Source organism: Micromonospora sp. RTBAU3-60, from assembly GCF_054963695.1.
Genome location: NZ_JBUEGB010000002.1, coordinates 227598 through 339706, shown reverse-complemented (window position 1 = coordinate 339706; position 112109 = coordinate 227598). Strand labels below are relative to the sequence as shown.

At 72.9% G+C, this 112109-nt stretch carries 108 protein-coding genes, 2 tRNA genes, 3 pseudogenes and 1 riboswitch (2 of these 114 cut by a window edge); of the genes and pseudogenes, 44 read left to right on the top strand and 69 right to left on the bottom strand.

What is annotated here, in order from left to right; genetic code table 11:
- Both ACY34I_RS03760 and ACY34I_RS03755 read left to right on the top strand, forming a co-directional pair.
- Positions 1–153: the 3' portion of a polynucleotide kinase-phosphatase gene (locus ACY34I_RS03760; protein ID WP_462752440.1), read on the top strand. 2364 nt of this gene lie to the left of the window's left edge; 153 of the gene's 2517 nt are visible here — the last part of the coding sequence; the start codon falls outside the window, past its left edge; it ends in the stop codon at positions 151–153.
- A gap of 79 nt (positions 154–232) precedes the next feature.
- Positions 233–1009 (top strand): DedA family protein, encoded by a 777-nt coding sequence (locus tag ACY34I_RS03755; protein WP_462752549.1) that lies wholly within the window; start codon positions 233–235, stop codon positions 1007–1009.
- 179 nt (positions 1010–1188) lie between these two features.
- Here ACY34I_RS03755 and ACY34I_RS03750 read toward each other — a convergent pair whose 3' ends face one another.
- The 15 genes and pseudogenes from ACY34I_RS03750 to ACY34I_RS03680 all read right to left on the bottom strand — a co-directional run bounded on the left by ACY34I_RS03750 (position 1189) and on the right by ACY34I_RS03680 (position 14221).
- Positions 1189–1566 carry an ArsR/SmtB family transcription factor gene (locus tag ACY34I_RS03750; protein WP_007073957.1) on the bottom strand — a complete coding sequence of 126 codons (378 nt, stop codon included), beginning with the start codon at positions 1564–1566 and terminating at the stop codon, positions 1189–1191.
- Between the two features lie 57 nt (positions 1567–1623).
- Positions 1624–2163: an orotate phosphoribosyltransferase gene (gene pyrE / locus ACY34I_RS03745; protein WP_148793904.1), complete on the bottom strand. Its 540-nt coding sequence runs from the start codon at positions 2161–2163 to the stop codon at positions 1624–1626.
- A gap of 166 nt (positions 2164–2329) precedes the next feature.
- Positions 2330–3139, bottom strand: coding sequence for an SDR family NAD(P)-dependent oxidoreductase (locus ACY34I_RS03740; protein ID WP_462752547.1), 810 nt, complete (start codon positions 3137–3139; stop codon positions 2330–2332).
- 312 nt (positions 3140–3451) lie between these two features.
- Positions 3452–4051 (bottom strand): annotated as a pseudogene (locus ACY34I_RS03735) (hypothetical protein); the annotation flags it as partial.
- Positions 4052–4123: 72 nt separating this feature from the next.
- Positions 4124–4912, bottom strand: a complete 789-nt coding sequence (locus ACY34I_RS03730; protein WP_462752437.1) for a hypothetical protein — start codon at positions 4910–4912, stop codon at positions 4124–4126.
- A gap of 90 nt (positions 4913–5002) precedes the next feature.
- Entirely contained in the window at positions 5003–6571 is a 1569-nt protein-coding gene (locus tag ACY34I_RS03725; RefSeq protein WP_462752435.1) for a polyamine aminopropyltransferase, read from the bottom strand.
- Positions 6568–7326: a hypothetical protein gene (locus tag ACY34I_RS03720; RefSeq protein WP_462752433.1), complete on the bottom strand. Its 759-nt coding sequence runs from the start codon at positions 7324–7326 to the stop codon at positions 6568–6570. Before ACY34I_RS03720 ends, ACY34I_RS03725 begins: the two co-directional genes overlap by 4 nt.
- Before the next feature lie 77 nt (positions 7327–7403).
- Positions 7404–7826 (bottom strand): DUF350 domain-containing protein, encoded by a 423-nt coding sequence (locus ACY34I_RS03715; protein ID WP_148793899.1) that lies wholly within the window; start codon positions 7824–7826, stop codon positions 7404–7406.
- 30 nt (positions 7827–7856) lie between these two features.
- Positions 7857–8282: a DUF4247 domain-containing protein gene (locus tag ACY34I_RS03710; RefSeq protein ID WP_462752431.1), complete on the bottom strand. Its 426-nt coding sequence runs from the start codon at positions 8280–8282 to the stop codon at positions 7857–7859.
- Entirely contained in the window at positions 8279–8770 is a 492-nt protein-coding gene (locus ACY34I_RS03705) for a DUF2617 family protein (RefSeq protein WP_462752429.1), read from the bottom strand. The genes ACY34I_RS03710 and ACY34I_RS03705 overlap by 4 nt, the downstream gene beginning before the upstream one ends.
- A gap of 2 nt (positions 8771–8772) precedes the next feature.
- On the bottom strand, positions 8773–9402 hold the full coding sequence (locus tag ACY34I_RS03700) for a DUF4178 domain-containing protein (protein ID WP_148793896.1): 630 nt from the start codon (positions 9400–9402) through the stop codon (positions 8773–8775).
- Between the two features lie 83 nt (positions 9403–9485).
- A complete protein-coding gene (locus tag ACY34I_RS03695; protein ID WP_462752427.1) occupies positions 9486–10316 on the bottom strand; it encodes a hypothetical protein in 831 nt (276 codons plus the stop codon).
- A 58-nt stretch (positions 10317–10374) separates the two neighbouring features.
- Complete coding sequence (locus ACY34I_RS03690; protein ID WP_462752425.1) at positions 10375–10749, bottom strand: hypothetical protein; 375 nt, start codon at positions 10747–10749, stop codon at positions 10375–10377.
- A gap of 153 nt (positions 10750–10902) precedes the next feature.
- Positions 10903–13494 carry an ATP-dependent chaperone ClpB gene (gene clpB / locus ACY34I_RS03685; RefSeq protein WP_462752423.1) on the bottom strand — a complete coding sequence of 864 codons (2592 nt, stop codon included), beginning with the start codon at positions 13492–13494 and terminating at the stop codon, positions 10903–10905.
- Positions 13495–13579: 85 nt separating this feature from the next.
- The gene (locus ACY34I_RS03680) at positions 13580–14221 is read right to left on the bottom strand and encodes a TetR/AcrR family transcriptional regulator (RefSeq protein ID WP_462752421.1); all 642 of its coding nucleotides are present in this window, start codon (positions 14219–14221) and stop codon (positions 13580–13582) included.
- A gap of 83 nt (positions 14222–14304) precedes the next feature.
- Here ACY34I_RS03680 and ACY34I_RS03675 point away from each other — a divergent pair, with 83 nt between their 5' ends.
- On the top strand, positions 14305–15441 hold the full coding sequence (locus ACY34I_RS03675; protein WP_462752419.1) for an epoxide hydrolase family protein: 1137 nt from the start codon (positions 14305–14307) through the stop codon (positions 15439–15441).
- 64 nt (positions 15442–15505) lie between these two features.
- On the opposite strand, the gene ACY34I_RS03670 is transcribed toward ACY34I_RS03675, so the two are convergent.
- Both ACY34I_RS03670 and ACY34I_RS03665 read right to left on the bottom strand, forming a co-directional pair.
- On the bottom strand, positions 15506–15757 hold the full coding sequence (locus ACY34I_RS03670) for a hypothetical protein (RefSeq protein ID WP_148793891.1): 252 nt from the start codon (positions 15755–15757) through the stop codon (positions 15506–15508).
- A complete protein-coding gene (locus tag ACY34I_RS03665; protein WP_462752416.1) occupies positions 15754–16092 on the bottom strand; it encodes a DivIVA domain-containing protein in 339 nt (112 codons plus the stop codon). Before ACY34I_RS03665 ends, ACY34I_RS03670 begins: the two co-directional genes overlap by 4 nt.
- 293 nt (positions 16093–16385) lie before the next feature.
- Between ACY34I_RS03665 and ACY34I_RS03660 the strand changes: the two genes are divergently transcribed.
- Entirely contained in the window at positions 16386–16604 is a 219-nt protein-coding gene (locus tag ACY34I_RS03660; RefSeq protein ID WP_148793889.1) for a winged helix-turn-helix domain-containing protein, read from the top strand.
- A gap of 126 nt (positions 16605–16730) precedes the next feature.
- On the opposite strand, the gene ACY34I_RS03655 is transcribed toward ACY34I_RS03660, so the two are convergent.
- The gene (locus ACY34I_RS03655) at positions 16731–17822 is read right to left on the bottom strand and encodes a beta propeller repeat protein (protein ID WP_462752414.1); all 1092 of its coding nucleotides are present in this window, start codon (positions 17820–17822) and stop codon (positions 16731–16733) included.
- Positions 17823–17851: 29 nt separating this feature from the next.
- Between ACY34I_RS03655 and ACY34I_RS03650 the strand changes: the two genes are divergently transcribed.
- The 3 genes from ACY34I_RS03650 to ACY34I_RS03640 all read left to right on the top strand — a co-directional run bounded on the left by ACY34I_RS03650 (position 17852) and on the right by ACY34I_RS03640 (position 20165).
- Positions 17852–18352 (top strand): cation:proton antiporter regulatory subunit, encoded by a 501-nt coding sequence (locus ACY34I_RS03650; protein ID WP_462752412.1) that lies wholly within the window; start codon positions 17852–17854, stop codon positions 18350–18352.
- A gap of 5 nt (positions 18353–18357) precedes the next feature.
- Entirely contained in the window at positions 18358–19566 is a 1209-nt protein-coding gene (locus ACY34I_RS03645) for a cation:proton antiporter (protein WP_462752410.1), read from the top strand.
- A gap of 170 nt (positions 19567–19736) precedes the next feature.
- Complete coding sequence (locus tag ACY34I_RS03640) at positions 19737–20165, top strand: hypothetical protein (protein WP_148793885.1); 429 nt, start codon at positions 19737–19739, stop codon at positions 20163–20165.
- Between the two features lie 178 nt (positions 20166–20343).
- On the opposite strand, the gene ACY34I_RS03635 is transcribed toward ACY34I_RS03640, so the two are convergent.
- From ACY34I_RS03635 to dnaK, 5 genes are all read right to left on the bottom strand, one after another.
- Positions 20344–20550, bottom strand: coding sequence for a hypothetical protein (locus ACY34I_RS03635; RefSeq protein ID WP_462752407.1), 207 nt, complete (start codon positions 20548–20550; stop codon positions 20344–20346).
- Between the two features lie 272 nt (positions 20551–20822).
- Positions 20823–21263, bottom strand: a complete 441-nt coding sequence (locus tag ACY34I_RS03630) for a heat shock protein transcriptional repressor HspR (RefSeq protein WP_462752404.1) — start codon at positions 21261–21263, stop codon at positions 20823–20825.
- A gap of 28 nt (positions 21264–21291) precedes the next feature.
- Positions 21292–22479, bottom strand: a complete 1188-nt coding sequence (gene dnaJ, locus ACY34I_RS03625) for a molecular chaperone DnaJ (protein WP_462752402.1) — start codon at positions 22477–22479, stop codon at positions 21292–21294.
- Positions 22480–22561: 82 nt separating this feature from the next.
- Positions 22562–23323, bottom strand: a complete 762-nt coding sequence (gene grpE / locus ACY34I_RS03620; RefSeq protein WP_462752400.1) for a nucleotide exchange factor GrpE — start codon at positions 23321–23323, stop codon at positions 22562–22564.
- A 48-nt stretch (positions 23324–23371) separates the two neighbouring features.
- Complete coding sequence (dnaK, locus tag ACY34I_RS03615) at positions 23372–25240, bottom strand: molecular chaperone DnaK (protein ID WP_462752398.1); 1869 nt, start codon at positions 25238–25240, stop codon at positions 23372–23374.
- Positions 25241–25459: 219 nt separating this feature from the next.
- On the opposite strand from dnaK, the gene ACY34I_RS03610 reads away from it, so the two are divergent.
- From ACY34I_RS03610 to ACY34I_RS03600, 3 genes are all read left to right on the top strand, one after another.
- Positions 25460–27298: an ABC transporter gene (locus ACY34I_RS03610; protein ID WP_462752396.1), complete on the top strand. Its 1839-nt coding sequence runs from the start codon at positions 25460–25462 to the stop codon at positions 27296–27298.
- A 100-nt stretch (positions 27299–27398) separates the two neighbouring features.
- Positions 27399–29057 (top strand): GTPase, encoded by a 1659-nt coding sequence (locus ACY34I_RS03605; protein WP_462752545.1) that lies wholly within the window; start codon positions 27399–27401, stop codon positions 29055–29057.
- A gap of 53 nt (positions 29058–29110) precedes the next feature.
- Positions 29111–30334, top strand: a complete 1224-nt coding sequence (locus ACY34I_RS03600) for a hypothetical protein (RefSeq protein WP_462752394.1) — start codon at positions 29111–29113, stop codon at positions 30332–30334.
- An 84-nt stretch (positions 30335–30418) separates the two neighbouring features.
- Here ACY34I_RS03600 and ACY34I_RS03595 read toward each other — a convergent pair whose 3' ends face one another.
- On the bottom strand, positions 30419–31144 hold the full coding sequence (locus ACY34I_RS03595; RefSeq protein WP_462752392.1) for a hypothetical protein: 726 nt from the start codon (positions 31142–31144) through the stop codon (positions 30419–30421).
- A gap of 487 nt (positions 31145–31631) precedes the next feature.
- Here ACY34I_RS03595 and pdhA point away from each other — a divergent pair, with 487 nt between their 5' ends.
- The 6 genes from pdhA (at position 31632) to ACY34I_RS03565 (ending at position 40618) form a co-directional block, all read left to right on the top strand.
- Positions 31632–32810 carry a pyruvate dehydrogenase (acetyl-transferring) E1 component subunit alpha gene (pdhA, locus tag ACY34I_RS03590; RefSeq protein ID WP_462752390.1) on the top strand — a complete coding sequence of 393 codons (1179 nt, stop codon included), beginning with the start codon at positions 31632–31634 and terminating at the stop codon, positions 32808–32810.
- Positions 32810–33799, top strand: a complete 990-nt coding sequence (locus ACY34I_RS03585) for an alpha-ketoacid dehydrogenase subunit beta (RefSeq protein ID WP_462752388.1) — start codon at positions 32810–32812, stop codon at positions 33797–33799. Before pdhA ends, ACY34I_RS03585 begins: the two co-directional genes overlap by 1 nt.
- Entirely contained in the window at positions 33796–35268 is a 1473-nt protein-coding gene (locus tag ACY34I_RS03580) for a dihydrolipoamide acetyltransferase family protein (protein WP_462752386.1), read from the top strand. Before ACY34I_RS03585 ends, ACY34I_RS03580 begins: the two co-directional genes overlap by 4 nt.
- A gap of 223 nt (positions 35269–35491) precedes the next feature.
- Positions 35492–35629 (top strand): hypothetical protein, encoded by a 138-nt coding sequence (locus ACY34I_RS03575; RefSeq protein WP_187413317.1) that lies wholly within the window; start codon positions 35492–35494, stop codon positions 35627–35629.
- A gap of 351 nt (positions 35630–35980) precedes the next feature.
- Positions 35981–38662, top strand: coding sequence for an LppU/SCO3897 family protein (locus ACY34I_RS03570; RefSeq protein ID WP_462752383.1), 2682 nt, complete (start codon positions 35981–35983; stop codon positions 38660–38662).
- A gap of 120 nt (positions 38663–38782) precedes the next feature.
- Positions 38783–40618, top strand: coding sequence for an NHL domain-containing thioredoxin family protein (locus tag ACY34I_RS03565; protein ID WP_462752381.1), 1836 nt, complete (start codon positions 38783–38785; stop codon positions 40616–40618).
- A 110-nt stretch (positions 40619–40728) separates the two neighbouring features.
- Here the strand turns inward: ACY34I_RS03565 and ACY34I_RS03560 are convergent, their stop codons facing one another.
- Entirely contained in the window at positions 40729–41478 is a 750-nt protein-coding gene (locus tag ACY34I_RS03560; protein WP_462752379.1) for a LamB/YcsF family protein, read from the bottom strand.
- Positions 41462–41863, bottom strand: a pseudogene (locus ACY34I_RS03555) (5-oxoprolinase subunit C family protein); the annotation flags it as partial. The pseudogene ACY34I_RS03555 and the gene ACY34I_RS03560, both read right to left, overlap by 17 nt.
- Before the next feature lie 137 nt (positions 41864–42000).
- Here ACY34I_RS03555 and trhA point away from each other — a divergent pair.
- Positions 42001–42624 carry a PAQR family membrane homeostasis protein TrhA gene (trhA, locus tag ACY34I_RS03550; protein WP_462752543.1) on the top strand — a complete coding sequence of 208 codons (624 nt, stop codon included), beginning with the start codon at positions 42001–42003 and terminating at the stop codon, positions 42622–42624.
- An 82-nt stretch (positions 42625–42706) separates the two neighbouring features.
- On the opposite strand, the gene ACY34I_RS03545 is transcribed toward trhA, so the two are convergent.
- Positions 42707–42994 carry a DUF6458 family protein gene (locus ACY34I_RS03545; RefSeq protein ID WP_462752377.1) on the bottom strand — a complete coding sequence of 96 codons (288 nt, stop codon included), beginning with the start codon at positions 42992–42994 and terminating at the stop codon, positions 42707–42709.
- A gap of 115 nt (positions 42995–43109) precedes the next feature.
- Here ACY34I_RS03545 and ACY34I_RS03540 point away from each other — a divergent pair, with 115 nt between their 5' ends.
- Complete coding sequence (locus tag ACY34I_RS03540; protein WP_462752375.1) at positions 43110–43646, top strand: SixA phosphatase family protein; 537 nt, start codon at positions 43110–43112, stop codon at positions 43644–43646.
- Between the two features lie 91 nt (positions 43647–43737).
- On the opposite strand, the gene ACY34I_RS03535 is transcribed toward ACY34I_RS03540, so the two are convergent.
- The 3 genes from ACY34I_RS03535 to ACY34I_RS03525 all read right to left on the bottom strand — a co-directional run bounded on the left by ACY34I_RS03535 (position 43738) and on the right by ACY34I_RS03525 (position 46846).
- A complete protein-coding gene (locus ACY34I_RS03535; RefSeq protein ID WP_073835076.1) occupies positions 43738–44007 on the bottom strand; it encodes a DUF6458 family protein in 270 nt (89 codons plus the stop codon).
- Positions 44008–44183: 176 nt separating this feature from the next.
- Entirely contained in the window at positions 44184–46040 is a 1857-nt protein-coding gene (locus ACY34I_RS03530) for an acyl-CoA dehydrogenase (RefSeq protein ID WP_462752372.1), read from the bottom strand.
- Between the two features lie 137 nt (positions 46041–46177).
- Positions 46178–46846, bottom strand: coding sequence for an NAD(P)-dependent oxidoreductase (locus ACY34I_RS03525; RefSeq protein WP_462752370.1), 669 nt, complete (start codon positions 46844–46846; stop codon positions 46178–46180).
- A gap of 87 nt (positions 46847–46933) precedes the next feature.
- Here ACY34I_RS03525 and ACY34I_RS03520 point away from each other — a divergent pair, with 87 nt between their 5' ends.
- The gene (locus ACY34I_RS03520; RefSeq protein WP_462752368.1) at positions 46934–47422 is read left to right on the top strand and encodes a MarR family transcriptional regulator; all 489 of its coding nucleotides are present in this window, start codon (positions 46934–46936) and stop codon (positions 47420–47422) included.
- Positions 47423–47425: 3 nt separating this feature from the next.
- Here the strand turns inward: ACY34I_RS03520 and ACY34I_RS03515 are convergent, their stop codons facing one another.
- Both ACY34I_RS03515 and ACY34I_RS03510 read right to left on the bottom strand, forming a co-directional pair.
- Positions 47426–48553, bottom strand: coding sequence for a PP2C family protein-serine/threonine phosphatase (locus ACY34I_RS03515; protein ID WP_462752366.1), 1128 nt, complete (start codon positions 48551–48553; stop codon positions 47426–47428).
- 100 nt (positions 48554–48653) lie between these two features.
- Positions 48654–49301, bottom strand: coding sequence for a septal ring lytic transglycosylase RlpA family protein (locus tag ACY34I_RS03510; protein WP_462752364.1), 648 nt, complete (start codon positions 49299–49301; stop codon positions 48654–48656).
- A gap of 206 nt (positions 49302–49507) precedes the next feature.
- Here ACY34I_RS03510 and ACY34I_RS03505 point away from each other — a divergent pair, with 206 nt between their 5' ends.
- From ACY34I_RS03505 to ACY34I_RS03495, 3 genes are all read left to right on the top strand, one after another.
- Entirely contained in the window at positions 49508–50047 is a 540-nt protein-coding gene (locus tag ACY34I_RS03505) for a phosphoribosyltransferase family protein (RefSeq protein ID WP_462752362.1), read from the top strand.
- 49 nt (positions 50048–50096) lie between these two features.
- Positions 50097–51116: a questin oxidase family protein gene (locus tag ACY34I_RS03500; RefSeq protein ID WP_462752360.1), complete on the top strand. Its 1020-nt coding sequence runs from the start codon at positions 50097–50099 to the stop codon at positions 51114–51116.
- Between the two features lie 116 nt (positions 51117–51232).
- Complete coding sequence (locus ACY34I_RS03495) at positions 51233–51664, top strand: ASCH domain-containing protein (protein ID WP_462752358.1); 432 nt, start codon at positions 51233–51235, stop codon at positions 51662–51664.
- A gap of 7 nt (positions 51665–51671) precedes the next feature.
- Here the strand turns inward: ACY34I_RS03495 and ACY34I_RS03490 are convergent, their stop codons facing one another.
- From ACY34I_RS03490 to ACY34I_RS03480, 3 genes and pseudogenes are all read right to left on the bottom strand, one after another.
- Positions 51672–52550: an LLM class flavin-dependent oxidoreductase gene (locus ACY34I_RS03490; protein ID WP_462752356.1), complete on the bottom strand. Its 879-nt coding sequence runs from the start codon at positions 52548–52550 to the stop codon at positions 51672–51674.
- Between the two features lie 58 nt (positions 52551–52608).
- Positions 52609–53664: a MerR family transcriptional regulator gene (locus ACY34I_RS03485; protein WP_462752354.1), complete on the bottom strand. Its 1056-nt coding sequence runs from the start codon at positions 53662–53664 to the stop codon at positions 52609–52611.
- A gap of 91 nt (positions 53665–53755) precedes the next feature.
- Positions 53756–53854: pseudogene (locus ACY34I_RS03480) on the bottom strand (LysR family transcriptional regulator); the annotation flags it as partial.
- A gap of 110 nt (positions 53855–53964) precedes the next feature.
- Between ACY34I_RS03480 and ACY34I_RS03475 the strand changes: the two are divergent.
- From ACY34I_RS03475 to ACY34I_RS03465, 3 genes are read left to right on the top strand one after another with little or no spacing between them, the layout of a single operon-like run.
- Complete coding sequence (locus ACY34I_RS03475) at positions 53965–54321, top strand: DUF1801 domain-containing protein (RefSeq protein WP_462752352.1); 357 nt, start codon at positions 53965–53967, stop codon at positions 54319–54321.
- The gene (locus ACY34I_RS03470) at positions 54318–54701 is read left to right on the top strand and encodes a VOC family protein (RefSeq protein WP_462752350.1); all 384 of its coding nucleotides are present in this window, start codon (positions 54318–54320) and stop codon (positions 54699–54701) included. Before ACY34I_RS03475 ends, ACY34I_RS03470 begins: the two co-directional genes overlap by 4 nt.
- A 22-nt stretch (positions 54702–54723) precedes the next feature.
- Positions 54724–55257: a GNAT family N-acetyltransferase gene (locus tag ACY34I_RS03465; protein WP_462752348.1), complete on the top strand. Its 534-nt coding sequence runs from the start codon at positions 54724–54726 to the stop codon at positions 55255–55257.
- A 40-nt stretch (positions 55258–55297) separates the two neighbouring features.
- Here the strand turns inward: ACY34I_RS03465 and ACY34I_RS03460 are convergent.
- Positions 55298–55371: transfer RNA gene (locus ACY34I_RS03460), tRNA-Gly, on the bottom strand.
- A 243-nt stretch (positions 55372–55614) separates the two neighbouring features.
- Between ACY34I_RS03460 and ACY34I_RS03455 the strand changes: the two genes are divergently transcribed.
- Positions 55615–56598: a zinc metalloprotease gene (locus tag ACY34I_RS03455; protein WP_462752346.1), complete on the top strand. Its 984-nt coding sequence runs from the start codon at positions 55615–55617 to the stop codon at positions 56596–56598.
- A 66-nt stretch (positions 56599–56664) separates the two neighbouring features.
- Here ACY34I_RS03455 and ACY34I_RS03450 read toward each other — a convergent pair whose 3' ends face one another.
- A complete protein-coding gene (locus ACY34I_RS03450; protein ID WP_148793840.1) occupies positions 56665–57210 on the bottom strand; it encodes a pyridoxamine 5'-phosphate oxidase family protein in 546 nt (181 codons plus the stop codon).
- Between the two features lie 78 nt (positions 57211–57288).
- Between ACY34I_RS03450 and dcd the strand changes: the two genes are divergently transcribed.
- Entirely contained in the window at positions 57289–57867 is a 579-nt protein-coding gene (dcd, locus tag ACY34I_RS03445) for a dCTP deaminase (RefSeq protein ID WP_148793839.1), read from the top strand.
- A 45-nt stretch (positions 57868–57912) separates the two neighbouring features.
- On the opposite strand, the gene ACY34I_RS03440 is transcribed toward dcd, so the two are convergent.
- Positions 57913–58947 (bottom strand): C40 family peptidase, encoded by a 1035-nt coding sequence (locus ACY34I_RS03440; protein WP_462752343.1) that lies wholly within the window; start codon positions 58945–58947, stop codon positions 57913–57915.
- 12 nt (positions 58948–58959) lie between these two features.
- Positions 58960–59095: riboswitch (cyclic di-AMP (ydaO/yuaA leader) on the bottom strand.
- A gap of 231 nt (positions 59096–59326) precedes the next feature.
- Here ACY34I_RS03440 and ACY34I_RS03435 point away from each other — a divergent pair.
- On the top strand, positions 59327–61372 hold the full coding sequence (locus ACY34I_RS03435) for an N-acetylmuramoyl-L-alanine amidase (RefSeq protein WP_462752341.1): 2046 nt from the start codon (positions 59327–59329) through the stop codon (positions 61370–61372).
- Positions 61373–61435: 63 nt separating this feature from the next.
- Here ACY34I_RS03435 and ACY34I_RS03430 read toward each other — a convergent pair whose 3' ends face one another.
- The 5 genes from ACY34I_RS03430 to ACY34I_RS03410 all read right to left on the bottom strand — a co-directional run bounded on the left by ACY34I_RS03430 (position 61436) and on the right by ACY34I_RS03410 (position 67861).
- On the bottom strand, positions 61436–62452 hold the full coding sequence (locus tag ACY34I_RS03430; RefSeq protein ID WP_462752339.1) for an NlpC/P60 family protein: 1017 nt from the start codon (positions 62450–62452) through the stop codon (positions 61436–61438).
- Between the two features lie 163 nt (positions 62453–62615).
- The gene (locus ACY34I_RS03425) at positions 62616–63620 is read right to left on the bottom strand and encodes a hemolysin family protein (protein ID WP_462752337.1); all 1005 of its coding nucleotides are present in this window, start codon (positions 63618–63620) and stop codon (positions 62616–62618) included.
- The gene (locus ACY34I_RS03420; RefSeq protein WP_462752541.1) at positions 63613–64920 is read right to left on the bottom strand and encodes a hemolysin family protein; all 1308 of its coding nucleotides are present in this window, start codon (positions 64918–64920) and stop codon (positions 63613–63615) included. The genes ACY34I_RS03425 and ACY34I_RS03420 overlap by 8 nt, the downstream gene beginning before the upstream one ends.
- 169 nt (positions 64921–65089) lie before the next feature.
- On the bottom strand, positions 65090–67291 hold the full coding sequence (locus ACY34I_RS03415) for a (Fe-S)-binding protein (RefSeq protein ID WP_462752335.1): 2202 nt from the start codon (positions 67289–67291) through the stop codon (positions 65090–65092).
- A 306-nt stretch (positions 67292–67597) separates the two neighbouring features.
- Positions 67598–67861, bottom strand: coding sequence for a cell division protein CrgA (locus ACY34I_RS03410; protein WP_148793833.1), 264 nt, complete (start codon positions 67859–67861; stop codon positions 67598–67600).
- A 229-nt stretch (positions 67862–68090) separates the two neighbouring features.
- Between ACY34I_RS03410 and ACY34I_RS03405 the strand changes: the two genes are divergently transcribed.
- From ACY34I_RS03405 to ACY34I_RS03390, 4 genes are read left to right on the top strand one after another with little or no spacing between them, the layout of a single operon-like run.
- A complete protein-coding gene (locus tag ACY34I_RS03405) occupies positions 68091–68897 on the top strand; it encodes a DUF881 domain-containing protein (RefSeq protein WP_462752333.1) in 807 nt (268 codons plus the stop codon).
- Positions 68894–70753 (top strand): class E sortase, encoded by a 1860-nt coding sequence (locus ACY34I_RS03400; protein ID WP_462752331.1) that lies wholly within the window; start codon positions 68894–68896, stop codon positions 70751–70753. The genes ACY34I_RS03405 and ACY34I_RS03400 overlap by 4 nt, the downstream gene beginning before the upstream one ends.
- Before the next feature lie 2 nt (positions 70754–70755).
- Positions 70756–71037, top strand: coding sequence for a hypothetical protein (locus ACY34I_RS03395; RefSeq protein ID WP_462752329.1), 282 nt, complete (start codon positions 70756–70758; stop codon positions 71035–71037).
- A gap of 4 nt (positions 71038–71041) precedes the next feature.
- Positions 71042–71692: an aminodeoxychorismate/anthranilate synthase component II gene (locus tag ACY34I_RS03390; RefSeq protein ID WP_462752327.1), complete on the top strand. Its 651-nt coding sequence runs from the start codon at positions 71042–71044 to the stop codon at positions 71690–71692.
- 218 nt (positions 71693–71910) lie between these two features.
- On the opposite strand, the gene pknB is transcribed toward ACY34I_RS03390, so the two are convergent.
- From pknB to ACY34I_RS03355, 7 genes are all read right to left on the bottom strand, one after another.
- Positions 71911–73713: a Stk1 family PASTA domain-containing Ser/Thr kinase gene (pknB, locus tag ACY34I_RS03385; RefSeq protein WP_462752325.1), complete on the bottom strand. Its 1803-nt coding sequence runs from the start codon at positions 73711–73713 to the stop codon at positions 71911–71913.
- Positions 73710–75014, bottom strand: coding sequence for a serine/threonine-protein kinase (locus ACY34I_RS03380; RefSeq protein WP_462752323.1), 1305 nt, complete (start codon positions 75012–75014; stop codon positions 73710–73712). Before ACY34I_RS03380 ends, pknB begins: the two co-directional genes overlap by 4 nt.
- A 1-nt stretch (position 75015) precedes the next feature.
- On the bottom strand, positions 75016–76521 hold the full coding sequence (locus ACY34I_RS03375) for a peptidoglycan D,D-transpeptidase FtsI family protein (RefSeq protein ID WP_462752321.1): 1506 nt from the start codon (positions 76519–76521) through the stop codon (positions 75016–75018).
- Complete coding sequence (locus ACY34I_RS03370; RefSeq protein WP_462752540.1) at positions 76518–77948, bottom strand: FtsW/RodA/SpoVE family cell cycle protein; 1431 nt, start codon at positions 77946–77948, stop codon at positions 76518–76520. Before ACY34I_RS03370 ends, ACY34I_RS03375 begins: the two co-directional genes overlap by 4 nt.
- Positions 77949–78033: 85 nt before the next feature.
- Positions 78034–79476 carry a PP2C family protein-serine/threonine phosphatase gene (locus tag ACY34I_RS03365; RefSeq protein WP_462752319.1) on the bottom strand — a complete coding sequence of 481 codons (1443 nt, stop codon included), beginning with the start codon at positions 79474–79476 and terminating at the stop codon, positions 78034–78036.
- Complete coding sequence (locus ACY34I_RS03360; protein WP_091199864.1) at positions 79473–79958, bottom strand: FHA domain-containing protein FhaB/FipA; 486 nt, start codon at positions 79956–79958, stop codon at positions 79473–79475. Before ACY34I_RS03360 ends, ACY34I_RS03365 begins: the two co-directional genes overlap by 4 nt.
- Positions 79959–79964: 6 nt before the next feature.
- Positions 79965–80753: an FhaA domain-containing protein gene (locus tag ACY34I_RS03355; protein WP_091126795.1), complete on the bottom strand. Its 789-nt coding sequence runs from the start codon at positions 80751–80753 to the stop codon at positions 79965–79967.
- 209 nt (positions 80754–80962) lie between these two features.
- Here ACY34I_RS03355 and ACY34I_RS03350 point away from each other — a divergent pair.
- From ACY34I_RS03350 to ACY34I_RS03340, 3 genes are all read left to right on the top strand, one after another.
- Positions 80963–81048, top strand: a tRNA-Leu gene (locus ACY34I_RS03350).
- Between the two features lie 107 nt (positions 81049–81155).
- The gene (locus tag ACY34I_RS03345) at positions 81156–82229 is read left to right on the top strand and encodes an NAD-dependent epimerase/dehydratase family protein (protein ID WP_148793823.1); all 1074 of its coding nucleotides are present in this window, start codon (positions 81156–81158) and stop codon (positions 82227–82229) included.
- Positions 82226–83032 (top strand): WecB/TagA/CpsF family glycosyltransferase, encoded by an 807-nt coding sequence (locus ACY34I_RS03340; RefSeq protein WP_462752316.1) that lies wholly within the window; start codon positions 82226–82228, stop codon positions 83030–83032. The genes ACY34I_RS03345 and ACY34I_RS03340 overlap by 4 nt, the downstream gene beginning before the upstream one ends.
- An 85-nt stretch (positions 83033–83117) precedes the next feature.
- Here ACY34I_RS03340 and ACY34I_RS03335 read toward each other — a convergent pair whose 3' ends face one another.
- Positions 83118–85124 carry a S8 family serine peptidase gene (locus ACY34I_RS03335; protein ID WP_462752314.1) on the bottom strand — a complete coding sequence of 669 codons (2007 nt, stop codon included), beginning with the start codon at positions 85122–85124 and terminating at the stop codon, positions 83118–83120.
- 219 nt (positions 85125–85343) lie between these two features.
- On the opposite strand from ACY34I_RS03335, the gene ACY34I_RS03330 reads away from it, so the two are divergent.
- The gene (locus ACY34I_RS03330) at positions 85344–86027 is read left to right on the top strand and encodes a hypothetical protein (RefSeq protein ID WP_462752312.1); all 684 of its coding nucleotides are present in this window, start codon (positions 85344–85346) and stop codon (positions 86025–86027) included.
- Here ACY34I_RS03330 and ACY34I_RS03325 read toward each other — a convergent pair.
- From ACY34I_RS03325 to ACY34I_RS03315, 3 genes are all read right to left on the bottom strand, one after another.
- Complete coding sequence (locus ACY34I_RS03325; RefSeq protein WP_462752310.1) at positions 85995–86396, bottom strand: hypothetical protein; 402 nt, start codon at positions 86394–86396, stop codon at positions 85995–85997. The two genes, ACY34I_RS03330 and ACY34I_RS03325, sit on opposite strands and share 33 nt — an antisense overlap.
- 157 nt (positions 86397–86553) lie before the next feature.
- Positions 86554–86775 carry a DUF397 domain-containing protein gene (locus ACY34I_RS03320; protein ID WP_148793819.1) on the bottom strand — a complete coding sequence of 74 codons (222 nt, stop codon included), beginning with the start codon at positions 86773–86775 and terminating at the stop codon, positions 86554–86556.
- Positions 86745–87626: a helix-turn-helix domain-containing protein gene (locus ACY34I_RS03315; protein ID WP_462752308.1), complete on the bottom strand. Its 882-nt coding sequence runs from the start codon at positions 87624–87626 to the stop codon at positions 86745–86747. Before ACY34I_RS03315 ends, ACY34I_RS03320 begins: the two co-directional genes overlap by 31 nt.
- 615 nt (positions 87627–88241) lie before the next feature.
- Here ACY34I_RS03315 and ACY34I_RS03310 point away from each other — a divergent pair.
- Together ACY34I_RS03310 and ACY34I_RS03305 are read left to right on the top strand one after the other, a co-directional pair.
- Positions 88242–88526, top strand: a complete 285-nt coding sequence (locus tag ACY34I_RS03310; RefSeq protein ID WP_148793817.1) for a hypothetical protein — start codon at positions 88242–88244, stop codon at positions 88524–88526.
- Positions 88527–88626: 100 nt separating this feature from the next.
- Positions 88627–89073 (top strand): hypothetical protein, encoded by a 447-nt coding sequence (locus ACY34I_RS03305; RefSeq protein ID WP_462752305.1) that lies wholly within the window; start codon positions 88627–88629, stop codon positions 89071–89073.
- 3 nt (positions 89074–89076) lie between these two features.
- On the opposite strand, the gene ACY34I_RS03300 is transcribed toward ACY34I_RS03305, so the two are convergent.
- Positions 89077–89955 (bottom strand): PASTA domain-containing protein, encoded by an 879-nt coding sequence (locus tag ACY34I_RS03300; RefSeq protein WP_462752303.1) that lies wholly within the window; start codon positions 89953–89955, stop codon positions 89077–89079.
- A gap of 101 nt (positions 89956–90056) precedes the next feature.
- Positions 90057–90746: a PASTA domain-containing protein gene (locus ACY34I_RS03295; RefSeq protein ID WP_462752301.1), complete on the bottom strand. Its 690-nt coding sequence runs from the start codon at positions 90744–90746 to the stop codon at positions 90057–90059.
- 117 nt (positions 90747–90863) lie between these two features.
- Between ACY34I_RS03295 and ACY34I_RS03290 the strand changes: the two genes are divergently transcribed.
- Complete coding sequence (locus ACY34I_RS03290) at positions 90864–92162, top strand: hypothetical protein (RefSeq protein WP_462752299.1); 1299 nt, start codon at positions 90864–90866, stop codon at positions 92160–92162.
- A 67-nt stretch (positions 92163–92229) separates the two neighbouring features.
- Here the strand turns inward: ACY34I_RS03290 and ACY34I_RS03285 are convergent, their stop codons facing one another.
- The gene (locus ACY34I_RS03285; RefSeq protein WP_462752297.1) at positions 92230–93708 is read right to left on the bottom strand and encodes a glutamate--cysteine ligase; all 1479 of its coding nucleotides are present in this window, start codon (positions 93706–93708) and stop codon (positions 92230–92232) included.
- A gap of 249 nt (positions 93709–93957) precedes the next feature.
- A complete protein-coding gene (locus ACY34I_RS03280; RefSeq protein ID WP_148793812.1) occupies positions 93958–94539 on the bottom strand; it encodes a YceI family protein in 582 nt (193 codons plus the stop codon).
- Between the two features lie 100 nt (positions 94540–94639).
- Here ACY34I_RS03280 and ACY34I_RS03275 point away from each other — a divergent pair, with 100 nt between their 5' ends.
- Positions 94640–95137 (top strand): MarR family winged helix-turn-helix transcriptional regulator, encoded by a 498-nt coding sequence (locus tag ACY34I_RS03275; protein WP_462752295.1) that lies wholly within the window; start codon positions 94640–94642, stop codon positions 95135–95137.
- A 247-nt stretch (positions 95138–95384) separates the two neighbouring features.
- Here ACY34I_RS03275 and ACY34I_RS03270 read toward each other — a convergent pair whose 3' ends face one another.
- From ACY34I_RS03270 to ACY34I_RS03255, 4 genes are all read right to left on the bottom strand, one after another.
- Positions 95385–98045 (bottom strand): ATP-binding protein, encoded by a 2661-nt coding sequence (locus ACY34I_RS03270; protein ID WP_462752293.1) that lies wholly within the window; start codon positions 98043–98045, stop codon positions 95385–95387.
- Positions 98046–98200: 155 nt separating this feature from the next.
- On the bottom strand, positions 98201–99349 hold the full coding sequence (locus ACY34I_RS03265) for an acyl-CoA dehydrogenase family protein (RefSeq protein WP_462752291.1): 1149 nt from the start codon (positions 99347–99349) through the stop codon (positions 98201–98203).
- A gap of 81 nt (positions 99350–99430) precedes the next feature.
- On the bottom strand, positions 99431–100963 hold the full coding sequence (locus ACY34I_RS03260) for an acyl-CoA carboxylase subunit beta (protein WP_462752289.1): 1533 nt from the start codon (positions 100961–100963) through the stop codon (positions 99431–99433).
- 191 nt (positions 100964–101154) lie between these two features.
- A complete protein-coding gene (locus ACY34I_RS03255; protein WP_462752287.1) occupies positions 101155–101796 on the bottom strand; it encodes a TetR/AcrR family transcriptional regulator in 642 nt (213 codons plus the stop codon).
- A 35-nt stretch (positions 101797–101831) separates the two neighbouring features.
- On the opposite strand from ACY34I_RS03255, the gene ACY34I_RS03250 reads away from it, so the two are divergent.
- The gene (locus tag ACY34I_RS03250) at positions 101832–102170 is read left to right on the top strand and encodes a rhodanese-like domain-containing protein (RefSeq protein WP_462752285.1); all 339 of its coding nucleotides are present in this window, start codon (positions 101832–101834) and stop codon (positions 102168–102170) included.
- 134 nt (positions 102171–102304) lie between these two features.
- Here the strand turns inward: ACY34I_RS03250 and ACY34I_RS03245 are convergent, their stop codons facing one another.
- The 3 genes from ACY34I_RS03245 to ACY34I_RS03235 form a co-directional block, all read right to left on the bottom strand.
- Complete coding sequence (locus tag ACY34I_RS03245; protein ID WP_462752283.1) at positions 102305–103225, bottom strand: hydroxymethylglutaryl-CoA lyase; 921 nt, start codon at positions 103223–103225, stop codon at positions 102305–102307.
- A 156-nt stretch (positions 103226–103381) separates the two neighbouring features.
- Positions 103382–104719, bottom strand: a complete 1338-nt coding sequence (locus ACY34I_RS03240) for an acetyl-CoA carboxylase biotin carboxylase subunit (protein ID WP_462752537.1) — start codon at positions 104717–104719, stop codon at positions 103382–103384.
- A gap of 82 nt (positions 104720–104801) precedes the next feature.
- On the bottom strand, positions 104802–105428 hold the full coding sequence (locus ACY34I_RS03235) for a TetR/AcrR family transcriptional regulator (protein ID WP_148793805.1): 627 nt from the start codon (positions 105426–105428) through the stop codon (positions 104802–104804).
- A gap of 107 nt (positions 105429–105535) precedes the next feature.
- Here ACY34I_RS03235 and ACY34I_RS03230 point away from each other — a divergent pair, with 107 nt between their 5' ends.
- Both ACY34I_RS03230 and ACY34I_RS03225 read left to right on the top strand, forming a co-directional pair.
- Complete coding sequence (locus tag ACY34I_RS03230; RefSeq protein ID WP_462752281.1) at positions 105536–106783, top strand: MFS transporter; 1248 nt, start codon at positions 105536–105538, stop codon at positions 106781–106783.
- 28 nt (positions 106784–106811) lie between these two features.
- On the top strand, positions 106812–107240 hold the full coding sequence (locus tag ACY34I_RS03225; protein ID WP_462752279.1) for a DUF7144 family membrane protein: 429 nt from the start codon (positions 106812–106814) through the stop codon (positions 107238–107240).
- Here the strand turns inward: ACY34I_RS03225 and ACY34I_RS03220 are convergent.
- The 4 genes from ACY34I_RS03220 to ACY34I_RS03205 all read right to left on the bottom strand — a co-directional run bounded on the left by ACY34I_RS03220 (position 107212) and on the right by ACY34I_RS03205 (position 111185).
- A complete protein-coding gene (locus tag ACY34I_RS03220) occupies positions 107212–108849 on the bottom strand; it encodes an alpha/beta fold hydrolase (protein ID WP_462752277.1) in 1638 nt (545 codons plus the stop codon). The genes ACY34I_RS03225 and ACY34I_RS03220 overlap by 29 nt on opposite strands.
- A 118-nt stretch (positions 108850–108967) precedes the next feature.
- Positions 108968–109870 carry a sulfurtransferase gene (locus ACY34I_RS03215; RefSeq protein ID WP_148793801.1) on the bottom strand — a complete coding sequence of 301 codons (903 nt, stop codon included), beginning with the start codon at positions 109868–109870 and terminating at the stop codon, positions 108968–108970.
- Between the two features lie 97 nt (positions 109871–109967).
- Entirely contained in the window at positions 109968–110414 is a 447-nt protein-coding gene (locus ACY34I_RS03210) for an imidazolonepropionase-like domain-containing protein (RefSeq protein ID WP_462752275.1), read from the bottom strand.
- 3 nt (positions 110415–110417) lie between these two features.
- Positions 110418–111185, bottom strand: a complete 768-nt coding sequence (locus ACY34I_RS03205) for an SGNH/GDSL hydrolase family protein (protein ID WP_462752273.1) — start codon at positions 111183–111185, stop codon at positions 110418–110420.
- Between the two features lie 231 nt (positions 111186–111416).
- Here ACY34I_RS03205 and ACY34I_RS03200 point away from each other — a divergent pair, with 231 nt between their 5' ends.
- Positions 111417–112109, top strand: the beginning of a protein-coding gene (locus tag ACY34I_RS03200) for a hypothetical protein (protein WP_462752271.1). The gene runs 816 nt beyond the window's last position; the window shows 693 of its 1509 coding nt (coding positions 1–693); its start codon is at positions 111417–111419; its stop codon lies beyond the right edge, outside the window.

Below are 112109 nucleotides of genomic sequence, written 5' to 3'. Positions count from 1 at the left end.
CTGGGGCGCAAGCGGGGGCTGGCCCTGCGCGAGCACGGCCTGGGCCTGGCCGCCCTGGACGCCCTGGCCGAGGACGCCCCGCTCTGGCGCCGCCACGAGCTGGTCTTCGCCATCCTCGCCTGCGAGTCCGAGCCGGTGGACCCGCGGCTGTGACCGGTACGCCCGGTCCGGCGTGAGGCTGGACCGGGCCCGGGTACCCTTTGTGGCCGTGGACACAGCCGAAAAGACCCGGATGCTCTCCGAAAGCGTGGCGCTGAACCCGCTCGACCCGAAGGACCTGATCCACACCTTCGGGTTGATCGGCGTCTGGGCGATCCTCTTCGCCGAGACCGGCCTGCTGGTCGGCTTCTTCTTTCCGGGCGACTCGCTGCTCTTCCTGGCCGGGGTGGCCGCCTCGCCGGTGGCGGACGCGATCTTCGGCGCCGGCACCCGCCTGCCGCTGGCCGCGCTGCTGATCGGCGGGCCGATCTGCGCGATTCTCGGCGCGCAGCTCGGGCACTGGCTCGGCCACCGGTACGGCCGGCGGATGTTCGACCGCCCCAACTCCCGCCTGTTCAAGCGGGAGTACGTGGAGAAGGCCGAGTACTACTTCCAGAAGTTCGGGCCGGCGAAGGCCGTGGTGCTGGCCCGCTTCATCCCGATCGTGCGGACCTTCCTCAACCCGGTGGCCGGGGTGCTCGGCATGCCGGCCCGGCAGTTCCTGCTCTGGAACGTGGTCGGCGCGATCCTCTGGGTGGACGGCATCCTGCTGGTCGGCTACCTGCTGGCCGACCAGATCTACAACGCGATCGGCGACAAGATCGACCGGTACATCCTGCCGGTGGTCGCCCTGATCATCGTGATCTCGGTGCTGCCGATCTTCTTCGAGTTCCTCCGCGACCGGCGGGCACGCAAGCGCGGCGAGGCCGCCGCGGTGGTCGCCGCGTCCAGCGCGGCGGGCGCGGCCGACGCCTTCCGGAACGCCGTCCAGGACGACGACCAGCGACACCGCGGGCCGCAGGACCGCTGACCGACATACGCCGATGGCCGGTCCCCTCACCGGGGGGCCGGCCATCGGCGTACGACCTGTCGATCTGTGGGTGGTACGGATGACGGGCAGCCGTCACCGTCCGCTGGTGGCGCCACCCCTGGCACGCCACCCGTCGCCGCCCCCGGTCGGGGCGGCCACCCGGTCGGACAGGTCCGGTGTCAGCGGGCCTTCTTGGTGGCCCGCTTGCGCGGCGGGGTCAGCAGATCCGCGATCGTGGCGATCGCGGTCGGCACCAGCCGGTAGTACGCCCAGACACCGCGCTTCTCCCGCTCCAGCAAGCCGGCCTCGGTGAGGATGCGCAGGTGGTGACTGACCGTCGGCTGCGAGAGGCCGAGCGGCGCGGTGAGGTCACACACGCACGCCTCGCCCTCGGGGGCCGACTGGATCAGGCTGAGCAGCCGCAGCCGGGCGGGGTCGGCGAGGGCCTTCAGGACCCCCGCGAGCCGCTCGGCGTCGGCACGTTCGATCGGCTCGCCGGCAAGCGGCGAGATCTGAGGCATGGTCATTTCAGCCAACGCAGTTCCCACGTATTCCATCCTTCCACCAGCAGCATCGATCCGCCTGCATATCAGCAAGTCCGAATCGGCAAACTTTTACGCCACAAGGCCGAGGTCAGCCAACGTATAGGCCGCCCGATACGGCAGTCCGGCGGCTCGCACCGCGTCGCCGGCGCCACGATCAACAATAACCGCAACACCCACCACCTCGGCCCCGGCCTCACGCAACGCCTCGACGGCGGTCAACACGCTGCCCCCCGTGGTCGAGGTGTCCTCGACGGCCAGGACCCGGCGACCCGCGACGTCCGGCCCCTCGATGCGCCGCTGCAGACCGTGGGCCTTCCCCGCCTTGCGGACCACGAACGCGTCCAGCGGCCGGTCGGTCCCGGCCGAGGCGTGCAGCATCGCGGCGGCGACCGGATCGGCCCCGAGGGTCAACCCGCCGACCGCGTCGTACGCCCAGTCCGCGGTGAGGTCACGCATCACCCGACCGACCAACGGTGCCGCCTGGTGATGGAGCGTGACGCGCCGCAGATCCACGTACCAGTCCGCCTCGCGGCCGGACGAGAGCACCACGCGGCCATGGACCACAGCCAGGTCGGTGATGAATTTACGCAGGTCGTCGTGGTCCTCCATGGCGATAGAGGGTACTTCGCAAGTCTGGGAGGCGTGTGTGGGGTCCTCCTGGGTCAACCCTGCGGGCGACCGACGACTGGCTATACCCGATTACGCTGCGCGACCGTCCATCCGGATTCCCGGCCGCCGATCCCGGCCACGGGACGCTCATCCGGCGGGCCGGCGGTCAGTCCCGGCCCCGACCGACCCGCCCTCGGGTGTCCCGGGAGACGCCGCGCAGCAGCCGTCGCGGCGCGTGCCGCAGGCCCGCCACGGCCAGCTTGTACTTCCAGCTCGGCACACTGACCAGCTTGCCTTTGCGCAGGTCACGCAGTCCTTCGTCGACCACCTCGGCGGGCCGCAGCCACATCCAGCCGGGCGTACGCGACATGTCGATGCCGGCGCGCTCGTGGTAGCCGGTGCGGGTGTAGCCGGGGCACAGGGCCATCACGCGGACGCCGAGCGGCGCCACCGACTGGCCGATCGACTCACTGAAATTCGTCACCCACGCCTTGCTGGCCGAGTAGGTCGACCCGGGCATGGGCACTCCGAAACCCGCGACCGAAGAGACATTTATCACTGCCCCGGCGCCTCGCTCGATCATCGGTGGGAGGGCGGCGTGCGTCAGCCGGAGCACGGCCAGCACGTTCAACCGCAGCAGCCGAGCCTCGTCCTCGACGGCCGAGCGGACGAACGGGGTGTTCAGGCTGATTCCCGCGTTGTTCACCAGCAGCCCGACCGGCGGCTCGGCGACGAGGCGGCGTTCCACCAGGGCGCAGCCGTCGTCGGTGGACAGATCGGCGGAGATCGTCTCAACCCGGCGGTCGTGCCGCTCGGTGAGTTCGGCGGCGAGGGCGTCGAGCCGGCCGGCGTCCCGGGCCACCAGAACCAGGTCCCAGCCGTCGGCGGCCAGTCGGCGGGCGAACGCCTCGCCGATGCCCCGGCTGGCACCGGTGATCAGCGCCCGGCGCGAAGCGGGGTGCGGTTCGTCGGTCACGGGCGGTCCTCGGGGGGGTGGCGTCGGTCCGGGTTCGGCCGACGCGGCTGGCGGGGTGGGCGGCGGGCCGGCCGGGCCAGACCCGGTGTGCGGCGGCGCGGGCGGGCCCCAGGGCGAACCTGATCCGTCGGCGGGCGAACCGGCGGACGGCGGCACCGAAGCCGGCGGACCGTAGGAGGGCGAGGACGACGCGGGCGGACCGGAGTACGGCGGGGCCGCCGGGCCGGAGGTCGGCGGGCCGTAGGCCGGCCCAGCTGGCGGGGTGGTCGGCCCAGCCGGCGGGGTGGTCGGCCCCGGCGGGATCGGTCCGGCCGGAGGCAGCGGGCCGGAGGTCGGCGCGGTGGGCGCGGCGCGGCGGAAGAAGGCGCTCGCGCCGGGCAGCATCAGCAGGGCGGCGACCACCAGGTAGCCGAGGATCTGGGCCACCGACAGCGCCGCGTTCAGCGGGATCCACCAGCCCGGGTAGGTGTCCCCGAGGCGGGCGAGCAGGTCGGCGGTGACCCGCTCGTCGGCACCGAGGCGCAGCGGGGCGGCCCGCTGGCCGACCAGCACCGCCAGGGCACAGCAGCCGCAGAGCAGGCCCAGGCCGGAGACCACCCAGGTGCCCACCCGGGCGCCGGGGCGGCCGGCGAGCAGGCCGAGAGCGAGCCCGACGAGCACCAGCCCGACGACCACGCCGACCACGGCCGCCAGCGCGGTGGAGGCACGCAGCAGCGACACCAACGGGTCGATCTCGCTCGCGCCGGCGCCGGTGGCCCGCGCCGCCACCCGGAACCGGTCCACCGTGCCGGGCGTGACCGCCAGGTTGGCGATCGCGTACGCCACGGCGCCGACCGCCATCAGCAGCAGCACCGCCGCCGCCGCGCCGACCGCCCCCGGACGGCGAGGCGGAGCCTGAACGGGGTACGACACGACAGATCCCTCCGGTAGGCGTCGGCTTGCAACCTACTCGGAGGGATCGTCGGAGTCGCTCTTATCGAAGCGTCAACTTCCGGATGGCGGCTGGGGACCGGGCCGGTCCTCGGGGGCCGACGACGGACCCGACGGCCCAGGCTGGCCAGGCTGGCCGGGCTGGCCTGGAGCGGGCGGGTAGCCCGGGGCCGGCGGGTAACCCGGCGCCGGCGGCTGGCCCGGGTAGCCCGGCGCGGGCGGGTAGCCCGGGGTCGGCGGGTAGGCCGGGTAGGCGCCACCCGGCAGGGGCGGCTCCCAGGCCGGCTTCGGCTTGCGGAAGAACTCGTTGGACTTCGGCAGCGCCAGCAGGATCAGGGCGGCCAGCAGGGCGAGCAGGCTGAGCAGGCCGAGGAGGAGGGTGACCGGGCCGTACCAGGACGGCAGGGCGTCGGAGAGCCGGCGCTGGAGTTCCTCCGGGCTCGGCATGTTGCCGCCGGGCGCGCCGCCGCCGGTCAGGCCGCCGGTCGCGTTGCTCACCAGGCCACCGCCGTTGCAGCAGAACAGGATGCCGCCCACCACCCAGGTGGTGATCCGGGCGCCGTTCTTGCCCCGGTTGTTCAGCAGCGCGAGGACCACGAGCCCGATCGCGAACAGCAGCGAGAGCACGGCGCCCCCGAGGGCGGCCGCGTACGCGAAATCGGCCGCCTGCTCGGCGGCGGTGCCCCGGTAGGCGTCCCGCAGGACGTTCCGGACGGTGCCGATGGTGGTGAGCGTCAGGATCAGGTTCACCACCTGGATGGCGGCGACGAGAATGAGCAGCCAGCTGGAGAGCGTCACCACACCCGGGCGGGTACGGGCCGGGGGCCCCTGGGCATCGACCATTGTTTCTCCTTCCCTAGATCACACGACCACCGTAACGAGACCCGGCCAGCAGGGCACGGCACGAGAGCCGGGACCCGCCGCGCCCGGGGATCAGTAGCCGCGCCACTCCGCGCGGGCGTACTCCAGCACGTGGGGTTGCAGCAAAGTGGACGCGGGCACGTCCACCCGGGCCCGGTCGGCGGGGAAGGTGGTCGCCGCGGCCAGCACCGACGGGGTGAGGAAGCGCAGCGGCGGGGCGTCGGCGGGCAGCTCCGGCGCCGGCGGGGCGGTGCCCGGCGCGGCCAGCACGAAACCCCAGTCGCCGAAACTCGGCACGTCCACGTGGTACGGCACCGTGCCGAAGCCGGCCTCGCGGACCGACCGCTCGATCGACCAGTACGACCGCGGCGCGAAGTACGGCGACCCGGCCTGCACCACCAGCCGCCCGTCGGCGGCGAGCACCGAGCGGATCAGGGCGTAGAACTCGACCGTGTAGAGCTTGGCGGTGGCCGTCTCGTCGGGGTCGGGCAGGTCGGCCACCACCACGTCGAAGCGTTCCGTGGCGGTACGCAGCCAGCCGAACGCGTCCAGGTTGAGCACCCGCACCCGGGGGTCGGCGAACGCGTGGTGGTTGAGCTCGCGCAGCTGCGGCTCGGTCTCCGCCAGCCGTACCACGGCTGGGTCGAGGTCGACCACGGTCACCCGGCGCACGTCCGGGTACTTCAGGATCTCCCGCAGCGCCAGCCCGTCCCCGGCGCCGAGCACCAGCACCTCGCCGCGCGGGCCGCGCAGCGCCGGATGCACCAGTGACTCGTGGTAGCGGTACTCGTCGACCGAGCTGAACTGGAGGTCGCCGTTGAGGAAGAGCCGCAGGTCGGTGTCGGCGTGGCCGATCTCCCGCACCGACCGGGTCAGCACGATCTCCTGGTAGCGGCTGCGTTCGGCGTGCACCACCGGGTCGCGGTAGAGCTGCTGGCGGGCGGTCACCTCGAAGTCGTGCGCGGTGACCCAGGCGTACCCGAGCAGGAGGGCGACCACGACGGAGCCGGCGCCCAGCGCGAGCCGCGCCCGGCGGCCGAGGTCGGCCCGGAAGACCGTGCACACCAGCGCGAGGCCGGCGACCGCGTTCACCGCGCCGACCACCAGGGCGCCCTTGAGCTGGCCGAAGACCGGCATGAGCAGGAACGGGAAGGCCAGCCCGCCGAGCAGCGCGCCGACGTAGTCGGCGGCGAACAGGTCCGCCACCGCACTGCCGGCGGACTGCTCGCGGATGCGTTGCAGCAGCACCATCAGCAGCGGGATCTCCGCGCCGATCAGCAGGCCGAGCACGAAGGCGGTGCCGACCAGCGCCGGCCCGTAGAGGTCGAGCCAGGCGAACGCGGCGTACAGGCCGAGCACGGAGAGGCCGCCGAGCAGCGCGAGGGTCAGCTCGACCGCGGCGAACGCGGCCGCCGCGCGGGACTGCCAGGGCTTCGCGGCGAGCGCGCCGACGCCCATCGCGAAGACCATCACGCCGAGCACGATCGACGCCTGGCCGACGGCGTCACCGATCAGGTAGCTGCCGAGGGCGACCAGCGCCAGCTCGTACACCAGGCCGCAGGCCGCGCAGACGAAGACCGCGAGCAGGACCGCCGCGCGGGCCGCGCGCCATCGCGGCGGCGCCGGCGCGTCGGTGGTCACGCCTCCTCCCGGGTACGCCCGGCGGCTCCCGCCCCGGCGCGCTGCCCGGGCACGCGTCCCCGGGGCTTGCGACCCCTCCGGCTCGGCGCATCTGCCGGCGCGCCGCGACCCGGAGCAGTCGTCCGGCGCTGCGCCAGCCCGACGGTGACGAAGAGCGCGGCGAGCAGGAGGAGCACCACGGTGCCGAGCAGCCAGCCCCAGCGGTCCCGCCAGAAGTCGTTGCCGGCGTCCGGCAGTGGGCTCGCCGAAGCCGCCGGGTCGGCGGTCGGGGTGGCGGCCGGTGCCGCCAGACCCGCCTCGGCGGCGAGCAGCGGCAGCGTGGTGGCGGCCCGGGTGATCGCCCAGCCGGGGTCGTCGATGAAGGTGTCCTCGTCGAGCCCGAACCGGTCCAGCCCCCGCTCGATGCCGGACAGGTCGGCGAAGTCGATGTCGTCCGAGCCCTCCACCTTGATGTAGGCGGAGTCGTTCGCTTCGCTGCTCTCCGAGGTGTAGGTGATGTCGGCGCTGACCTCGATCCAGCGCGAGCAGTCCGGCGCGTCCCCGACCGCCGTCCCGTCGCCGAGGTTCGAGCCGACGCTCACCACGTCGTACCCGTCGGTCAGTCGCCAGCCGTAGCAGATCCCCTGGCTGGTGAAGGCCTCCCGCAGGATCGGCACGGTGTCGGTGCGCTCGTCGGTCGCCGGCGCGGGGACGTCGAGGTCGGATCCGCTCGCACAGCCGGCGAGACAGAGGCCGGCGACCCCCGGGACGATCACGCGGACCAGGGCCGCCTTCAGCGACGTCGACTTCCGGCCTGTTGACCTGGCCGCAGCCGGTCGCGTCCCGCCGCCCATCAGCTGATCGCGGCGGCGATGATCGCGCCGGTGGCGAGGTGCACGACGGCGCTGACCCAGACCGCCGGGTGCGGCTCCGGGTCGACCAGCAGTTCGCCCAGCTTGCCGGGGGTGGCCACATCCAGCAGCACGAACGCCGCCGCCATGATGACCAGACCGAGGATGCCGTACGCCGCCGCGCCGACCAGGCCGAGCAGGAAGTCGTCCGGGCTGGCGGCGATCGCGGCGACCACGATGATGCCGACGCCGGCCAGGTTGGAGGCGAGCAGCAGCGCGGCGTTGCGGTTGCGCTCGGTCCAGATGAGCTGGTCGAGCCGGCCCGGGGTGGCCAGGTCGACCAGCAGGTAGCCGATGCCCATCAGGACGACGCCGACCACGCCGTAGGCGAGCGTGACCAGCAGATCGGTGACGAGATGCTGCACAGGGGACTCCAGGGTGAGGGGTCGGACGGGCTACTTGCCGGCGCCGGGGCCACCGCCCCGGACGGTGCTGCCACGGCCCCAGCCCCAGCCGCGGCCGACGACGTGGTGGTAGCGGGGGTAGGCGCTGGTCATCCGCTCCAGCAGGATCAGCGAGCCGGCGGCGACCGGCAGGATCACCACCGAGTCGTCGTCGTAGCGCAGGTAGACGCCGCTGCCGTCGACGTACTCGTCGGCGGGCTGCCAGGCGTCGGTGACCTCCTTCGCCACCTGGCTGGGCGGCCGGGTCGAGGTGTACGCGAGCGCGTCGGAGCCGATGTCCCGGCTGGCCGCCCGGGTGTAGTGGTCCTCGACGTAGCCGCGCGGGGAGAAGTTGCCGTAGAAGGCGGCGAAGGCGGCGATCAACGCGCCGACCACGGCGACCGCCACCCCCACCACGAACCACCGTCGGTACGTCACAGCTCCACCACCGTCTCGGTCAGGACCAGCTCGTTGGTCTGCGGGTACGCGTGCCAGGTGCGCCAGGCCATCGAGCCGTCCGGCGGATCGGGGCGGACGGAGAGCGCGGTGACCGCGTCCACGTCGCCGGGAAAGACCCCGACCAGCGCGTACGGGTCGTCGGCCAGGTCGGCGCGGAGTGCGGCGACCCGGGTACGCAGGCCGTCGCCCTCTGGTCGCAGCACCGTGGCGGTGAACCGATAGCCGGCGTCCTCGTCGTACAGGGTCTCCGGCAGGTGCGGCGAGCGGCCGGGCAGGCAGGCGACGGTCTCGACCAGCTCACCGCAGACCACCTGGTGCGAGGCACCGAGCAGGCGCAGCCGCAGTCGGATGCCACCCGGCAGGGCCAGCTCGCGGACGTGCAGGGCGGGACGTTCCGGGCCGCCGAGGGCCAGGCTCAGGTCGGCGGCGCGGGTGTCGACGTACGGGGCGTCCAGGGCGACCAGCACGTTCAGGCCACCTGCTCCGGACCGCCCTGCGGGTAGATCATCACCTCGGCGCGGTGCAGCTTCTCGCCGAGGTTCACCTCCCAGCCGGCCTCCCCGTACGCCTCGAAGGAGAGCCGGGCCCCGCCGGGCGCCTGGTAGTCGTGGTAGCGCATGGTGCCGCGGGGGTCGAGGCCGGTGCCCTCGGTGGCGGTGTAGCGCGCCTGGCCGGACTCGTCCCAGGTGTAGCGACGGCCGGCGACATCCAGGGTGGGCGCACCGGGGGTGACTGTGGCGGACGGTTCGCTGGTCCAGAGCACCAGTTCCAGGTCCGGGTCCGACTCGACGGAGAGCCAGCGCTTCACCCCGCCCGCGTCGTCGAGCAGGTGCTCCGCCCAGCTCCAGCCGCCCTCGACGAGATGCACCGAGCCGCGGACGGTGTACGGAACCTGGCGGATCTCCACGATGTCGCCGGGCTTGAGCTGGCGGGGGTCGCCGCGGAGCGCGTCGGCGTCCCGGTCGCGGAACGGGTCGCCGGGGGTCTGCGGGCGGGGCCCGGTGCGGGCCTTGCGCAGCGCCACCACGGCGATCACCACACCGGCCACCCCGACCAGACACCCCAGGGTCACCAGTAGATACGCCAGCGTTCCGTTCACGACCGCCTCCCCACCCGCTCGGCGGAGACGGTAACAACCGGAGGCACGCCGGCCGAAACGCCGTTCGCTGAGTGTGCGGTCAGCTACCCGGCGTCGCTCACCCCCTGGGTGGGATCGGTGGGCGGCCCGCCGGGCGCCGCGGCGGGATCGATGGGCGCGGCGGGCGCGGCCGGGCCCGGGGCGGCCGGACCGTACTGCCCCGGCACGCCGTGGACCCGGGGATCGGGGCAGATCATGTAGCCGGGCGGCAGCAGGAAGGCGGACGGCGCCGGATAGCCGGCTGGCAGGCGGGGTGGTTCGGCGGCCTGCGGCACGAACCACCGGTGGGACGTGGGCAGCGCCAACAGCACGACGGCCGTGACGGTGAGACCGAGGACCAGCAGCGCGATCAGTCCGCCGCCGGCGAAGAAGAGGTCCCCCTGTGGATCGGTGCCGTAGAGAGTCTGGCTGAACGTCGACTCCTCGGGAAGGAACTCGGGGGGCACGTCTCCCGCCTCCATCGGGGCGCCGAACGCGAAGAAGAACGGCAGCGCCGCACCCGCGCAGCAGCCCTGGCCGACGCCGACCAGCAGTTGCAGGCCGCCGGCCACGAAGACGGCGATCCGGGCGCCGTTGCTGCCCCGTCGAACGCCCCAGGCGGCGACGCCGAGGAGGGCCGCGAACAGCAGCACCGGCACACCCAGCACGCAGGACATCATGACGTTGCCGAAGCGCTCACCGTCCACCTCGGCCGGGTCGGCATCAGGCACCAGCCGAGCCGCGTGGTCGATCTCGCCGTCCCACCAGATCGCGTGCCACACCAACAGACCGGCCGCCACCAGCAGCAGGGCCGCCGCGGCGAGCTGCATCCAGGACGCGGTCGTGACGGCCGTGGGGCGGGGTGGGCGGGCCGGCGGGGCGGCGGTCAAGGTCATCCCGGCAAGCTACGGGCACCCACCGGTTTCCGGAGTCCCCTTTCCGGCCGACCGGTGGTCACCGTCCGGCGAGGCGTTCCGTGGCGTACTCGCGCAGGCTGGCCCGGCCCATGAGGCAGCCGGTGAACGTGGTGAACTGCGCCTCGTCGTTCCGCAGCTTCGTCCAGGCCGCGCGCCCCGCCGCCGCGTCGGCCTGATCCAGCAGCGTGGCGGCGTACGCCTTCCCGGCCGGCGACCCGTGGTTGAGCAGCCAGTCGACCTGCTTGCGGGCAGCGTCGGGATGCTCGTCCAGCGCCTGCTCGACCCGCCGGTACGCCTCGGTCTCGGGCAGCAGCGTGCCCGCGAAGCCGACCCCGCCGAACGCGAGCGTGTCCGCCCGGGCCAACTCCTCGACGGCCGCGTCCAGCTCCCGGTCCTTTCCGGTCCCCACCATGTCTCCATCCTTTCCCCGAACGCCCCACCTGCTACCCGTTGATCGGGAAGTTGTCGCTGGTCGCAACAACCGGCGCGAGCCGAGACGCGGCGGGACGCGGCCAGAAGCAGGGCCGGCCCCGCCCCAGCGGTGGGGCGGGGCCGGGTGGACGGGTCAGGCGGCCGTGACGGCCAGACCCTCCTTGCTGTCGGCCAGGTCGACCTTGACCGTGTCGCCGTCGCGGATCTGGCCGGCCAGCAGCGCCTTCGCGAGCTGGTCGCCGATCGCCGACTGCACCAGCCGGCGCAGCGGGCGGGCCCCGTAGATCGGGTCGTAGCCGTGCTCGGCGAGCCAGCTCCGGGCCGCGTCGGTGATCGCCAGGCCGAGCCGGCGGTCGGCCAGCCGGCGGCGCATCCGGTCCAGCTGGATGTCGACGATGGCCCGCAGGTCCTCGCCCTGCAGGGCGGCGAACACCACGATGTCGTCGAGGCGGTTGAGGAACTCCGGCTTGAAGTGCGACCGGACCACCGCGAGGACGCCCTCCCGGCGCTGCTCCTCGGTCAGCGTCAGGTCGCTGATCACCGACGACCCCAGGTTCGAGGTGAGGATCAGGATCGCGTTGCGGAAGTCCACCGTGCGGCCCTGACCGTCGGTGAGCCGGCCGTCGTCGAGCACCTGGAGCAGCACGTCGAAGACGTCGGGGTGGGCCTTCTCCACCTCGTCCAGCAGCACGACCGAGTACGGCCGGCGGCGCACCGCCTCGGTGAGCTGGCCGCCCTCCTCGTAGCCGACGTACCCGGGCGGGGCACCGACCAGGCGGGCGACGGAGTGCTTTTCGCCGTACTCGCTCATGTCGATGCGGACCATGGCCCGCTCGTCGTCGAAGAGGAACTCGGCGAGTGCCTTGGCCAGCTCGGTCTTGCCGACCCCGGTCGGGCCGAGGAAGAGGAAGCTGCCGGTCGGACGGTCCGGGTCGGCGACACCGGCCCGGGCGCGGCGGACCGCGTCGGCGACGGCGCCGACCGCCTCGGACTGGCCGACCACGCGCGAGCCCAGCGACTCCTCCATCCGGAGCAGCTTGGCGGTCTCCCCCTCCAGCAGGCGGCCGGCGGGGATGCCGGTCCAGGAGGCGACCACGGCGGCGATGTCGTCCGCGCCGACCTCCTCCTTGAGCATCGCGCCGTCGGCCTGGAGCCGGGCCAGCTCCTCCTCGGCCTGCTTCAGCTCGGCATTGAGGGCGGGGATCCGGCCATACCGCAGCTCGGCGGCGCGTTCCAGCTCGCCGTCGCGCTCGGCCCGCTCGGCCTCGCCGCCGAGCCGCTCCAGCTCCTCCTTGGCCGTCGAGAGCTTGGTGATGTGGTCCTTCTCCAGCTTCCACCGGTCGGACAGGGCGGTGAGCTGCTCACGCTTGTCGGCCAGCTCCTTGCGCAGCCGATCCAGCCGCTCGGCGGAGGCGGCGTCCGGCTCCTTGGCCAGCGCCATCTCCTCGATCTCGAGCCGGCGGACCGCCCGCTCGATCTCGTCCACCTCGACCGGCCGGGAGTCGATCTCCATCCGGAGCCGGGACGCGGACTCGTCGACCAGGTCGATCGCCTTGTCGGGCAGGAACCGGTCCGTGATGTAGCGGTCGGAGAGGGAGGCGGCGGCGACCAGCGCGGCGTCGGTGATCCGTACGCCGTGGTGCACCTCGTAGCGCTCCTTGAGGCCGCGCAGGATGCCGATGGTGTCCTCGATGGTCGGCTCGCCGACCAGCACCGGCTGGAAGCGGCGCTCCAGCGCCGGGTCCTTCTCGATGTGCTCGCGGTATTCGTCGAGCGTGGTCGCGCCGACCATCCGCAGCTCACCGCGGGCCAGCATCGGCTTGAGCATGTTGCCGGCGTCCATCGAGCCTTCGCCCTTGCCGGCGCCGACCACGGTGTGCAGCTCGTCGAGGAAGGTGATGACCTGCCCGTTGGAGTTCTTGATCTCCTCCAGCACGGACTTCAGCCGCTCCTCGAACTGGCCGCGGTACTGCGCGCCGGCCACCATGGCGCCGAGGTCGAGCGAGACGAGCTTCTTGTCCCGCAGCGACTCGGGCACGTCACCGGCGACGATCCGCTGGGCCAGACCCTCGACGATCGCGGTCTTGCCGACGCCCGGCTCACCGATCAGCACCGGGTTGTTCTTGGTACGCCGGGACAGCACCTGGATCACCCGGCGGATCTCGGAGTCCCGGCCGATGACCGGGTCGATCTTTCCCTCGCGGGCGCTGGCGGTCAGGTCCACGCCGTACTTGGCGAGGGCCTGGTAGGTCTGCTCGGGGTCGGCGGTGGTGACCCGGCGGTCCCCGCCGCGGACGGTCGGGAAGGCGGCGACCAGGTTCTCCTCGGTGGCGCCGGAGTTCTTCAGCGCGACGGAGACCGCGCCGCCCACCCGGGCCAGGCCGGCCAGCAGGTGCTCGGTCGAGGTGTATTCGTCGCCCAACGGCCGGGCGATCTGCTCGGCGGCGCCGATGGCGTTGACGAACTCGCGGGCCAGGGTGGGCTCGGCGATGCTGGAGCCGCGCGCGGCGGGCAGGGCGTCGACCGAGCGCTGGGCGACCCGACGCAGCTCGGCGGGGTCGGCCCCGACGGCGCGCAGCAGGCCGGCAGCGGTCGAGCCCTCGGTGTCCAGCAGCGACAGCAGCAGGTGCCAGGGCTCCACGGTGGCGTGGCCGCGCTGGTTCGCCAGCGCGACGGCGCCGGTGATGGTCTCGCGGCTCTTGGTGGTGAGGCGTTCCGTGTTCATGGGCTCCCCCGGATCGGCGTGTCCACTGGGAACGACACAACCAGAGTTGAGTCTATTCCGCTCAACTCCAGCGGTGTGAGCTGGCTCACTCGGAGCGTCGCCACCGCCAGTCGAACTCCCCGGCGGCCGGCGGCGGCCCGGGCAGCGGCGGCTCGGTCACCGCGAGACCGGCCAGCAGCAGCGCCAGGTGCCGGCGACGCAACTGCCGGGTCCGATCCGGATCGGGTACGCGGATCGCGGCGCACCCCTCCAGCAGCAACCCGACGTCCTGCACCACCACGTCCGCGCGGAGCCGGCCGGTGCCCCTGGCCCGCTCGACCAACTCCGCGGTGAGCTCGCCGGAGCGCACCGCGTCCCGCCCCATCTCCTCGGTCGGCGCGAAGGTGCCGGCGAGCTGCACGGTCAGCGAGTGCACGTCGGCATCGACGACGCGCTCCAGGAACCCGGCGAAGGCGCGCCAGCCGTCCGGGTCGGCGGCGGACTCCTCGGCCACCGCGATGTAGCGCCGCAGCCCGTCGTGGCAGAGCTTGCGGAGCAGGTCCTCCTTGCCGGCGTAGCGGCGGTAGAGGGCGCTGATGCCGACGCCGGCGCGCTCGGCGACGGCGGCGATGGGCGCCTTCGGATCGTCCAGGAAGACCGCGCGGGCGGCTTCCAGGATCACCGCGTCGTTCCGGGCGGCCTGGGCGCGACGGCCGGGGAGCTGGGGAGCCTCGGTCGGGTTCGGCATGACTCCAGACTAGCAGTGGAACGGATCGTTCCGCTCTGCTACTGTGAAACGGAACGAAGCATTCCGTTCTAAAGGAGCAGCGCATGCCCAGCACCGCCATCCGCCCGTTCCGCGTCGAGATCCCGCAGGCCGCGCTCGACGACCTGGCCGCCCGGCTGCGCCGCGTCAACTGGCCCGGGGAGCTGCCCGGCGCCGGCGACGCGTACGGCATGCCGACCGACCGGGTCCGTGAGCTGGTGCACCACTGGTTGGCGACGTTCGACTGGCGGGCGGTGGAGGCCCGGCTCAACGCGTACCCGCAGTTCGTCACCGAGATCGACGGCGAGGACATCCACTTCCTGCACGTCCGGTCCGCCCGGCCGGACGCCATCCCGCTGGTGCTCACCCACGGCTGGCCCGGCTCGGTGGTCGAATACCTGGACGTGATCGCCCCGCTGACCGAGCCGGCCGACCCGGAGTCGCCGGCGTTCCACCTGGTCATCCCGTCGCTGCCCGGCTTCGGCTTCTCCGGCCCGACCCGCAGCGCCGGCTGGAACCGCTACCGCACCGCCCACGCCTGGGCGGAGCTGATGGCGCGCCTCGGCTACGACCGCTACGGCGCGGTCGGCAACGACGGTGGCTCGTTGGTGTCGCCCGAGGTCGGCCGGATCGACCCGGAGCACGTGCTCGGCGTGCACGTCACCCAGCTCTTCTCGTTCCCGTCCGGCGACCCGGCCGAGTTCGCCGGACTCTCCGAGGCCGACCAGGCCGCACTCAAGCACCTGCAGTGGTTCTACGAGAACAAGTTCTCCTTCAACCAGGTGCACAGCCAGCAGCCACAGACCCTGGCGTTCGCGCTGGCCGACTCGCCGGTCGGGCTGCTCGCCTGGAACGCGCAGCTCTTCGACGAGAGCCTGGACGCCGACTTCATCCTGGCCAACGTGGCGATCTACTGGTTCACCGGCACGGCCGCCTCGTCGATGCGGTTCTACTGGGAGGACGCGCACACCGCCGAGCACCCGACCGGGCCGACCACCACGCCGACCGCGCTGGCCATGTTCCCCGGCGACTTCCAGTCGATCCGCCGCTTCGCCGAGCGGGACCACGGCAACATCGTGCGGTGGACGGCGTATCAGACCGAGGTCGAGGGGCGCGGTGACGTCGGCGGGCACTACGCGGCCCACGAGGCGACCGACGTGCTGGTCGGCGACATCCGAGAGTTCTTCGCCTCGCTTCGCTGAGCACCAGCCGCTCACGTGCCCGGCCCGGAGACCCCTCCCGGCCGGGCACGGCGTGCTGGCCGGGTCAGCGGGGCAGGCGGGCCGTGCAGGGGGTTTCATGGTCGGCGCGCAGGACGCAACGCCGGCCGCCGTCGAGCTTGCGGTCACAGAAGACCCAGTGACGTACGCATTGATTGTCCTCGGTCGAGACGGTGATCCCGCCGAGGTCGACGGCCGCGAGGAAGGCCAGGGAGCGGCCTGCCGTCCGGCCGAGCATCTTCGCGCGGGCCAGGTCGGGTGCCCGGACCGGCAGGTGGATCACGTAGCGGCCGGTCACGGCTGCCTGGCCAGGTCGCGCATCCCAGGAGCCTGGCGGGACTGCCACTCGCGGAGCGCGTTCTTGATCCGGGCCGTCTCAGCCCGGCTCCGGATCACCTCGGCCTCGGCGGCAGCGAGGTCGCTGGCGACCCGGTCGAGGAACGCGGCTACCTCGACCGGGTCCAGGCCGCGCCGGCGGATGGCGAAGGTACGGCTCCGCACCTGCCACGGGCGCAGCGGGAGGTACGACGTCGAGCGGTACGCGCCGGGCGGCGGCTGGTAAGCGGACCGGCGTTCCGGCGCTTCGACCGGGGTCGCAGGAAGTTGCGCACGATGCTGATCCCTTCTCGACATCAGTGACCGAGGCGGAGGCAGCGGCCCAGCCAAGCACCATTGATCGGCCGGGCCGCCCGTCCTGCCACCGCAGCCCTGCTCGGCGGCCAGCGGCGGACAGTAGGCCAGATCCGCGAGGTCGGGACGGACCACGGGGGATGCCCGTCCCGACCAGATGAGCGCCCCAGTGCCATCCGGAAGCGTTCACAGGGAACCTACAATCGGTAGCGGTTGTAGGTCAACGACCAACCCACGATTGCTTGAGGTTGGAGGTTGCTACGTGATCGAATGGGCATGCCATCCGGGGAGTGTGTATGCCCAAGCAGCAGTACCAGGTGCTCGCAGACGAGCTGAAGAGCAAGATCGATTCGGGAGAGTGGCCGCCCGGCACCAAGCTGCCAAGCCGGTCACAGCTGTGCAAGGAATACGGCGTGTCGGACACCGTGGTCGGCAAGGCGATGATGATCCTGCGCGCGACCGGTCTGACCGAGACCCTCGAAGGCGTCGGAGTCTTCGTCGCCAAGCCTGAGTAGGGCGAAGAGATCCGCCTCAGCTAGCCGATCGAGCAAGCGATTCAGCTCCAAAGGACGCCACCACCACAGGTACGGGTCGCCGGAGCGCCGCCCGGGACAGCGGCGGCAACCCCGGAGGCCGAGCCGTCAGTCGCCGGCCACGACCACCCGGATCCACCGGCGGGCACCGACCGGGCCGACGGCCAGCACCATCTCGTCTGGGGCGCGGGCCGCGAGCGTGCCGTCGGCCAGCAGCGACAGGTAGTGCTCGGGGCCGACCGGCCAGTCGACCGGCTCGTACCGGCCGTCGACCACCACCCCCACGCCGTCCGGCCCGGTCACCGCCAGCCGCCCGGCCCCCACGGGGGCCACCGAGCGCATCCGGTCCGGATGGCCGTCGGCACGCACCAGCGCCCAGTTGCCCCGGTAGCGCCAGAGCGCCGGGAAGCCCGTCCGGTCCGGCCGCTCCCCGACCAGCCAGGCCTCGCCGTCGGGCGAGCGGGTCACCCGCAGCACACCCACCTCGCCGTCGGGCGCCGGCACCGGCGTCCGCTGCCAGCTCCGTCCCTGGTCCATCGAGACCGCGGCGTACGGGCGGCCGTCGGCCGCGCCCGCCGCGATCAACATGCCGCCGACCTCGCGCACCGTGTTTACGACCGGCAGTCCGGGCTGGGCAGCCAACGGTCGCAGCCGCCGCCCGTCCCAGCGGGCCACCTTGCCGGCGTCCTCGGTCACCTGGAACCGGCCGTCGGCACCCACCAACATCGGCGGCGGCGCGGCGCCCAGGTGGTGGGTGAAGGTGACGCCGCCGTCGGTCGAGGCGTACCAGCCGAACGGTTCGGCGCCGAGCACCAGCAGGCCCTGCGGGGCGTACAGCTGCTGGCTCTCGGCGACCGGCCGGGGATGCGGCAGCGACCGCCAGGATTGCCCACCGTCCCGGGTGGCGAAGAGCAGCGCCGGGCAGTCCCGGCCGGGCGGCCGGCCGTCGCAGGTGGCGAAAAGGGCGTACGCCTGGTCGGCGTCGACGAACTCGACGAACGGCGGGTCGTACCGGTCGGGGACGGCGACCTGCACGTGGCGTACCTCGTCGACGTCGGCGACCGGCGGCGCGGTCGCGGACGGCCGGGGTGACGCGGACGCCCGGTTCGGCGGCGGCCGGCGGACGTCGCCGATCGAGCAGGCCGTCAGCGCGGGCAGCAGCAGAAGGGCGACCAGGCGGCGGGATCTTGCAGAATCCATCCAAGCTCCAACCGGGTAGCCTCACCTGGGTGCGAGTACGTGTCGAACAGACTGCCTTACCGGGGATCGGCGTACGTCACGACCTGGTGACGGAATCGGGCCGCCGGGTCGGCGTGGTCTCCCACCGCAATGGCCGCCGGGACCTGGTCCTCTACGACCCGGACGATCCCGACTCCTGTCAGGCGGACATCCCGCTGACCGACGACGAGGCGGAAGCGCTCGCCGACATCCTCGGCGCGTCGCTGTTGCTCGGCCAGCTCTCCGGGCTGCGCGAGCAGGCCGCGGGGCTGCTCACCGAGCAGATCGCCATCACGGCCGGCTCGAAGTACGTCAACAAGCGGCTGGGCGACACGAAGGCGCGTACCCGCACCGGCGCCTCCATCGTGGCGGTGCTGCGGGACGGCGAGGTCATCGTCTCGCCGGCCCCCACCTTCCGCTTCGCGGCCGGTGACGTCGTGGTCGTGGTGGGCACCCGCCAGGGCCTCGACGGGGTGAGCGCGATTCTCGCCGACACCGACCCGGACGGCTGACGCGGATGCACGAAACCACAACTCTGCTCGTCGAGGTCGGCGCGCTGCTGCTCCTGCTCGGCCTGCTCGGCCGGCTCAGCCGCCGGTTCGGCGTCTCGCCCATCCCCCTCTACCTGCTCGCCGGGCTCGCCTTCGGCCACGGCGGCCTGCTGCCACTCAACGCCAGCGAGGAGTTCTTCGCCGTCGGCGCGGAGATCGGCGTGATCCTGCTGCTGGTCATGCTCGGCCTGGAATACAGCGCCAACGAACTGGTGGGCAACCTCCGCTCGGCGGCCCCCGCCGGCCTGATCGACGCGGTGCTCAACGCGCTGCCCGGCTTCGCCTTCGCGCTGCTGCTCGGCTGGGGCTGGATCGCCGGCGTGGTGCTCGCCGGCGTCACCTGGGTCTCCTCGTCCGGGGTGATCGCCAAGGTCCTCGGCGACCTCGGCCGGGTCGGTAACCGGGAGACCCCGGTGATCCTCTCCGTCCTGGTCATCGAGGACCTGGCGATGGCCCTCTACCTGCCGCTACTCACCGCGCTGCTCGCCGGCGTCGGCCTGGTCAAGGGCGGCGTGGCGCTCGCCGTCGCGGTGCTCACGGTGGTCGCCGTGCTGTTCGTCGCCATCCGGTACGGCCACCTGATCTCCTCGGCGCTCTCCGCGAAGGATCCCGAGGCGCTGCTGCTCGGGGTGCTCGGCCTGACCCTGCTGGTCGCCGGCGTCGCGGCCAAGCTCCAGGTGTCCGCGGCGGTCGGGGCGTTCCTGGTCGGCATCGCCCTCTCCGGCCCGGTGGCACACCACGCGACCGAGCTGCTCTCCCCGCTGCGGGACCTGTTCGCCGCGGTCTTCTTCGTGTTCTTCGGGCTGGTCACCAACCCGCTGGACATGCCCCCGGTGCTGCTGCCGGCGCTGGGGCTGGCCGTGGTCACCATGGGGACGAAGCTGCTCACCGGCTGGCTGGCCGCCCGGCGGGCCGGGATCGCCGAGCCCGGTCGCTGGCGGGCCGGCTTCGCGCTCACCCCGCGCGGCGAGTTCTCCATCGTCATCGCCGGGCTCGCCGTCGCCGCAGCGCACCCGGTCGAACCCAAGCTGGCGGCGCTCGCCACCGCTTACGTGCTGATCACCGTGGTGACCGGGCCGATGCTGGCCCGGCTGCCCGACCTGCCCTGGTTCAAGCGCTGGCTGCGCCAGCGCACCGCCGCCCGGCGGCCCGTCCCGGTGGCGGCACCCGACTGACCTGGTCGGGCCGGGTCGACCGTACGGTGGACCCGGCCCGGCCAACGGTTGCCGAATTGCTTCCGGGAAGGCCTACCGCCGGTGCGCGGAACCGCGTTACCGTGTCGCCCCAGCAGCCAGCGTCCGCGGGTGGCCGGGTGCCCCCGCCAGCGGAAACGGAAGGTTGGCCGGTGAGCGTGCAGGAGTCGACGTTCCACGGCTTCGCCAACCCCGTAGATCCCTCGCCGGCCGAGCTGCGGGCGTGGGCGTACCACCCCGACTCCGTACCGCTGACCTCCATGCCCCCGGACTGGGACCTGCTGGTCGCCGGTGACCACCTGGTGCAGACGCTCTTCGAACTGGCCATGGACACGGCCTGCCCGGCCCGCCGGTTCGCCCTGCACTGCCTCTACATCTACGCCGCCGACGGCATCCGGACGAACTTCCGGGCCCACCCCAAGCGCCGTTTCCGCAAGCTCGTCGAGCAGGCCGAGCGGACCGGGGACGAGCTGATGCGCAACTGGGCGCACAACAGCCGGGTGCTGCTCGCCCGGCCGGACCTCTTCGTCTACCGCGACTGGTGCGAGGGCGGCCTGGTGCGGGAGAACCGCCGGCTCTAGTCAAGACGGCGAACGGGCCGGGACCCCCTCGCGGCATCACCGCATCCCGGCCCGCACGTCATGCCACGGCGAACGGGCCGGGACCCCCTCGCGGCATCACCGCATCCCGGCCCGCACGTTATGGACGGCGAACGGGCCGGGACCCCCCGTGGGTCCCGGCCCGTTCGTCGACGGATCGTCACGTCGATCCGCCCTGCTTCTTGCGCCGCTCGTCGGCTCTGGCCCGGTCGACGCCGTGGTCCAGTTGGTCGGCGAAGCGACCTTCTTTGATCTTGTCAGTGAAGCTGCCCTGGGCGACCCGATCGAACCGTTCGCGGATGTTCGCGGCCACCTTCTCCAGCCGGTCCTCCGCCTCCTGCGCCACCTTCTTCGCCGTTTCCGTCATGGCTCCCCCTGCCAAGTTCGGAGTCCGGATTGAGTTGGTTGGGCCTGATTCACAGCTTAGCGGCCCACCCAGCTCCCGCATCCCGTTTCCCCAACCCCGCGACCGCGGGTGGAACGCCATGGAGGCCTCCGGCCCGCTGAGACGTACGTGGTGTTCCACCGACGGCGCGGCGGGCCGTGGCGCGCCGGAATGGGGGTCAGATACGGCAAGGGCCGGCGCGGCCGGTCGGGGCACGCGCCGGCCCGCGTCGGTGGGCGGCGAAGGGGGTGGGATCAGCGGTCGCCGGTGCGGCGGGGCCGCCAGACGACCAGCGCCGTCGAGGTGCGGTTGGTGGGCACGAGGTCGCCGCGGGAGAACCGGCCCAGCGACTCCAACTCGGCGATCCGGTGGTACGCGGCGTCCAGCTCCGCCTCCAGCCGGGCCACCCGCTGCTGGGCCTCCTCCAGCAGCCGTTCCAGGCCGATGATCCGCTTGACCCCGGCCAGGTTGATGCCGTCGTCCTGGCTGAGCCGCTGCACCTCGCGGAGCAGCACCACGTCCCGGACGCTGTACCTGCGACCGCCGCCGGCCGCCCGGCCGGCCTGCACGAGGCCCAGCCGGTCGTACTGGCGCAGGGTCTGCGGGTGCATCCCCGCCATCCGCGCCGCGACCGAGATCATCAGGACCTTGGCCTCGTAGGCAGGGTCACCCGAGCCGACGAACTCCTGCGACATCCCCGCTCACCTCCGCTGCCTTCACCGGTCAACTGAACCGACGCACTCGGGCGTCGAGATGTTCCCGCGCGGCCGGCGGGGTCTGTGCCGCGAACGCCTCCAGCGCCGTCCGCGCCTCGTCCGACACCTTCGCGGGGACCACCACGTCGAGGGTGACCAGCAGGTCACCGGTGCGGCCGTCCTTGCGTACGACGCCCTTGCCCCGGGCCCGCAGCACCCGACCGCTCGGAGTACCCGGCGGCACCCGGAGGGTCACCGTCCCGTCCAGGGTCGGTACGCGCAGGTCGGTGCCGAGCACCGCCTCCGCGAACGTGATCGGCACGGTCAGGGTCAGGTCGTCCCCGGTGCGCCCGAACAGCTCGTCCGGGCGGACCTTCACGTGGACGAACAGGTCGCCCGCCGGGCCGCCGCGCTCGCCGGGTTCGCCCCGCCCGGCCAGCCGGATGCGCTGGCCGTCGGCCACCCCGGCGGGAAAGCGCACGTTCAGCGTGCGGGTCTTGGTGACCCCGCCCGTGCCGTGGCACTCCGGGCACTTCTCCTCGACGATGGTGCCGACGCCCTGGCAGTTGCGGCACGGCTCGGAGAAGCTGAACGACCCCTGGTTGCGGGTGGTCACCCCGGCGCCGTGGCAGACCGGGCAGGCCACCGGCTGGGTGCCCGGCTTCGCGCCGTTGCCGTGGCAGGTGTCGCAGACCCCGGGAGCGCGCAGCGTCAGCGGCAGCGTGACGCCGCGTACGGCGTCCTCGAAGTCGAGCGCGACCTCGGCCTCGACGTCCCGGCCCCGCGCCGGGCCGCGCGCGCGGGCCGCACCGCCACCGCCACCGCCGCCCGAGAAGATCGAGCTGAACAGGTCGGTGAACCCGCCGCCACCGAACCGGGTGTCGGCGCCGCCGGCCGCCCCGCCGAACAGGTCGGAGACGTCGAACGGCATGCCGCCCGGCTGGCCCCCGCCGCGGGCGTTGCGGCGGAACGCGCCGGAGCCGAACAGCGACCGCATCTCGTCGTACTCGCGGCGCTTCTTCTCGTCGCCGAGCACTGCGTACGCCTCGGAGACGGCCTTGAACCGCTCCTCGGCCTTCGGGTCACCGGGGTTGTGGTCCGGGTGCGACTCCCGGGCCAGCTTCCGGTACGACTTCTTGATCTCGTCGGAGGAGGCGGACTTCTCCACGCCCAGCGCGGCGTAGTAGTCCTTCTCGATCCAGTCCTTGGAACTCATCCGTCCACCCCCTTCCACGGGACGTCCCCCGGTCGTCCCGCCCGCCCGGTGTGGGCGGGCGGGACGTCACGGGTCGGCACTACTACTCCGGATCGGCGACCGCGACCAGGGCCGGCCGCAGCAGCCGCTCGCCGAGCTGGTAGCCCCGGCGCATGACCTGCACGCAGGTCGGCTCGGTCACGTCGGCGGAGGTCTGGTGGGCCACCGCCTCGTGCCGGGTCGGGTCGAACGGGTCGCCCTGCTCGCCGAACGCGGTCAGGCCGAACTTGCCCAGCGTGGTGATGAGCTGCTCGGCCACCGAGCCGAACCCGCCCACCAGGTCGCCGTGCTCGCGGGCCCGGTCCAGGTCGTCGAGGATCGGCAGCAGCGCGGTCAGCACCGAGCCGGTCGCCTGCTCCTGGACCAGGCTGCGGTCCCGGTCGACCCGCTTGCGGTAGTTGGCGTACTCGGCCGTCACCCGCTGCAGGTCTCGGGTCCGCTCGTCCAGCTCGGCCCGGAGCGCCTCCAGCTCGGCGCCGAGCGGGCCGCCCGCCTTGACGACCTCCTCGGCCTCCTCGGTCGGCTCGGCCGGCGCGTCGACCACCGGCGGTCCGGAGACCGGCGCCTCGGTCTCGATCTCGTCGACCACGACCTCGGTCTCCTCGACCAGCCCTTCGGCGGGCGCGTCGGCCGCGGCGTCCGCGGCCGCAGGGTCGGCCGCGGGCTGCTCGGTGGTCTTGCCGATCTTGCGCTTGTCTCGGATGACGATCCGCGGCTCGTCGCCGGCGCCCTGCCCGGCGGTCGCCGAGCCACCCGGCGCCGACCCGGTGGAGCCCGGGTCGGCCGCTCGTGGCTTCTCCGTCATGCGGCTACCTCATCCTTCTGCCGTGCGTACGTGTCCGGGACGGAAAGGTCACTTCTTGTCCTCGTCCACGATCTCCGCGTCGACCACGTCGTCGGCGCCGCCGGCCTGCGCGCCACCGGCCTGCGCGCCACCCGTCGCACCGGCGCCCGGCCCGGCCGCGCCCGGCGCACCCTGCTCGCCCTGCTGCTGCGAGTAGAGCAGCGAACCGGCCTGCTGGGAGACCTGGGCCAGCCGCTCGTGGGCCGCCTTGATCTTGTCGATGTCCTGGCCGCCGAGGGCGCTGCGCAGCTCGCCGAGGGCCTCGTTGAGCTGGTCCCGGTTCTCGCTGGGCAGCTTGTCGCCGCTCTCGGCGAGGAACTTCTCGGTCTGCCACTGGAGCGCCTCGGCCAGGTTGCGGGTCTCCGCCTCGTCGCGGCGCCGCTTGTCCTCGTCGGCGTGCTCCTCGGCGTCCCGGCGCATCCGCTCGATGTCGTCCTTCGGCAGCGACGAGCCGCCGGTGATCGTCATCTTCTGTTCCTTGCCGGTGCCCAGGTCCTTGGCGTGCACGTTGACGATGCCGTTGGCGTCGATGTCGAAGGTGACCTCGATCTGCGGCACGCCGCGCGGCGCCGGCGGGAGGCCGGTCAGCTCGAAGGTGCCGAGCTTCTTGTTGTAGGCCGCGATCTCCCGCTCGCCCTGGAACACCTGGATCAGCACCGACGGCTGGTTGTCGTCCGCCGTGGTGAAGACCTCGGAGCGCTTGGTCGGGATGGTGGTGTTGCGCTCGATGAGCTTGGTGAAGATCCCGCCCTTGGTCTCGATGCCCAGGCTCAGCGGGGTCACGTCGAGCAGCAGGACGTCCTTGACCTCGCCCTTGAGCACACCGGCCTGCAGGGCGGCGCCGACGGCGACGACCTCGTCCGGGTTGACGCCCTTGTTCGGGTCGCGGCCCGTGAGCTGCTTGACCAGGTCGGTCACGGCCGGCATCCGGGTCGAGCCGCCGACCAGGATGACGTGGTCGACGTCGGAGATCTTGATCCCGGCGTCCTTGACGGCCTGCTCGAACGGGCCCTTGCAGCGGTCCAGCAGGTCCTGCGTCATGCGCTGGAACTCGGCGCGGCTCAGGGTCACGTCGAGGTGCAGCGGGCCGGCCGAGCCGGCGGTGATGTACGGCAGGTTGATGTTGCTGGTGGTGGCGGCGGACAGCTCGATCTTGGCCTTCTCGGCCGCCTCCTTGAGCCGCTGCATGGCCATCTTGTCCTGGGACAGGTCGATGCCGTGCTCGCCGCGGAAGGTCTTCACCAGGTGGTCGATGATCCGCTGGTCCCAGTCGTCGCCACCGAGGTGGTTGTCACCGCTGGTCGACTTGACCTCGATGACGCCCTCGGCCAGCTCCAGCAGCGAGACGTCGAAGGTGCCGCCACCCAGGTCGAAGACCAGGACGGTCTGCTCCTTGGAGCCCTTGTCGAGCCCGTACGCCAGGGCGGCCGCGGTCGGCTCGTTCACGATCCGCAGCACGTTGAAGCCGGCGATCTCACCGGCCTCCTTGGTGGCCTGGCGCTGCCCGTCGTTGAAGTACGCGGGGACGGTGATCACCGCGTCGGTGATCTGCTCGCCCAGGTACGCCTCGGCGTCCCGCTTCAGCTTCATCAGCGTGCGGGCCGAGATCTCCTGCGGGGTGTACTTCTTGCCGTCGATGTCGACGGTCCAGTTGGTGCCGATCTCCCGCTTGACGGAGCGGATGGTCCGGTCGGGGTTGGTCACCGCCTGACGCTTGGCGACCTCACCGACGAGCACCTCCCCGTTGCGGGCGAACGCGACGATCGAGGGGGTCGTCCGCGAGCCCTCAGCGTTGGCGATGACGGTGGGCTCACCGCCCTCGAGAACGCTGACGCAGGAGTTCGTCGTGCCGAGGTCGATGCCGACCGCACGTGCCATGTTCGCTTCCTCGCTTCGTAACGGTGAGCAGGTCAGGGGCCTTGCCCCCGAGCTGCCCGGCGGGTCGCCCGCAGCGACCGCACCACAAGTTGAGTGGACCGGACTCAATAGTGCCACGCGGCCGGCAAACCGCAAGTCGAGGTTGAGTCGACCCGACGCAACCTGACCGTTATTACCGTCCGGTTGTCTTCCCTTGCGTCGGTCGGGCACGCTTTAGCGGTGACGACGCATGGCGATTCCGCCACCCATTCCGGCGCGCCCGCCGTCGCAGCCCGCTCCGGATCCGACGCCGGGGAGGACCGGCCCGCCACCGGCGCGGAGGGCCTGCCCGCCGCGCTCGCCGGCCTGCGGGCCGCGATCGGGGTGGCGCGGTTTCCGCTCACCCTGCCCTCGGCGGAGCCGGCCGGGCGCGCCGCCGCCGGCCTCACCAACCAGCTCGACGACTATCTGCTGCCCCGGCTCGCCCGCCTCGACGCCCCGCTGCTGGTGGTGGTCGGCGGCTCGACCGGCGCGGGCAAGTCGACCCTGGTCAACAGCCTCGTCCAGGCGCGGGTGAGCGCCGCCGGGGTGCTCCGGCCCACCACCCGCTCGCCGGTGCTGGTCTGCAACCCGGCCGACGCCGCCTGGTTCCGCCGGGGCGACCTGCTGCCGGGCCTGACCCGGACCAACGAGCCGAGCGAGCACCCGGGCACCCTGCACCTGGTCACCGCGCCCGCGCTCCCGGCGGGGCTGGCCTTTCTCGACGCGCCCGACATCGACTCGGTGGTCGACGCCAACCGGGCGCTGGCCGGGCAACTCCTGGCCGCCGCCGACCTCTGGCTCTTCGTCACCACCGCCGCCCGCTACGCCGACGCCGTCCCCTGGGAGCTGCTGCGCAGCGCCCGGGCCCGGGGCACGGTGATCGCGATGGTCCTCGACCGGGTGCCACCGGAAGCGGCCGACGAGATCGCCGCCCACCTGTCGGAGATGCTCGCCGCCCAGGACCTGGGCGCCGCGCCGCTCTTCGTGCTGCCCGAGACCTGGGTCGACGGGCAGGGGCTGCTCCCCGACAAGGTCACCGCCCCGCTGAGCGCCTGGTTCGCCCGGCTCGCCGCGGACGCCGAGGCCCGCTCCGCCGTGGTCCGGCAGACCCTGGACGGCGCGCTGGCCGCCCTGCACCCCGCCGTCGACGGGCTGGCCGACGCCGCCGACGAGCAGGTGGCCGCCGCCGACGCGCTGGACGAGCGGGTACGGGCGGCGTACCGGGGGGCGGAGCGGACCGTCGCGGAGGGGCTCCGGGACGGCCGGCTGCTCCGCGGCGAGGTGCTGGCCCGCTGGCAGGAGTTCGTCGGCACGGGCGAGTTCTTCCGCACCCTGGAAGCCCGGGTCAGCCGGCTGCGCGACCGGGTGGTCGGCGCGTTCACCGGGCGTCCGGCCCCCGCCGCCGAGCTACGGACGGCCATCGAGTCTCAGCTCGTGACGCTGCTGCGCGGGGTGGCCGCCGAGGCGGCGGAGCATGCGTACACCGGGTGGAAGGCGCACCCGGCCGGGGCGGCGCTGCTCGAACCGGAACTCGCCCGCGCCTCCGACGACCTGCCCGAGCGCGCCGAGCGGCTGGTCCGCGACTGGCAGCGCGGGGTGCTTGAGCTGGTCCGGACCGAGGGCGGGGACCGCCGTTTCGTGGCCCGCACCGCCGCGTACGCGGTCAACGCCACCGGGCTGGCGGTCATGATCGGGGTCTTCGCCTCCACCGCCTTCATCCCGACCGGGCTGGAGGTCGCCACCGGCGCCGGCACCGCGGTCGCCGGGCAGGCGGTGCTGCAGGCGATCTTCGGGGACCAGGCGGTCCGGAACCTGGCGACCAAGGCCCGGGAGGATCTGCTCGACCGGATCGGCGCGCTGCTGGCGGAGGAGGGGGCCCGTTTCCTCGCCCGCACCGAGGCGGCCCGCCCGGCCGCTGAGACCGGTGCCGACCTGCGCCGGGCCGCCAACGAGGTGGAGAAGGCCCGGCACCGCAGCGGCCTGACCCGTACGGATGGGCCGGTGCTGCCCGCCGTCGACCAGGATGGTCGCCGGTGACCACGCCGACGGGAGGCCGGGCCGGGGACCGGACGAGAGGCCGCGTGGCCAGGCGGGCCGGAGACGAAGGTGGGCCGAGGTGAGCAACATCGTCGGTCGGATGCGCGAGGCGTTCCGGGGTGACCAGCGGGTCGACCCGGACGTCCTGGTCGCGCGCCTGCAGGCGGTCCAGCGCTTCCTCCAGGCGGTGGACGGCCAGGTGCCCGACGCCCAACTGGTCACCGCGCACACCGTGGTCGAGCGGGCCGGCACCCGGCTCGCCCTGTCCGGGCACCACACCGTGGTCGCCCTGGCCGGGGCGACCGGCAGCGGCAAGTCGAGTCTGTTCAACGCCCTCGCCCGGCTGGACCTCTCGCCGGTCGGCGTACGACGGCCGACCACCGGGGTGGCGCACGCCTGCGTCTGGGGGCCGCCGGACGGTGCGTCCCGGCTGCTCGACTGGATCGGGGTGCTGCCCCGGCACCGGTTCGTCCGGGAGAGCGCCCTCGACGGCGACGACGAGTCGGCCCTGCACGGCCTGGTCCTGCTGGACCTGCCCGACTTCGACTCGGTGCAGCACACCCACCGGCTGGAGGTGGACCGGCTGCTCGGCCTGGTCGACCTGGTCGTCTGGGTGGTCGACCCGCAGAAGTACGCGGACCGCGTGATCCACACCAGCTACCTGCGCGAGTTCCACCGGCACCGGGACGTGACCGTGGTCGTGCTCAACCAGGCCGACCGGCTGCCCCCGGCCGAGTTGCCGAAGGTGCTGGGCGACCTGCGCCGGCTGCTCGACGCCGACGGGCTGGCCGGGGTGCCGCTGCTGCCCACCGTGGCGGTGGACCCGGCCGGGCTGGACGGGCTGCGCGCCGAACTGGAGAAGACGGTCGCCGAACGGCAGGCCGCCCTGCGCCGGCTGGCCGGCGACGTGGACGCCGTGGTGGCCGGGCTGGCGGAGCTGGTCGGGCCGGAGCCGCCGCGTACCGGCCCGGACGGCCCGGCGGCGGAGGAGCTGACCGCGGCGCTGGCCGGGGCGGCCGGCGTGCCAACCGTGGCCGAGGCGGTCGAGGCGGCGTACCGGCACCGGGCCGGGGGCGCGACCGGCTGGCCGCTGGTCCGCGGCTGGCGGAAACTCCGGCCGGACCCGCTGCGCCGGCTGCACCTGCCCGGCGGCGATCCCGACGCGCCTGCGGAATGCCTCGTCGCGGCGACCTCCGTACCCGATGCCACTGCCGCGCAGCGGTCGGCGCTCAACCTGGCCATCCGCGCGGTGGTGGACCGCTCCGCCGCCGACCTGCCGGCGCCCTGGCCGGCCGCGGTGACCACGGCGGCCCGGTCCCGCCTGGCCGACCTGCCGGACGCGTTGGACCACGCGGTGGCCGCCACCGACCTGGGGATGACCCGGCGCCCGACCTGGTGGCGGGTGGTGGGCGGCCTGCAGTGGCTGGTCACCCTCGCCGCGCTGGCCGGGCTGGGCTGGCTGGTGCTGGGTTACGCGCTGCGCGCGCTGGGGCTGCCGGCGCTGCAACCTCCGCGGCTCGGCGAGGTGCCCTGGCCGACCGTGCTGCTCCTCGGCGGCCTGCTCGCCGGGCTGCTGGTGGCGGCGCTGAGCCGGCCGGTGATCCGGTGGGCCGCCGGGCGCGCCCGGCGGCGGGCCGAGGAGCGGCTGCTGATCTCGGTGGGCCGGATCGGCGAGAAGTACGTGCTGGACCCGGTCTGGGCGGTGCTGGGCCGCTACGTCGAGGCCCGGCAGGCACTGGAGGACGCCGCGCAACGGTGAGCCCGGGCGCGCTGGACGGTGTCCGGAGCGGCCGACCGGCGTAGGGTCGGTGCATGGCCACGCCACAGACCCCCTACGAGGCGGTGCTGCACGCCGCTCGCGACGTGACGAGGCTCGACTCCGCCCTCGACGCGGAGATGCTCGGCGCCGCGCTGCTGGGCAGCGTCTACGCCGTCGCCGAGACCGACCGGGAGGCCGCCGTCCGCGAGTTCGTGGCCGGCTTCCTGGCCGCCACGTCCCGCCGCCGCAGCGCCGCCGCCACCACCATCCGCGCCGTCTTCGCCACGCTGGTGCCGGAGGCCGAGGGCGCCGCCCGGGTCCGCCCCGGCGCATACTCCCCGGCCTGGGCCGGCCAGCTCGGGCGGGTGCACCTCACCGGCACCTGGGCGTACGGGGACGTGTACGGCGACCAGACCTCCTACCTGGCCACCTTCGCCTACGACGACGCCGAAGGCGGCCCGGAGCACGCCCTGGTGGCCCTGGTCGACCACAACATCGGCATCACCAAGGACGTCTTCGTCGGCGGTCCCGCCGGGCGGATCGTCGAGCAGGCCCGGCAGATCTGCACCGAGGACGAGTTCACCTGGTTCCGCACCGAGGACCCGGCCCGGATGCACGCGGAGGTGACCCGCCACCTCGCGGTCACCGACGACCTCGGGGAACTACCCGCCCAGGGCTCCCTGGCCACCGACCGGGCGCTGGTCGGCGCACGGTTGGCCGTCCTGCCCGGCCGGGCCGGGACAGCCGGCGCCGGGGACGTCCCACCGGCCACCGACGCGGAGCGGACCCGGCTGGTCCGGGCCTTCCTCGCCGCGCCGGAGGCCGCCCGGTTCGGCCTGGACGCGGTGGCCGACGCGGAGCTGGCCTCGCTGCACTTCTGCCTCGGCCTGCTGCTCGACCACGCGGCCAGCTTCCCGGACGCCGACCCGCTGCGGTGGAGCCCGGCGGTGGCCGAGCTGTTCCTGCTGGACTGGGTGCACCGGCGGGCCGTGCTGGACATGGACGACGCGGCGATGCTGCCCCGGGTGCTGCGCGGCTGGGCGGCGTACGCGGCCCGCCAGCGCGGCCTGCCGGCGGCGGCGGCCCGGCGGACGGACGAGGCGATCGAGGAGATGGTCCCGGAGTTCGCCCGGCTCTACAGCACCGGCGAGCGGCGCAGCCCCGCCACGGCGGCGGTCGCCCAGCTCATGGCGGACGGCGTCGACCCCGACGACCCGGCCGCCCTGGACGCCTGGATCGAGGCGAACCGGCACCGCCTCACCGACGACCCGGCCTGACCCGGCTTCCGCCACGTCGGGCCCGACCGATCAGCCACGTCGGACCCGGCCGATCACCGACGTGCCCGCCCACGATGGGCGCGGCTACGCCCTGCACGGGCTCCGGTCGGCGGCCGGTGCGGTGATGCTCGGGCCCGGGTCGGCGGTGGGACGGGGCGTCGGCAGGGGCGTCTCCTCGGGCGGCGCGCTGGGCGGCGCCGGAGAGGCGTCCGGGGTCGTGGTCGCGCTGGGCTCCGCGCTCGGCGTGGTCGGGGGATCGGTGGCCGGCCCGGAGAAGGTGCTGGTCGGCTCGGCCGTGGGGCTCGGTGTCGGATCCGGCGTGGCCGGGTCGGAGGGCGACGGCGAGGGCGACGGGCGCGGCGAGACGGTCGGCGTGGGCCGGGTGGGCGGCGGTTTCGGTGCGGCCGGCTGGGGCCGCCGGCGCGAGCCGAGGTCGCTGTCGTCGCGCAGCGCCGGGGTGCCGGCCAGGGCCGCCGGCAGGCTGGTGGCGTCGGCCACGGGCGTCCGGCTGGGGAGGACCGGGGGCTGGGTGCCCTCGGGCAGCGGGACGACCACCGGGCCGACCGAGGGGGTCGGGATGAACGCGGTGCTGCTGTCCGGAAGGGCGCTGTTGCCCACGGTCGCCGACCCGGCGCTGATCGCGGCCAGGATCGGCATGGACGCGGTGCCGGCGAGCAACGCGACGGTGAAGAGGTAGCCCCGGCTCGGGGTGCCCAGGCCGTGCGCGCGGTGCGCCCCGACCACCCGGCGGTATCCCGCCCGGTGGCTGCCGACGAGCGGAGCCACGGGACCCTCTGCTGGCTCGGACACCCACCCACTCCTCGTACGTCGACCCGGCGGCACGCTCGTCCAAGCGTGGACAAAAGGCCACCAAATGCCCCCCGGAAACACCAGTCAGCTTGGACCAGCCACGCTCAGTTCACCAGGCATCACCGCGTGTCGACACACCTCGTGTCCGTCGGCTGCAGCAGGTTTTGCGCGACAAAAAACCCATGCGTCGCGAACCAGACGGAACTTCACCGGCAGGGGAGGCCGTACTGTGGGCCGACTCACCTCCTCTGCAATCATTCAGGCACGACGGCAACGCAGCCGCCACCTCCGCGCACCTCGCGGCGGGTGCGGAACGGCGCCGGCGCTCCCGGGTCGGGTTCCTCCACGGACCCGGCTCACGCCGCGCGGCAACCCTCACCGGGGCTAGGCGCGGCCGCCAGGACCAGCCCGGCTCGAGCCGGGCGGCGCATGATGTGCGGCGGCACGGGTCACCCCCGGCGCCGGCAGACCAGACAGGGAGAGACGGATGGCAAAGGGCGACCCCGGGGTCACCAGCCGCGGCCGGCGGGCCGCACCCCGTTCCAAGCGTGCCGCCGTAGCAGGCGAGCCGGAACTCGTACAGCTGCTCACGCCCGAGGGCGAGCGGATCGAGAGCGCACTCGGCCCGGACGGGACCGAGTACCGCGTGGACTTCACCGACGAGGAGTACCGCGGGCTCTACCGCGACCTCGTACTGGTCCGCAAGCTCGACGCCGAGGCCACCGCGCTGCAGCGCCAGGGCGAGCTGGGCCTCTGGGCCAGCCTGCTGGGCCAGGAGGCGGCGCAGGTCGGCTCCGGCCGCGCGCTGCGCGCGCAGGACATGGCCTTCCCGACCTACCGGGAGCACGGCGTCCTCTACTGCCGCGGCATCGACCCGATCATGCCGCTCGGCCTGTTCCGCGGCGTCGACCAGGGCGGCTGGGACCCGAACGAGTTCAAGTTCAACATGTACACGATCGTCATCGGGGCGCAGACCCTGCACGCGACCGGGTACGCCATGGGTGTCGCCATGGACGGCAAGACCGGCAGCGACGACGGCGAGGCGGTGATCGCGTACTTCGGTGACGGCGCCACCAGCCAGGGCGACGTCAACGAGGCGTTCGTCTGGGCCAGCGTCTTCAACACGCCGCTGGTCTTCTTCTGCCAGAACAACCAGTACGCCATCTCCGAGCCGCTGGAGCGGCAGACCCGCGTCCCGCTCTACCAGCGGGCGGGCGGCTTCGGCTTCCCCGGCGTCCGGGTGGACGGCAACGACGTGCTCGCGTCGTACGCGGTGACGCGGCACGCGCTGGACAACGCGCGGCACGGCCAGGGCCCGAGCCTGATCGAGGCCTACACCTACCGGATGGGGGCACACACCACCTCCGACGACCCGACCCGCTACCGGATCGCCAGTGAGGTCGAGGCCTGGCAGGCCAAGGACCCGATCGCCCGGATGAAGGCGTTCCTGACCAGGCAGCAGCTCGCCGACGAGTCGTTCTTCGCCGAGGTGGACGAGCAGGCTCGCGCCGAGTCGGTGCACCTGCGCGAGCGGGTGCTCGCCATGCCCAACCCGGAGCCGGTGACCATGTTCGACCACGTCTACCCCAATGGCTCGCCGGAGCTCGACGAGCAGCGGGCCCAGTTCACCCAGTACCTGGAGTCGTTCGAGGGGAGCGCGCACTGATGGCCACGGAGACGCTCACCCTCGGCAAGGCCCTCAACGCCGGTCTGCGCAAGGCCCTGGAGCACGACCCGAAGGTCGTGATCATGGGCGAGGACGTCGGCAAGCTCGGCGGCGTCTTCCGGATCACCGACGGCCTGCAGAAGGACTTCGGCGACCAGCGGGTGATCGACACCCCGCTCGCCGAGTCCGGCATCATCGGCACCGCGGTCGGCCTGGCCATCCGCGGCTTCCGCCCGGTCTGCGAGATCCAGTTCGACGGCTTCGTCTACCCGGCGTACGACCAGATCGTGTCGCAGGTGGCGAAGATGCACTACCGCTCGCAGGGCAAGGTCCGGATCCCGATGGTCATCCGGATCCCGTACGGCGGTGGCATCGGCGCGGTCGAGCACCACTCGGAGTCGCCCGAGGCGTACTTCGCGCACACCGCCGGCCTGAAGGTGGTGACCTGCGCCAACCCGCAGGACGCGTACTCGATGATCCAGCAGGCGATCGCCTCGGACGACCCGATCGTGTTCCTGGAGCCGAAGCGGCGCTACTGGGAGAAGGGCCAGGTCGAGCTGGACGGCCCGCTGGCCGACGCGTACCCGCTGCACGCCGCCCGGGTCGCCCGGCCGGGCACCGACGCCACCGTGCTGGCGTACGGCCCGATGGTGCGGACCGCCCTCGACGCGGCCACCGCCGCCGCCGAGGACGGCCGGGAGCTGGAGGTCATCGACCTGCGCTCGCTCTCCCCGCTGGACCTGACCGCCGCGTACGAGTCGGTGAAGCGCACCGGGCGGTGCGTGGTCGTCCACGAGGCCCCGGGCAACCTGGGCCTCGGCGCCGAGATCGCGGCCCGGATCACCGAGGAGTGCTTCTACTCCCTGGAGTCCCCGGTGCTGCGGGTCACCGGTTTCGACACCCCCTACCCGGCCGCCCGGGTGGAGGAGGAGTACCTGCCCGACCTCGACCGGGTGCTCGACGCCGTCGACCGCACCTTCGGCTGGTGAGCGGCATGTCGCGGATCAAGGAGTTCAACCTCCCCGACCTGGGTGAGGGCCTGACCGAGGGCGAGATCCTCGCCTGGCTGGTCAAGGTGGGCGACGTCATCGAGCTGAACCAGCCGATCGTCGAGGTGGAGACCGCCAAGGCGGCGGTCGAGATCCCGGCGAAGTGGGCCGGCCAGGTGCAGGCGATCTTCCACCCGGAGGGCGCCACCGTCGAGGTCGGCACCCCGATCATCGCGATCGACACCGACCCGGGCGCCGGGCCGATCGAGGAGTCGACGACCGGGGCACCGGCCGCCGGCCTGCCCACCCCGTCGGCGGCGTCGCTGGCCGCCGTCGAGATCGCGCCCGAGGAGGGCATGGTCGAGCCGGGCCTGATCGGCGGCGTGGCACCGGGCGGGCGTACCGCCGTGCTGGTCGGCTACGGCCCGCGGAACGCGCCGGCCAAGCGGCGCCCGCGCAAGGGGGCCATCCCGGCCCAGGCCGGACCCGCGCCGGCCGCCTCGGCGCCCGCGCCCGTGGCACAGACGCCCGCGCCGGTCGCTCCGGCACCGGCCGCGCCGGCGGTCAACGGCACCGGCCGGTCCGGTGGTCCCGTGCTGGCCAAGCCGCCGGTGCGCAAGCTGGCCAAGGACCTGGGCATCGACCTGACCGCGCTGACCGGCTCGGGCCCGCTGGGCTCGATCACCCGGGAGGACGTACAACGGGCGGCGTCGGCCCCGGCGGCCGAGCCGCTGGCCGCCGCGGCCCCGGCGGCCGCGAGCTTCGGCGCCGACCGCGAGCAGCGCATCCCGGTCAAGGGGGTACGCAAGCTCACCGCGGAGAACATGTCCCGCTCGGCGTTCACCGCGCCGCACGTCACCGAGTTCCTGACCGTCGACGTGACCCGCGCGATGAAGGCCCTGGACCGGCTCCGCGAGCGGCGCGAGTGGCGGGACGTCCGCATCTCGCCGCTGCTGCTGGTCGCCAAGGCGGTGCTGCTGGCGGTCAAGCGCCACCCGATGGTCAACTCGACCTGGGCCGGCGACGAGATCGTGGTGAAGGACTACGTCAACCTGGGCATCGCGGCGGCCACCGAGCGCGGCCTGATCGTGCCGAACGTCAAGGACGCCGGTCGGCTCTCGCTGCGCGAGCTGGCGGACGCGCTGACCGAGCTGGTGCAGACGGCGAAGGCCGGCCGCACCTCCCCGGCCGACATGTCCGGCGGCACGCTGACCATCACCAACGTCGGCGTCTTCGGCGTCGACACCGGTACGCCGATCCTGCCCCCGGGCGAGTCGGCGATCCTCGCCTTCGGCGCCGTACGGGAGCTGCCGTGGGTGCACAAGGGCAAGGTCAAGCCGCGCCTGGTCACCACGCTGGGCCTCTCCTTCGATCACCGGATCATCGACGGTGAGCTGGGCTCGAAGTTCCTCCGCGACATCGGGGACTTCCTGGCCGATCCGGAGGCGGCGCTGCTCGCCTGGACCTGATGGTCCGCTGCACCAGGCAACGGCCGGTGTGCCACGGGTGAACGCCCGGCACACCGGCCGTTGCCGTTGGGAGACGAAATCATCGGTCCGAGATGGGCTCCAACCTACGATCCTTCGGTACGTGGCTCAGCTCACCTAATAATCGATGGAAGTTGGCGGCGTTATGCGGTTCAATAGAGACATCAAGGGGCTGACAACCGAATAGCCAGGAGGAGAGACCCAGATGAGCATGATCGAGCGAATCCGCACCCGCCGCGACGCCAACCGCCGCGCCCGCGCCATCGAGCAGGCGCTGCGCTCCGCCAACTCCCCCGCGGTCCGCGAGGAGCTCCTCGCCATCGCCCAGCGTCACATGAGCTGACGCTCCAACTACTTTCCTCACCTCCTCCAGTTCGAAGACCCGCCCGGTCACCCGGGCGGGTCTTCGGCGTTTCACGTCGATTGACACCGGGATTCCACCTCGCCGCACCGCCCGGTACGGTGGGGCTCGGTCGCCACCCCGCCCGCCGCCGGACCGATCGCACCGACAGAAACCGATCGACAAAGTCCGGTCACGGTGAGTGACGACCGGTGCTCCCCCCGGGCGCCTCCCGGCGGCCACCCGATACGGTGCGGGGAGCCCGCCCGGCCGGTACTTGCCGGCGACGCCGGCAACCGTGCCGACGGTCCCGATCGGCATCGGTGGCCGACATGTGATGGAGGAGGCGTTCCCATGACGTCCGAGGCCCCGAACCGCCCTGGCCACGAGCCGGGCGAGACGTCGTCGGGCGCCGGCGGACCGGCGCCGTACGGCGACCGCCCGGCGCAGCAGGACAACGGGTACCGCGGCGCTCCCGACCTCGGCTGGGCCCCGCCCCCGCCAGCCGGTCACCCCGCCCCGTCCGCCCCCGCCTGGGGTGCGCCGGACGACCAGCCCCCCGCCTGGACGCCGCCGGGCGGCCAGACCGCCGGCCGAGCCACCGCGCAGGTGCCGCCGCCGGCTGAGGGTTGGGGTGGCCCCGCACAACCCGCCTGGGCAGCCCAGGAACAGGGCGCACCCGCCTGGGCCGCCGGCCCACCGGCTCCGCCCGCGGAGCAGCCGCCGGCCGCCTGGGGTGCCGGCCCGTCGAGCGCTTCCGCCGAGCCGGGCCCACCCGCCTGGGGGGCCACGCCGGGCGGCCCCGCCTGGGCCGCCGCTCCGCCGGCCGCCGCGCACGGCGAGCAGCCGGCCTGGGCGCAGTCCGGTGACGGGGGCGCCCGCGGCGCCGCCTCGGTCCCCGCGCCCGCCACCCCGCCCCACGAGGCATGGGCCACCGGACCGCAGGACGACCCGGCACGCTCGGACGGCTGGCCCGCCGCGGCCAGCCCGCAGGACGACCGCGCCGGCGGCTGGGCCGCCGGGACCGCCGCCCAGCAGCACGACGACCCGAACCGCTCGGGTGGCTGGGGCGCGGCCCCGCCGGAGGAGCAGCCGGCCTGGGGCCAGCAGGGCGAGCAGGCCGCGCCCGCCTGGGCACCCGCCGAGCCGGCCGCGCGCGCCGCCGCCAAGGTCTCCGTACCCGGGGCGCAGGCCGAGAACGCCTGGCCGGCCCAGGACGACCCGGGCCGCTCGGGCGGCTGGGAGACCGCGGCGGCCACCCCGCACCACGACGACCCGGACCGCTCCGGCGGCTGGGCCGCGGGGCGGGCGGCCGAGGCCGGCCAGCAGCCCGGCTGGGGCTCCGCCGCCGTCCCGACGCCCGGCGACCGGCCGGAATCCGGGGCCTGGCCGTCGGCGGAGGCGCCGGCCCGGGCCAGCGCCTCGGTCACGCCACCCGACTCGCCGTCCGCCTGGGGCGGCAACCAGGACAACCCCGCTCCGTGGACCCCGGAGCAGCCGGCCATCCCGGACGCCCAACCGTGGGCGCCGGGTGAGGCGTGGGGCCGGGCCACCGAGACCCAGCCCGGGGAGCCGCCGATCTACCAGCCGGCCCCGGGCCCGGGCATCTCCCCGGCCAACGCCGTACCGCTGCCGCCGCAGGAGCAGCGCGTACCGGGCGCGGCGCTGGCCGCGTCGCCGCCCGGCAACTACCTGCCGCCCGCGCAGTTCGCCCCGGCCGACCGGGACCCGTACGAGCCGGAGCAGTCGGGTGGCTGGGGTGCACCGGAGCCGCCGCACAACGATCCGCAGTCGCCGGCCGGGCCGATGGTGCCGGGCCCGCGTACCTCCCCAGAGGCGGGCGGCCACGTCTCCGCCAGCGCCTCGGTGCCGGTGGCCAGCCGGGTGACGCCCCCGGCCGACCAGGCACTGCACACCGGCGGCGTACCGGCCCCGCAGCCCCGGGTGTACGGCCGGCCCAGCCGCCCGGAGCCGGAGGAGGCCCCCGGGTCGGACGGCTTCTCGGACGGCTTCCCGGAGCCGGGCCCGCGCTTCGACGAGCACGGCCCGCAGTCGCGGACGGACGAGTCGGACCGCCCGAACGGCTTCGCCGAGGCGCCACCGGTGCCGTTCGGCCCGCCGTCCTCGCCCGCCGGCCCGCCGCCGTTCCCGCCCGGCGTGCCGTCCTTCACCAACCCGTCCGGCAATACCCGCCCCGTCAATGGGGTGCACCCGCAGAGCGACGAGCACGGCGGCAGCCCGCAGGACCTGTACGGCGCCCCCGGCGGTCACCACGACCCGTTCGGCGGCACCGGCCCGAGTGATCCGTTCGGCGGTCCCGGCGGTCCGCACGACCCGTTCGGTGGCGCCCCCGGCGGCCCCGGCGGTCAGCACGACCCATTCGGCGGCCCCCCTGGTGGCCCCGGCGGTCAGCACGACCCGTTCGGTGGCGCCCCTGGTGGTCCCGGCGGTTCGCACGACCCGTTCGGCGGGCAGTTCAGCGGCCCAGGCGACCCGTACGGCGCGCCGGGCGGCGGCCGCGCGGCGGTCGCCGCACCCGGATCGGGGCCGATGGGCGAGCCGGGGCCAGGCGGTTTCCCGCCCCCGTTCCCCCCGCCGCCCCAGCAGGCGCCACCGGCCTGGCAGCAGGGCCCGGCCAATCAGCCGGACCAGGGCCGCTTCGACGCGTTCAAGCCGGAGGCCGAGCCGCAGACCGAGGCGCCCACGCCGAAGGTACGCAACGGCCGGGTGCTGGCCGTCGTGCTCATCGTGGCGGTGCTGATCCTGGCCATCCCGCTCGGCACGCTCAAGCTGCTCGGCAAGCTCGGCGGCGACAACGAGCCGGCTGCGTTCAACCCGGCCGTGGGCTCCTGCGTCAAGCAGGCCGGCACCAACGGCGTGGCGGCCGTCGACTGCGGCGAGCAGGGCGCTTTCAAGGTCCTCTCGAAGGTCGACGCCAAGGAGAAGTGCGGCGACCCGGCGCAGCCGCACGTGGTGCTCCCCGGCGACGGGGCGGACCGGGTGCTCTGCCTGAAGCCGGCCGCGGCCGGCCAGTAACAGTTCCCCGACGGCGGGGTCACGGATTGTCCGTGGCCCCGCCGTCGTCCGTTCCGGATGTGATCCACCCCGCGCCGGGTGCCGGCCGGATCGCGGCCCCCGGTCCGGCAGACTGAACGCATGAGCGCACGAGTACGGGCACCTGAGCTGCGTGGCCGGGGCTGGCTGAACACCGGCGGGAAGGCCGTCACCCTGGCCGACCTGCGCGGCAAGATCGTTCTGCTCGATTTCTGGACCTTCTGCTGCATCAACTGCCTGCACGTGCTCGACGAGCTGCGCCCGCTCGAGGAGAAGTACGGCGACGTCCTGGTCGTGATCGGCGTGCACTCGCCGAAGTTCGAGCACGAGAAGGACCCGGCGGCGCTGGCGGCGGCCGTCGAGCGGTACGGCGTGCACCACCCGGTGCTCGACGACCCCGACCTCGACATGTGGCAGCAGTACGCGGCCAAGGCCTGGCCGACGCTCTCGGTGGTCGACCCCGAGGGGTACGTGGTCGCCACCATGGCCGGCGAGGGACACGCCGAGGGGCTGGCCCGGCTGGTCGACGAGCTGATCGCCGCCCACGAGGCGAAGGGCACCCTGCACCGGGGCGAGGGTCCGTACGTGCCGCCGGTCGAGCCGGAGACCGCGCTGCGTTTCCCCGGCAAGGCCGTGGTGCTCGACGGCGGCAACCTGCTGGTCTCCGACTCGGCCCGGCACTCCCTGGTCGAGCTGGCCCCCGACGGCGAGCAGGTGCTCCGCCGGATCGGCGCCGGCACCCGCGGCCACACGGACGGCCCGGCGGGCAGCGCCACCTTCTCCGAGCCGCAGGGGCTCTGCCTGCTGCCCGCGCACATCGCCGAGGTGGCCGGGTACGACCTGGTCGTCGCCGACACCGTCAACCACCTGCTGCGCGGCGTGAAGCTGGGCACCGGCGAGGTGGTCACGGTCGCCGGCACCGGCCGGCAGTGGCGCTCGACGGTGGACGACCACGCCCACGACGCGCGCGCGGTCGACCTCTCCTCGCCCTGGGACGTCGCCTGGTACGACGACAAGGTCGTCATCGCCATGGCCGGCATCCACCAGCTCTGGTGGTTCGACCCGATCAAGCGGACCGCCGGCATGTACGCCGGCACGACGGTGGAGGCGCTGCGCGACGGCCCGCTGCCGGACGTCTGGATGGCCCAGCCCTCCGGCCTCTCGGTGTCGGTCGACGGCACCCGGCTGTGGATCGCCGACAGCGAGACCAGTGCGGTCCGGTACGTCGAGGACGGGGTGATGCACACTGCGGTGGGGCAGGGCCTCTTCGACTTCGGGCACGTCGACGGCCCCGCCGACCGGGCGCTGCTCCAGCACCCGCTGGGGGTGTGCGCGCTGCCCGACGGTTCGGTGCTGATCGCCGACACGTACAACGGCGCGGTGCGCCGCTTCGACCCGGCGACCGACCAGGTCGCCACGGTGGCGGACGGGCTGGCCGAGCCGAGCGACGTGGTGCTCACCGCCGAGGGCGAGGTGCTGGTGGTCGAGTCGGCTGCGCACCGGCTGACCCGGCTGGCCCCGGGCGCGCTCACCGCGGCCGGCGCGAGCACCGTGGACGGCCCCCGGCACAAGCTGGAGCGCAAGCCCACCGACGTGGCGGCCGGCGAGCTCACCCTCGACGTGATCTTCACGCCCGCGCCGGGGCAGAAGCTGGACGAGACCTACGGCCCGTCGACCCGGCTGGTGGTGTCGGCCTCCCCGCCCGAGCTGCTGGTCGAGGGGGCCGGGACGACCAGCGACCTGTCCCGCCGGCTGGTGGTGAACGGCGACGTGGCGCAGGGGGTGCTCCAGGTGACCGCGCAGGCGGCCACCTGTGACGCGGACGTCGAGCACGCGGCCTGCCACCTGACCCGGCAGGACTGGGGCGTACCGCTGCGGGTGGTCGACGGCGGCACCAGCCGCCTCCCCCTGGTCCTGCGCGGCCTCGACGAGGCCTGATTTCTGCTCAAGATCCGCGCAGCTTCCCGGATGCTGTCGCCTCCTCGCGGGCTGAGGGGACTCCTTCCCTGAAGTTGCGCGGATCTTGACGCCGGCGCCGGGTAACGGGGTCAGGCGAACGGGCGGAGGGTTACCTCGGCGTCGATGAGGGCGGCTCGGACCAGCTCGGCGCAGCGCACCGCGCCCGGGGTGTCCCCATGCAGGCAGATCGACTCGACCGCACACGGGACGACGCTGCCATCGACCGCGACCACGGTCCGCTCGGTGGCCATCCGGACCGCCCGGGTGGCCACCTCCTCCGGGTCGGTGACCAGCGCGTTCGCGGCACTGCGGGGCACCAGGGAGCCGTTGGGCAGGTAGTTGCGGTCGGCGAAGCCCTCGGCCACCACCCGCAGGCCCGCGCCGGCCGCGAGCTGGGCGAGCACCGAACCGGGCGGGCAGAGCAACGGCAGCTCGCCGTCGTACTGGTTGACCGCGGCGACCAGTGCCGCGGCCTGCGTCTCGTCGCCGGCGGCCGCGTGGTAGAGCGCACCGTGCGGCTTGAGGTAGCGGACCCGCGTGCGGAACAGCTTGCAGAACGCGTCCAGCGCGCCGAGCTGGTAGATCGTCTCGTCGCGCAGCTCGGCGAAGTCGTACGCGATGTGCCGCCGCCCGAAGCCGGCGAGGTCCCGGTAGCCGACCTGGGCACCGACCGCGACCCCCCGTTCGGCGGCGCCGGCGCAGACGCGGTGCATGGTGGACGGGTCGCCACCGTGGAAGCCGCAGGCGACGTTGGCGGAGGTGATCAGGTCCAGCAGTGCCTCGTCGTCACCGAGTCGCCAGATGCCGAATCCCTCGCCGAGGTCAGCGTTGAGGTCCATGGAACGTCACCGTAGTCCCTGGACGGGCCTGCGCGAGCGGCGTCACGTCGTCCACCACCCCGATCACCGGGTAGCCGCCGGTGGTCGGGTGGTCGGCCAGGAAGATCAGCGGTTGGCCGTCGGGCGGCACCTGCACCGCGCCGAGGACGAGGCCCTCGCTGGGCAGTTCCCCGGCCACCGCGCGGGGCAGCGCCGCGCCGACCAGTCGCGCGCCGACCCGGTTGCTCGCCGGGCTGATCGCGTACGGGGTGGTGAACAGCAGGTCCAGCGCGGCGGGGGTGAACCAGTCGTGCCGCGGGCCGGGGCGGACGGTCAGTCGCAGCCGGTCGGGGAGGGCCGGGCCGGCGGTGACGTCCACCGAGGCGGGGTGACCGGCGGGCCGGCCAGGCGCAGCGCGGGTCCGCCGACCGTTCAGGCGGCGTGACGGTCCACACTACTTGCAGGTAACCTACGGTGCCGTAGCCTATTGGCGTGACCTCCGCACCGCTTCGACTCAAGCCGGTCGACATCGGTAAACCCCGGATGCGCGGCTGGCTGCACACCTACGCGTTCTTCACCGCGCTCGTCTGCGGCATCGTGCTCTGCTCCATCGCGGCCGCCCGCCCCGGCTGGGCACCCCTGGTGAGCTGCCTGATCTACAGCCTGACCGTGTGTGGTCTATTCGGCACCAGCGCCCTCTACCACCGTCGGGTGTGGTCCCAGCGCGGCTACCAGATCATGCGCCGGATGGACCACTCGATGATCTTCGTGTTCATCGCGGGCACGTACACCCCGTTCTGTGCGCTGCTGCTCGATCCTCGCCCGGCCGAGGTCATGCTCGGCCTGGTGTGGGGCGGGGCCCTGTTCGGGGTGGCGCTGAAAATGATCTGGCCGCACGCCCCACGCTGGGTCTCCGCGCCGCTCTACCTGGCCCTCGGCTGGGTCGCGGTGGCCATGCTGCCGCAGATCCTGCACGCCGGCGGGGTCACCGCCCTGGTGCTGCTGATCGTCGGCGGCGCGATCTACAGCGTCGGCGCGGTCTTCTACGCGCTGCGCCGGCCGAACCCGTGGCCGACGGTCTTCGGTCATCACGAGTTCTTCCACGCCTGCACCCTGGTCGCGGCGATCTGCCACCACGTCGCGATCTACTTCGCTCTCTTCGCCTGACCAGGCCGCGCCGGACCCGCCACCCGGGAAACGGTGCGAGGGCCCCGCGACGGCGCGGGGCCCTCGGCCATCTCGGGGTGGCTCAGGCCGGGTAGCCCGGGCGGCGTACCTCGCGGTACTCCTCGCGCACGACCCGGTCGTCCTGCACCGGCACCACTGGCTCGGCGACGACCCGCTCGCGCACTGGCTGAGCGACCACGGTACGGCGGCGGTTGTTCCAGAAGTAGAGCGTGGTGAGCAGCCCGACGACGCCGACGAGCATGAGCACCCAGCCCACGACGTTCAGGTCGAGCCATCCCAGGTTGGCGTCGATGGCGAACGCGAAGATCGCGCCCAGCGCGATGAGGAAGATGCTGGCTCCGATGCCCATGACGTCGCCTCCTTGGCGTTCTGCTGGCGTTTCCTACCGCCGCGGCCATGGCTGAGGTAGCGGCACCCATCGACTTACCCAGGCGGTCCGATCGCCAATCAGGCAAGCTGGGCGCATGACGGAGGGCAGGAACCAGGAGCACGCGTTGGTGCTGCTCCGGCACGCCAAGGCCGAGCAGTACCGGGACGTCCCCGACGCGGAGCGTCCGCTCACCGCGCGGGGGCACGCCGACGCGGCGGCGGCCGGGGCCTGGCTGGCCCGGCACACCCTCCTCCCGGACGTGGTGATCTGCTCCACGGCCCGGCGCACCCGGCAGACCTGGCACGGGGTGGCGCTGGGTATGACGGGCTCCCCGCCGGAGGGCGGACCGGCCGGGTCGTCGCCGGTAGTGCGCTACGCGGCGACCGCGTACGAGGCGCAGCCGGAGGACCTGTTGACGCTGGTCCGGGCGGTCCCGGCGGAGACCGGCACGGTCCTGCTGATCGGCCACAACCCGGGCATCTCGCTGCTCTCGGCGCTACTCGACCCGGAGGGGGCGGATCCGGACGGGCTGCGGACCACCGACCTGGCGGTGCACCTCCTGACCACCAGCTGGACGAACCTGGGACCGGGTGGCGCACCCATCACCGCCCGCCACACCGCCCGCGGCTGAGGCACAAGGAAGGGCCCCTCCTCAACGCCTCGCGTAGGGAAGGGGCCCCCTCTTGACATCGGTCCCGGGCACTGGTCCCGCGCGACCGCGGTCAGGACGGTGGTGCGGTGGGCGGCGGCGGATCGGGCGGCGGCGGCATCATCGCGGTCGGATGGGAGAGCCGGTTCTCCTCCACGATCAGCGTGCGGGCCCGCTTGCGCCGGTCCTGCCAGAACCAGAGCGTGGTGAGCAGGACGGCGAGCCCGGCCAGGATGAGCACCCAGCCGACCGCGCGCAGGTCGATCCACCAGACGTTGGCCCGGATGGCAAAGGTCAGGATCGCGCCGACGGCGATCAGAAAGATTCCGCTTCCAATGCCCATGTGCGCTGCACTCCCCCGTGCGGTGGCCCTTGGGCGTGTCCGGTCGTGGTCCGCGACGGTTACCCGTCAGGCGGCCGGCCTACCGGCCGGGCCGCGAAACAAACGGCGGCGGCCGGCGAGCCAACCGCTCGCCGGCCGCCGTTCGTCAGCAAACCGGTCCGATCACCCCACGGGGATCAGAACGCCTCCTCCGGGAGGTCCATGATCTCCAGGTCGGCGCCCTCGATGATCCGCCGGTCGGCGCCGATGCGGGGCAGCACCTCGCGGGCGAAGAACCGGGCGGCGGCCACCTTGCCGGTGTAGAACGCCCGGTCGGCGGTGGGGATCTCGCCGGCCAGCGCCTGCAACGCCACGTCCGCCTGCTTCTGCAGCAGCCAGCCGACCACCAGGTCGCCGACCGCCAGCAGGAACCGGCGGCTGCTCAGGCCGACCTTGTAGAGGGCCCGCGCGTCGCCGGCCTGGGCATCGCCGAGCCAGCCGGTCAGCACGCCGAGGATGTTCTGGATCTCGGCGAGGGCCTTGCCGAGCGCCTGCCGCTCCTCCTTGAGCTGGCCGTTGCCGGCCTCGGAGGTGATGAACTCCTGGATCTCACCGGCGACCGCCAGCAGGGCCTTGCCGTTGTCCCGGACGATCTTCCGGAAGATCAGGTCGAGGCTCTGGATCGCCGTGGTGCCCTCGTACAGGGTGTCGATCTTGGAGTCCCGGACGTACTGCTCCAGCGGGTAGTCCTGGAGGAAGCCCGAGCCGCCGAAGGTCTGCAGCGCCTCGTGGCCGAGCAGCTCGTACGCCCGCTCCGAGCCGACGCCCTTGACCAGCGGCAGGAGCAGGTCGTTGACCCGCTTGGCCAGCTTGGTGGCCTTCTCGTCGCCGGCCGCCTCGGCGATGGCGACCTTGTCCTGCCAGGTGGCCGTGTAGCAGACCAGGGCCCGCAGGCCCTCGGCGTACGACTTCTGCAGCAGCAGCGAGCGGCGCACGTCCGGGTGGTGGGTGATGGTCACGCGCGGGGCGGTCTTGTCGGTCGACCGGGTCAGGTCGGCGCCCTGCACCCGGTTCTTCGCGTACTCCAGGGCGTTCAGGTAGCCGGTGGAGAGGGTGGCGATCGCCTTGGTACCGACCATCATCCGGGCGTACTCGATGATCATGAACATCTGCCGGATGCCGTCGTGCTTGTCGCCGAGCAGCCAGCCCTTGGCCGGGACGCCGTGCTCGCCGAAGGTCATCTCACAGGTGTTGGAGACCTTCAGGCCCATCTTGTGCTCGACGTTGGTGGCGAAGACGCCGTTGCGCTCGCCCAGCTCGCCGGTCTCCTCGTCGAAGTGGTATTTCGGCACCACGAAGAGGGACAGCCCCTTGGTGCCCGGGCCGCCGACGCCCGCCACGCCGACCGGGCGGGCGAGCACATAGTGGACGATGTTGTCGGAGAGGTCGTGCTCGCCCGAGGTGATGAAGCGCTTGACGCCCTCGATGTGCCACGAGCCGTCCGGCTGCGGGATGGCGCGGGTCCGGCCGGCGCCCACGTCCGAGCCGGCGTCCGGCTCGGTGAGCACCATGGTCGAGCCCCACTGCTTCTCGATGAAGAGCTTGGCCCACTTCTGCTGCCGCTCGGTGCCCTCGACGTGCAGCACGTGCGCGAAGGACGGGCCGGAGGCGTACATCCAGATCGGGGCGTTGGCGCCGAGCACCAACTCGGCGAGCGACCACCAGAGGGCGCGCGGGGCGTTGGTGCCCCCGAGGGCCTCCGGCAGGTCCAGGCGCCAGAACTCCGCGTCCATGAACGCCTGGTAGGACTTCTTGAACGACTCCGGCAGCGGGGCGGTGTGCGTCGCGGGGTCGAAGACCGGCGGGTTGCGGTCGCTGTCCGAGTAGCTGGCGGCGAGGTCCTCGCGGGCCAGGCGGTCGACCTCGGAGAGGAAGCTGCGGGCGGTGTCGACGTCCAGGTCCGTGTACGGCTCCTGGCCGAACGTCCGGTCCGCCCCGAAGACCTCGAACAGGTTGAACTCGAGGTCCCGAAGGTTGCTCTTGTAGTGGGTCATGCTCGCTGGCCCCGCTTCCGGACAGATATTACCGATCAGTAACTGAGACTCTATTACTCACCGGTAGCCAACGACAACCCGATCACCGAAGTGACAGCGATTACACACCCCCGGTTCAGCTTCCGGCCACACCGGCCCTAGCGAGCGACGCCGACGGTCTGCCGGACGGACTGCGGCCGGTCGAGCAGCGCGAGCATGAGATGGGCGACGTCGGCCCGGGACACGGACAGGCCGCCCCGGATGTTCCGCCCGTACGCCGTGCGGTAGCCGCCGGTCAGCGGGCCGTCGGTGAGCCGCGGCGGCCGGACCACGGTCCAGTCCAGGACGCCGTCCCGCAACTCCTCCTCCATCAGCGCGAGGTCGGCGTAGTGGCGCCGCAACACCCGCCGGATCGCCGGCCCGAGCACGAAGCGCATCAGGGGACCGTCGCCCTCGTCGTACCGCGGCGGCTGGGGCCGCCCGGGGGTTGGGACCACGCCGACCGGCGCGGCGCTGATCACCACGATTCGTCGTACGTCCGCCCCGGTCAGCGCCTCCGCGACCGCCCGGGTGCCCCGGGAGGCCACGCTGGCGTCGGCCGCGGACCGAGGGCCCAGGCCGGACAGCACCGCGTCGGCGCCGGCGACCGCCGCCCGCAGCGCCCCCGGATCGGCTGAGGACAGGTCGGCAGTGACGACGCGCGCGGAAGCATCGGGCAGCCGGGCCGGATCGCGCACCACCGCCGTGACGTCGTGACCGGCGGCCAGCGCCTGGGCGACGAGGTGACGTCCGATCCCGCCACTGGCCCCGAAGATCGTGAGCCGCATCTGCCATCCCTTCGTCGACGACCGCCCCAGGCGGCCGGCTCCCGTAAGATATGGAAACCGTAACAGTTGATACGAGGTCCAAACAATATGAGTTCCGTAGAACATGCGGACGCGCGGCGGCACCGCCGGACGGCCACCCGGATCAAGGAGGCGATGCGGGAGCTGAACAACCAGCTCGCGCTGCTGAACCACCAGGTCGGCGTACGTCTCTCGCTGCGCGACGTGGACCTGGACTGTCTCGACCTGATCTCCCGGCACGGGCCGCTCAGTCCCGGCACGCTGGCCCGCCGGGCGGGCCTGCATCCGGCCACCATGACCGGCATCCTGGACCGCCTCGAACGGGGCGGCTGGATCGTGCGCGAGCGGGACCCTGATGCCACCGATCGCCGCTCGGTGGCCGTCCGGGCCCTGCGCGAGCGCAACGGCGAGCTGTTCCGCCTGTACGCGGGCATGAACGCCGCGATGGATGAGCTCTGCGCCGGGTACGACGAAGCCCAGTTGGAGGTGATCGCCGACTTCCTGGGCCGGGCCGGGGAAGCCGGGCGGCGGGCCACCGAGGAGCTGGCCGAAGGCTGACCTTCAGCTCTCCGCCGCGCCGACCTCCCAGCTCGGCACGGGCGCCGTCACGTCGCGGGCCGGGCCGGTGTATTCCATCAGGACCAGCGCGATGTCGTCGTCGAGCCGACCGTGCACCCACTCGACCAGGGCCGTCTCCAGCGAGGCCAGGCCGTCGGCCACCGTCCCGTGGCCGAGCAGCCGCCACGCCCGGTCGGCGGTCGGGAAGAACTCGCCGTCCCGGCGGGCCTCGCCGAGCCCATCGGTGAAGAGCAGCAGCCGGTCGCCCGGTTCGAGCCGTTCCACTCGGGGCCGGACCACCGGCATGAAGCCGAGCGGAGGCGCGGGCGCCGGGGGTTCGAGCGGGATCACCTCGCCCCCGCGCAGCAGCAGCGGCGGCGGGTGCCCGCAGTTGACGATGGTGAGCGTGCCACCCCGCTCCTCGACCAGCGCGGCGGTGACGAAGTCCTCGTCGCCCACGTTGCGGGCCACCGCCCGGTCCAGGTCGGTCACCACGGCGCGCAGGTCCGCCCGCTCGTACGCCACGTGCCGGTAGGAGCCGAGGACGATGCTGGCCAGCCGGACCGCGTCCAGCCCCTTGCCGCGGACGTCGCCAATGATCATGCGGACGCCGTACGGGGTGTCCATCACCTCGTACAGGTCGCCGCCGATCACTGCGGTGGCCGTGGAGGAGATGTAGGAGGCAGCCACGGCGAGGGTGCCCACCTGCGGGCCGAGCGGCCGGAGCACCGCCTGCTGGGCGACCGAGGCGAGCCGGGACAGTTCGGCGATCCGCTCGGACTGGCGTTGGTGGGCCGCGGCCACGGCGGCGGCGATCGCGGTGGCCAGCGCGATGCCCGCGACGTTGACCGCGGTGACCAGCGACATGGTCGGCTCGACGAGGGCGAAGGAGCCGCCGATCCCGGTGGCGAGGACACCCACCCCGAGGACGACCCGCCAGGAGGCCAGCGCGGCGGCGAGGACCGGAGCGGCGGCCATCAACGCGATGTAGTGCGCGCTCGGGCCGTCCGCGATCTCCACGACGGAGACGAGTGCGAGCAGCCCGAGGGCCGCGCCGAGGCCGGCGCGGGATCCGGGACTCAGCGGGCCGTGGCCCGACTGGAAGGCTTGCGTGCGTACACCGGACAGCATGCCTGATGGACGTGAACGGGTGAATGAACCTGACCCGTCGTCCGACGGTATTCTGCCCGGCCGGATCGCTCCGGCGGCACGATCGCCCCCCGTCACCCGATCAGCCGAGGACCTCGTACCGGACGGTCACCTCGCCGAGATCGGTCGAGGCGATCGCCGCGAAGGCGGCGCGGGACAGGTCCAGGCAGCGACCGTCGACGTACGGGCCGCGGTCGTTGATCCGGACGACCACCGACTTGCCGTTGGCCGGGTTGGTCACCCGGACCTTCGTGTCGAACGGCAGGGTCTTGTGCGCGGCGGTCATTGCGTTCGGGTTGAAGGTCTCCCCGTTCGCGGTCATCTGGCCCTCGTCGTAGAAGGACGCTCCGCAGGAGCCGCTGCTCACGACCTTCGGCGCCGGAGTGGTCTTCTTCGCGGTCGGCTTCGGGCTCGCGGTCCGCGTCAGGCTCCGGGAGGCCGCCTGGGTACGGGTCGCCTTCGGGCTCGGGGTGGCCTTGGCCGACGGGCTGAGGCTCGGCGTGCCGGACGCGCTCGGCGTGGCGGACGCGGTCGGCGACGGGGTGGCCGAGGTGGGAACGACGGCGCTGGGCAGGGCCTCGGCGACGGCGGGCTCGGCCGCGGGCTCCCCGGAGGTGAGTCGGACCACGCCGACGGTGCCGCCGACGGCGAGCACCACGCCGACGGCCGCAGTGGCGGCGATGCCGGCGGGCGAGGAGAACTTGCGGGTACGGAGGTGCCTACCAGCCACCGCGCGGTCCTTTCGTCAGCGGAGCAAACCGGCTCGGACCGTAACGAGAGAAGCACTTCCGAAGTCAACGTGATCATGGTGCTATGCCCATATTTACCCCGATACGTGTATCCGCTCGTGTGAACATTCCTCATCCGAACGGGGGAATGATCGCTGGCCGGGGCCGGTGCCGCATCGCCTGGCGTCGGTGGCCGAGGATAGGAGCCGTGCTGAGCCGACGCCTGGTCGAACTGTTCCGCTGGGTCGACCCCGGGCCGGACAGCAGTCATCTGGTCAGCGACAGCTCCGGCTGGTGGCGGGATCCGGTGGTGCTGGCCGGCATCGGACCGGCCCTGGCCGGGCTGTTTTCGGACGCCCGGCCCACCGTCGTGGTCGCCCCCGAGGTCACCGGGCTGCTGCTCGGCCCGCTGGTGGCGGTGGCGGCCGGCGCCGGCTTCCTGCCGGCGTACAAGCAGGACAGTGGGCGACGGCGGGTCGGCCCGATGCGCTGGGCCGAGACGCCGCCGGACTACCGGGGCCGGCGACTGCGCATCGGGGTGGACGCCCGCCGGCTCGGCCCCGGCGACCGGGTGCTGCTCGTCGACGACTGGGTGGCCACCGGCGCCCAACTCGACGCGCTCGCCCGACTGGTCTGGGACAGCGGGGCGGAGCCGGTCGGCACCGCCGCGGTCGTGGCGACCTGCCCGCCGCCGGTGGCCGAGCGGCTCCGGCTGCGTACGCTGCTCACCGCGGACCAGCTGCCCTGAGCGCCGCCGGGGTTGACCTCAACGGCGGTTTAACATCGAGGATCGCCGCATGGACGACGGCATCCTGGACGAGGCGTACCAACGGCTGCACCGCACCGGCCCGGAATTCGAGGGCTGGCTCTCCAACCACGGGCCGATGGCCGTCGAGGCGATGGTCCGGCACGGGCACGGCGCGCGGGTGCACCGCTGGCTGGACGACTACCTGCGGCAACTGGACGAGCGGCCCCGCGGACTGCGGCCGATCGACGACTGGCGGGACGCGCTCGGCGACCCGAAGCGGGCCGGCGACTGGCTCGCCCACTTCGACCGCGAGGTGCGCGAACGCCCCTGGCGGGAGGTGCTCGGCAGCTGGTGGCCCCGACTGCTGCCGGGCATCGCGGCCGGCGCCACCCACGGCGTGATCCGGGTCGGGCACGCGGTCCGGGCGCTGCGTACCGACGGAGTGAACCCGGAGCGGCTCGCCGAGCTGGGCCAGGCGCTCGGCTACTGGGCCGCCCGCTGGCAGCCGGTGCCCGGGGCCGGCCCGCTCACCGGCCGGTCCGACGCGGCGGCCGCGCTGGCCGGGCTGCCCCGGATCCCCGAACAGACCGGCGGCATCCGGGAACGGCTGGGCCGGCTGCCGGACCTGGCGGGCTGGCCCGGGGCCGTGATGGCGCTGCGCCCGCCGGGCGACCCGGCGGAGGCCGAGCGGACCCTCACCGAACTGGTGCACCGGGCGAGCCTGGACTACCTCCGGTTCGGGCACGCGAACCCGGTGATGCTGGTGCACGCGGTGACCGCGCCGACCGCGGTGCTGCGTACCCTGCCGGCCCTGGATCCGGCGCTGTGGGCGCCGAGCGTCGCCGCGGCGTGGTCGGCCACGGCCGCCGTCACCTCGGTGTACGCCCCACCGGCGCCGGCCGCCCCACCGGCGGTCACGCCAGTGGCGCCGGCGGAGGTGTTCGCCCGGGCGGCCCGGCACGGTGACGCACACGTGGTGAAGCTGGCCGACGCGGTGCTGGACGCGCACGCGGCGACCGACGACGCCCGGGTCCTGACGGCGGCCGGCTACGCCGGACAGCTCATCTGAGGAAGTCCTCGACGGCGGTGCCGCCGACCAGCAGGCACGGCGCGCTCGCACCGTGCGGTCGTGGGGCGGATGGAATCCCCGCGACGGGCGGTCGGCCGACGACTAGCCTCGGCAGGATGTGGCCCCGCGTCGGTGGACTTCGCACGCTCGCCCTCGGCACACCCGGCGAGATGCGCACCAACCTCAACACACTCGTGCTCGCCGGCGTGAAGACCGCCACCGCCGGCCTCACCAGGGAGTATGCCGACGAGAACGAGAAGCTGGAACACGTCGGCGAACGGCTGGTCCTGGTCGACGACCACGACGCGCTGCTGGGTGTCGTCGAGGTCACCGACGTCGAGGTGGTCCGCTTCGCCGACGTGTCCTGGGACTTCGCCCGCTCCGAAGGGGAGGGGGACCGGTCCATCGAGGAGTGGCGGGAGGGGCACCGCCGCTTCTGGGCCCGGGAGGGCTTCGCGGTCGACGACGACACTCAGGTGGTCTGCATCCGGTTCCGGCTGGTCTCCGCCGGGGACGGCGGCATCAGCACCGGAGACCTGGGCACCTGAGGCGGGGTCAGACCCGGCGCAGCTCGGGCAGCAGACCGGCCGCCTCCACCAGCACCGCCTCGTCGCCGGCGTACCAGCTGCTGGCCCGGGGCCAGTGCGTCACCACGTCGGTGAAGCCCAGGTGCCCGGCCCGGGCAACCTGCTCGGCGAAGAAGTCCGCGTTGCTGAGCGAGAAGACCGGCGCCGAGTCCAGCGACAGATAGCGGTCCAACGTGGCGAGGTCGCGGCCCGCCCGCTCCAGGGCCTCGTCCATCCGGCCGGCGAGGTCGGCGACCGACGACCACCAGCTCTCCAGGTCGTCACCGCCGAGCCCGGTGGTCACCCACCCCTGCCCGAACCTTGCGACCAGGCGCATCGACCGGGGCCCGTTCGCGGCGACCACGAACGGCACCCGGGGCTGCTGGACGCAGCCGGGATTGTTCCGCGCGTCCACGGCGGCGAACCACTCGCCCCGCCAGGTGGTGCCGTCCTCCCGGAGGATCAGGTCCAGCAGCTCGGTGAACTCGGCGAACCGGTCGACCCGCTGCCGGGGCGGCAGGGTCTCCCCGCCGAGCACGGTGGCGTCGAAGCCGATGCCGCCCGCGCCGAGGCCGAGCAGCAGCCGGCCGCCGGAGACGTCGTCCACGGTGGTCACCTGCCGGACGAACGCCGCCGGGTGCCGGAAGTTCGGCGAGGCGACCAGCGTGCCGAGACGGATCCGGGAGGTCACCGTCGCGGCGGCGGTCAACGTCGTCATCGAATCGAACCAGGGACCGTCGACCAGGTCCCGCCAGCCCAGGTGGTCGTACGTCCAGGCGTGGTCGAAGCCCCACTCGTCCGCCTGCCGCCAGCGCCGCTCAGAGTCCGACCAGCGCTGGTCGGGCAGGATCACGATGCCAATCCGCATGATCGCCACCCTAAGGCCTGGGCCGGCCGGCCCGCTCGGGCCGGCCGACCGGTCCGGGCTACTCCGTCACCACGTCGGCCACCACGCAGGCGACGTTGTCCGGCGCGCCCTGTGCGTACGCGAGGTCGACCAGGCGCCCGACGGCGGTCTCCGGATCGTCCGCCCCGGCGAGCGCGGCGTGCAGCGCCTCCGGGGCGACCACCGCGGAGAGCCCGTCGGAGCAGAGCAGATAGCGGTCACCGGCGAGGGCAGTACGCAGCGCCAGGTCGGCCTCCACCTGGGCACCCGCCCCGAGAGCCCGCACCAGCAGGGCCCGCTGCGGGTGCGCGGCCGCCTCGGCCGGGCTGAGCCGGCCCTGGTCGACCAGCGACTGCACGTACGTGTGGTCCTGGGTCAGCCGGACCAGCTCGCCCCCGCGCAGCAGGTACGCCCGGCTGTCCCCGACGTGCACCAAGGCGAGCTGAGACCCGCGCCGCAGGATCGCGGTGAGGGTGGTGCCCGGCTGGTGCCCTTCGGTGGCGGACGCGCGTACCGTGCGGTCGGCCGCGGCCACCGCGTCGGCCAGCGTGGCGAGCAGCTCGGCGGCCGGTGCCGCGGAGAGCTCCAGCGGCCGGAGCGCGTCCACGGCGGCGGCACTGGCGGCGACCCCGCCCGGGCCGCGCATGCCGTCCGCCACGGCGAGCAGCGTCGGGCTGGCGTACGCGGTGTCCTCGTTGGAGTCCCGGACCGCGCCCGGCTCGCAGCGGACGGCGTACCGGAGGATGGGTTCGGACATGGTGGTGCCCCTCTCGGAGAGCTGGTCGACGAGGAGCGCGACGACGCGCCCGCGGGCCGCCGTGTCGGCGCTGACCCGGCGCCACCAGGCGTCGACGGCCTCGGCCGCCGAGTCGGGCGGCAGGCCGCAGACGGCCCGGATGTCCGCCAGCGGCATCCCGGCCCGCCGCAGCGCGGCGATCAGCCGGGCCCGGTCGAGCTGGCTCGGCGCGTAGTAGCGGTAGCCCGAGTGCGGGTCGACGGCGGTGGGCGGCAGCAGCCCCAGCTCGTCGTAGAGCCGCAGCGCCTTCGGCGTCAGGCGCGCCGCGCGGGCGAACGCCCCGATGGTCAGCAGCTCCACGGACGCATCCTCCTCGTGCCGGTCCCGGTGACCGGCACGGACCACGCTCGGGTTTCCCGCAGGGGCAAGGTCAAGGGATGAGCCTGGCCAGCATCCGCCCCGTGGTCACCCGCAGCCGCTCGGCGGTACGCCCGAAGTGCAGCTCCTCGGCCAGCGTCAGGAACGTCTCGATCTCGTACCGCTTCAGCACGCCGACCCCCATCGTTGAATCCTGGTCAACGATCGTAGCCCGATCGCGGCTTGGTCGACGGCGGCGTCCAGACCAGGGTGGACAGCGACCCCTTCGAGGAAAGGAACCCCATGGATGCCGTCACCGACTACCTGGCTGGCCTCGACATCCCGCTGCGCGAGACCGGCGAGAAACTCCGTAGCCTCATCGACTCCGTGCTGCCCGAGGCCACCGGCGCCATGTGGCACGGCCACCCGGTCTGGGGCCTCGGCGACCGACCGGGCAGGACGCCGGTCTGCCTGGTCAAGGCGTACTCGTCGTACCTCACCTTCGGGCTGTGGCGTGGGCAGGACGTGGCGGACGCCTCCGGCCGGCTCGCCCCGGGCGCGCGACGGATGGCCTCGGTCAAGCTCCGGACCGTCGACGAGATCGACCCGGACCTGTTCGCCGGCTGGCTCCGGCAGGCGTACGCCCTGGAGGCGCAGTGAGCGCGGTGCGGGTGACGGGCTTCGACCACCTGGTCCTCACCGTCGCGGACGTGGACCGGTCCCTCGACTTCTACTGCGGCACGCTCGGCCTGGCACCGGTACGCGTCGACCGCTGGCGGGACGGCGAGGTGCCCTTCCCCTCGGTACGCGTCAGTCCCGAGACGATCATCGACCTGGTACGCGGCGAGCCGACCGGGTCGAACGTCGACCACATCTGCCTGGTGGTGGCACCCGTGGACTGGCAAGCGGTCATCGACTCCGGGGCGTTCACCGTGCTGACCGGGCCGGTGCCCCGCTTCGGCGCCCGGGGCAGCGGCACCTCGATCTACGTACGCGACCCGGACGGCAACACTGTCGAGCTGCGCTCGTATCCGGAGTAACCACCGTTGCTAACGTGGCGCGATGCCTCAGCTCCAGCGACTCGACGCCCACCACGCCCCCGCGCTGCTCCGCTTCGAGCGGGAGAACCGGGCGTACTTCGCGCGGACCGTGCCGGACCGGGGTGACGACTACTTCGCGGAGTTCGCCGCCCGGCACGCGGCGCTGCTCGCGGAGCAGGCCACCGGCCGGTGCCACTTCCACGTTCTGGTCGACGACGACGGCGCTGTGCTGGGGCGGTTCAACCTAGTGGACGTCGCCGACGGCAGCGCCGAGTTGGGCTACCGGGTGGCCGAACGGGCGACCGGGCGGGGCGTGGCGCAGGACGGCGTCCGGCGGGTCTGCGAGCTGGCCCGCGACGGGTACGGGCTGCGCCAGCTGGTCGCGTCCGCCGCGCTGGAGAACCCGGCGTCGCTCGCGGTGCTCCGGCGCACCGGGTTCGTCCCGGTCGACGAGGTGCAGCTCGGCGGCAAGCCCGGTCTCCGGCACGTCCGCGACCTGAGCGCCGCAGATCAACCGTCGGGCGCCGCCGGCGCAAGAGGCGGTAGCAACGACTGAGGCCCCAGCCAGGAAACCTGTCCTGATCTGGGCCTCACGGTGGAGCGGGTGACGGGAATCGAACCCGCACTGTCAGCTTGGGAAGCTGATGTTCTGCCATTGAACTACACCCGCAGGCCGCACCACTGTACCTGAGGCCACCGCCCCCGTGCACCCAGGTACCCCCGCGGCGGCTCGACGTGTCGCGAGAGCGGCTGGAAATGATCTTGCAACACCCCTCCCCAGCCCCAGCAGGAAAAAGCTTCACGTCGCCAATGCATAGCCATTCTCAAATCTGTCAATCGGTTGTAGCGTCTCCCCAACGTTTCAGCCACGGCGTGACACACCCCGGTCGCGCCGCCAGAAAGAGGTGGGCCCATGGGACCTCGTCCCAACCTGCTGACCCGGCGTGCCGCCGGTGTCGCGTCGACGACCCTCGCGCTGCTGCTCAGCACCGCCGCGGTGGGTGTCGTCCCGGCCGCTTCGGCCTTCTCCGCCGCCCCCGCGGGCGGCTGTGTCGAGCCGGTCGACGTCCACTCGGACGCCCGGGTGAAGGCCGGCGCGCACGCCAAGCACGAGCCGAACGAGCTGACCGTTGCCCAGGTCCGTGAGCGCGAGGCGGACCTCGCCGCCGCCCTGGCCGAGCGGGCCCGGTCGCGCGCCGGCGCCGGAGCCACGCCCCTGGCGACCGTGACCATCCCGGTTGTGGTGCACGTCATCCAGCGGGACAGCACCCGGGCCGGTGGCAACATCCCGGACTCGATGATCACGCAGCAGATCAGCGTGCTCAACCAGGCGTACAGCGGTGGCACCGGCGGTGCCCCTACCGCCTTCAGCTTCCAGCTCCAGAAGATCAACCGGGTCACCAACCCGGCCTGGTACCCCATCATCTCGGGCTCCACCGCCGAGCGCCAGATGAAGACCTCGCTGCGCGAGGGCGGCAAGAACACCCTGAACATGTACCTGGGTGAGCTGAGCGACGGCCTGCTCGGCTGGGCGACCTTCCCGAAGCGCAAGCTCGACAGCATGGACGGCGTGGTCGTGCTGAGCGAGTCGCTGCCGGGCGGCACCGCCACCAACTACAACCAGGGCGACACCGGCACCCACGAGATCGGCCACTGGCTGAACCTCTACCACACCTTCCAGGGCGGCTGCTCGGGCTCGGGCGACAGCGTCGACGACACCCCGGCCGAGGCCTCGCCGGCGTACCAGTGCCCGACCGGTCGGGACACCTGCACGGCGTCGGGCCTGGACCCGATCACCAACTTCATGGATTACACCTACGACTCCTGCATGCACCAGTTCACCTCTGGTCAGGCGAGCCGGATGCTGACCGCGTGGAACGCCTACCGCGCGGCGTAACCGCCGAGCACAGCGAACCGGTGCCGGTCCCGTCCTCGGACGGGGCCGGCACCGGCGTCTACGCGGTCAGGCGGCCGGGCGGCGGGTGTCGAAGCCGTGCCGGCCGCGCCGGCCCTCGGGCATGGTCGAGGTATGCCGCGCTGGAGCGGTCGCCTGCGGGTCGAGCCAGACCCGCACCTGCGGCCGGCCCCCGCCGAGGTGGGCCGCCTGGTCGCGCCGGGTCAGCATCGCCACCTCGACGGTGAACTCGAACAGCCGCCAGTCGACGTGCGGCGCGGCCCGGCCGATCCCGGCCAGCCGGGCCACGGTCGCCGGGTCGGTCACCGGGCGGGCCCGGCCGGCGACGTACGCCTCGTCGTCGCTCTCCTCCGGCGGGAAGGAGTGCAGCGCGTAGCGGCCATCGCGTTCGAGGTCGCGGCGCTTGGGCGAGTCGATGACGAAGCAGTAGAGCCCCTCGTCGGTGATGACCGGGGAGACCGGGTGGACCCGGGGGCCGCCGTCGGCGCGGACCGTGGCGAGGTAGCCGAAACCCGGCCCGTACTGCTGCAGGAGAAGGCGGATCTCGTCGGCGAGTCGGGGCTCGTCGGCGGCGAATTCGGACCAGGAAGCCATGCGGACATTCTATCGAACACGTGTACGAAGATGTAGTCCGACACGCAGGTCACCCGTTCCGGTCGCTATGGTGTTCCGATGCTGCTCTCCGACCGCGACCTGGTCTCCGAGATCAAGGCGGGCACCCTCGCGCTGGAGCCCTTCGAGCCCACGCTGGTGCAGCCTTCCAGCATCGACGTACGCCTGGACCGGCTCTTCCGGGTCTTCAACAACCACCTCTACACGCACATCGACCCGTCCGTGCAGCAGGACGACCTGACCTCGATGGTGGAGGTGCCGGAGGGGGAGCCGTTCGTGCTGCACCCGGGCGAGTTCGTGCTCGCCTCGACGCTCGAGGTGATCTCGCTGGGCGACCAGCTCGCCGGCCGGCTCGAGGGCAAGTCGAGCCTGGGCCGGCTCGGGCTGCTCACCCACTCCACCGCCGGCTTCATCGACCCGGGCTTCTCCGGGCACGTCACGCTGGAACTCTCCAACGTGGCCAATCTGCCCATCACGCTCTGGCCGGGCATGAAGATCGGCCAGCTCTGCATCTTCCGGCTCTCGTCGCCGGCCGAGCACCCGTACGGCTCGGCGGTCTACGGCTCGCGCTACCAGGGGCAGCGCGGGCCGACCCCGAGCCGGTCCTGGCAGAACTGGCGGGTCTGGCCGACCCGCTGAGCACGCCGCAGGGGCCCCCGCGGCGCGGGAGCCCCTGCGGACCGGTCAGCCCGGGCGGCCGTAACTGTTGATCTGGCCGTCGTCGACGCGTTTCATGGTGATCGGCTTGCCGGACTGGGAGGCGTGCACCACCCAGCCGCCACCGACGTACATGGCGACGTGGTGCAGGTCGCTGTAGTAGAAGACGAGGTCACCGGGGCGTAGCTCGCTGCGGCTCACCCGCCGGGTGACATCGTGCTGCTCGCGGGCGTTGTGCGGCAGGGAGACCCCGGCCTTGGCCCAGGCCGCCATGGTGAGTCCGGAGCAGTCGTAGTGGTCCGGGCCGGCGGCACCCCAGACATAGATCTTGCCGATCTGGGCGCAGGCGAACTTCACCGCGACACCGGCCGGGCCGCCCGGGTAGCCGGCGGGGCAGGGCGCGGGGCGCAACGGCCCGCCGCCACCATTGCCGTAGACCTTGAGGCGGAGCTTCTGAAGCCGGGCGATCTCGGCGTCGATCTGCTTCTTCTGCGCCGCGAGCTGGGCTTCGGTACGGGTGAGCTGGGCGACCATCTCGTCCAGCGGCTTCTTCTTCGCGGCGAGTTGGTCGCGCAGTTCGGCGACGGCTTGCACCTCCTGCCGCTGGTGGTGCGCGAAGCGGTCGAGCAGTTCGAGGCCGTTGACCACCTCGCTCGGCGACCGGCTGCCCAGCAGGGCGTTGACGGTGGAGAGGTTGTTGCCCTTGTACGCGTCGGCGGCCAGCCCGCCGACCTGCCCGAGGGCGGCGTCGACCCGGGCCTCCAGCGGCGCGATCTGCTTGGCCAGCGCGTCGGCCTGCTTGCGCCGGGCAGCGAGCTTCTCGCGGGTGGAGTTGACCTGTTCGATGATCGGTTCGAGCTTGTTCCAGTCCTGGTCGATCTGGCGCTCGATCTCCGCGACCGACGGTTCGGCGTGGGCCGCCGTGGCGCCGCCGGTCAGGACGACGGCGGTGCCGACCAGGGCGGCGAGGGCGGTGGTGAAGCGGGACCAGCGTGAACGCGGCGCAGCCGCCGACCGGTCGACCGACCGGACCGACGGTGGCCGCGGGGCATGGTATGCCACCGGGCTCCGTACTCCTTCTTCCTGACCGCCTACCGGGTTAGCTGACGGGTTCGGGCGGGAAGGGAGGCGCCCTACCGCAGTGGCTGCGGATTCACCCCAGGTACCTGGGTCCCCGGCTCGCCCGGAGGCGACTCGGCGGTGTCCGACCGTCACCACCCGGGTTGGACGGTGAACCTACCGGTCGACGACTGACCAGACTAGGGACCGTTGTTATCGTTCCGCAACCCGTTGGGCCGTGACACTCCGTACCGGATTCGCGAACAAGCGGGGCATGAAGGTTTTCTACGGACAACATCTCAATTCGGAAAGGTATTGACCACAGGGCATCGGCGGAGTGAGGGTGGGGGCGCAGTCACCCCCATCCCTATCTGGAGGTTCAATGCACCTCTCAGCACTGCCACCGCGCAGACGGATACTGCTGGCCGCCGCCGTCGCGGCGGCCACCGCTCTCGCGACCAGCGGTCCCACCGCGGCGGCACCCCTCACCGCCGGGACCACCGACAGCGCAGACCGCCAGCAGCAGTACGCCACCGCGGCGGCGGAGTACGGCGTGCCGCAGAGCGTCCTGCTGGGCGTCTCCTACCTGGAGTCCCGCTGGGACACCCACACCGGCCAGCCCAGCACCAGCGGCGGCTACGGCCCGATGCACCTCACCGACGCCGAGCAGGTCGCCTCGACCCCGTCCAGCGCACACGTGGACGAGAACGAGGACCCCCGCGGCGACGAGTCCCGCCCGCTCACCGTCGACCTGAGCGCCGCGGCTGCGCCGTCCGGGGACGCCCTGCCCCAGGCTTCGCTGCAGACCATGGACGCTGCCGCCGACCTCACCGGCGAGTCGAAGGAGACGCTGCGCACCGACGCGGCCGCCAACATCCGGGGCGGCGCGGCGCTGCTGGCCTCGTACCAGAAGGAACTGGGTGGGCCGGTCGGCGCCGGCAGCGACCCGGCGGCCTGGTACGGCGCGGTGGCCCGGTATTCCGGCGCGGACACCGAGGACGCCGCGGCGGCCTTCGCCGACGAGGTGTACGACCAGCTGAGCCAGGGCGCCAGCCGGACCACCGACGACGGCCAGCGGGTGACCCTCGCCGCCACCGCGGTGACGCCGGACGAGTCCGGGCTGCACAAGCTCGGGCTGCGCCGCGCCGAGCGGCCGGACGGGATCGAGTGCCCGGTCCGCCTCGCCTGCGAGTGGATCCCCGCGCCGTACGGCGAATACACGATCCCCGAGACGAACATCGTGGACTACGGCAACTACGACATCGGCAACCGGCCGGCGCAGCAGAAGATCGAGTACATCATCATCCACGACACCGAGGGCTACTTCGGCCCCAGCGTGCGGCTCGTCCAGGATGTGACCTACCTCGGCTGGCACTACACGCTGCGCTCGGTGGACGGATACGTGGCCCAGCACATCAAGGCCAAGGACGTCGGCTGGCAGGCCGGAAACTGGTACGTCAACGCCAAGTCCATCGGCATCGAGCACGAGGGCTTCGCCGGCCACGGCACCTGGTACACCGAGGCGATGTACCGGACCTCGGCCAAGCTGGTTCGCCACCTGGCGCTGCGGTTCCAGATCCCGCTGGACCGGCAGCACATCCTCGGTCACGACAACGTCCCTGGCACCACCGCCGGGACCGTCGCCGGCATGCACTGGGACCCAGGCCCCTACTGGGACTGGTCGCACTACTTCGACCTGATGAAGGCGCCGTTCCAGTCGACCGGCACCCCGCACACCGGCCTGGTCACCATCGACCCGGACTTCGCGTCGAACAAGCCGGCCTTCTACGCCTGCAACCAGCAGCCGCCGGGGGTGCCGAAGCCGGTGCCGCCGGCCGAGCCCTGCCCGCTGCGCGGCTCGTCCTCGGTCATCCTGCGCACCGGCCCGAGCCTGGACGCGCCGCTGGTCAACGACAAGGGGCTGCGCCCGAACGGTACGCCGAACACCATGCACATCAAGGATCACGGTGCCCGCGCCTCGGCCGGTCAGACGTACGCCCTCGCGGACATCCAGGGCGACTGGACCGCGATCTGGTACCTCGGCCAGAAGGCCTGGTTCTACAACCCGGCCTCGGCACCGACGGCGAAGTGGGCGCAGGGCTTCGTGGTGACCCCCAAGCCGGGCAAGACCACCATCCCGGTGTACGGGCGGGCCTACCCGGAGAAGGATGCCTACCCGGCCACCATCCCGTACCAGGGCATCTCGCCGCTGCAGTACACCTTCCCGGCGGGCCAGCGGTACGCGCTCGGCGGCACCCTGCCGGGCGAGTACTACCGGGCGGTCTCGTTCGACGGCTCCGCGCCGGGCGACCGGACCGTGGTCCGCGGTGAGAACCAGTACGTGCAGATCCAGTTCGGCCACCGGGTGATGTACGCGAACCTGGACGACGTGCAGATCCTGCCGGCGTCGGTCGGCTCGCCCAGCTGACCCGAACGAAGCGAAGGCCCCGGTCCGCCTGGACCGGGGCCTTCTTCGTGCGGTACGGGAGGATCAGGTGACGCGCCGGAAGCCGGCGACCGGCATGTAGCTGATCTTGGTCACCTGGACCGGTTTGCCGGTCCGTGGCGCGTGCACCATCAGGCCGTTGCCGAGATACAGGCCGACATGGTGCAGGTCGCTGTAGAAGAAGACCAGGTCACCGGGGCGCGCGTCGCTGCGGGACACGGCTCTGCCCTCGTTCCACTGCGCTCCGGTGAAGTGGGTCAGGGAGATGCCCGCGGCCTTGTAGGCGTACTGGGTGAGGCCGGAGCAGTCGAAGGCGTTCGGGCCGACGGCACCCCACACGTACGGGTCGCCGACCTGGGCGCAAGCCGTCTTGATCGCGGTCCGCGCGGCGCTGCTCACCACGCCGTTGATGGTCGGGCATCCCGCGACCATCACCGTGGTTTTCGGCATCAGCGCGGTCAGCCGCTTGATCTCGCTGTCGATCTGCTTCTTCTTCGCCGCCAGCTCGTCGCTCTGCTTCTGCTGGGTGGCGATCAGCTCGTCCAGCTTCCGCTTCTGCCGGTCGTACTTGTCCCGGACAGCGAGCACACTGGCGACCTGCTTCTTCTGCTCCGCGGCCAGGTGGTCGAGGATGACGAGCTGCTCACCGAGGACGCCCGGCTTGGTGCTCGTCAGCAGGGCGCCGATCTCCTGCGAGGGGCCGCGCATGTAGTAGCGGGCCGCCATGTCGCCCACCTGGTTCATCGCCAGGTCCGACTCCAGCTCCAGCGGCACCATCTTCTTCTCGAGGTCGTCCGACTTCTTCTTGTTGACCCTGAGCTGGGCGCGGACCTTGTTGTAGCTCTCGATGGTGGGCTCGAGCTGTTCCCACTGCTTGTCGATCTGCGCCTCGATCTCGTCCACCGACGGCGCCGCGTGCGCCGGAGCCGCCAGCAGCCCGGCGCCGACCGCGACGGCCGCGACCACGGTGAGGAGACGGCGTACGACCCGGCGCGCCCCGACCGGTGGGGCGGGCGGCTGGCTCGGGACGTGACGATGAGGGGGCATGGTTGCCACCGGCACGGACTCCTTTGCAACCGACCGCCGGGCGCCTCGCAAGAGGGGAAGTCGAGGCAGACGACCACAGCGGCCGGTGCCCCACATTAGGGAAGGCGACGGGGTGGAATCAAGGCGACGTATCGCTACATCACGTATACGCAACCGCTTGCACACAACCGGTGTTCATTCACCTGCCAACGATTGCCGTCAATACATCGTCGAGCGTCACCACTCCCAGGGGTAGACGTCCGTCACTCACCAGGACCATGTGCCGCCGCTCGCGCCGCATCGAGAGCAACAGGTCGGCCAGCGTACGGTCGGGTGGCACCACCGCCAACGGCCGGTAGACCGCCGCGGGCACCGGCGCGCGGCGGCTCGCGCCCGCGTACCCGAGCACGTCCTTCACGTGGACGAAACCGAGCACCCGCCGGGTGGACCGCTGCACCACCGGGAACCGGGACCGGCCGGTACGGGTCGCCAGCACCTCCAGCGAGGCCGGTGACACGTCCTCGGCCACCGTGGTCACCGTCGACCAGGGTTGCAGCGCGTCCGCCGCCGTACGGCTGTGCAGGGCCAGCGCGCCGGTGATCCGGGCGTGCTCCTCGGCGTCCAGCAACCCCTCGGTACGCGCCTGGGAGACCAGACCGGCCAGTTCCTCCGCGGTGAACACGGTCTTCACCGCGTCCGTCGCCTCGACCCGCCACCACCGCAGCACCTGCCGGGCCGACCACTTCATGGCCAGCAGCAGCGGCTTGGTGCCCAGGCAGAACGCCAGCATCGCCGGGCCGAGCCAGAGCGCCGACGGCTCCGGGCCGGCCAGGGTGATGTTCTTCGGCACCATCTCGCCGACCACGGTGTGCAGGAAGACCACCACGCCCAGGGCGATCACGAAGGCCACCGGGTGCACCCCGGAGGCCGGCAGCCCGAGCGCCTCGAACGGCGCCTCCAGCAGGTGGGCCAGCGCCGGCTCGGCGATCGCGCCGAGGCCGAGCGAGCAGACCGTGATGCCGAGCTGCGCCCCGGCGATCATCAGCGGGATCTGGTTCATCGCCGACAGCGCCCAGCGGGCCCGCTTCGAGGTTGCCGCGAGCGGCTCGATCACCGTACGGCGGGAGGCGATCAGCGCGAACTCGCTGCCCACGAAGAAGGCGTTGCCGAGCAGCAACAGGACGGCGACGACCAGCTCACTCATCGTCGTCCGGCTCCTCGGGGCGGACCACCCGGACCTGCTCGATCCGGTGCCGCTCGACCTCGACGACGGTGAACTCGTAGCCGCTCGCCTCGACGGTCTCTCCCGGGACGGGGATGTGCCCGAGGCGGGCCATCAGAAACCCGGCCAGGGTCTCGTACGGCCCCTCGGGCAGCCGGAAACCGGTCTGCTCGATCAGCTCGTCCGCCCGCAACACACCGTCCACCAGGACGGTCCGCTCCCCGCCCGGCACGGTCAGCTCGACCGGCCCGAGGTCGTCCACCGCGTCCGGGTCGAACTCGTCGGCGATCTCCCCGACCAGCTCCTCGACCAGGTCCTCCACGGTCACCACGCCGTCGGTGCCGCCGTACTCGTCGACCACGATGGCCAGGTCCGCACCGGCCGACTTCAGGGCGGCGAGCACGCCGTCCAGGTCGAGGCTTTCCGGCACGTACACCGGCTCGCGGGCGACCGCGGCGACGGTCGTCCTCGCCCGCTGCGCCAGCGGTACGCCGAGCGCGTCCGGCACCCCGGCGACGCCGGTGACCAGGTCCAGCGTCTCCTCGTAGACGGGGAACCGGGTGCGGCCGGTCTCCCGGGACAGGTCCAGCAGCTCGGCGACGGTCGCGGTGGACCGCAGCGCGATGACGTCCACCCGGGGCGTCATCGCCTCCGCGGCCCGCTTGTCGCCGAAGCGGATGGTGCGCCGCAGCAGCATCGCGGTGTCGGGCGGCAGCGCGCCGGCCCGGGCCGAGATCGCGGCGAGCAGACCCAGCTCCTCCGGCGACCGGGCGCTGGCCAGCTCCTCCTGCGGCTCCACCCCGAGCCGGCGGACCAGCCGGTTCGCCGAGTCGTTCAGCAGCCGGATCAGCCAGCCGAAGGTCCGGGAGAAGGTGCGCATCGGCCCGGCGGTGGCGAGTGCGGCCGGCATCGGCCGGGCCAGCGCGAGGTTCTTCGGCACCAGCTCGCCGAAGAGCATCGAGATCAGCGTGGCCAGTGCGAGAGCGAGCAGCCCGCTGAACCGTTCCGCGCCGCCGAGCGGGCGCAGCAGCGGGGCGAAGAGCCGGGCCAGGGCGGGCTCGGCCAGGTAGCCGGTGAGCAGCGCGGTGATGGTGATGCCGAGCTGCGCGCCGGAGAGCTGGAAGGAGAGTTCGCGCAGCGCCCGGCGTACGGTGGCGGCCCGCCCGTCGCCCTCGTCGGCCCGCCGGTCGATCTCCGCCCGGTCGACGGTGACCAGGGCGAACTCGGCCGCGACGAAGAACGCGTTGCCGGCGGTCAGCAGGACGAAGCCGACCAGGGGCAACAGCGTGGTGACCAACAGGACATCGATGCTCGCCTCACCTCGGGCGCGATTCTTCCACGCCCCCGCCAGGGGCACGAGTGCGCGCGAGCCGCGCTTCTTCACACACGGAGACGGCGGTGGCCCCCGTGGGTGCCACCGCCGTCGGGTGCCGGCTGTCCCGGCGTACGCCTCAGCCGGCGACCGGCTCGGCCTCCTTGTCGCCCTGGGTGTTCTCCGGCCGCACCGAGCGGAGCAGCACGCTGGCGACGTCGATCACCTCGACCTGCTCCCCGGCGCCCTTGCCGTTGACCCCGTCGTTGAGCATCGTCGAGCAGAACGGGCAGCCGACCGCGATGGTCTTCGCCCCGGTGGACATGGCCTCCTCGACCCGGTCCACGTTGATCCGCTTGCCGATCTTCTCCTCCATCCACATCCGGGCACCGCCGGCGCCGCAGCAGAAGGAGCGCTCGCTGTTGCGCGGCATCTCGGCGATCTCGGCGCCACCCAGAGCACTGCCGAGCACCTCGCGCGGCGGGGTGAAGACGCGGTTGTGCCGGCCCAGGTAGCAGGGGTCGTGGTAGGTGAGGCCGCCATCGACCGGCTGCACCGGGGTGAGCTTGCCGCTGGCCACCAGGTGGGCCAGGAGTTGGGTGTGGTGGACCACCTCGAACTCGCCGCCGAGCTGGCCGTACTCGTTGCCCAGCGTGTTGAAGCAGTGCGGGCAGGTGGCGACGATCTTGCGCTTGCTCTTCTCCCGGCCCTCGAACGCCTCGTTCAGGGTCTCGACGTTCTGCTGGGCGAGCATCTGGAAGACGAACTCGTTGCCGATCCGGCGGGCCGGGTCACCGGTGCAGGTCTCGCCCTCGCCGAGGATGGCGAAGGAGACGCCGGCCTCGTGCAGCAGCGTGGCGACCGCCTGGGTGGTCTTCTTGGCCCGGTCCTCGAACGCGCCGGCGCAGCCGACCCAGAACAGGTACTCGAAGTCCTCGACCTCGCCGACCCGGGGCACCTCGAAGTCGAGGCCCTTGGTCCAGTCCTCCCGGGTGTTCTGCGGGGCGCCCCACGGGTTGCCCTTGTTCTCCAGGTTGCGAAGCATGACGCCGGCCTCGGACGGGAAGCTCGACTCGATCAGCACCTGGTAGCGGCGCATGTCCACGATGTGGTCGACGTGCTCGATGTCCACCGGGCACTGCTCGACGCAGGCGCCGCAGGTGGTGCAGGACCAGAGCACGTCCGGATCGATGACGCCGCCCTCTTCGGCGGTGCCGATCAGCGGCCGGTCGGCCTCGGCCAGGGCCAGCACGTCGACGTTCGCGAGCTGCTCACTCGTGGCCTTCTCCTCGCCGGTCAGGTCCTTGCCCCCGCCGGCCAGCAGATACGGCGCCTTGGCGTACGCGTGGTCGCGGAGGCTCAGCACGAGCAGCTTCGGCGACAGCGGCTTGCCGGTGTTCCAGGCCGGGCACTGCGACTGGCAGCGGCCGCACTCGGTGCAGGTGCTGAAGTCCAGCAGGCCCTTCCAGCTGAACTGCTCGACCTGGGCGACGCCGAACTGGTCCTTCTCCGGGTCGGCCTCCTCGAAGTCGAGCGGCTTGCCGTCGCTCATCATCGGCCGCAGCGGGCCGAGACCCGAGCCGGCCGGCTTCTCCGGGTCGCGCTTGAAGAAGATGTTGGGGAACGCCAGGAAGCGGTGCCAGGCGACGCCCATGGTGACGTTCAGCGAGATCACGATGAGCCAGGTCATCGAGATGACGATCTTGATGAGGGCGGCGACGCTGACGCCGGCCGCCCAGGCCGGGAGCGCCTGGCCGACGGCGTGGCTGAGCGGGGTGGCCCAGACCGGGTACTCGAAGTGGTCGGTGGCGACCTTGAAGCCGCGGATCACGAAGCCGAAGATCAGAACCAGCAACACGACCCACTCGACGAAGTAGCCCTGCCACATGGTGGAGCCGGTGAACCGGGACCGGTTGCCGGGCCGGGCGGGCCGGTTGCGCAGCCGGATCGCCATCAGCACCAGGATGCCGGCCAGGCCGAAGATGCCGATCAGCTCGGTGGCCAGGCCGAAGATCGTCCAGTGCCCGATGATCGGCAGCCCGCCGCCCGGCGTGACCACCTCGAAGTACGCCTCGAGCACCAGCAGCGACAGCACGATGAACCCGACCATCACGAACCAGTGCGCGGCGCCCACCACGCTCCACTTCAACATGCGGGTGTGACCGGCGGTCTCCACCAGCATCTTGGTCGTGCGGGCACCCTTGTCGGCGAACCGCTCCGGCGCCGGTTGCCCGAGCCGGATGACTGCCACCATCTTCATGACCGCGCGTACCGCAAGCCCCACCGCCACGGCGGTGATGGCGGCCGCGAGGATCGTGGTGACGATCTGGACGCTGCCCATCGAGTTGGCCTCCCGGTCTGCTGCCTGTCGAGCGGCTCGGCGACCGGGAGCGGCTCAGGGCTGGAGCGGCGTTGCGCCGCTCCCACCACCCCGACCCGACCGGTCGATGACCTCGCTCCGCTCGGTCATGCAGTGCAGCCTACGCGCAAGGTTACCCAGCAGTAACGTGAGTCATCTCGCATCAGGCCACGCCGCCCTGCCGACACCCTAGGTGGACCGGGCGCCGACCGCCGGTCAGGGGCGTCGCGGCGTGATATGCGTCCATGGAGCGGCGTGGTGTGGAACGACCAGCGGCCGCTGGCGGGGTCAGCGCCAGCGGGAGAGCAGGATCAGCGAGGCGACCATCGCGCCGAAGCCCACCGCGAGGTTCCAGTAACCCCACGACATGACCGGGTACGCCTGCTCGGAGAGGTAGTACACGACCAGCCAGCCGATGCCGACCACGATCAGCGTGACAGCGCTGATCGGCAGCCAGATCGGGCTGGGCTTGCGCGTCGCCGCCGTCGCCGTGGGGCGAACGTCCGTCGGCGGGGTGTACACCTTCTTCTTGCGGACCTGAGACTTGGGCACGACGCTCTCCAGAGGGGGGTACGACCTCGTCCGGCCTGACAACCGGGCGCGGGGGCGACGGTCCATGGCCAATAATGTTCGACAGCTAGCGTAGTCCGGACGGGCCGTCCAAGCCATGAATGGGGTCAGGCCGGTGCGCGGAGTGACCGAAAAGGCGGGACTTTTCGGGTCGAACACCCCGGTCCGGGTAGACGCGGGCCGGAAGAGACGACGGGAAAGGGAACGCCCGGTGGAGTACACGTCCGGCGCCGCCTCCTGGCAGAAGGTCCTTCGGCGGGCGGTCGCCGGCCTGCTGCCCCGACGGCCGCGGCAGCGCCGACCGGGCTGGTCGATCGGCGTACCCCTGATCGCCGCCGCGGCGGGGTTGCTGTTCACCACGACCGCGACCACCGCCGGCGGCACGCCGCTGCGGGAGGACCGCCGGCCGCAGCTCACCCAGCTGATCGAGGACCGGCGCGAGCAGGTCGCGGCGAGCGAGAAGCAGGCCGCCGAGCTGCGCGCCGAGGTCGAGGAGCAGACGGCCGCCCTGGCCGACACCGACGGCCCGATCAAGGCCCAGCGCGACCGGGCCGCCGCCAGCCGGCAGGCCGCCGGGTTCACCGCGCTCACCGGCACCGGGGTCACCATCGAGCTGGACGACGCGCCCCGGCGGGCCGACCAGACCCTGCCCAAAGGTGCCAGCAACGACGACCTGGTCGTCCACCAGGGTGACGTCCAGGCGGTCGTGAACGCGCTCTGGGCGGGTGGGGCCGAGGCCATGTCAATCATGGACGTCCGCGTGCTCAGCACCAGCGCGGTACGCTGCGTCGGTAACACCCTGCTGCTGCACGGCCGGGTGTACTCCCCTCCTTTCAAGATCGTGGCAATCGGCGATCCCGCCGCTCTCCAGCGCGCGCTCGCCGCCTCCGAGGGAGTCCGGTTGTTCAGGGAAGCGGTCGACCACTACCAGCTCGGGTACAAGGAGACCGTCTCCACGGTCACCGTGCCGGCGTTCGAGGACTCGACAGCACTCCAGTCCGCGAAGGTGCCGCAGTGAGGCCGGAGGAGCCCCGGGAACACCACGACCACGGCGACGAGCCGACCGCGTTCGTTCCCAGGGTCGACCGCCCGGCGCCGCCGCCACCCCGGCCCGCACTCGACCTGCCCTGGCCGGAGCCGGACGCGCCCGGTGCGGCAGCCTCCGGTCCGGCCGCCCGGTCCGCGGCCCCGCCACCGCCCTGGACCGGTGCCCCCCACGCCCGCCCGCCGGCACCCGCCGCCGGCCCGGAGCGCCGCCACGACCCGCGCCAGCCGGCCCCGGGCGCCTGGGCGGAGCCCGAGCGGGCCCCCGGCCGTGGCCCCGAGCAGTCCCGCCACCGGCCGGAGGAGCCGGCCGACACCGGCCCGCGCGCCAACTCGCCCGGCAACCGGTTCGACCGCCAGCCGGGCCCGCCCGCGGGCGGCAGCGCGCCGGGCCGCTGGGGCGGCGACGCGCCGGGCCGCCGCTCCGACGGCCCCACCCCCGCCCCTGGATTCCCCGGCCACCCGGCCGCCGACGAGCCGAGCGCACCCCGTTCGGGCGGCCGCACCGCCGCGTCCGGAACTCCCGCACCGACCCCGGGCCGCCGCGCCCCCGACGGGTTCACCGCCCGCCGGCCGGACGCGCCCGCCGCCGCGCCCGGGATCCCCACGCCCGCACCGGGCCACCGCGCCGCCGACCAGCCCGCCGCCCGCCGGCCGGACGGCCCTACGGCCGCCGCGGTACGGCCGGCCGCCCCGGGCGACGGGCCGACCGCGTTCATCCCCCCGGTCGGCGACCGCTCTGGACGCCGCTCCGCCGCGCATCCGCACCAGGGCCCGGACGTACCGCCGCCCGGGCGGACCGGGGGGGATCCTGCCGCTGCCGCGTCACGCGTCGGGGCGCCGGCCGGCGGCGCGCCCCGGGCGGCTGGTCCACCCCCGGGCGACCCGGGTGGGAGAGGACCGGCCGGCGACGCGGCGGACCCGGCAGCGACCGCGGTGATCCCCGCCGTCACGAACCGGCCGGCCCGAAACGGGGCCATGGACTCGACCGCGCTGATGGGAGCGGTGCCGCCCGCCCGGGACACGGGCGACGACGAGCCCGACACCCCCGCCGAGCCGCCGCGCCCCCGGCGGGGCGAGCGGGTGGTGCAGCTACGCCCCGAGCAGACCGGGGAGGGGTACAAGAGCGTCTACTCCGAGCTGACCCGGCCGACCTTCGGCTCCCGGCTGCGTACCACCGTGCGGGTCGCCGGCGAGGTGCTGATCACCTTCGGCCTGGTGGTGCTGCTCTTCGCCGGGTATGAGATCTGGGGCAAGACGGTGATCGTCGACGCCCACCAGAACGACCTGAACAGCCAGCTCGCCCAGGAGTGGGGGCCCACCGGCGACCCGACGGTCAGCCCGAGCGGCCCCGCCGCGAAGCCCACGGCACCGGCCGAGGGCAAGCCGGTCGCCGGGCTCTACATCCCCAAGATCGACAAGCACTGGGTGGTGGTCGAGGGGGTCAGCCCGGCCGACATCCGGTACGCCCCCGGCCACTACCCGAAGAGCGCCCTGCCGGGCGAGGTGGGCAACTTCGCCGTCGCCGGGCACCGCATCCGGGCCACCTTCTGGCGGCTGGACGAGCTGCGCAGCGGGGACAACATCGTGGTGGAGTCCAAGACCGAGTGGTTCGTCTACAAGGTCTACGAGCAGCGCATCGTCAAGCCGAACCAGGTCGAGGTGGTGGCCCCGGTGCCCGGCAAGCCGGGCGAGAAGCCGAGCCAGAAGCTGCTCACCCTGACCACCTGCAACCCCAAGTTCGACAACTACCAGCGCCTGATCATCCACGCCGAACTGGACCACGTGCAGGCGAAATCGGCGGGCCGCCCGGCCGAGCTGGAGGGCTGACCATGTACACGTGGATCTGGCGCAGACTGCCGTTCGGGCTGGCCGGGAAGCTGGCCGGCTCGGTGCTGCTCGCCGCCGCGGCGGTCGCCCTGCTCTGGTTCGTGGTGTTCCCGTGGGCAGAGCCCCTGCTCCCCTTCGACGACGTGCAGGTCACCCAGGACTCCGGCGTACCGGGTGAGGATCCGGGTGGCGGGCTCAACGACCCGGGGGTGACCCCGAGCCACGAGGAGATCCCGTACAGCACGGAGACGAACAACGCCCCGCCGACCACCCCGAGCAGGTGACCCGATGCGCGTCCTGGTGATCGACAACTACGACTCGTTCGTCTTCAACCTGGTGCAGTACCTCGGCCAGCTCGGCGCCGACTGCGAGGTCCGGCGCAACGACGAGATCGACGTGGCCGAGGTGGGCCGGGTGGGCGCGGCCGGCGTCCTGCTGTCGCCCGGGCCAGGGAGTCCGGACCGCGCCGGCATCTGCCTCGACGTCATCCGGGAGTACGCCGGCAAGCTGCCCCTCTTCGGGGTCTGTCTCGGCCACCAGGCCATCGGGGAGGCGTTCGGCGCGACCGTGACCCGGGCGCCGGAGCTGCTGCACGGCAAGACCTCCGCGGTGAGCCACCACGGGGTCGGGGTGCTCGCCGGCCTGCCGGACCCGTTCACCGCCACCCGGTACCACTCACTCGCCGTCCTGCCCGAGACCCTGCCCGAGGAGTTGGAGGTCACCGGCCGGACCGCCTCCGGCGTGGTCATGGCGATGCGGCACCGGACCCTGCCGATCGAGGGGGTCCAGTTCCACCCCGAGTCGGTGCTGACCGAGGGCGGCCACCTCATGCTGGCGAACTGGCTGGCCACGTGCGGCTTCCCGGAGGCGCTGGAGCGGGCTCCGGAACTCGCCGCCGAGGTGGACGCCCGCCGCCGCGCCGCCTTCGCCGCCGCCTGACGCGTTTGCTTGATCCACTCCAGTTACGCGACATCGGGGTGTCCCGCTGACGCGGACACCGCGATGTCGGCGACCTGGGGTCGATCATGGGCCGACAGGTACGACCATTCGCGGCGGCGGCGGGCGCGGAGCGGTGAAGGGTGCCGGCGGACAGCGTCGGATGCATTCCGCCTGACGGAGCGGTTCGAGGCCCCGACGGGTGTCGGGGCCTCGATGCGTCACTGCCGGGTGGCGTCCCGCGTGGGCGGGGTCGGGAAGGGGAAGCCACCGCCGCCACCGGTCGGCGAGCCGCTGGGCGTCGGGGTCGCGGTCGCGCTGTCGCTCGGCTCCGGCGCCGCGTAGTCGACGTAGATGGTTACCGTGCTGCCCTTGGGGCGCTTTGTGCCCGGCTTCGGATTCTGGCTGCCCACCTTGCCAGCCTGGTCCGGCGGCACTTCATCGCCGTCCCGGGAATCCACCTGGTAGCCGGCGTCCTTCAGCCGCTTGATGGCCTGTTCCTTGGTGTAGCCCCGGACATCCGGCACCTCGTTGACGTTGCCCTTGGAGACTTCGACCACGACCTCCGCGCCCTCGGGGACCTTGCTGCCCTCATCCGGCGTGACCTTGAGGACCTGCCCCTTGGGTGCCGCGTCGTCGACCTCCTTCTTCGTGACCTGCAGCTTGAGCTCGTCCAGGCGATCCTTGGCGCTGTCGTAGGTGCTGCCCACCAGGCCAGGGGGAATCGTGATCTGCTTCGGGCCGTTGCAGACCTGGAGCGTCACCAACGAATTCTTGGCCGCCTCGGTGTTCGGACCCGGGTTCTGGCCGACCACGGTGCCCTTCTCGCAGTTGGCGTCGAACACCGGATCGCCGATCTCCCAGCGGAGGCCCGCCTGCTGGATCTCGCTGGTCGCGGCCGTCTCGCTCTTGCCCTGCAAGTTCGGGACCTGGACCTTGGCGCCGGTCTGGTTGAGCCAGAGGGCGGCGGCCAGGGCGATCACCGCGAGTACGCCGAGCGCCGCGAAGGTGGCGATCACCCAGGCGGAGCTCTTGCGCTTGCGCGGGTCGCCGACCCGGGCCGGAATCTGCTGCCGGGTCTGCGGCCCCATGACCTGCGTCTGGTAGCCCCTCGCCCCGCCGGCCGGCGCCATCGGGACGGTCTCCTCGGCGGGCATGACCGGGGTGGCCAGCACCGGCCGGCCGGCGGCGGCACGGAGCAGGTCCGCCCGCATCTCGCCGGCGCTCTGGTAGCGGTTCAGCGGGTTCTTCGACAGCGCCTTGAGCACGATGGCGTCGACCGCGGGGTTGACGTCCGGGTTGATGCTGCTGGGCGTCGGCGGGGCCTCCCGCACGTGCTGGTACGCGACGCTGACCGGGCTGTCTCCGACGAACGGTGGGTGCCCGCAGAGCAGCTCGAACAGGACGCAGCCGGCCGCGTAGACGTCGGAGCGGGCGTCGACCGCCTCACCGCGGGCCTGCTCGGGGGAGAGGTACTGCGCGGTGCCGATCACGGCGCTGGTCTGCGTCATCGTGGTGGCCCCGCTGGCCAGCGCCCGGGCGATGCCGAAGTCCATCACCTTGACCTGGCCGGTCTGGGTGAGCATGACGTTGCCGGGCTTGATGTCCCGGTGGATGATCCCGTGCCGGTGGCTGAACTCGAGCGCCGCGCACATGTCGGCGCAGATCTCCAGCGCCCGGCGCGGCTGGAGCCGGCCCTCGGCGCCCAGCACCTCCTTGAGGGTCCGCCCGTTGACGAACTCCATGACGATGAAGGGCAGCGTCTCGCCGGTCGGCGCGGTCTCCTCGCCGGTGTCGTACACGGCGACGATGGCCGGGTGGTTGAGCGAGGCGGCGTTCTGCGCCTCCCGCCGGAACCGCATCTGGAAGGTGGCGTCCCGGGCCAGGTCCGCCCGAAGCATCTTGATCGCGACATCCCGACCGAGCCGGAGATCGCGACCGCGGTGCACCTCCGCCATGCCGCCGTAGCCGAGCAGCTCGCCGACCTGGTACCTGCCACCGAGCAGGCGGGCCTGCGCTGTCATCGCGTCTGTCGTCCTTCGCTCGTCGTCGTCTCGCCGCCAGCCGGCTGGAGCCGTACCCCACGACGGTACGACGTCCGGACCAGATCGTCCCCTCCCTGCGCCCGCGCGGCGCTGGAGGTCACGCTCACCGGAGCAAGCGCGCCGGGGTCCCCGGCCAGCTTGCCCTTCCGGTACATGTACGAAATCACGCCCGAGCAGAGCACGACCAGTATGGCGACCACGATCGCGATCACCCACCGCCCGGACTGGGACGCGCGGGGAGCCGGTGCGGCCGGCTGGTGGGCGTACGCCAGGGGGCTGGGCTGCCGGGGCGGCGGGACGGTCGCCGCGCCGCGCGGGGCCAGCGGCGGCCGGGACTGTGGGGCGGGCGGATGCGGCTGCGGTCGTGGTGCCGCCGGGACCTGCGCCCGGGCCGCCGGCGCCGCGGGCGAGGAGGGTACGCCGGAGACGGGCCCCGGACGTCCGCCCCCGCGCGCCTGCTGGGACAGGGCGAGCTTGGCCTGCCGGGCCACACTGGCCAGGGCGGCGGCGCTGGGCCAGCGGGCCGCCGGGTCCTTCGCCAAGGCCCGCTCGACGATGGCCCGGACCTGGGGCGGGATGTCGGCGGGAAGCGGGCGGGGCGTCTCCCGTACGTGCTTCATGGCTATTTCGAGCGGGTTGTCCCCCTCGAAGGGCCGCCGGCCGGCGAGGCACTGGTACGCGACCACGCCGAGGGCGTACACGTCGGAGGCGGGGGTGGCGACGGCGCCGGTGGCCTGTTCCGGGGAGATGTACGAGGCCGTGCCGAGCACCGAACCGGCGGCGGTGAGCTGGCCGACCAGGTCGGAGCGGGCGATGCCGAAGTCGGTGAGCACCAGCGTGCCGTTCGGCCGGACCAGCAGGTTGCCGGGCTTCACGTCGCGGTGCACGATGCCCTTCTCGTGGGCGGCGTGCAGCGCGTCGGCGGCCTGCGCCAGCAGGGCCATGGTCCGGCCGGGGGTGAGCCGGCCGACCCGGCTGAGCGTCGAGGAGAGCGGGTCGCCCTCGACGTACTCCATGACCAGGAAGGCGATCTGCTGGTCGCTGCCGAAGTCGTAGACGTCCACCACCCCGGGGTGGTTGATGGTGGCCATCGTGCGCGCCTCGCCACGGAACCGCTCGGCGAAGCCGGGCTCGTCCAGCAGGGCGGGAAGCAGGCTCTTCACGGCGACCGTGCGACCCAGCACCTGGTCGGTGCCGCGCCAGACGTCACCCATGCCACCGCTGGCGATCCGCTCGTCGAGGCGGTAGCGGTTGCCGAGCTGCACCCCGGGGCTGAGCATGTCAGCGGCCTCCGGAGTCGGCGATGACCGCGGCCATGATCCGGCCGGCGATCCGGGCCGCCTCGGCGCTGCCGCCACTGCCGGCCCGTTCCAGCTCCACGCAGACCGCGGAGATCGGGGTGCCGTTCTTGTCCATCACGTAGCCGATGAACCAGCCGTGGTCGGGGGTGTCCGGGCCGGACTGGGCGGTACCGGTCTTGCCGCCGACGGTGTAGCCGCTGATCGCGGCCTTCCGGCCGGTGCCGTTCTTGACCACGCTTTCCATCATGTCCTGCAGGTCGCTGGCGACCTGACCGCTCACCGGCCGGCGCAGCTCGCGCGGCTTGGCGGTGTAGTAGCTGGTGGTGCGGTCCGGGGCGAGCAGCTGCTTGACCAGGTACGGCCGCATCTGGCTACCGCCGTTGGCGACCGACGCGGCGATCAGCGCGCCCTGCAGCGGGGTCATCCGGACGTCCCGCTGGCCGATGGAGGACTGGGCCAGGGCGGCCGGGTCGGTGGACCCACCGGGCGCGGTCATCTCGCCGGTCCGGCTGGCCGCCACCGGCAGGCCACCCTCGTTGAGCTGCCCGACCGTAAGGTCGTCCTGCTCGAAGCCGAACTGGCGGGCCTTCTCCTTGAGCTTGTCGGCACCGAGCCGCACGCCGAGCTGGGCGAAGCCGGTGTTGCAGGACTCGGTGACCGCGTCCATCAGGGTCACCTGCGACTCGGGGCAGATCGAGGCTGCGGCGTTGCGGATCGGCTGGCCCGAGGTCGGCGGGGTCCAGCTCGACCCGGCCGGGATCCGGGTCTCCTTGCTGACGCCGTTCTCCAGCGCCGCCGCGGCCACCACGATCTTGAAGGTGGAGCCGGGCGGCAGGGTCTCGGCGAGCGCCCGGTTGGCCAGCGGGCGCTCCGGGTCCTGCTCGAGCTTGTTGAACGCCTTCGACGCCGCGGCGGTGTCGTGGCTGACCAGCGGATTCGGGTCGAAACTTGGCATGGAGACCAGCGCCTGCACCGCCCCGGTACGCGGGTCGATCGCGATCGCCGCGCCCCGGGTGGCCCCGACCTGGTTGTCCTGGAGCTGCTTGTACGCCGTCTCCTGGGCTCGCTTGGAGAGGGTCAGCAGCACGTTGCCGCCACCGGTCTTGTTACCGGTGAACATGTCCTTCACCCGGTCGCCGATCAGCTGGTCGCTGGTCCCGGCGAGGAAATCGTTCTCGACCTGCTCGATGCCGATGTCGGCGTTGTTGACCGGCTTGTAGCCGAGCACGTGCGCGTACATCTCCCCACCGGGGTAGCTGCGCTGGAACTTCAGCTTGCCGCCGGTCTCCTTGCTGAGGGCGTACGCGGTGCCGCCGACCTCGATGTTGCCCCGCTTGCGCTCGTACTCGGCGACCTGAACCCGGCCGTTGTAGTCGCTGTTGCGGTATTCGTCAGCCTTGTAGGCCTGAATCCAGTTCAGGTTCGCGAAGAGCAGACCGAAGAGGATCATCACGACCACGCCGACGCGGCGGAGGGGTGCGTTCATGGTCGGATCACCTCCGTGGGAGCACCGTGCAGTTGCTCGGGCGGGCCGCCGGACGGCCGGACCGCCGGGCCGCCGGGGGTAACCGGCCGGCGCGCGCCGTCGGAGACCCGGAGCAGGACCGCGATGAGCAGCCAGTTTGCCATCAGCGACGAGCCACCGGCGGAGAGGAACGGGGTGGTCTGACCGGTCAGCGGGATGAGCTTGCTGATCCCGCCGACGATGACGAAGACCTGCAGGCCCAGGGTGAAGGCCAGGCCGCCGGCGAGCAGCTTGCCGAACGAGTCCCGCACCGCCAGGGCGGCCCGCAGCCCCCGCTCGACGATCAGCAGATAGACCACGAGCAGCGCGGAGAGGCCGAAGAGGCCGATCTCCTCGCCGATGCCGGCGAAGATGAAGTCCGTCTGCACCTCGGGCAGCAGGGTCGGCTGGCCGCCACCCGGCCCGGCCCCGAAGAGGCCGCCGGTGCCGAGCGTGAGCAGGCCCTGGACGAGTTGGTAGCCCTTGTCGTACGGGTCACCGAACGGGTCCAGCCAGATCTCCGCCCGAAGGTAGAAGTTCGCGAACGGGCCACCGACGGTGCTGCCCAGCACGTACGCCAGGTAGGCACCGCCGAAGAACAGGATCAGACCGATGAGCAGCCAGCTGACCCGCTCGGTGGCGATGTAGAGCGTCACCACGAACATGCCGAAGTAGAGCAGCGAGGTGCCCAGGTCCTTCTCGAAAACCAGGACCAGGAGGCTGATGATCCAGACCACCAGGACCGGCCCGAGGTCCCGCCCGCGCGGGAAGTCAATGCCGAGCACCCGCCGGCTGGCCAGCGACAGCACCTCCCGCTTGCGGACCAGGTAGTAGGCGAAGAAGGTGAGCAGGGCGAGCTTGGCGAACTCACCCGGCTGGATCGAGAACCCGCCGACCCGGATCCACAGCTTGGCGTTGTTAATCTCGGAGAACCGGGCCGGCAGCACCGCCGGGATCATCACCAGCACGATGCCGGCCAGCCCCAGGGTGTACGCGTACCGGGAGAGCGACCGGTGGTCCCGCATGATCGCCAGCAGCGCGGCGGCGAGGATCACCGCGGCGAGCGTCCAGGCGAGCTGCCGGCCGCCCGTACCGGCGAAGATGGCCAGGTGTTCCCGGTCGGCCGGGGCGGCCTGGGCCAGGTCGTAGCGGCGCAGGAAGCCCACTCCGATGCCGTTGAGCAGGGCGACCGCCGGCAGCAGCGCCGGGTCGGCGAAGGGCGCCAGCCAGCGGATAACCAGGTGCAGGCCGAGGAAGACCAGCCCCAGCGCGGCGGTCGGGATCCAGAAGTCCGGGGTGACCGTGTCCAGCGCGGTCGCCTCGACCGTCGCCGAGTATGCCGCCACCAGCACCATGGCCAGCAGGAGCAGGGACAGCTCGGCGTTACGCCGGGACCGGGCCAGGCGCACGCCGGGCTGCTCGCCCGTCGAGGCGGGCGAGGTTGCCGGTACGGCGGCTGCGGTCACGGATGGGTCCTCGGGGTCGAGCCGACCGTCACTCCGGCGACCGGCAGCCCGCCGGGTCGACCGGCGGGACCGTGTCGGAGGGGGCGACGTCGGGTGTGGTGGTGGGCGCGGGCGGGACGATGACCGGCGCGCTGGCACTGGCGGTGGCGCTCACGGCCGGGGCCAGCGGGCTGGCGGTCACGGTCGGGACAGCGGTCGGGGTCACGGTCGGCGTCGGGCTGACCGCGGCCGCCGTCGGGCTGGGCGGGCAGATCGGCTTGAGGTTCGGGTTGGCCGGGTCGTCGCTGGTCAGCTCGGCCAGCCGGCGCTCGGCGTCCGGTTCGCTCCGCGCCTGGATGCCCTGCTTCACCTGCTCCTGCGCGGCCAGGGTGAGGTCGTCCAGCTTGGCCGGGCTGGTGGCGTGCACGCTCGACAGGTCGAGCCCGGCGATCTGGCCCGGCACGCCGCGGAAGACGGCGAGCTTGCCGTCCTCGGTGGCCCCGACGTAGTACTGGCGCTGGGTGTAGCTCCACCCGCCGAAGAGGCCGCCGCCGAGGATGACCAGCAGCGCGAGCAGCATGGCCGCGGTACGCAGCGGCCGGTGCCGACCCCGCTCCGGCTCGTCCTCGCGGTCCGCAGGCTCCTCGGGGGCGGCCGGCCGCGGCGCGGACAGGGCCGAGGCGCGGGCCGCCGGGGTGGAGCCGTCGGCGGAGGTCGCCATGCCCCGGTCCCGGGCGGCGGCGCCGCCGACGATCGGGGACGCCTCGACGATGTCCTGGTCGGTGGCGTCGGCGATGATCACCGTGATGTTGTCCGGGCCGCCGCCGCGCAGCGCGAGCTGCACCAGGCGCTCGACGCACTGCTGCGGGTCGGCGTACTCCCGCATCGTGTCGGCGATGGTGTCCGCGCTGACCACGCCGGAGAGGCCGTCGGAGCAGATCAGGTAGCGGTCGCCGGGGAGCACCTGGCGGACGCTGTACTCCGGGTCGATGTCGCGGCCGTCCAGCGCCCGGGTGAGCAGCGAGCGCTGGGGGTGGCTGCTCGCCTCCTCCGCGCTGATCCGGCCCTCGTCGACGAGCATCTGGACGTACGTGTCGTCCTTGGTGATCTGCGCGAACTCGCCGTTCCGCAGGAGATAGGCCCGCGAGTCGCCGATGTGGACCATGCCGAGCTTGCTGCCCGAGAAGAGGGTGGCGGTGAGCGTGGTGCCCATCCCCTCCAACTGCGGGTTGGCGTCCACGGTCTCGCGGAGTTGTTGGTTGGCGGTGCCCACGGCGGAACGCAGCGCGTCGACGAGGGCGTCCCCTGGGACATCCTCGTCGAGGGGCGCCATGGCACCGATGACGATGTTGCTGGCGACGTCACCGGCGGCCATGCCGCCCATGCCGTCGGCGACGGCGAGCAGCCGCGGCCCGGCGTAGACGGAATCCTGGTTACCGTCTCGGATCAGACCGCGGTCGCTGTGGGCCGCATAGCGCAGGGTCAGAGTCATGGCCGTAATTCGAGGGAGGTGCGGCCGATCCGGATCGGCACGCCGAGGGGGACGGGGGTCGGTCCGGTGACCTTAGCGCGATCCAGGTAGGTGCCGTTAGTCGATCCGAGGTCCTCGACGAACCACTGCCCGTCGCGCGGCACCAGCCGGGCGTGCCGCGCCGAGGCGTAGTCGTCGGTGATGACCAGCGTCGAATCCTCGGCCCGGCCGATGGTGATCTGGGATTCGCCAAGGGTGATCCGGGTGCCGGCCAGTTGGCCGGCGGTGACCACCAACTGGTGTGCGGCTCTGCCCCGCTTCACCTTCGCCGGCTTCGCCGCCTGCCCAGTCGAGGCCCCGACCGCGCGCGGCGCGGCCACCAGCCGACCCGACCGGGCCCCCGCGAAGAGGTCCCGCCGGATCACCCCGACCACCGTGAACACGAAGATCCACAGCAGGATGAGGAACCCGAACCGGGCGACGGTGATGACGAGTTCCGGCAAGGCGGGTCAGCCGTCCACGCGGAAGGTCAGGGTGGTCGTGCCCAGCTGGATCATGTCGCCCGGGTTGAGGGCGACCGCGGAGACACGCTGGCCGTTGACCATCGTGCCGTTCGTGGAGCCGAGGTCGGTCAGCACCACCTGGCCGCCGTCGAAGTCGAGCCGGGCGTGGCGCCGGGAGATGCCGACGTCGGGCAGGCGCAGGTTGGCCTGGTCGCCGCGACCGATCACGGTCGAGCCCATCTGGAGGGGGTACGTGCGGCCGTCACCGGACACCAGCCGGACGTTGCGGCCCCCGCCGTGCCCGGGCGGCGGGCCGTAGCCGCCACCCTGGTCGTACGACGGGTAGGCCGGGCCGGCGTCGTAGCCGCCGGGCGCGGAGACCGGGGCGACGTCGCCGCCGGTGTAGACCTCGGCGGTGACCCGGAACATGCCGGTGTCCAGCCCTTCACCGCGCTCGACCTCGACAATCACGTCGCCGTAGACCGTCCAGGCCTGCTCGCCGATGAACTCCGCCTGCGACTGGGCCAGCTCCTGGGCCAGCGCAGCGGCGTACGGCGCCAGCCGACTGTGGTCGTACGGCGAGAGATCGATCACGTAGCGGTTGGGCACCAACGTGCGCCCACCGGCCAGGATCGCCTTGTGCGCCTCGGCCTCCCGCTGCATGGCGTTGAGGATCTCCACGGGGTGGACCACCCCTTTGAAGACCTTGGCGAAGGCCCCCTCGACCAGGCCTTCCAGACGCTTCTCGAAGCGTTGCAGCACGCTCACCGGCTCCTCCTCGGGTCCCGAGGCAATGATGGTATCCGGACACCGCCTCCGCAGCTCACACGCCGCTCGGCCGGCTGCCGGCGGCCCGTTCGTGGCCGGCCTCGCGGTCGTGCTACAGTTTCGTCCGCCACGAACGGTGATCGCTCGTGGCGATGACCGGGGACAGCGTAATATGTTCCGGCACCCGCCGCAGATGGCGGGCGCGGGATAAGTTACGGTATTCCAGGTCAGGCCACGGGGAAGTGGCGGAATGGCAGACGCGCACGGTTCAGGTCCGTGTGCCCGAAAGGGCGTGGGGGTTCAACTCCCCCCTTCCCCACCATCACGAGGGCTTCGCTTGCAGCGGAGCCCTCGCGGCGTATCGGGGCATGCCGGACGTCACGCTATGCTCCGATGGTTTCCCTGCCTCCTATCGATCAGGAGTGGCGTGTGAGTGTCGCGTTGGTGACCGGTTCAGGCGGTCTGATCGGCTCCGAGGCGGCCCGGCACTTCGCCGGTCTCGGTCTCGACGTGGTCGGCATCGACAACGACATGCGGCGGTACTTCTTCGGTGAGGACGGCTCGACGTCCTGGAGCCTGGACCGGCTCGCCGCCGAACTGGGCACCGCCTACACCCACTACGCGGTGGACATCCGGGACCGGGACGGCCTGGAGCAGGTCTTCAAGAAGTACGGCTCGGACATCGCCGTCGTGATCCACAGCGCCGCGCAGCCGAGCCACGACTGGGCCGCCAAGGAGCCGTACACCGACTTCGACGTGAACGCCGGCGGCACCCTCAACGTGCTGGAGAACACCCGCCGGCACGCCATCGAGGCGCCCTTCATCCACTGCTCGACCAACAAGGTGTACGGCGACCGCCCGAACAGCCTCCCCCTGGTCGAGCTGGAGACCCGGTACGAGCTGCCCGAGGACCACCCCTACCACCAGGGCATCACCGAGGACATGTCGATCGACGAGTCGCTGCACTCGGTCTTCGGCGCCTCCAAGGTCGCCGCCGACGTGATGGTCCAGGAATACGGCCGGTACTTCGACATGAGGACCGCCTGCTTCCGGGGTGGCACGCTGACCGGCCCGGCCCACTCGGCGGCCGAGCTGCACGGCTTCCTGGCGTACCTGATGCGCTGCGTCATGGAGGGCCGGACGTACAACCTCTTCGGCTACAAGGGCAAGATGGTCCGGGATGCGATCCACTCCCGGGACGTGCTGACCGCGTTCGAGGCGTTCTTCCGCGAGCCGCGGTCGGCCCAGGTCTACAACCTGGGTGGCGGCCGTCACTCGAACACCTCGCACATCGAGGCGTTCCGGATCGCCGAGGAGATCACGGGCCGCGAGGCGAAAATCAACTACGTCGAGCAGGCCCGCACCGGCGACCACCAGTGGTACGTGAGCAGCATGGCCCGGTTCGAGGACCACTATCCGGACTGGAAGATCACCTACGACGTGCCGATGATCCTCCGCGAGATCTACGACGCCAACGTCGACAAGTGGGTGCCGAAGGCATGACCAGCGGCACCAAGCGGAACGTGCTCGGCGTACTCGTCGACGCGACCGACTACGCCCGGGCGACCGAGGCCGTGGTCGCAGCGGCGCAGGAGCGCCGCCCGCTGGCCCTGACCGCGCTGGCCGTGCACGGCGTGATGACGGGGGTGCTCGATCCGGCGCACAACGCCCGGCTCAACGCGTTCGACATGGTCACGCCGGACGGGCAGCCGGTCCGCTGGGCGCTCAACCTGCTGCACGGCGCCGGCCTCACCGACCGGGTCTACGGCCCGGAGCTCACCCTCCGGGTGCTCGCCCGCTTCGCCGACGAGGGGCTGCCCGTCTACCTCTACGGCTCCACCGAGGCGACCCTGTCCCGGCTGATCCCGGCCCTCGAGCGGAAGTTCCCGGCGCTCAAGATCGCCGGAGTCGAGGCGTCCAAGTTCCGCTCCCTGCAGCCGGGTGAGGACGTCGAGATCGCCGACCGGATCAAGGCCAGCGGTGCCCGGCTGGTCCTGGTCGGGCTGGGCTGCCCCCGCCAGGAGGTCTTCACGTACGCCATGCGGCCGCTGCTGGACATGCCGCTGATGGCGGTCGGCGCGGCCTTCGACTACCACGCCGGCCTGCTGCGCAACCCGCCGCCGTGGATGCAGCGGGCCGGACTGGAGTGGTTCTGGCGGCTCGGGCTGGAGCCGAAGCGGCTCTGGCGGCGCTACGTGATCCTCAATCCGGCGTACCTGGCCCGGCTGGCCGCCCAGAAGACGGGCGTGTGGAAGGCCACCCCCCCGGCGCCGGCCACCGGGCGCCCCGCCGCCTTCGACGTCTGAGGCACCCCAACGACCGCTACGGCCACCACGACGTCCGGCGGCCACCTGAGGGGTGACCGCCGGACGCCGGTGGGAAGAGGTTGGCTCAGGAGACGTTCAACGCGGTGTCGTCGAGGACGAACGAGGTCTGCAGGGACCAGTCCTCCACCCCGGTGAACTTGATCTGGATGGTCTGGCCGGCGTACGCGCCCAGGTTGAACGACTTCTGCGCGTAGCCGGTGTTCTTGTTCAGGTTCGAGTACGTGGCGAGCGTGGCCAGCACCGAGCCGCTGCCGTTGAGCACCTGCACCCTGAGCGTGTCGTACGCGGTGCTGGTGGTCGTCTCAGCGGTGTCGATGTGCAGCCAGAAGCTCAGGGTGTACGACGAGCAGCCGGCCGGCAGGCTCACCGTCTGGGCCAGGGTGTCGGTGTGGCTGGTGCCGTAGCCGTCCAGCCAGGCGTTCCAGCTGCCGGAGCGGGGCGGCTGGCCGGAGGAGCCGTACTGGCCGATCACCCCGGAACTGGCGGTCCACCCGGTGTTGCCGGACTCGAAGCCCGGGTTGGCGAGCTTCTGGCCGGTGCCGGTGCAGCCACCGGCGCCGGTGACGGTCAGCGAGTAGCTCGCCGTCCGCGTGCCCGAGGCCGCCGTGCCGGTGACGTTCACCGGGTACGTGCCGGCCGGGGTGCTGGCCGACGTGGTGATGGTGAGCGTGGACGAGCCGCCGGAGGTCACCGTGGCCGGGTTGAACGAGGCGCTGGCGCCGGCCGGCAGGCCGCTGGCGGAGAGGCTGACCGATTGGGCCGAGCCGCTGGTGGTGGCGGTGTTGACGGTGGCCGTCACCGAGCCGCCGGGCGCGGTGGAGCCGGACGTCGGCGACACCGAGACGGAGAAGTCGTTGGTCGGCGGGGTGGTGCCGCCGGTCACGTAGAGCAGCCGGTTCGGGGTGCCCGTGCCCACGTTGGTCACCACGTTCGGGGTGGCGTCGTTGACCAGGCTGTCCCGCACCTGCTGTGGAGTCCACGTCGGATTCGCCGAGAGCACCAGCGCGGCGGCGCCGGCGACGTGCGGTGAGGCCATCGAGGTGCCGCTGATCGTGTTCGTCGCGGTGTTGCTGGTGTACCAGGCGGAGGTGATGTTGACGCCCGGCGCGAGGATGTCCACGCAGGTGCCGTAGTTGGAGAAGCTCGCGGCGGCGTCGTTGTTCTGGGTGGCGCCGACCGTGATCGCCGGTGCGACCCGGGCCGGCGAGTAGTTGCAGGCGTTCTGTCGGTTGCCGAAGATGTCGCCGTTGCCGGCCGCCACCGCGTAGGTGATGCCGGAGTTGATGGAGTTGGTGACCGCGGTGTCGATCGCGCTGTCGGCGGAGCCGCCAAGGCTCATGTTCGCCACCGCCGGCTTGACCGCGTTGGCGGTGACCCAGTCGATGCCGGACACCACCTGGGCGGTGGTGCCGCTGCCCTGGCAGTTGAGCACCCGGACGCCGACGATCTGGACTCCCTTGGCCACCCCGTACGAGGAGCCGCCCACGGTGCCCGCGACGTGCGTGCCGTGGCCGTTGCAGTCGTCGGCGGAGCCGCCGTCGACCGCGTCGAAGCCGGAGACCGCCCGGCCGCCGAAGTCGTTGTGCCCGAACAGCACGCCGGTGTCGATGATGTACGCGCGCACGTTGCTGGCCGTGTTCGGGTAGGTGTACGAGCTGTTCAGCGGCAGGTTCCGCTGGTCGATCCGGTCCAGACCCCAGGACGGCGGGTTCGGCTGGGTGCCGGCGATCGACACGGTGTGGTTCTGTTCCACGTACGCCACGGCGGGATCGGCGGCGATCCGCGCGGCGGCGACCTCGCCGACCCGGATCTCGAAGCCGCGCAGGGCGGTACGCCAGGTGCGGGCGACGGTGCCGCCGTGCCGGGCGGTCAGCCGCTGGGCGGCCTCGGTGACCCGGCTGGGGGCCACGGCGCTGTCCTTCAACACGACGAGGTAGCTGTCGGCCACGGCGGTGGCGCCGCCGGCGTTCCGGATCGCTCCGCTCGGTTCGGCGGCCAGCGCGGGGCTGGCCGCCGCGAGCATGGTCAGGGCGGCCACGCCGACGAGTACGGACCTGTGTGGGAGAGCCATCTCCCTACCTCCCTCCGACCGGCGTACGGCCGTCCGCCCGGTGCGGCGCAGGCAGATCGACACTTGCCGATCGAGAAGAGGCTAGATCGAGAGGTCGAGAATGTGAACATGTCGAATCCTCAATAACGCCGGCGGGATGGCCCCTACGGGACGACGTACGGGGCCAACCGGGGTGCCGCCCCGATTCGGTACACGTCGAACTGGGCAAGGCTGAGTGGCGTGGACGACCATCTCACCGTGCTGCTCCCCGTCGCCGCCGTCTGGCTGGCCGCCGGGGTCGTCGCGGACGGACTGCCCCGGTTGGACCGCGCCCGCGCTCTGCGCCGGCGTACCGGATGGTTGTCCGCGCTGACCCTGGCCGGCCTGGTGCTGACCGCGGCCGTGCTGCTCCTGGGCCTGCAGAGCGCCGGGACGACGGCGATCGACCGGGCCGCCGACGGCCTCCTGCTCGCGGCGGCCCCGGCGCTGGTCGTCGCGGTCTGCACGGTCCGGCGGGTGCGGCGGCTGCGGGCCGGCGCGGGCGCCTTCGCCGCCGCACCGGACACCCCGGCCCCGCACGGGCTGCGCGCCGCCGCGGCGCATCCGCTGATCGGGCTGCCGATCCAGGTGACCGCGCTCGCGGTCGTCCCGGCTATGGTCTCGGCCGCGGGCGTCGACCTGCTCGGGGCGCCGGCCGTGACCGGCCCGGCGATCACCGTCGGCGTGCTCGGCGTCCTCGCGATCGGGGTACGCCACGCGCTACGGCACAACCGGCTCGCCGAACAGGCGCTGCCGCCGGCGAACCTGACGCCAGCGCAACCGCCAGCGAACCTGACGCTGGCACAACCGCCGGCGAGCCCGACGTCGGCGCAGCCGCTGGCGGCCCGGGCGTCAGCGCGAGCGGCTGGGCCCCTGCACGTATAGCAGTTCCAGGATCGCCCGGGTCGCCTCGAACCAGCGGTCCAACCAGCCCGGCGGCGGCACGCTGCCCTTCGGGGGCAGTTCCATCAGCAGGCCGCGCAGCAGCGGGTGATCCACCAGGGACTCGGCCTGCTCCAACGGCCAGCCGGTCGGCGGGAACGACGGTTCGGTGAGCGGGTTCGGATCCAGCGACGGCAGGGAGAGCGGCGGCGAGGGCTGCTCCGGGCCGTCCACGTCCCGGCCCGCGATCTCGGCGTCGGAGGAGACCACCTCGGTGAGGACGCTGTCCCGGCGCGCCCCGCGGTACTTGCCACCGAACCGCTCCGGCTTTCCCGGACCGTTGGTGAGATTCTCTGAACCGATCGTCGTCATCCGTCTCGCCTACCTCGTTGGGTTGCCGATCCGTGCGGTTCAACGAGGCGGAACGGAACTGGCGACGGGTCGCCGGAGTGGGCCGGCCGGGAACACGAAATGGCCCCGCCCGGCGACGCTGCCGGGCGGGACCATGCACGTTGTCCGGATCGGCGGATCAGCCCCGGACGAACACACCGTCCCTGGCGCTGGCGACGAATGCGTGCCAGTCGCCCGGGGCGAAGACCAGGGCGGGGCCGGTCTTGTCCTTCGAGTCCCGGACGCCCACCGCCCCGGTCACGTACGCGACCTCCACGCAGTTGTCACAGTTCGGCCCGCTCTTGGAGCTCTTGAACCAGGTCGCCTGCGTCAGGTCCACGGGGAACTCCTTGGTCGCCATTTCCACAACGGCTCCTCTGCCAGTTTTGCGATGTGTGCGATGGATTCCTCCGGGCGAATGGCCGCTGCTCGGATGTGATCGAAGATGAAGCTGTACTTCTGTAGTTCGTCGCTCTTCTCCAGGAAGAGCCCACCCGTGGCGTTCTCCGCGTACACGACATCGGGATCACTCGGTTCGGGGAAGCTGAGGATCGTGAAGGTCCCGTCCATGCCGGCGTGCGCGCCCACCTCGAAGGGCAGAACCTGCAACGTCACGTTCGGCAGTTCGGCCACCTCCACCAGCCGTCTCAGCTGGCTACGCATCACCGCGTCGCCGCCGACCGGCCGGCTCAGCACCGCCTCATCGAGCACCACCCACAGATCGACCGGATCGTCCTGAGTCAGCAACGACTGACGACCGAGGCGGACACGGACACGTTGTGCGACCTCTTCGGTGGTGAAGTCCGGCCGGGCGGCCCGGATCATCGCCCCCGCGTACTCCTCGGTCTCCAGCAGGCCCGGCACGACCTGCTGCTCGTACGCCCGGATCGAGCTGGCCGCCGCCTCCAGCCCCACGTACGCCCCGACCAGCACCGTGCTGTAGGGGTGCCACCACCCCTTCTGCCGCGCCTCGCGGGCGATCTGCACCAGCTCGTCGCTCTCGGCGCCGACCACCCCGTAGATGCGGAGCATGTCCCGCACGTCCCGGGGCGTGGCGGTGGTGTGGCCGGTCTCGATCCGGGAGATCTTGGACGCCGAGCACTCCAACTGCTCGGCGACCACTTCGATGGTGATGCCGGCGGCCTCCCGCTGGCGGCGGAGTTCCGCTCCCAGACGTCGACGCCGGATGGTCGGGCTGCGCCGCTCACTCACGACGCCGCCTCACCGAGCTTGGTTCGCTCCGCTCGCTCACCCGGCTACCTCCGGTCGGTCGCGCCCGGTTCGACACCCGCCTAGGGCGCGGTCGCACGGCGGGCGATCGTTCGCGGCAGGGGTGGTGCCGGTCGTCGACCGGCCGCGACGGGCGAAACCGGCGTCCAGTGTGCCGTTTCGGTGCCGGCCGCTTCAAGCGTCCCGTTCACGTGTCCTGCTCGCGTATTGGCAAAATTCGACGTGCAACTTGCATGAAGCACGCCGCTGGTGCAGTCTGTCGATATGGCACGGGTTACTCACCGTCTCGGCATGATCTCCCCGCGTGGTGATCCCACGAGGGGTGGGACGGCGGGAGGGGAGCCGTCCCGCGCCTCGCGACCTGCACCGGGATGAAGACCCCGCCGTTGCACGCCAGTTTGGCTGCGGCGGTGGGAGCGGTAACCGGGAGCAGCCGGGTGATGGTCGGGCGTCGGCCCGTCACCGCGGGTACGACCCGACCACCACCGACCACCTGATCAACCGGTCCACGAGGCACGACCCCGTCACCGGGCCCGACCTGTCCCCCGATCAGCTTCCCCACCGGCTCCCCGCCGGCCGATCCTCCCAGGAGCCCATGTGCTTCCCCGCTCTGGTGACGTACTGCACGTGACTCGCGCGGCGAGTGTCCAGTTCCTCCGTCCGATCATGTTCCGGGTGATCCGGGTGCTCGACTGGCCGACCTATGACGGTTGGCTCTGGCTCGACGGCTACGAGTTGAACGCGGCGGGGGACGCGGTCAACCGGCGGTCGATCTTTGTACAGCAGGCGGGGCTGCAGCAGCTCCAGGCCGCACCGGCGCCACGTCCACACACCGTACGGGCCCGACGTCCCGTCATCCGGACCCCGATCCGGGTCGGCTGACCTCCCGATTGCCCGGCCGGGGCAGCTACCGCCGCCATAGAATCGGTACGCCCACCCCGGCAAAGTCTCCACCCCGCGCGTCCCGGACCCTGAACCTGGGATGGTCATGGTCAATCTGCCCGCCGCGCGGCGGCACCACCGGTCCCGTATCGGCTACACCTTCGGACTCCTGGCGTTCCTCGGCCTCGCCACCGCACTCGCGCTCGTGGTTCGCAACCCCGCCTTCTCCGCCACCGAGCAGTTGACCGAGCCGCTGCCGGCTCCGGAGATCACCGTGATCGGGGAGGGCAGCGCACCCCCCGCCGACACGGAGGCGGACCCGGGCTGGGCCGGTACGTCGGGCGCCGGTGCACCGGGGGCCGACGCCGGAGCATCGCCCACCCCGGACGGGGCCGGCGGCGGCGCCGGAGAGGGCGTACTGGCCGGCGCGGACGGGACGCGGAACTCGACGGACCTCAGCCGGTCACTGTTCTATTCGGGGTTGCTGGGCCTCGGCATCTCACTGGCCGGCCTGGGCCTGGTGTGCACCAGACGCCGGCAGTGGTGACGCTCAGGGGGTGACCGTGGCCGTCGGGCCGGGTGTCGGGGTCGCGCTGGCCGTCGTCGGCGCCCCGGCCTTCGCCACCACGACGGTGAGCTGGTCGCCGTCGGAGATCAGCTCGCCGGCGGCCGGGTCGGTTTCGATCACCGTGCCGGCCGGCCGGTCCGACGTCCGGCGCACCACGCGGTAGTCCACGTTCAGCCGGTCCAGCACCGCCCGGGCGGCGTCCTCCGGCAGCCCGACCAGCGGCGGCACCGGCACCCGGGCCGGAGCGGAGGTGGGTGGCGTGGTCGGTGGCGAGGTGCTCGGCGCGGTGGTGGTCGGTGCCGCACTGGTCTCCGGCACGGTGCTCGGCACGACCGAGGGCACGGTGGCCGGGCCGGAGTTCCGCTCGGCGGCGCGGAGCGCCAGCCAGACACCCAACCCGATCAGCGCGATCAGCACCAGCGCGAGAATGCCGAGCAGGATCGGCATCCACCAGCGGCGGCCGCCCTGCTCCTCGGCGTACCACTCGGTGGCGGGCTCGGGATAGCCGACCGGGCGCGGCGGGGGCACCCCGGCGCGGCCGGACCAGGCCGGTGCGGCGGCGACGGGCTCCTGACGGGCGGTCGCGTCCGGGGCCCGCCGGCGGGCGGTGGGGTCCTGGTCGCCCCGGGGCAGCGGTCGGGTCGCGTCGGCCGGCTCCCGCCCGGCCGGACCGCCCGCCGGCGGCATGGCCCGGGTCGCGTCGGCGTGCTCGGACCTGCCCATCGCCCGCGTCGCGTCGTCCTCGGCCGGCCCGCCGGACCGCATCGCCCGGGTCGCGTCCGCGTCGCCGTCCCGCTCCGATGGCAGGTGTCGGGTGGCGTCGTCGTTCCCGGCGGGTGGCTCCTGGCGGTCGTCGCTCATCGGCACGTCCTTTCCCCACCGGGACGGGCGCCCTGGCCCTCGATCGTCCACGGTAGCGGTCGGGGGCACCATCGGCAGGGATCAGCGCGGCGAGCCGGCCGTCACGGTGTCGGCGGCGGGGTGGCCGTCGCCGCGGACGGCTCGTCGCCGCAGGTGAGGGCGACCTGGTCGTTCCACCGGGCCGAGCTGCCGGGGACCGGGTCCTGGGCGGTGACCGGGCCCCGGCGACCGGTGCGGTACCGCGGGTACAGCCCCGCGGCGACCAGGTCATTAGCCGCGTCGCCGCAGTCCTGGGCGAGCAGGTCGGGCACGGACACCGCCGGCGCCGGACCGGCGACCCAGAGGGTGACGGTGACGCCGGGCCGGACGGGCGTACCGGGCGCGGGCGAGGTGCGCTCGACATTGCGGCCGGAGCCGGTGCCGAAGACCAGTCGCCAGCCCAGCTTCCGGTCGTGCAGTTCCCGCCGGGCCCGCTCAAAGTCGGCGCCGACCAGGTCGGGGACGGTCAGCCCGGCCGGCGTGGTGGTACGGGTGCCGGTTGGGCTCCGCTCCGGCCTGGTGGATGGTGGCGGCGCGTGGGTCGGCGTACCGCCGCTCGACACGGGTGCGCTGCTGCCGGTCGCGGCCGGCGGGGTGGACGGATCGGCGTCGCCGGCGAGGATCCAGCCGCCGCTCGCCCCGACCACCGCCAGCAGGACCATCGCCAGGCCACCGCCGAGGACCAGTCTCGTTCGGTCCGGTCCGGGGTCGGCCGCCCCGGGCTGCCCATCCGGGTACCCGTCGTCCGTCATCGCCTCCACCGCCTCAGTCCCGGGCGACCGTATCCGGTGCCGCCAAGCCCACCCGCGCCGCAGATCGAGCTCCGTCAAGACTCGCCGCGCCGACCCTGGGACGCTACGCTCCCCGACATGGCCAGACGGGGCTGGGGAGGATCGACCGCCACCGCGCTCGGCGTCGCCGCCGGCACCGGGGCGGCGCAGCTGGGCTTCGGCTACGGGCTGGGCATCATCAACTGGGCGCCGGCGGCGACCGGCCGGGCCGAGGCGGCCTGGGTGGCGAGCCTCGTCTGGGCCACCTGGATCTCGGCCACCTCGGTGATCACCGGGGCGGTCTGCGCCCACCGGCTGCGCGGCACCGCCGACGACGAGCCGGACGGCACGGTGCGGAGGCTCGGCCTGGCCCTCGCCGCCGCGGTCGGCGCGCTGATCACCGTGCTGCTGGTCGCCGTGCCGGCCCGGGCCGCCCGGCTGCCGGACACCTCGTCGCCGCAGGCCGTCGCCGCCGGGTACGCCCTCGTCGGGCTGTTGCTCGGCCTGCTGCTCGCGGCCTGGGCGCTGCACACCCGGGCAGCGGCCGCCAACCTCGTCGCCACCACGGGCTGGCTCTGGCTGCTCGCCGTGGTGTCGATGGTGGACGGAGTGCTCTCCGGCCGTGGTCTGACCACCGCCCAGCTCGGCATCTGGCAGATCAGCGCCGACAGCGAGCGGTTCTGGATCCGGGACTACTTTTACTGGCCCGGCGCCTTGCTCTCGCTGGGCTCCGCCCTGGTCATCGGCGCGCTGGCGGCGCGGCGTACCGCCGGGGTGGCGGAGCGGCGGGTCGGTGCGGCGGCCTCCGGGGCGGCCGGGCCGCTCCTGGTCGCGCTGGCGTATCTGCTGGCCGTGCCGAGGTTGGCAGCGATCGCCGCCGAGCAGGTGTCCGCCCACCTGATCGCCCCGTACGCCGTGATCGCGGGTGTCGGAGGCTCGGCCCTGGTGGCGGCGCTGGCCCAGCGGGCCGACCGCCGGGCCGCCGGGCGCACCGGGGCGACCCTGCCCCGGCAACGCACCGGTGCGCCGGACGACCTCGCCCCGCCCGCCCTCGAGGCCGGCCCGGCGGACCCGGTGGACCCCGCCGAGCCGACGCCCGGGGACGGGGAGACGGCCCTCGTGGCGACACCGGGCTGGGCGGCGGGCCCGGATCCGGCCAGGCCAGCCGAGGAGGATACGTCGACTCCGGCCCCCGGCACGGCCCGCCGTGGCCGGGCGGTCCCGCCGCAGCGGACCCCGGCGTTGGCCGGGACCAGCGGGTCCAAGGTGGACGCGGCCACCCGGACGGAAACCGGACGCTCCCCGGTGGACGCCTCCGGAATGGACGAAACCACCAGCGGCAGCGCGGAGGGCGGCGCGCCGGCCGTCGGGGCCAGGTCCCGCCGCCGCGGCCGCTGACGGCCGCGGCAATCCGTTGGCCGGTCCGGCGGACGTCCGCCACGCACGACCAGTCCCGCCGTGGTGATCAGTCGACCGGCCAGGTGTGCACGGGCTCGTTGCTGCGCTGGAGTTCGGCGTAACGCTGGAGCATGTGGTGCAGCGCGGCCTCGCGGTCCAGGCCCCGGTGCCGCTCGGCCGCCCACACGGTCTCCGTCTGCCAGGTCGCGCCGTTGCGCCCGGTACGGCAGCGCTGCTCGATGACGCCGAGGAGGCGGTCCCGCTCGGCGGGGGCGACACCGAACCGGTCCAACCCCGCCGCGGCCCTGGGCAGCAGGACGTCGAGCACGAGCTTGGTCACCGGCACCTCGCCGAGCCGGGGCCAGTGCAGGACGGTCTCCATGCCTCGGCGCGCGGCGGCGTGGAAGTTCTCCTCGGCGGCGCTGAAGGTGAGCTGGCTCCAGATGGGACGGTCGGCCTCGGCGAGGCTGCGGGCGAGCCCGAAGTAGAAGGCCGCGTTGGCGAGCATGTCCACCACGGTCGGCCCGGCCGGCAGCACCCGGTTCTCCACCCGCAGGTGGGGGCGGCCGTTCATGATGTCGTAGACCGGCCGGTTCCACCGGTAGACCGTGCCGTTGTGCAGCCGCAGCTCGCCCAGGTGGGGCACCCCGCCGGCGTGCAGGACCTCGACCGGATCCTCGTCCTCGCAGATCGGCAGCAGCGGCGGGAAGTAGCGGACGTTCTCCTCGAACAGGTCGAAGATCGAGGTGATCCAGCGTTCCCCGAACCACACCCGGGGCCGTACACCTTGCGCCTTGAGCTCGTCGGGTCGGGTGTCGGTGGCCTGCTGGAACAGGGCGATCCGGGTCTCCGCCCAGAGCTGCCGGCCGTAGAGGAAGGGCGAGTTCGCGCCCACCGCCACCTGCGGACCGGCGATGGCCTGGGACGCGTTCCAGTAGTCGGCGAAGCTGTCCGGCGCGACCTGGAGGTGGAACTGGAGACTGGTGCAGGCGGCCTCCGGGGCGATCGAGTCGTTGTGCGTCTGCAACCGCTCGACGCCGCGGATGTCCAACTCGAAGTCCTCGCCCCGGGCACCGACGATCTGGTCGTTGAGCGCCCGGTAGCGCTCGTCGGTGGAGAGGTTGTCCGCGATCAGGTGCCGCTCGGTGAGCGTGGGCAGGATGCCGACCAGCACGATCTTGGCGTCCGACCGGGCGGCCCGCTCGTCGGCGCGGGCCAGGCTGTTGCGCAGGTCCCGCTCGTAGTTTCCGAAGCCGTTGCCCTCGATGAGCCGGGGCGGGGTGTTCAGCTCGAGGTTGAACTGGCCCAGCTCGGTCTGGAAGAGCGGGTCGGCGATGTCGGCCAGGATCTTCTCGTTGCGCATGGCCGGCTCGGCCGCGGAGTCGACCAGGTTCAGCTCGATCTCCAGGCCGGTCATCGGGCGGTCGGCGTCGAAGCCGAAGTCGTCCAGCATCAACGCGAAGACGTCCAGGCACCGCCGGACCTTCTGCCGGTAGCGGACCCGGTCCTCCCGGGAGAAGGCGCCCTGCTCGACGTCTCTGCCCATCTGTCCTCCCGGCGCGAGGCGCAACGGAACGTTCCGTCCCGAAACGCGTTGTGAACCATTCACGTTAGGTGCCCCCCGGCCGGCGAAGCCAGGGGCCGGACGCAGGTCTGGACTCCTACCCAGGCGACACCCACCGCACCACCGGCAAGCGGTGAACTGGACGTGACAATTCGCACCTCATCGGCGTACGCGCGAACGGGCCCGTGCCGTCGGGTGACGGCACGGGCCCGCGGGGGTCGTACGGGGAGATCAGGCCTGGCGGATGGCCTCGCCCTCGATCTCGATCTTGATCTTCTTGCCGACCAGCACGCCGCCGGTCTCCAGGGCGACGTTCCAGGTGAGCCCGAAGTCCTCCCGGTCGATCTCGGTGCTGGCGGAGAAGCCGAAGATGTCCTGGCCGAACGGGCTGCGGCCGACGCCCTCGAACTCGACCTCCAGGTCCACCGGGCGGGTGACGTCCTTGATGGTCAGCTCGCCGGACAGGATGAAGTTGCTGCCGCTCCGGGACTTCACGCCGGTGCTGCGGAACTCCAGGGTCGGGAACTTCTCGGCGTCGAGGAAGTCCGCACTGCGCAGGTGCGCGTCGCGGTCGGCCATGGCGGTGTGGATGCTGGCCGTCTGGATGGTGGCGGTCACCGAGGACTGCGTCGGGTCCTCCGCGACGGTAATCGTGGCGGTCGCGTCGCCGAACTCACCGCGTACCTTGCTCACCATCATGTGGCGGGCGACGAAGCCGACCCGCTTGTGAGCGGCGTCCAGCAGGTAGGTGCCGGCAGCCGGAATGGTGAGACCCTCCCAGTCGCGGGTAACCGCCTCGGTGCTGCTGGTCATGGTGCTGTCCTCCAGGGAGATTGTTGAGTAGTCCAACGACTGACTAAGCAACTATAGGCACGGCAATATTCCGTGTGTCAAGTACTGCTAGGATGGTGGCGTGAACCAGAACGTGTTCGACGATCCCCGGATCACCGCGGTCGGCCTCCTCGTCGAGGCGCACGCCGGGCTGTCGGCCCGGTTCGCCGCCCAGTTCGAGGAGCACGGCCTCTCTCCGGTGGAGTTCGAGGTGCTCACCCGACTCGCCCGCTCGCCCGGCAACCAGCTCCGGATGACCGACCTCGCGGCCCAGACCTCCCTGTCCACCAGCGGGGTGACCCGGGTGGTCGACCGGATGGAACGTGACGGCCTGATCCGCCGCCGGGCCTGCCCCTCCGACCGGCGCAGCTCGTACGCGGTGGTCACCGCCGCCGGCCTGGCCCGGCTGGACGAGACCCTGCCGGGTCACCTGCAGATCATCGAGCAGTGGTTCACCGGGCAGCTCGAACCGGCCGCCCTGGACGCCCTCCTGGACGGGCTGCGCCGGGTCCGCGACGCGGTCCACCCGGGGGCGACCGCCGGGAGCAGCGACCCCGCACCGGCTGCGGCCGGCTGCTGAGCGGCCGTCCACCGACCGGCAGAAAGACCGGCAGAACCAACTAAGCGCCGGGACGAATCCCCCCAAAGGCCACTAAACACCCCACGCGCCGTGGATAGGCTTCCCAGCAGCGGGGGCGCACCGGGGGGGTGCCGGCGCGAGCGATGAGCGAGGGGCAGTACCAGGGGGCTACTTCGCTCGCGCCACCCCCGCTCCCCCGGGACCCGCGGGCCAGCGCTTGCGGCGGAGCCCGTCTCGCCGTCGACGGTCAGCGCCGACGGGTGCGGTCCCGGCGGGCCACCAACGCGTACAGCAGGTCCTCCTCCGGCGGCAGCAGGCTGATCCCGTTGTCCCGGCGGGCCCGATCGAGCCGGTCCAGCACAGCCAGGTCGGCCGTGCTCGCCGCCAACCCCACCAGCGCCTCGATCAGGTCGCGCCGGTCCGGGCCGGCGACGGCCGCCTCCGCCGCCGCGGCGAACCACTCCGCCGCCAGCTCGCGGTCGCCCCGGTGCAGCGCGACCTGGCCCTCGATCAGCGCGCAGACCGCGTCCTCCGGCCGGCCGTGGTCCGCCCCGACGCCGGTCCGGTCCCCGCTCCCGGCATCGGCCGGCCGGCGCTGCGCCGGCACCGGAAGCGTGGGCCGGAGTTCGGCGAGCACCGCCAGCGCCTCGTCGACCCGCCCAGCCTGGGCGAGCGCCAACCCGACCGTGCCGAGCACCCGGCGGCGCTGCCCCGGGTCGCCTACCTCGGCCAGCGCCCGCGCCACCCGCCGCCCCTGCGCCACGGCGTCGGCGTACCGGCCGTCCAGGCGGGCCACCTCGGCGAGGTGGGCCCGGGCCAGCAGCCGGAGCTGCTGCTCACCGGACTGCGCCGCCAGCCGGTCCACGCTGGCCAGCCGGCGGCGCGCCCCGGCCAGCTCACCCACCCGTACGTCGTGCCAGCTCAGGTGTGTCTGGGCGACCGCCATCTCGCGCGCCCGGCCGTGCCGGGTGGCCAACTCCAGCACCGCCTCGGCCTGTTCCCGGGCCTCGTCGTGCGCGCCCGTGGCGGGCAGCAGCGTGCCGAGCACCAACCGGCTCCACAGTTCCCCGGTCACCTCCCCGGCCGCGCGGAAGGCGGCCAACGCGGCCCGTGCGCCCGGCACCTCCTCCGCGGCGGCACCGTGCTCGGCGGCCAGCCCGGACGCGCCGATCAGCGCCCAGGCCCGCAGCAGCGGGTCGGCCTCGGCGGTACGCGGGTCGTCCAGCAACCGGCGCAGCCACCGCCGTCCGGAGACGTCCCGCCCGCGCAGCCGCCACCACCGGGGCAGGGCCGCCGCCAGCCGTAGCGCGGTCTCCGGATCGTCGTCGGCCGCGTACGCCAGGGCGACGTTGATGTCGGTGGTCGCCTCGTCCAGCAGGTGCAGGGCGGCGGAGGGCTCCCCGCCGAGCAGGTTCGGCGCGGTGCGGACCACCAGTCCGGTGACGACGAGCGCGTGCCGGCGCCGGATCCGGGCCAGCTCGCCTTCGGCTGCGGCCTGCTCGGCGGCGAAGTCGCGTACCGCGTCCAGCAGGCGAAACCGGAACGGGCCGGTGCCCCGGACGCTGAGCAGGCCGAGTTCGAGCAGCCGGTCCAGCAGCGGGACGGCGTCCGCCCGCGCACCACCGTCGGCCAGCAGGTCCTCGGCCAACTCCACGGACCACCGGTTGCCGAAGGCGGAGAGCCAGCGCAGCGCCGCCCGGTCGGCCGGCGCGAGCAGGTGGTAGCTGGTCGCCACCGCCTCGCGCAGGGTCACCGTGCCCGCGGCAGGATCGGCGGGCTCCCAGCCGGGACGGTCGCCGGTGGCGAGGTCGAGGACGCGGTCGCCGTAGCGGTCGAGCAGCTCGGTGACGTCGAGGATCCGGCCGCGCGCGGCCATCAGCTCGATGGCCAACGGGAGACCGCCGAGCCGCCGGACCAACGCGGCGAGCGCCGGCAACTCGGCCGGGGTGGGCGGTTCGCGGCGCACCTGGGCGAGCCGGGCGGTGAACAGCGCCGCCGCCGGCCAGCGGGCCAGCGCCGCCGGGTCCGCCGGCACCACCCCGGCCGGCGGCACGTCCAGCGGTGCGACCGGCCGGACCAGCTCGCCGGCGAGGCCGACCGGACGCCGGCCGGTCACCAGCACCCGCAGCCCGGGTGCCGCCCCGAGCAGCGTCCACAGCGCCTCGGTCACCGCACCGGGGGCCCGTTCGACCGCGTCCAGCAGCAGCAGCGCCGGCCGGCCGGCGAGCCGCCCGGGGAGGTCGGCCAGCCGGTTCACGCCGAGGACCGCGACCGAGGCGGCCAGCACGTCGGTCGCGTCGGAGCCCTCGCCGACCAGCACGCCGGCCACGCCGCCCGGGTGGTCGGCGGCCGCCGCGTGCGCGACGGTGAGGGCGAGCGCGGTCTTGCCGACGCCGGCCAGGCCGACCAGGCTCACCACCGGATGGTCGGCGGCGAGCAGGGCGGCCACCTCGGCGACGTCCCGGTCCCGGCCGATCAGCGGTACCGGCTGCGGCAGCGCGACCGGCGTACCGGATCCGGCGGTGGCGGAGCCGGTGAGCGGGAGGTGCCGCGCGGCCGGGCGCGGCGCGGCGGCGGTGAGGTGCCGCCCGGCCGGATGCGGCGCGGCGGCGGTCAGGTGCTGTCCGGCCGGGTGCGGCGCGGCGGCCGGGGCCGGTCGGGCCGCAGCGAAGAACGCCTGCCGGAGGGTGCCGGTCAGGCCGAGGGCGTCGGCGAGCAGGTCGACCGTGGTGCGCTGGGGCCGGACGGACCGACCCCGCTCCAGATCGCGGACCGTCCGCACCCCGACGCCGGCCCGCGCGGCCAGCTCGGCCTGGGTGAGGCCGGCGGCGAGCCGGTGCCCGCGCAGCAGATCGGACAGGCCGGTACGACCACCCGTGCCCGGCGAGCGATCATGATCCGGAGTCATGGGGACGAAGAGTACGGACGGGGTACGACCCGCCACACCCGATCGTCGCCCAACCGACCGTCGGATGCCGATATCCGACAGCCGGGTGAGGCAACCATGCTGTTGACACGGGGCCCTGCCATGCACGAGGCGTCGACAGGGTGCCCTTCCTCTCCTCAGATGCCCAGGTCGCGGGCGATGACCATGCGCTGCACCTCGCTGGTGCCCTCGCCGATCTCCAGGATCTTGGAGTCCCGCCAGAAGCGGGCCACCGGGTACTCGTTCATGAAGCCGTAGCCGCCGTGGATCTGGGTGGCCTCGCGGGCGTTGTCCACCGCGATGGTGCTGGCGTGCAGCTTGGCGATCGCGGCCTGGCGCTTGAACGGCTCGCCGGCGAGCATCCGGGCCGCCGCGTCGTAGTACGCGAGCCGGGCGGTGTGCGCCTTCAGTTCCATGTCCGCGATCTTGAACTGGATCGCCTGGTAGTTGCCGATCGGCTGGCCGAAGGCGTGGCGCTCCTTCGCGTACTTGATCGACTCGTCGACGCAGCCCTGGGCGAGGCCGACGGACAGGGCGGCGATGGCGATCCGCCCCTCGTCGAGGATGCGCAGGAACTGGGCGAAGCCCCGGCCGCGCTGGCCGAGCAGGTTGGCCGCCGGGACCCGGCAGTCGTCGAAGGTCAGCTCGTGGGTGTCCGAGGCGGTCCAGCCGACCTTGGAGTAGCCGGGGGCGACGGTGAAGCCGGGCGTACCGGACGGGACGATGATGGTGGACAGTTCCTTCGAGCCGTCCGGATTCGTCCCGGTGACCGCGGTGACGGTGACCAACGCGGTGATGTCGGTGCCCGAGTTGGTGATGAACGCCTTCGAGCCGTTGATCACCCACTCGTCGCCGTCCAGCACGGCGCGGGTCTGGGTGCCCCCGGCGTCCGAGCCGAAGCCCGGCTCGGTCAGCCCGAAGCCGGCCAGCGCCTCGCCGCTGAGCAGCTTCGGCAGCCACCGCGCCTGCTGCTCCGGAGTACCAAATCGGTAGATCGGCATCGCGCCGAGGGAGACCGCCGCCTCCAGGGTGATCGCCACGCTGGAGTCGACCCGGGCCAGTTCCTCCAGGGCCAGGCAGAGCGCGAAGTAGTCGCCGCCCATGCCGCCGTGCTCCTCCGGGAACGGCAGCCCGAACAGGCCCATCTTGCCCATCTGGCGGATGATCTCGTACGGGAAGGTGTGGTGCTCGTAGTGCTCGGCGATGGCGGGTGCCACCACCTCGCGGGCGAAGTCCCGCACGCTCTCCCGCAGCGCCTCTTGTTCCTCGCTGAGCCGGAAGTCCATCTGCTCCTCCTGTGTGGATGGGCCGCCGGGCGCTCGTGACGCCGGGACGGGATCGCTGACTCGGTCCGGGTCGCGGCCGGGTCAGACCGGGGTGACGCCGTGCCGGCGCTTCGAGAAGTGCCGGTCCTTGCCGCGCGCGGCGGCGAACCGGCGGACCAGCTCCGCGCGCAGCTCGTGCGGCTCGACGATGGCGTCCACCACCAGCTCGCTGGCGAGCCGGACGATGTCGATGTCCCGCTCGTACTCCTCGCGCTTCGCGGCGACGAAAGCGGCCCGCTCGGCCTCGTCCTCGATCGCGGCGATCTTGTTGGCGTAGACCGCGTTGACCGCCGCCTCCGCACCCATCACCGCGATCTTGGCGGTGGGCAGCGCGATCGTCGCGTCCGGCTCGAAGCCAGGGCCGGCCATCGCGTAGAGCCCGGCGCCGTACGCCTTGCGGACCACGACGCAGATCTTGGGTACGGTCGCCTCGGAGATCGCGGTGATCATCTTGGCGCCGTGCCGGATGATGCCCTGCTTCTCCACCGCGCTGCCGACCATGAACCCGGGCACGTCGGAGAGGAACAGCAGCGGCACGTTGAACGCGTCGCAGAGCTGCACGAACCGGGTCGCCTTGTCGGCCGAGTCGACGAAGAGCACGCCGCCCTTGAACATCGAGTTGTTGCCGACCACGCCGACGACCTCGCCGCCCAGCCGGCCGAAGCCGATGGTCAGCTCCTTGGCCCAGAGCGCCTGGATCTCGAAGAAGCTGCCCTCGTCGAGCAGGCCCTTGACGTACCGGCGCATGTCGAACGCCTGCCGCTCGCTGGCCGGGACCAGCGCGGCCAGGTCGGCCTTCTCCGGGGCGGGCACCGCCTCGGCGGCCGGCGGGGCCTGGGTCCAGTTCGCCGGCAGGTACGACAGGTAGCGGCGGACCACGTCGAGCGCCTCGGCCTCGGTCTTGCAGAGGAAGTGCCCGACACCGGACTCCGCGCAGTGCACCTTGGCCCCGCCCATCGCCTCCAGCGTGGTCTTCTCGCCGGTGACCATCTCGACCATCCGGTCGGAGCCGAGGTACATGCTGGCGTTGCCGTCCACCATGGCCACCACGTCACAGAACGCCGGGATGTACGCCCCACCGGCCGCGCTCGGCCCGAAGAGGGCGCAGACCTGCGGGATGGAGCCGGAGGCGCGGACCTGGTTCCAGAAGATCTTTCCGGCGCCGCGCCGCCCCGGGAAGAGCTCGACCTGGTCGGTGATCCGGGCCCCGGCCGAGTCGACCAGGTAGACCATCGGCACGCCGGTCGTATACGCCCGCTCGATGATCCGGATGATCTTCTCCACGGTGCGCGCGCCCCAGCTGCCGGCCTTGACCGTGGAGTCGTTCGCCATCAGGCAGACCGGGCGGCCGTCGATGGTGGCGGTGCCGGTGACCACGCCGTCGGCGGGCAACCCCTCGGCCAGCGCGTTGGCATAGAGGCCGTCCTCGACGAACGAGCCCTCGTCCACCAGGAGCGCGACCCGCTCCCGGGCGAAGAGCTTGCCCTTGGCGGCGTTCGCCGCGTGGTACTTGTCCGCACCGCCGGCCTTGGCGCGCTTGCGCAGCTGCTCCAGGGCCTCACCGTCGAGCGTCACGCCGACTCCCTCGCCACCCGCGCCTCGTTGGGCGCGTCGACCGACCTGAACGATCGTTAGGGTAGCGCATCCGCGCCGGCTCCGGCGACCCAGCCCACGGCGGTCACCCCGGCCACTGCCAGCCTGGGCGGAAGCCCGTCGTCGCCCCGAGAACCGGGGCCGGAAGCCGGCGGCACGGGCGCCGAAGAGGGTCAGCCGGTGAAGGCGTCGGCGAGGGCCAGCACCGCCGCCCGCAGCCGCTCGTCGCCGACCTCGGCGCGGACTGCGCGTGCGTGCTCCGCGGCGAGGGGGGCGAGCAGGGTGTGCGCGTCGGCCACCGGATCCTCGCGCCGGGCCAGCAACAGGGCCACGTGCCGGTGCCAGAACCGGTAGGCGCCGATCCGGTAACGGGCGCCCGGCGAGGCGGTCTCCGACATCCGGACCAGGTCGAGGTGGGCGAGCAGGTAGTCGAGGTAGGCGGCGACGAACGCCCGAAGCCGGTCGCGTGGGGATGCCTCCGCACCGGCCGGGCCGGGCCCGAGCGGGGCCGGGCCGAAGAGGATCGCCTCCTGGAGTACGCGTTCCTGCTGGTCAAGGAGGGCCACGGCGAGACCGGCCTTGTCGCCGAACCGGCGGAACAACGTCCCCTTGCCGACTCCAGCGGCGGCGGCCACCGCGTCCATCGAGACCGCCTCCACGCCGCGCTCCCGGAACAGCGCCGCCGCCGCGTCCAGCACCGCCGCCCGGTTGCGCGCCGCGTCGGCCCGCTCCCGCGGTGGTGAGGTACGCAACTCCAGCAGTTCCGGCGGAGGGGTGGCAGAAACGGACTGCGGTCCGCTAACGTTCCGAGGCATAACCGGACTGTAGTCCCTTTACTCAGGAGGATGCCATGACCGCCCTCATCACCCGGGACGAACTGCGCGCCGCGATCGATGCCGGCACCGTGACCGTCGTCGACGCGCTCGGCGGGGAGTACTACGCCCGGCAGCACCTGCCCGGCGCGATCCCGCTGGTCGAGGCCGAGGTGGCCGAGCGGGCCGGCGAGCTGCTGCCGGATCGGAACGCCCCGATCGTCACGTACTGCTCCAACCCCGCCTGCCCGAACAGCGGTCGGGTCGCCGACCGGCTCACCGCTCTCGGCTACACCGCCGTCCACAAGTACGCCGAGGGCATCGAGGACTGGGTGACCGCCGGCCTGCCGACCGAGTCCGGCGCCCTCGCCCGCTGACCCGCGCCCGCTCTACTCGCCGGCCTGACTGGTTGATCAAGAGGTTTGCGTCCCGACCCGCCGCCTGGAAGCGGGCGCAAACCTCTTGATCAACACGGGTCCTGCGGCTCGGCGCGCGGGCGCGGGTGTTGTGCTCAGGCGGGGAGGGGGGTGAGGCGGGTACGGGGGCCGGCGCGGAGGACGCCCGAGGGGAGCTTCTTGCCGACCAGTTCCTCGGCCAGCTCGGCGGCCTCGATCAGCGCGGCCAGGTCGATCCCGGTGTCGATGCCCATGTCGTGCAGCATGTGCACGGCCTCCTCGGTGGCCAGGTTGCCGCTGGCCCCCGGGGCGTACGGGCAGCCGCCCAGGCCGCCCACGCTGGCGTCGAACTCGGTCACGCCCAGCTCCATGGCGGTCAGCAGGTTCGCCAGCGCCGTGCCCCGGGTGTTGTGGAAGTGCAGCAGCACGGGAATGTGGGCGTTACGGTCGCGTACCGCAGTGATCAGCTCGCGGACCCGGCGGGGCGTACCCATGCCGGTGGTGTCGCCGAAGGCCACCCGGTCGGCACCGTCCCGGACGACGCGGTCGACGATGTCGGCGACACGCCGGGGGTCGACGTCCCCCTCGTACGGGCAGCCGAAGCTGGTCGCGATGATCACCTCGGCCCGGGCGCCCGCGCCATGCAGCAGGTCGATCAGCTCCGCGATGTCGTCGAGGGACTCCTCTGTGGAGCGGTTGACGTTGCGCCGGTTGTGCGTGTCGCTGGCCGAGACCACCACCTCGATCTCGGTGAACCCGGCGGCCAGGGCCCGCTGGGCGCCCCGGGTGTTCGGCACCAGGGCGGAGTAGCGCACCCCCTCGACCTTCGCGGCCCGCTGCCACACCTCGTCCGCGTCGGCCATCTGCGGGATCGCCTTGGGATGCACGAAGGAGACGGCCTCGATCCGCCGCACGCCGGTGCGCGACAGGGCGTCGAGCAGCCGCACCTTGGCGTCGGCGGGGATGGGCTCCTCGTTCTGGAGTCCGTCCCGGGGTCCGACCTCCCGGATGGAGACGAAGTCCGGCAGTTCCGCCATAAGGGGTCACCTCACTGTGACGGTCTTACGTGATGGGTCCCTTCAGCATGTCACCCGGCCGCGCCCACCGCCCCGCGCTTTGTCGATCATGAAGTTAGCCGCAAAAATTGTCCGTTTTGTCGCCGCTAACTTCATGATCAACGAGAGGCTCGGGGGTCAGCGCATGCGGGAGACGATGCCGGTGTCGTAGTCGCCGGAGAGGAACTCCGGGTTCTCCAGCAGCTCGGCGAAGAAGGGGAGGTTGTTCTTGGGGCCGGCGATCTCGAACTGGGCCACGGCGGCCCTGGCCCGCTCGACGGCCTCGGTGCGGTCCTTGCCGCTCACGATCAGCTTGGCCATCAGGCTGTCGTAGAACGGGGTGACGGTGTTGCCGGCGACGTATCCGGAGTCGACCCGGACGCCCTCGCCGGCCGGCTCGTTCCAGGTGGTGATCGCGCCCGGGCCAGGCAGGAAGCGCTTCGGGTCCTCCGCGTTGATCCGCAGCTCGATGGCGTGCCCGCGCGGCGCGAGCGCGTCCGGGTCGAAGGTCGGGGCCAGGCCGGCGGCCACCCGCAACTGCTCCTCGACCAGGTCGACGCCGTAGACGTACTCGGTCACCGGGTGCTCGACCTGCAAGCGGGTGTTCATCTCCAGGAAGAAGAACTCCCCGGTGGCGGGGTCGAGCAGGCACTCCACGGTGCCCGCGTTGCGGTAGTTGACCGCCTCGCCGGCCCGCACGGCGGCGGCCAGGAAGCGCTCGCGCAGCTCCGGCGAGACCGCCGGGGACGGGGACTCCTCCACCAACTTCTGGTTGCGCCGCTGCACCGAGCACTCGCGCTCGCCGAGGGCCACCACCCGGCCGTCGGCCAGGCCGAGGATCTGCACCTCGACGTGGCGTACCCGGGGGAAATAGCGCTCGATCAGCACCGAGCCGTCGCCGAACATCCGCTCGGCGAACGAGCGGACCTTGTCGTACTCCGTGCGGAGCGCGGCCTCGTCGGTGGCCACGCCCATGCCCATGCCGCCGCCACCGGCCGCGGCCTTGACCATCACCGGGTAACCGATCTCCGCGGCGGCGGCGACCGCCGCGGCCAGGTCGGCCGCCGGGTCGGTGGTGCCGGGCGCGACCGGCACCCCGGCCGCCGCCATCAGGTTCCGGGCGTTGATCTTGTCGCCCATCGCGGTGATCGCGTCCGCGCCGGGTCCGACCCAGATCAGGCCGCTGGCCTCGACGGTACGCGCGAAGTCCGCGTTCTCGGACAGGAAGCCGTAGCCGGGGTGGATCGCCTGCGCGCCGGTCGACTTGGCGGCGGCGAGGATCGCCTCGACGTTCCGGTAGCTCTGTGCCGGGTTGGCCGGGCCGACATTCACCGCCTCGTCCGCCTCGGTCACGAACGGCAGGCCAGCGTCCGCCTCCGAGTGCACCGCGATCGCGCGGATCCCGAGCCGCTTGGCGGTACGGATGATCCGGCGGGCGATCTCGCCCCTGTTGGCGACCAGCAGCGACTCAATCATGTTCTGCAAGGAAGGGCCCCTTCTCAACGCCTCGTGCATAGCCGGGGCCCTTCTTAACACGCGTTAAGCCCAACGCGGCGTGTCAGGCGGGATCGGTGGGGGCGAGGAGAGCGGCGAGGGTGGCGGCGCTCAGCAGCTCGGCGCGGCGCCGGCGGTCCACCTCGCCGGCGAGGAACGGGGTGGAGTTCATCAGACCGAAGGCGGCGTGGGCGAGCACCCGCGCCTCACCGTCCGGCAGCCCGGGGTGCAGCGCGGTGAGCACCGTCACCCACTCCTCGACGTAGAGCCGCTGGAGCCGGCGGATCCGCCGGCGCGGCTCGTCCGGCAGGCGATCCAGCTCGTGCAGGTGCAGGGCGATCACCGCCGGGTTGGCCAGCGCGAAGTCGACGTGGAAGTCGATCAACGACTCCAGCGTCCCGCGCGGGTCGTCCGGGTGGTTGGCGGCCCGCTCCCGGCCACCGGCCAACAGCCCCTCGCTGACCGGGATCAGCGCGGCGACGAGCATCGCCTCCTTGCCGGCGAAGTGGTGGTAGAGGGCCGGACCGGTGACCCCCGCGGCGGCGCCGATGTCGTCCATCGACACGCCGTGGTAGCCGCGGGAGGCGAAGAGGCCCACCGCGATCTCGAGGATCTCGTCCCGCCGCGACCGGCGTCGGCCCGCACCCGTCGCGCCGTTCGTCGTGCTCCTTGCCTGCTGTTCCACCGCCACCGGGCCAGCCTAGACCTCCGGCGCGGCGAGGTGGAGGCTCGGTTACCCGTCGGTTGCCTCACGTCTGCTTGACCCTCGACCCGGTTCAGGCCACAGGCTCCGGCGGCATGACCGCTTCCGTCCTCGGCCGCGACTACCGCCTGCTCTGGTCCGCCGCCGTCTCCTCCCGGTTCGGCGACGCCCTGCGTACGCCGGCCCTGGCCCTGCTGGCCGCCACGCTCAGCCGCGATCCCCGGACGATCGCCGCGGTGACCGTCGCCGGCCAACTCCCGCCGCTGCTCCTCGGCCTGCTCGGCGGCGCGTACGCCGACCGCTGGGACCGCCGCCGGACGATGGCGGTGGTGGACGGGCTGCGGGCCGCCGTGGTGGCCGCCCTGGCCGGGCTGGTCGCCACCGGCCGGGCCGGGGTCACCGCGCTGGCGGTCGCCGCCTTCTTGCTCGCCGCCCTGGGCACGGTCTTCGACGCGGCCTCCTTCGCGGTGCTCCCGTCGGTGGTCTCACCGGCCGCGCTGCCCGCCGCCAACGGCCGCCTCCAGGCGGGCACGGCGCTCGCCGGTGGCTTCCTCGGCGCCCCGCTGGCCGGCGTCCTCTTCGCGGTCTCGGCGGCTCTCCCGTTCACCCTCGACGCCCTCAGCTTCGCCGCGGCCGCTCTCCTCGTCCTCGCCCTCCGCCCTGCCCCGGCACCCGTCGAACAAGGGCAGCGCCCGACTCCCGCCCGGGCGGGCGTGTGGCGGGAGGCGTGGGCGGGGGTGCGCTGGCTACGCCGGGACCGGGTGCTGTGGCGGGTGACCCTGGCGACCGCGGGGTCGAACCTCGCGATCAGCGGAGTGATGGCGGTGCTCGTGCTGTACGCGCTGACGGTGCTGCGCGTGCCCCCAGCGGCGTACGGGCTGTTCGCGGCGGGGGCGGTGGTCGGCGGCCTGGTCGGGGCGCTCGGCGCCGGCCGGCTGGCGGCCCGGTTCGGCACCCTGCCCACGCTGCGCGGGGTGCTGCTGGCGCAGACCCTGGCCCTGGCCGGGTTCGCGGTCGCCCGGCACCCGGTGCCCGGCGGACTTGCCCTGGCCTGCTTCGCCGCCGGCACCACCGTCTGGAACAGCCTCTGGTCGGCGTACGGGCAGCGGCAGGTGCCGGCCGGACTGCTCGGCCGGGTCGGCGCGGCGCAGCGGACGGTCGGTCTGGTCAGCGCGCCGGTCGGCGCGGCGCTCGCCGGGTTCGCCGGCCAGGTCTACGGGGTGGCCCCGGTCGGCTGGGCGGCGGCGGGCGTCTTCGCCCTGGTCACCGCCGGCGCCTGGCGGACGTTGCGGGAGGGTGCAACCCGCACCGAGCGCCGGACGGAGCCGGTGCCCCGTCCCTAGGCTGGAGCGGACGACGGCAGGAGGACGGGTGACCCAGCACGACGAGGCGCGTATGCGGAATCGCCAGCGGATGCTGGCCGCCGTGCTGCTCGCCGGGGGCGGCCTCGCCGACGCCGTCTCCGGCATCACCGACCTGGACGACGACCCGTACGTGGTGATCACCAAGGAGGGGCTCTACCACCTCGACCTGACCGGCTGGCTGTGGGCGCACCTGGTGACCGGGGTGCTCATGGTGCTGGGCGGGGTCCTGCTCTTCTCCGGCCGCCGCTGGTCGGTCTGGTTCGCCGCGCTGGTGGCGGTGCTCGGCATCGCCATGCACGTGGTCCTGCTTCCGTTCCGGCCGGTCTGGGCGCTGATGGTGATCGGGTTGGCGGTGGCGGCCCTCGTGCTGCTCCGCCGGTGCCGGCGGCAGACGCCGAGCGACCAGGTCAACTCGACTGGCAGATCTTCCCGCTGAAGGCCGGGTCGGGCACGTGCTTGGCCCGCCAGATCGGGTTGAGTGAGAGCGGCAGCGGCGGAGCGTGCCAGGCAGCGGCGGCGTTCTGGAGCTCGCTGTAGCCGGGCTGCGGCTGGCTGACCGGCTCACCTTCCAGGAAGTTGATCAGTCGCGCCTGGACGACCGGAAGGCTGAGCAGGCCACCGTGCAGGGCCGGCAGCTGGAAGACCGGGACGCGGGTGTACTCGCCGGGCGGCGCTTCGATCGCCGTGGTGGTCGGCAGGAACGCCACGATGCGTACGCCGGGTACCGGGCACATCAGGCCGTTGCGGTAGAAGGGGGCGTTGTCCAGCACCGACCGGATGAACGGCTCCTCCGGCCCGCTGCCGGTGTGGGCGAACGAGTCGAGGACGCCGAAGAGGACACGCAGCTCCCACCCGGCGGCCACGCCCCAGCCGCGGGACGCCCCAGCGGGCGGGTAGTAGGAGCGGCCGGCGTTGATCAGCGGGCTGAACATGGCCAGCATGTCCACCACCGGGTGCGGCCGGACGGCCAGGTAGGTCCGGGCCACCAGGGCCCCCTCGCTCTGCCCCACCAGCGCCACCGGCCGTCCGGTACGCCGGTGCAGCAGGTCCACCTGCGTGGCCAGCAGCCCCACGCTGGACTCGATCGACCGGTAGGTGTCCCGGGCCGAGTACGGCAGCGGCTGGCCCCGCGGGTCCAGGCCCCGATAGGAGAACTGCTGCACGTTCGGGTCGACGGCCGGCTGCCCGCCGGACGTGCTCCCGTGGCCGTCGAGGAAGATCACCGCGTGCCGGACGCCGGGCGGCAGGGGCCGGTCGAGCACCATGGCGCGCCCCTTCGGGGACGTCCCGGGCAAGAGCTGCAACACCGGCTGCACCACCAGCGGCACGACGAAGACGAGCAGCACGGCCAGCGGCGCCACCGGCACCCGCGCCCACTTCACCGCGCGGCGCGGCAGCAGGGCAGCCGCCACGGTGCGCTGCCAGAGCAGGCCGTTGATCAACCCGGCGACCGCCGCCACCGGTACGTCCCACCCGAGCGGTATCACCCAGACCACCCCGCCACCCACGGTGAGCACCACGAAGTTGAGCAGGGACCAGCCGACCAACTCGATCGAGGGCAGCCCGCGCCACCACGCGCCGCGCACGGCCGCGCGTTGCAGGAACGGCGCGAGCAGGAACAGCGGCACCAGCGAGGCGAACAACAGCCAGGAGAGAGCAACCACCGAAGCAGCCATCGACAGGGCCGCCCAGGGCGAGACCACCGCGGCGATCACCACGGTGAGCACGAGGTTCCGCCGGACCAGCCAACCCAGGCCCGGCCAGGGCACCTGCCGTGGCCAGGACAGCGCGACCAGCCCGGCGGTGAGCGACGCCCGGAACAGGACCAGAGCGACCATGCCGAGGGCGAAGCCCGGCCACGAGTCGTGGTAGACGAACAGCCACCGCAGGTCGTGGTACGTGTCGTACGGCCACACGGCGGTGATCTGCGGAGCCATCCCCTCGGCAGCACGGAACCCCACCACGTTGAGGACGGTGGCCTCCACGATCGGCGGCAGCGCGGCCAGCACGAGCAGCCCGACGAACCGCTTGTCCAGGCGCACCACGCCCCCTCCTCGGCGGTCCGACGGCTGCTTCTCAGCAGCCTGCCCCGCCGGGCGCGGACGCGACGGGGCAACGCCGGATTGCCGCCCAGAAGCGTCAGCCTCCGGGCGGGCCGAGCGGTCAGCCGGTGAGACCGCCGGGCTCGTCGCCCTTCACCACAGGCGCGCGGACCAGGTTGCCCCACTCGGTCCAGGACCCGTCGTAGTTGCGGACCTGCGGGTAGCCGAGCAGGTGGCGCAGCACGAACCAGGTGTGGCTGGACCGCTCACCGATCCGGCAGTACGCCACCACGTCGTCGGACGGGCTCAGCCCGAGCTGGTCGGCGTAGATGGTGCGCAGCTCCTCCGCGGACTTGAAGGTGCCGTCGTCGTTCGCGGCGGACTTCCACGGCTTGTTCACCGCGCCGGGGATGTGCCCACCGCGCAGCGCGCCCTCCTGCGGGTAGTCCGGCATGTGCAGCATCTCGCCGGTGTACTCGCCGGGCGAGCGGACGTCGACCAGCGGCCGGCCGGCGGCGATGTGCGCCATCACCTGCTCCCGGTAAGCCCGGATCGGCGCGTCGTTCCGCTCCGGCACCGGGTAGTCGGCGCGTGGGCGGGTGACCTTCTCCCGGGTCAGCTCGCGCCCCTCGGCGATCCACTTCTGCCGGCCGCCGTCGAGCAGCCGGACGTCCGGGTGGCCGAAGAGGGAGAAGACCCAGAGGGCGTACGCGGCCCACCAGTTGAAGTTGTCGCCGTAGAAGATCACCGTGTCGTTCCGGCCGATGCCCTTGGCGGCACACAGTTCGGCGAAGCTCTTCGCGTCCAGGTAGTCCCGGGTCACCTGGTCGTTCAGCTCGGTGTGCCAGTCGACCTTGACGGCGCCCGGGAGGTGGCCGGTGTCGTAGAGGAGCACGTCCTCGTCGGACTCGACCACCACGAGGCCCTCATCGCCCAGATGCTCGGCCAGCCACTCCGTGGTGACCAGGCGCTGCGGGTCGGCGTACGACTGGAAGCGGGGATTCGGATCGCTCGGCACAGGCATGAGCCCCAAGGTACGCCCGATCCCGGGACCAGGGCCGGTCAACGGAAATAGGGTGCAGCGAATGGGCGGCTCGCACCGACAGCGGCGGAACCGGTAGTCAGGCGCGGCGGTGCACCAGCCGGCCGGCCACCACCGTGGCCAGACAGGCGCCGTCGGGCCCGAACACGGCCAGGTCGGCCCGCCCACCCACCACCAGCGCCGGAGGCCGGGCGGCACCCAGCACAGCGACGTCGTTGCGGGCGGCGGCGGCCCGCAACGCCGGGTCGGCCACTGCGGTGGCGAGCACCGCGGCGGCACCGCGCCGGAACAGGGCGTGCACCCGCTCGCGCGGGGTGGGCGCGGGCGGCAGCGGCCCGTCGTGCACCAGCGCCGGCCCGAGGGTGCCGGCCCACCGCCGCACCCGCACCTCCGGGTACGCCTCCGTCAGCTCGTCCAGCGGCGCGACGGCCTCGACCCGGTCGCCGGAGACCAGCACCGCGTGATCCGGGCGGGGCTCGTCGTCCGGGGTCAGCCGCAGCAGCGGGGCGGCGTGGATCGTCCGCACCGGTCAGTCGGCGATCGGTCCGAGCACCGGCCGCTTGGCGGTGACCAGGTCGCCGGAGGAGCGGCCGGTCAGCCGACGCTTGATCCAGGGCGCCAGGTGCTGGCCGGCCCAGCGCAGGTCGGCGGCGCGGGCGGCCAGCCACGGGGTCGGCGCGGGGTGCGGCGGCACCATCAGCCACTCCTCGTCGCAGCCCACCCCGAGGGCGGTGAGCACCTGCCCGGCGACCCGCCGGTGCCCGGCCGCCGACAGGTGCAGCCGGTCGGTGCTCCACAGCATCGGGTTCAGGTAGGTGTCGTCGGCGTACAGGTCGACCAGGATGGCGCCGTGCCGCTCGGCGACCTCACCGACCACCCGGTTGAGCAGGGTCACCCGGGGTGCCACGAGCCGCTGCCCGGGGAGCCGGGCCATCACATCGGCGAACCGGAAGAGGATCACGTCTGCGCCGCTGCCGCGTAACTCGCCGATCACCGCGTCGAAGCGGGGGACGAAGGACTCGGCGTCGAAGGTCCGGCGCAGCACGTCGTTGCCGCCGGCCGCGAAGCTGATCAGGTCGGGCTGCATGGCCAGGGCGGCCGGCACCTGCTCGGCGACGATGTTCGGGAACAGTCGGCCCCGGATCGCCAGGTTGGCGTACCCGAAGTCCGGGCCGGCCTCGGCGGCGAGCCGGGTGGCGACCAGGTCCGCCCAGCCGCGGTACGTGCCGTCCGGATACGCGTCGTCCATGCCCTCGGTGAAGCTGTCGCCCACCGCCACGAAGCTGCGCCAGCGCACCTGTCGTCCCCCCGGCTACCGGAATTCCCATCGGTGTCGGCCATTCTGGCACCGGAGATGGTCGACGGGCGCGCCCGCCACGTGCGGACGTGGCGCTGCCCACGCCGCCGATGGGTGGCACGGGGCAGAGAAGCGGACGCTCGGGCGGAAATAATGGCGCGCGACCCCAGTCGGGACCGCCCCTGTGTGGACGCGGACCCGACGCGTCGGACACGAGCGAGGACGCACGCCATGACCGAGGGACCGCGCGCCGTTCCCCCGCCGGGACACCCCGGACCGTACGCCCCACCGCCCGCCGGGGCGCCCGCCCACCCGTACGGGCCGCTGCCCCACCCGCCACCGGGCGGGCACGCTCCGCCGCCGGCACCACCGGCCCGGCGGTCCCGGCGTGGCCTGTGGATCGGACTCGGTGCGGGGGCCCTGGCCCTGGCCCTGTGCGCCGGGGCGGGGCTGGTCGGGCTGAAGTCGTATCTCGACGATCGGAACGACAGCTCGGCCGCCGCGCTCGACGACACGAACCCGATCAGGCAGGCGAAGATCGAGTCCTTGCTGGCCGAGCACACCAGGGCGCTCATCGGCCGGGACGAGAAGGCGTTCGTCGCGCCGTTCGACCCGGCCGACAAGGATCTGCTCGCGACGCAGACCAGCCTGTACCGCAACCTCAGCAAGCTGCCGCTGGCCGACGTGCGCTTCGGGTACGTCCACAAGGGCGAGTTCCGCCCGGTTGGCGGCGGGCACGAGGTCGACGTGACGGTGGCGTTCGTGCATCGGTTCGACGGCTTCGACGTCGGCCCGGTCGAGGAGTGGTACCAGTGGACGATCGTCCAGGCCGACCAGGACGCGCCGCTGAGGGTCGTCCGGGCCGGGGGCGTCCCGGAGGAGCGCAGGCGGGACGCGGTCACCCACTACCCGGCCCCGTGGGAC

Bases quoted from the DNA above. Each gene is read 5' to 3' on its own strand.
- ACY34I_RS03755 (WP_462752549.1), top strand. From the start codon at position 233: ATGCTCTCCGAAAGCGTGGCGCTGAACCCGCTCGACCCGAAGGACCTG.
- ACY34I_RS03750 (WP_007073957.1), bottom strand. From the start codon at position 1,566: ATGGAATACGTGGGAACTGCGTTGGCTGAAATGACCATGCCTCAGATC.
- pyrE (WP_148793904.1), bottom strand. From the start codon at position 2,163: ATGGAGGACCACGACGACCTGCGTAAATTCATCACCGACCTGGCTGTG.
- ACY34I_RS03730 (WP_462752437.1), bottom strand. From the start codon at position 4,912: ATGGTCGATGCCCAGGGGCCCCCGGCCCGTACCCGCCCGGGTGTGGTG.
- ACY34I_RS03695 (WP_462752427.1), bottom strand. From the start codon at position 10,316: ATGACCTTGACCGCCGCCCCGCCGGCCCGCCCACCCCGCCCCACGGCC.
- ACY34I_RS03690 (WP_462752425.1), bottom strand. From the start codon at position 10,749: ATGGTGGGGACCGGAAAGGACCGGGAGCTGGACGCGGCCGTCGAGGAG.
- clpB (WP_462752423.1), bottom strand. From the start codon at position 13,494: ATGAACACGGAACGCCTCACCACCAAGAGCCGCGAGACCATCACCGGC.
- ACY34I_RS03680 (WP_462752421.1), bottom strand. From the start codon at position 14,221: ATGCCGAACCCGACCGAGGCTCCCCAGCTCCCCGGCCGTCGCGCCCAG.
- ACY34I_RS03675 (WP_462752419.1), top strand. From the start codon at position 14,305: ATGCCCAGCACCGCCATCCGCCCGTTCCGCGTCGAGATCCCGCAGGCC.
- ACY34I_RS03665 (WP_462752416.1), bottom strand. From the start codon at position 16,092: ATGTCGAGAAGGGATCAGCATCGTGCGCAACTTCCTGCGACCCCGGTC.
- ACY34I_RS03660 (WP_148793889.1), top strand. From the start codon at position 16,386: ATGCCCAAGCAGCAGTACCAGGTGCTCGCAGACGAGCTGAAGAGCAAG.
- ACY34I_RS03655 (WP_462752414.1), bottom strand. From the start codon at position 17,822: ATGGATTCTGCAAGATCCCGCCGCCTGGTCGCCCTTCTGCTGCTGCCC.
- ACY34I_RS03645 (WP_462752410.1), top strand. From the start codon at position 18,358: ATGCACGAAACCACAACTCTGCTCGTCGAGGTCGGCGCGCTGCTGCTC.
- ACY34I_RS03635 (WP_462752407.1), bottom strand. From the start codon at position 20,550: ATGACGGAAACGGCGAAGAAGGTGGCGCAGGAGGCGGAGGACCGGCTG.
- ACY34I_RS03630 (WP_462752404.1), bottom strand. From the start codon at position 21,263: ATGTCGCAGGAGTTCGTCGGCTCGGGTGACCCTGCCTACGAGGCCAAG.
- dnaJ (WP_462752402.1), bottom strand. From the start codon at position 22,479: ATGAGTTCCAAGGACTGGATCGAGAAGGACTACTACGCCGCGCTGGGC.
- grpE (WP_462752400.1), bottom strand. From the start codon at position 23,323: ATGACGGAGAAGCCACGAGCGGCCGACCCGGGCTCCACCGGGTCGGCG.
- dnaK (WP_462752398.1), bottom strand. From the start codon at position 25,240: ATGGCACGTGCGGTCGGCATCGACCTCGGCACGACGAACTCCTGCGTC.
- ACY34I_RS03605 (WP_462752545.1), top strand. From the start codon at position 27,399: ATGCGCGAGGCGTTCCGGGGTGACCAGCGGGTCGACCCGGACGTCCTG.
- ACY34I_RS03600 (WP_462752394.1), top strand. From the start codon at position 29,111: ATGGCCACGCCACAGACCCCCTACGAGGCGGTGCTGCACGCCGCTCGC.
- pdhA (WP_462752390.1), top strand. From the start codon at position 31,632: ATGGCAAAGGGCGACCCCGGGGTCACCAGCCGCGGCCGGCGGGCCGCA.
- ACY34I_RS03585 (WP_462752388.1), top strand. From the start codon at position 32,810: ATGGCCACGGAGACGCTCACCCTCGGCAAGGCCCTCAACGCCGGTCTG.
- ACY34I_RS03575 (WP_187413317.1), top strand. From the start codon at position 35,492: ATGAGCATGATCGAGCGAATCCGCACCCGCCGCGACGCCAACCGCCGC.
- ACY34I_RS03570 (WP_462752383.1), top strand. From the start codon at position 35,981: ATGACGTCCGAGGCCCCGAACCGCCCTGGCCACGAGCCGGGCGAGACG.
- ACY34I_RS03565 (WP_462752381.1), top strand. From the start codon at position 38,783: ATGAGCGCACGAGTACGGGCACCTGAGCTGCGTGGCCGGGGCTGGCTG.
- ACY34I_RS03560 (WP_462752379.1), bottom strand. From the start codon at position 41,478: ATGGACCTCAACGCTGACCTCGGCGAGGGATTCGGCATCTGGCGACTC.
- trhA (WP_462752543.1), top strand. From the start codon at position 42,001: ATGCGCGGCTGGCTGCACACCTACGCGTTCTTCACCGCGCTCGTCTGC.
- ACY34I_RS03545 (WP_462752377.1), bottom strand. From the start codon at position 42,994: ATGGGCATCGGAGCCAGCATCTTCCTCATCGCGCTGGGCGCGATCTTC.
- ACY34I_RS03540 (WP_462752375.1), top strand. From the start codon at position 43,110: ATGACGGAGGGCAGGAACCAGGAGCACGCGTTGGTGCTGCTCCGGCAC.
- ACY34I_RS03535 (WP_073835076.1), bottom strand. From the start codon at position 44,007: ATGGGCATTGGAAGCGGAATCTTTCTGATCGCCGTCGGCGCGATCCTG.
- ACY34I_RS03530 (WP_462752372.1), bottom strand. From the start codon at position 46,040: ATGACCCACTACAAGAGCAACCTTCGGGACCTCGAGTTCAACCTGTTC.
- ACY34I_RS03525 (WP_462752370.1), bottom strand. From the start codon at position 46,846: ATGCGGCTCACGATCTTCGGGGCCAGTGGCGGGATCGGACGTCACCTC.
- ACY34I_RS03520 (WP_462752368.1), top strand. From the start codon at position 46,934: ATGAGTTCCGTAGAACATGCGGACGCGCGGCGGCACCGCCGGACGGCC.
- ACY34I_RS03515 (WP_462752366.1), bottom strand. From the start codon at position 48,553: ATGCTGTCCGGTGTACGCACGCAAGCCTTCCAGTCGGGCCACGGCCCG.
- ACY34I_RS03500 (WP_462752360.1), top strand. From the start codon at position 50,097: ATGGACGACGGCATCCTGGACGAGGCGTACCAACGGCTGCACCGCACC.
- ACY34I_RS03495 (WP_462752358.1), top strand. From the start codon at position 51,233: ATGTGGCCCCGCGTCGGTGGACTTCGCACGCTCGCCCTCGGCACACCC.
- ACY34I_RS03490 (WP_462752356.1), bottom strand. From the start codon at position 52,550: ATGCGGATTGGCATCGTGATCCTGCCCGACCAGCGCTGGTCGGACTCT.
- ACY34I_RS03475 (WP_462752352.1), top strand. From the start codon at position 53,965: ATGGATGCCGTCACCGACTACCTGGCTGGCCTCGACATCCCGCTGCGC.
- ACY34I_RS03465 (WP_462752348.1), top strand. From the start codon at position 54,724: ATGCCTCAGCTCCAGCGACTCGACGCCCACCACGCCCCCGCGCTGCTC.
- ACY34I_RS03455 (WP_462752346.1), top strand. From the start codon at position 55,615: ATGGGACCTCGTCCCAACCTGCTGACCCGGCGTGCCGCCGGTGTCGCG.
- ACY34I_RS03450 (WP_148793840.1), bottom strand. From the start codon at position 57,210: ATGGCTTCCTGGTCCGAATTCGCCGCCGACGAGCCCCGACTCGCCGAC.
- dcd (WP_148793839.1), top strand. From the start codon at position 57,289: ATGCTGCTCTCCGACCGCGACCTGGTCTCCGAGATCAAGGCGGGCACC.
- ACY34I_RS03435 (WP_462752341.1), top strand. From the start codon at position 59,327: ATGCACCTCTCAGCACTGCCACCGCGCAGACGGATACTGCTGGCCGCC.
- ACY34I_RS03425 (WP_462752337.1), bottom strand. From the start codon at position 63,620: ATGAGTGAGCTGGTCGTCGCCGTCCTGTTGCTGCTCGGCAACGCCTTC.
- ACY34I_RS03415 (WP_462752335.1), bottom strand. From the start codon at position 67,291: ATGGGCAGCGTCCAGATCGTCACCACGATCCTCGCGGCCGCCATCACC.
- ACY34I_RS03395 (WP_462752329.1), top strand. From the start codon at position 70,756: ATGTACACGTGGATCTGGCGCAGACTGCCGTTCGGGCTGGCCGGGAAG.
- ACY34I_RS03390 (WP_462752327.1), top strand. From the start codon at position 71,042: ATGCGCGTCCTGGTGATCGACAACTACGACTCGTTCGTCTTCAACCTG.
- pknB (WP_462752325.1), bottom strand. From the start codon at position 73,713: ATGACAGCGCAGGCCCGCCTGCTCGGTGGCAGGTACCAGGTCGGCGAG.
- ACY34I_RS03380 (WP_462752323.1), bottom strand. From the start codon at position 75,014: ATGCTCAGCCCCGGGGTGCAGCTCGGCAACCGCTACCGCCTCGACGAG.
- ACY34I_RS03375 (WP_462752321.1), bottom strand. From the start codon at position 76,521: ATGAACGCACCCCTCCGCCGCGTCGGCGTGGTCGTGATGATCCTCTTC.
- ACY34I_RS03365 (WP_462752319.1), bottom strand. From the start codon at position 79,476: ATGACTCTGACCCTGCGCTATGCGGCCCACAGCGACCGCGGTCTGATC.
- ACY34I_RS03340 (WP_462752316.1), top strand. From the start codon at position 82,226: ATGACCAGCGGCACCAAGCGGAACGTGCTCGGCGTACTCGTCGACGCG.
- ACY34I_RS03335 (WP_462752314.1), bottom strand. From the start codon at position 85,124: ATGGCTCTCCCACACAGGTCCGTACTCGTCGGCGTGGCCGCCCTGACC.
- ACY34I_RS03325 (WP_462752310.1), bottom strand. From the start codon at position 86,396: ATGACGACGATCGGTTCAGAGAATCTCACCAACGGTCCGGGAAAGCCG.
- ACY34I_RS03320 (WP_148793819.1), bottom strand. From the start codon at position 86,775: ATGGCGACCAAGGAGTTCCCCGTGGACCTGACGCAGGCGACCTGGTTC.
- ACY34I_RS03305 (WP_462752305.1), top strand. From the start codon at position 88,627: ATGGTCATGGTCAATCTGCCCGCCGCGCGGCGGCACCACCGGTCCCGT.
- ACY34I_RS03300 (WP_462752303.1), bottom strand. From the start codon at position 89,955: ATGAGCGACGACCGCCAGGAGCCACCCGCCGGGAACGACGACGCCACC.
- ACY34I_RS03295 (WP_462752301.1), bottom strand. From the start codon at position 90,746: ATGACGGACGACGGGTACCCGGATGGGCAGCCCGGGGCGGCCGACCCC.
- ACY34I_RS03290 (WP_462752299.1), top strand. From the start codon at position 90,864: ATGGCCAGACGGGGCTGGGGAGGATCGACCGCCACCGCGCTCGGCGTC.
- ACY34I_RS03285 (WP_462752297.1), bottom strand. From the start codon at position 93,708: ATGGGCAGAGACGTCGAGCAGGGCGCCTTCTCCCGGGAGGACCGGGTC.
- ACY34I_RS03280 (WP_148793812.1), bottom strand. From the start codon at position 94,539: ATGACCAGCAGCACCGAGGCGGTTACCCGCGACTGGGAGGGTCTCACC.
- ACY34I_RS03270 (WP_462752293.1), bottom strand. From the start codon at position 98,045: ATGACTCCGGATCATGATCGCTCGCCGGGCACGGGTGGTCGTACCGGC.
- ACY34I_RS03265 (WP_462752291.1), bottom strand. From the start codon at position 99,349: ATGGACTTCCGGCTCAGCGAGGAACAAGAGGCGCTGCGGGAGAGCGTG.
- ACY34I_RS03255 (WP_462752287.1), bottom strand. From the start codon at position 101,796: ATGCCTCGGAACGTTAGCGGACCGCAGTCCGTTTCTGCCACCCCTCCG.
- ACY34I_RS03250 (WP_462752285.1), top strand. From the start codon at position 101,832: ATGACCGCCCTCATCACCCGGGACGAACTGCGCGCCGCGATCGATGCC.
- ACY34I_RS03245 (WP_462752283.1), bottom strand. From the start codon at position 103,225: ATGGCGGAACTGCCGGACTTCGTCTCCATCCGGGAGGTCGGACCCCGG.
- ACY34I_RS03240 (WP_462752537.1), bottom strand. From the start codon at position 104,719: ATGATTGAGTCGCTGCTGGTCGCCAACAGGGGCGAGATCGCCCGCCGG.
- ACY34I_RS03230 (WP_462752281.1), top strand. From the start codon at position 105,536: ATGACCGCTTCCGTCCTCGGCCGCGACTACCGCCTGCTCTGGTCCGCC.
- ACY34I_RS03215 (WP_148793801.1), bottom strand. From the start codon at position 109,870: ATGCCTGTGCCGAGCGATCCGAATCCCCGCTTCCAGTCGTACGCCGAC.